This window comes from Amycolatopsis suaedae (assembly GCF_004214935.1).
GTDB lineage: Bacteria > Actinomycetota > Actinomycetes > Mycobacteriales > Pseudonocardiaceae > Amycolatopsis > Amycolatopsis suaedae.
This window is the reverse complement of sequence record NZ_SFCC01000015.1, coordinates 1-113,875: the sequence shown is the minus strand read 5'-3', so window position 1 is coordinate 113,875 and position 113,875 is coordinate 1. Positions and strand designations below refer to the sequence as shown.

The 113,875-nt window shown below is 70.2% G+C and carries 103 protein-coding genes (1 of these 103 cut by a window edge); 52 read left to right on the top strand and 51 right to left on the bottom strand.

Annotated elements, in window-relative coordinates:
* The 4 genes in view from pqqC to pqqB are tightly spaced (at most 2 nt apart) and all read left to right on the top strand, a layout consistent with a single transcriptional unit that may run on beyond the window.
* Positions 1–335, top strand: the 3' portion of a protein-coding gene (gene pqqC / locus EWH70_RS27210; RefSeq protein ID WP_130478369.1) for a pyrroloquinoline-quinone synthase PqqC. The gene continues 361 nt to the left of window position 1, outside the view; 335 of the gene's 696 nt are visible here — the last part of the coding sequence; the start codon falls outside the window, past its left edge; it ends in the stop codon at positions 333–335.
* A gap of 2 nt (positions 336–337) precedes the next feature.
* A complete protein-coding gene (gene pqqD, locus EWH70_RS27205) occupies positions 338–592 on the top strand; it encodes a pyrroloquinoline quinone biosynthesis peptide chaperone PqqD (RefSeq protein ID WP_130478368.1) in 255 nt (84 codons plus the stop codon).
* Positions 583–1,674, top strand: a complete 1,092-nt coding sequence (gene pqqE, locus EWH70_RS27200; protein ID WP_130478367.1) for a pyrroloquinoline quinone biosynthesis protein PqqE — start codon at positions 583–585, stop codon at positions 1,672–1,674. Before pqqD ends, pqqE begins: the two co-directional genes overlap by 10 nt.
* Positions 1,671–2,558 carry a pyrroloquinoline quinone biosynthesis protein PqqB gene (gene pqqB, locus EWH70_RS27195; protein ID WP_130478366.1) on the top strand — a complete coding sequence of 296 codons (888 nt, stop codon included), beginning with the start codon at positions 1,671–1,673 and terminating at the stop codon, positions 2,556–2,558. Before pqqE ends, pqqB begins: the two co-directional genes overlap by 4 nt.
* 7 nt (positions 2,559–2,565) lie before the next feature.
* Here pqqB and EWH70_RS27190 read toward each other — a convergent pair whose 3' ends face one another.
* Entirely contained in the window at positions 2,566–3,540 is a 975-nt protein-coding gene (locus EWH70_RS27190) for an aldo/keto reductase (protein ID WP_130478365.1), read from the bottom strand.
* A 52-nt stretch (positions 3,541–3,592) separates the two neighbouring features.
* On the opposite strand from EWH70_RS27190, the gene EWH70_RS27185 reads away from it, so the two are divergent.
* Positions 3,593–4,819 carry an MFS transporter gene (locus tag EWH70_RS27185; protein WP_130478364.1) on the top strand — a complete coding sequence of 409 codons (1,227 nt, stop codon included), beginning with the start codon at positions 3,593–3,595 and terminating at the stop codon, positions 4,817–4,819.
* Positions 4,820–4,958: 139 nt separating this feature from the next.
* Here the strand turns inward: EWH70_RS27185 and EWH70_RS27175 are convergent, their stop codons facing one another.
* The 3 genes from EWH70_RS27175 to EWH70_RS27165 are packed head-to-tail and all read right to left on the bottom strand — an operon-like array spanning position 4,959 to position 7,503.
* Entirely contained in the window at positions 4,959–5,153 is a 195-nt protein-coding gene (locus EWH70_RS27175; protein WP_130478363.1) for a hypothetical protein, read from the bottom strand.
* A 44-nt stretch (positions 5,154–5,197) separates the two neighbouring features.
* Positions 5,198–6,583 carry an amidase gene (locus tag EWH70_RS27170; RefSeq protein WP_130478362.1) on the bottom strand — a complete coding sequence of 462 codons (1,386 nt, stop codon included), beginning with the start codon at positions 6,581–6,583 and terminating at the stop codon, positions 5,198–5,200.
* On the bottom strand, positions 6,580–7,503 hold the full coding sequence (locus tag EWH70_RS27165) for a D-2-hydroxyacid dehydrogenase (protein ID WP_130478482.1): 924 nt from the start codon (positions 7,501–7,503) through the stop codon (positions 6,580–6,582). The genes EWH70_RS27170 and EWH70_RS27165 overlap by 4 nt, the downstream gene beginning before the upstream one ends.
* Before the next feature lie 149 nt (positions 7,504–7,652).
* On the opposite strand from EWH70_RS27165, the gene EWH70_RS27160 reads away from it, so the two are divergent.
* The 4 genes from EWH70_RS27160 to EWH70_RS27145 all read left to right on the top strand — a co-directional run bounded on the left by EWH70_RS27160 (position 7,653) and on the right by EWH70_RS27145 (position 11,391).
* Complete coding sequence (locus EWH70_RS27160; protein WP_130478361.1) at positions 7,653–8,393, top strand: maleate cis-trans isomerase family protein; 741 nt, start codon at positions 7,653–7,655, stop codon at positions 8,391–8,393.
* Between the two features lie 42 nt (positions 8,394–8,435).
* The gene (locus EWH70_RS27155) at positions 8,436–9,158 is read left to right on the top strand and encodes a maleate cis-trans isomerase family protein (RefSeq protein ID WP_130478360.1); all 723 of its coding nucleotides are present in this window, start codon (positions 8,436–8,438) and stop codon (positions 9,156–9,158) included.
* A gap of 4 nt (positions 9,159–9,162) precedes the next feature.
* Positions 9,163–9,864, top strand: a complete 702-nt coding sequence (locus EWH70_RS27150; RefSeq protein WP_240687252.1) for a GntR family transcriptional regulator — start codon at positions 9,163–9,165, stop codon at positions 9,862–9,864.
* A gap of 69 nt (positions 9,865–9,933) precedes the next feature.
* Positions 9,934–11,391: an apolipoprotein N-acyltransferase gene (locus tag EWH70_RS27145; protein WP_130478359.1), complete on the top strand. Its 1,458-nt coding sequence runs from the start codon at positions 9,934–9,936 to the stop codon at positions 11,389–11,391.
* A 539-nt stretch (positions 11,392–11,930) separates the two neighbouring features.
* On the opposite strand, the gene EWH70_RS27140 is transcribed toward EWH70_RS27145, so the two are convergent.
* Entirely contained in the window at positions 11,931–12,986 is a 1,056-nt protein-coding gene (locus tag EWH70_RS27140; RefSeq protein ID WP_130478358.1) for a tartrate dehydrogenase, read from the bottom strand.
* On the bottom strand, positions 12,983–14,437 hold the full coding sequence (locus EWH70_RS27135; protein ID WP_130478357.1) for an NAD-dependent succinate-semialdehyde dehydrogenase: 1,455 nt from the start codon (positions 14,435–14,437) through the stop codon (positions 12,983–12,985). The genes EWH70_RS27140 and EWH70_RS27135 overlap by 4 nt, the downstream gene beginning before the upstream one ends.
* A gap of 90 nt (positions 14,438–14,527) precedes the next feature.
* On the opposite strand from EWH70_RS27135, the gene EWH70_RS27130 reads away from it, so the two are divergent.
* The 4 genes from EWH70_RS27130 to EWH70_RS27115 all read left to right on the top strand — a co-directional run bounded on the left by EWH70_RS27130 (position 14,528) and on the right by EWH70_RS27115 (position 19,328).
* Entirely contained in the window at positions 14,528–15,781 is a 1,254-nt protein-coding gene (locus EWH70_RS27130; RefSeq protein WP_130478356.1) for an aspartate aminotransferase family protein, read from the top strand.
* An 8-nt stretch (positions 15,782–15,789) separates the two neighbouring features.
* A complete protein-coding gene (locus tag EWH70_RS27125; protein ID WP_130478355.1) occupies positions 15,790–16,293 on the top strand; it encodes a DUF3830 family protein in 504 nt (167 codons plus the stop codon).
* 96 nt (positions 16,294–16,389) lie between these two features.
* Entirely contained in the window at positions 16,390–17,781 is a 1,392-nt protein-coding gene (locus tag EWH70_RS27120; RefSeq protein ID WP_130478354.1) for an FAD-binding oxidoreductase, read from the top strand.
* Complete coding sequence (locus EWH70_RS27115) at positions 17,778–19,328, top strand: acetolactate synthase large subunit (RefSeq protein WP_130478353.1); 1,551 nt, start codon at positions 17,778–17,780, stop codon at positions 19,326–19,328. Before EWH70_RS27120 ends, EWH70_RS27115 begins: the two co-directional genes overlap by 4 nt.
* Here the strand turns inward: EWH70_RS27115 and EWH70_RS27110 are convergent.
* Positions 19,325–20,500 carry a serine hydrolase domain-containing protein gene (locus EWH70_RS27110; RefSeq protein WP_130478352.1) on the bottom strand — a complete coding sequence of 392 codons (1,176 nt, stop codon included), beginning with the start codon at positions 20,498–20,500 and terminating at the stop codon, positions 19,325–19,327. The two genes, EWH70_RS27115 and EWH70_RS27110, sit on opposite strands and share 4 nt — an antisense overlap.
* Before the next feature lie 146 nt (positions 20,501–20,646).
* Here EWH70_RS27110 and EWH70_RS27105 point away from each other — a divergent pair, with 146 nt between their 5' ends.
* Together EWH70_RS27105 and EWH70_RS27100 are read left to right on the top strand one after the other, a co-directional pair.
* Positions 20,647–21,240: a phosphatase PAP2 family protein gene (locus tag EWH70_RS27105; RefSeq protein WP_130478351.1), complete on the top strand. Its 594-nt coding sequence runs from the start codon at positions 20,647–20,649 to the stop codon at positions 21,238–21,240.
* 98 nt (positions 21,241–21,338) lie between these two features.
* Positions 21,339–22,058 carry a PP2C family protein-serine/threonine phosphatase gene (locus EWH70_RS27100; protein ID WP_130478350.1) on the top strand — a complete coding sequence of 240 codons (720 nt, stop codon included), beginning with the start codon at positions 21,339–21,341 and terminating at the stop codon, positions 22,056–22,058.
* Positions 22,059–22,075: 17 nt separating this feature from the next.
* On the opposite strand, the gene EWH70_RS27095 is transcribed toward EWH70_RS27100, so the two are convergent.
* From EWH70_RS27095 to EWH70_RS27080, 5 genes are all read right to left on the bottom strand, one after another.
* On the bottom strand, positions 22,076–22,567 hold the full coding sequence (locus EWH70_RS27095) for a hypothetical protein (protein ID WP_205669278.1): 492 nt from the start codon (positions 22,565–22,567) through the stop codon (positions 22,076–22,078).
* A 13-nt stretch (positions 22,568–22,580) separates the two neighbouring features.
* Entirely contained in the window at positions 22,581–24,221 is a 1,641-nt protein-coding gene (locus EWH70_RS27090) for an alpha/beta hydrolase (protein ID WP_130478349.1), read from the bottom strand.
* Positions 24,221–24,514 (bottom strand): hypothetical protein, encoded by a 294-nt coding sequence (locus EWH70_RS35605; protein WP_165436439.1) that lies wholly within the window; start codon positions 24,512–24,514, stop codon positions 24,221–24,223. The genes EWH70_RS27090 and EWH70_RS35605 overlap by 1 nt, the downstream gene beginning before the upstream one ends.
* 201 nt (positions 24,515–24,715) lie before the next feature.
* Positions 24,716–26,887, bottom strand: a complete 2,172-nt coding sequence (locus EWH70_RS27085; RefSeq protein ID WP_130478348.1) for a 3-hydroxyacyl-CoA dehydrogenase NAD-binding domain-containing protein — start codon at positions 26,885–26,887, stop codon at positions 24,716–24,718.
* Between the two features lie 4 nt (positions 26,888–26,891).
* Positions 26,892–28,100, bottom strand: coding sequence for an acetyl-CoA C-acetyltransferase (locus EWH70_RS27080; RefSeq protein ID WP_130478347.1), 1,209 nt, complete (start codon positions 28,098–28,100; stop codon positions 26,892–26,894).
* 120 nt (positions 28,101–28,220) lie between these two features.
* Here EWH70_RS27080 and EWH70_RS27075 point away from each other — a divergent pair, with 120 nt between their 5' ends.
* The 3 genes from EWH70_RS27075 (at position 28,221) to EWH70_RS27065 (ending at position 32,008) form a co-directional block, all read left to right on the top strand.
* On the top strand, positions 28,221–29,420 hold the full coding sequence (locus EWH70_RS27075) for a TetR/AcrR family transcriptional regulator (RefSeq protein ID WP_130478346.1): 1,200 nt from the start codon (positions 28,221–28,223) through the stop codon (positions 29,418–29,420).
* Between the two features lie 93 nt (positions 29,421–29,513).
* Positions 29,514–30,803, top strand: a complete 1,290-nt coding sequence (locus tag EWH70_RS27070; protein ID WP_130478479.1) for an acyl-CoA dehydrogenase family protein — start codon at positions 29,514–29,516, stop codon at positions 30,801–30,803.
* Positions 30,800–32,008 (top strand): acyl-CoA dehydrogenase family protein, encoded by a 1,209-nt coding sequence (locus EWH70_RS27065; protein WP_130478345.1) that lies wholly within the window; start codon positions 30,800–30,802, stop codon positions 32,006–32,008. Before EWH70_RS27070 ends, EWH70_RS27065 begins: the two co-directional genes overlap by 4 nt.
* A gap of 411 nt (positions 32,009–32,419) precedes the next feature.
* Here the strand turns inward: EWH70_RS27065 and EWH70_RS27060 are convergent, their stop codons facing one another.
* Genes EWH70_RS27060 through fae form a run of 5 tightly spaced genes read right to left on the bottom strand, consistent with a single transcriptional unit; the run spans position 32,420 to position 37,548 of the window.
* The gene (locus tag EWH70_RS27060; RefSeq protein WP_130478344.1) at positions 32,420–33,514 is read right to left on the bottom strand and encodes an iron-containing alcohol dehydrogenase family protein; all 1,095 of its coding nucleotides are present in this window, start codon (positions 33,512–33,514) and stop codon (positions 32,420–32,422) included.
* Positions 33,511–34,422, bottom strand: coding sequence for an NAD(P)-dependent oxidoreductase (locus EWH70_RS27055; protein ID WP_130478343.1), 912 nt, complete (start codon positions 34,420–34,422; stop codon positions 33,511–33,513). The genes EWH70_RS27060 and EWH70_RS27055 overlap by 4 nt, the downstream gene beginning before the upstream one ends.
* The gene (locus EWH70_RS27050; protein ID WP_420809099.1) at positions 34,419–35,921 is read right to left on the bottom strand and encodes an aldehyde dehydrogenase; all 1,503 of its coding nucleotides are present in this window, start codon (positions 35,919–35,921) and stop codon (positions 34,419–34,421) included. Before EWH70_RS27050 ends, EWH70_RS27055 begins: the two co-directional genes overlap by 4 nt.
* Positions 35,918–37,030, bottom strand: coding sequence for a mandelate racemase/muconate lactonizing enzyme family protein (locus tag EWH70_RS27045; protein WP_130478342.1), 1,113 nt, complete (start codon positions 37,028–37,030; stop codon positions 35,918–35,920). The genes EWH70_RS27050 and EWH70_RS27045 overlap by 4 nt, the downstream gene beginning before the upstream one ends.
* Positions 37,027–37,548 (bottom strand): formaldehyde-activating enzyme, encoded by a 522-nt coding sequence (gene fae, locus EWH70_RS27040; RefSeq protein WP_130478341.1) that lies wholly within the window; start codon positions 37,546–37,548, stop codon positions 37,027–37,029. Before fae ends, EWH70_RS27045 begins: the two co-directional genes overlap by 4 nt.
* A gap of 173 nt (positions 37,549–37,721) precedes the next feature.
* Between fae and EWH70_RS27035 the strand changes: the two genes are divergently transcribed.
* The 4 genes from EWH70_RS27035 to EWH70_RS27020 all read left to right on the top strand — a co-directional run bounded on the left by EWH70_RS27035 (position 37,722) and on the right by EWH70_RS27020 (position 41,766).
* Entirely contained in the window at positions 37,722–38,525 is an 804-nt protein-coding gene (locus EWH70_RS27035) for an IclR family transcriptional regulator (protein WP_130478340.1), read from the top strand.
* 69 nt (positions 38,526–38,594) lie between these two features.
* Complete coding sequence (locus EWH70_RS27030) at positions 38,595–40,040, top strand: NAD-dependent succinate-semialdehyde dehydrogenase (RefSeq protein ID WP_130478339.1); 1,446 nt, start codon at positions 38,595–38,597, stop codon at positions 40,038–40,040.
* A 23-nt stretch (positions 40,041–40,063) separates the two neighbouring features.
* Entirely contained in the window at positions 40,064–41,380 is a 1,317-nt protein-coding gene (locus tag EWH70_RS27025; protein WP_130478338.1) for an MFS transporter, read from the top strand.
* A gap of 32 nt (positions 41,381–41,412) precedes the next feature.
* Entirely contained in the window at positions 41,413–41,766 is a 354-nt protein-coding gene (locus tag EWH70_RS27020; protein WP_130478337.1) for a DUF6221 family protein, read from the top strand.
* A gap of 55 nt (positions 41,767–41,821) precedes the next feature.
* On the opposite strand, the gene EWH70_RS27015 is transcribed toward EWH70_RS27020, so the two are convergent.
* The 3 genes from EWH70_RS27015 to EWH70_RS27005 all read right to left on the bottom strand — a co-directional run bounded on the left by EWH70_RS27015 (position 41,822) and on the right by EWH70_RS27005 (position 47,342).
* Positions 41,822–45,127, bottom strand: coding sequence for a S8 family serine peptidase (locus EWH70_RS27015; protein ID WP_130478336.1), 3,306 nt, complete (start codon positions 45,125–45,127; stop codon positions 41,822–41,824).
* Positions 45,128–45,205: 78 nt separating this feature from the next.
* The gene (locus EWH70_RS27010; protein ID WP_130478335.1) at positions 45,206–46,267 is read right to left on the bottom strand and encodes an alpha/beta fold hydrolase; all 1,062 of its coding nucleotides are present in this window, start codon (positions 46,265–46,267) and stop codon (positions 45,206–45,208) included.
* 550 nt (positions 46,268–46,817) lie between these two features.
* Positions 46,818–47,342, bottom strand: coding sequence for a GNAT family N-acetyltransferase (locus EWH70_RS27005; protein ID WP_130478334.1), 525 nt, complete (start codon positions 47,340–47,342; stop codon positions 46,818–46,820).
* 48 nt (positions 47,343–47,390) lie between these two features.
* Between EWH70_RS27005 and EWH70_RS27000 the strand changes: the two genes are divergently transcribed.
* Positions 47,391–49,649 carry an AfsR/SARP family transcriptional regulator gene (locus EWH70_RS27000; protein ID WP_130478333.1) on the top strand — a complete coding sequence of 753 codons (2,259 nt, stop codon included), beginning with the start codon at positions 47,391–47,393 and terminating at the stop codon, positions 49,647–49,649.
* Here EWH70_RS27000 and EWH70_RS26995 read toward each other — a convergent pair.
* The 4 genes from EWH70_RS26995 to EWH70_RS26980 all read right to left on the bottom strand — a co-directional run bounded on the left by EWH70_RS26995 (position 49,621) and on the right by EWH70_RS26980 (position 55,515).
* Positions 49,621–50,775 carry an acyl-CoA dehydrogenase family protein gene (locus EWH70_RS26995; RefSeq protein WP_130478332.1) on the bottom strand — a complete coding sequence of 385 codons (1,155 nt, stop codon included), beginning with the start codon at positions 50,773–50,775 and terminating at the stop codon, positions 49,621–49,623. The two genes, EWH70_RS27000 and EWH70_RS26995, sit on opposite strands and share 29 nt — an antisense overlap.
* Positions 50,772–52,742, bottom strand: a complete 1,971-nt coding sequence (locus tag EWH70_RS26990; protein ID WP_130478331.1) for an acetyl/propionyl/methylcrotonyl-CoA carboxylase subunit alpha — start codon at positions 52,740–52,742, stop codon at positions 50,772–50,774. Before EWH70_RS26990 ends, EWH70_RS26995 begins: the two co-directional genes overlap by 4 nt.
* A gap of 5 nt (positions 52,743–52,747) precedes the next feature.
* Positions 52,748–54,361 carry a carboxyl transferase domain-containing protein gene (locus tag EWH70_RS26985; protein WP_130478330.1) on the bottom strand — a complete coding sequence of 538 codons (1,614 nt, stop codon included), beginning with the start codon at positions 54,359–54,361 and terminating at the stop codon, positions 52,748–52,750.
* Positions 54,362–54,708: 347 nt separating this feature from the next.
* A complete protein-coding gene (locus EWH70_RS26980) occupies positions 54,709–55,515 on the bottom strand; it encodes an SGNH/GDSL hydrolase family protein (protein WP_130478329.1) in 807 nt (268 codons plus the stop codon).
* Positions 55,516–55,658: 143 nt separating this feature from the next.
* Between EWH70_RS26980 and EWH70_RS26975 the strand changes: the two genes are divergently transcribed.
* The 4 genes from EWH70_RS26975 to EWH70_RS26960 all read left to right on the top strand — a co-directional run bounded on the left by EWH70_RS26975 (position 55,659) and on the right by EWH70_RS26960 (position 58,075).
* Entirely contained in the window at positions 55,659–56,243 is a 585-nt protein-coding gene (locus EWH70_RS26975; protein ID WP_130478328.1) for an SACE_7040 family transcriptional regulator, read from the top strand.
* Between the two features lie 47 nt (positions 56,244–56,290).
* Positions 56,291–56,782, top strand: a complete 492-nt coding sequence (locus tag EWH70_RS26970) for a hypothetical protein (RefSeq protein WP_130478327.1) — start codon at positions 56,291–56,293, stop codon at positions 56,780–56,782.
* Positions 56,782–57,453, top strand: a complete 672-nt coding sequence (locus EWH70_RS26965; protein ID WP_130478326.1) for an ankyrin repeat domain-containing protein — start codon at positions 56,782–56,784, stop codon at positions 57,451–57,453. Before EWH70_RS26970 ends, EWH70_RS26965 begins: the two co-directional genes overlap by 1 nt.
* Positions 57,454–57,520: 67 nt before the next feature.
* Complete coding sequence (locus EWH70_RS26960; RefSeq protein ID WP_205669277.1) at positions 57,521–58,075, top strand: hypothetical protein; 555 nt, start codon at positions 57,521–57,523, stop codon at positions 58,073–58,075.
* Here EWH70_RS26960 and EWH70_RS26955 read toward each other — a convergent pair.
* On the bottom strand, positions 58,026–58,415 hold the full coding sequence (locus EWH70_RS26955; RefSeq protein WP_130478325.1) for a VOC family protein: 390 nt from the start codon (positions 58,413–58,415) through the stop codon (positions 58,026–58,028). The two genes, EWH70_RS26960 and EWH70_RS26955, sit on opposite strands and share 50 nt — an antisense overlap.
* A gap of 89 nt (positions 58,416–58,504) precedes the next feature.
* On the opposite strand from EWH70_RS26955, the gene EWH70_RS26950 reads away from it, so the two are divergent.
* From EWH70_RS26950 to EWH70_RS26930, 5 genes are all read left to right on the top strand, one after another.
* On the top strand, positions 58,505–60,046 hold the full coding sequence (locus EWH70_RS26950; RefSeq protein ID WP_130478324.1) for a PucR family transcriptional regulator: 1,542 nt from the start codon (positions 58,505–58,507) through the stop codon (positions 60,044–60,046).
* Between the two features lie 133 nt (positions 60,047–60,179).
* Positions 60,180–61,292 (top strand): alanine dehydrogenase, encoded by a 1,113-nt coding sequence (gene ald, locus EWH70_RS26945; protein WP_130478323.1) that lies wholly within the window; start codon positions 60,180–60,182, stop codon positions 61,290–61,292.
* Positions 61,293–61,720: 428 nt separating this feature from the next.
* The gene (locus EWH70_RS26940; protein WP_130478322.1) at positions 61,721–62,725 is read left to right on the top strand and encodes an ABC transporter ATP-binding protein; all 1,005 of its coding nucleotides are present in this window, start codon (positions 61,721–61,723) and stop codon (positions 62,723–62,725) included.
* Entirely contained in the window at positions 62,725–63,612 is an 888-nt protein-coding gene (locus EWH70_RS26935) for an ABC transporter permease subunit (RefSeq protein WP_130478321.1), read from the top strand. The genes EWH70_RS26940 and EWH70_RS26935 overlap by 1 nt, the downstream gene beginning before the upstream one ends.
* A 219-nt stretch (positions 63,613–63,831) precedes the next feature.
* The gene (locus EWH70_RS26930) at positions 63,832–67,542 is read left to right on the top strand and encodes an ABC transporter ATP-binding protein (RefSeq protein WP_420809098.1); all 3,711 of its coding nucleotides are present in this window, start codon (positions 63,832–63,834) and stop codon (positions 67,540–67,542) included.
* On the opposite strand, the gene EWH70_RS26925 is transcribed toward EWH70_RS26930, so the two are convergent.
* Positions 67,539–68,222 (bottom strand): SMI1/KNR4 family protein, encoded by a 684-nt coding sequence (locus EWH70_RS26925; RefSeq protein ID WP_130478320.1) that lies wholly within the window; start codon positions 68,220–68,222, stop codon positions 67,539–67,541. The two genes, EWH70_RS26930 and EWH70_RS26925, sit on opposite strands and share 4 nt — an antisense overlap.
* On the bottom strand, positions 68,219–68,743 hold the full coding sequence (locus EWH70_RS26920) for a YbaB/EbfC family nucleoid-associated protein (RefSeq protein WP_130478319.1): 525 nt from the start codon (positions 68,741–68,743) through the stop codon (positions 68,219–68,221). Before EWH70_RS26920 ends, EWH70_RS26925 begins: the two co-directional genes overlap by 4 nt.
* A 221-nt stretch (positions 68,744–68,964) precedes the next feature.
* On the opposite strand from EWH70_RS26920, the gene EWH70_RS26915 reads away from it, so the two are divergent.
* Positions 68,965–72,672, top strand: a complete 3,708-nt coding sequence (locus tag EWH70_RS26915) for a multifunctional oxoglutarate decarboxylase/oxoglutarate dehydrogenase thiamine pyrophosphate-binding subunit/dihydrolipoyllysine-residue succinyltransferase subunit (RefSeq protein ID WP_130478318.1) — start codon at positions 68,965–68,967, stop codon at positions 72,670–72,672.
* A 46-nt stretch (positions 72,673–72,718) separates the two neighbouring features.
* Here the strand turns inward: EWH70_RS26915 and EWH70_RS26910 are convergent, their stop codons facing one another.
* Together EWH70_RS26910 and EWH70_RS26905 are read right to left on the bottom strand one after the other, a co-directional pair.
* Complete coding sequence (locus EWH70_RS26910) at positions 72,719–73,234, bottom strand: hypothetical protein (protein WP_130478317.1); 516 nt, start codon at positions 73,232–73,234, stop codon at positions 72,719–72,721.
* 81 nt (positions 73,235–73,315) lie between these two features.
* Positions 73,316–73,834 carry a hypothetical protein gene (locus EWH70_RS26905; RefSeq protein WP_130478316.1) on the bottom strand — a complete coding sequence of 173 codons (519 nt, stop codon included), beginning with the start codon at positions 73,832–73,834 and terminating at the stop codon, positions 73,316–73,318.
* 299 nt (positions 73,835–74,133) lie between these two features.
* Between EWH70_RS26905 and EWH70_RS26900 the strand changes: the two genes are divergently transcribed.
* The 4 genes from EWH70_RS26900 (at position 74,134) to EWH70_RS26885 (ending at position 77,410) form a co-directional block, all read left to right on the top strand.
* Positions 74,134–74,919: an ESX secretion-associated protein EspG gene (locus EWH70_RS26900; RefSeq protein WP_240687251.1), complete on the top strand. Its 786-nt coding sequence runs from the start codon at positions 74,134–74,136 to the stop codon at positions 74,917–74,919.
* Between the two features lie 75 nt (positions 74,920–74,994).
* Complete coding sequence (locus tag EWH70_RS26895) at positions 74,995–75,438, top strand: hypothetical protein (protein ID WP_130478315.1); 444 nt, start codon at positions 74,995–74,997, stop codon at positions 75,436–75,438.
* 3 nt (positions 75,439–75,441) lie between these two features.
* Positions 75,442–75,972 (top strand): DUF3558 family protein, encoded by a 531-nt coding sequence (locus EWH70_RS26890; RefSeq protein ID WP_130478314.1) that lies wholly within the window; start codon positions 75,442–75,444, stop codon positions 75,970–75,972.
* Positions 75,973–75,991: 19 nt separating this feature from the next.
* The gene (locus EWH70_RS26885; protein WP_130478313.1) at positions 75,992–77,410 is read left to right on the top strand and encodes a hypothetical protein; all 1,419 of its coding nucleotides are present in this window, start codon (positions 75,992–75,994) and stop codon (positions 77,408–77,410) included.
* Between the two features lie 50 nt (positions 77,411–77,460).
* Here the strand turns inward: EWH70_RS26885 and EWH70_RS26880 are convergent, their stop codons facing one another.
* The gene (locus tag EWH70_RS26880; protein WP_130478475.1) at positions 77,461–78,990 is read right to left on the bottom strand and encodes a S8 family peptidase; all 1,530 of its coding nucleotides are present in this window, start codon (positions 78,988–78,990) and stop codon (positions 77,461–77,463) included.
* A gap of 546 nt (positions 78,991–79,536) precedes the next feature.
* On the opposite strand from EWH70_RS26880, the gene EWH70_RS26875 reads away from it, so the two are divergent.
* Positions 79,537–80,058 (top strand): GNAT family N-acetyltransferase, encoded by a 522-nt coding sequence (locus EWH70_RS26875; RefSeq protein ID WP_130478474.1) that lies wholly within the window; start codon positions 79,537–79,539, stop codon positions 80,056–80,058.
* Here EWH70_RS26875 and EWH70_RS26870 read toward each other — a convergent pair.
* The 4 genes from EWH70_RS26870 to EWH70_RS26855 are packed head-to-tail and all read right to left on the bottom strand — an operon-like array spanning position 80,055 to position 83,419.
* Positions 80,055–80,942 carry an ABC transporter substrate-binding protein gene (locus EWH70_RS26870; RefSeq protein ID WP_130478312.1) on the bottom strand — a complete coding sequence of 296 codons (888 nt, stop codon included), beginning with the start codon at positions 80,940–80,942 and terminating at the stop codon, positions 80,055–80,057. The two genes, EWH70_RS26875 and EWH70_RS26870, sit on opposite strands and share 4 nt — an antisense overlap.
* Positions 80,939–81,640, bottom strand: a complete 702-nt coding sequence (locus EWH70_RS26865; RefSeq protein WP_130478311.1) for an ABC transporter permease — start codon at positions 81,638–81,640, stop codon at positions 80,939–80,941. The genes EWH70_RS26870 and EWH70_RS26865 overlap by 4 nt, the downstream gene beginning before the upstream one ends.
* Positions 81,637–82,326: an ABC transporter permease gene (locus tag EWH70_RS26860; protein ID WP_130478310.1), complete on the bottom strand. Its 690-nt coding sequence runs from the start codon at positions 82,324–82,326 to the stop codon at positions 81,637–81,639. Before EWH70_RS26860 ends, EWH70_RS26865 begins: the two co-directional genes overlap by 4 nt.
* Entirely contained in the window at positions 82,319–83,419 is a 1,101-nt protein-coding gene (locus EWH70_RS26855) for an ABC transporter ATP-binding protein (protein WP_130478309.1), read from the bottom strand. Before EWH70_RS26855 ends, EWH70_RS26860 begins: the two co-directional genes overlap by 8 nt.
* 95 nt (positions 83,420–83,514) lie before the next feature.
* Here EWH70_RS26855 and EWH70_RS26850 point away from each other — a divergent pair, with 95 nt between their 5' ends.
* Positions 83,515–84,888, top strand: coding sequence for a bis-aminopropyl spermidine synthase family protein (locus EWH70_RS26850; RefSeq protein WP_130478308.1), 1,374 nt, complete (start codon positions 83,515–83,517; stop codon positions 84,886–84,888).
* On the opposite strand, the gene EWH70_RS26845 is transcribed toward EWH70_RS26850, so the two are convergent.
* Positions 84,877–86,052, bottom strand: coding sequence for an NAD(P)-dependent malic enzyme (locus tag EWH70_RS26845; protein ID WP_130478473.1), 1,176 nt, complete (start codon positions 86,050–86,052; stop codon positions 84,877–84,879). The genes EWH70_RS26850 and EWH70_RS26845 overlap by 12 nt on opposite strands.
* A 301-nt stretch (positions 86,053–86,353) precedes the next feature.
* Here EWH70_RS26845 and EWH70_RS26840 point away from each other — a divergent pair, with 301 nt between their 5' ends.
* Positions 86,354–86,962, top strand: a complete 609-nt coding sequence (locus EWH70_RS26840) for a dTDP-4-dehydrorhamnose 3,5-epimerase family protein (protein ID WP_130478307.1) — start codon at positions 86,354–86,356, stop codon at positions 86,960–86,962.
* Positions 86,963–87,011: 49 nt separating this feature from the next.
* Complete coding sequence (locus EWH70_RS26835; RefSeq protein ID WP_240687250.1) at positions 87,012–87,653, top strand: hypothetical protein; 642 nt, start codon at positions 87,012–87,014, stop codon at positions 87,651–87,653.
* Here EWH70_RS26835 and EWH70_RS26830 read toward each other — a convergent pair.
* On the bottom strand, positions 87,647–88,123 hold the full coding sequence (locus EWH70_RS26830) for a hotdog fold domain-containing protein (RefSeq protein ID WP_130478306.1): 477 nt from the start codon (positions 88,121–88,123) through the stop codon (positions 87,647–87,649). The genes EWH70_RS26835 and EWH70_RS26830 overlap by 7 nt on opposite strands.
* A 58-nt stretch (positions 88,124–88,181) precedes the next feature.
* Between EWH70_RS26830 and EWH70_RS26825 the strand changes: the two genes are divergently transcribed.
* A complete protein-coding gene (locus EWH70_RS26825) occupies positions 88,182–88,775 on the top strand; it encodes an acid phosphatase (protein ID WP_130478305.1) in 594 nt (197 codons plus the stop codon).
* Positions 88,776–88,782: 7 nt separating this feature from the next.
* On the top strand, positions 88,783–89,274 hold the full coding sequence (locus EWH70_RS26820) for a GNAT family N-acetyltransferase (protein ID WP_130478304.1): 492 nt from the start codon (positions 88,783–88,785) through the stop codon (positions 89,272–89,274).
* A 239-nt stretch (positions 89,275–89,513) separates the two neighbouring features.
* Here EWH70_RS26820 and EWH70_RS26815 read toward each other — a convergent pair whose 3' ends face one another.
* Positions 89,514–90,005, bottom strand: coding sequence for a hypothetical protein (locus EWH70_RS26815; protein ID WP_130478303.1), 492 nt, complete (start codon positions 90,003–90,005; stop codon positions 89,514–89,516).
* Positions 90,006–90,258: 253 nt separating this feature from the next.
* On the opposite strand from EWH70_RS26815, the gene EWH70_RS26810 reads away from it, so the two are divergent.
* Entirely contained in the window at positions 90,259–91,167 is a 909-nt protein-coding gene (locus tag EWH70_RS26810; protein WP_130478302.1) for a diacylglycerol/lipid kinase family protein, read from the top strand.
* A 298-nt stretch (positions 91,168–91,465) separates the two neighbouring features.
* Positions 91,466–91,720, top strand: a complete 255-nt coding sequence (locus EWH70_RS26805; protein ID WP_130478301.1) for a WhiB family transcriptional regulator — start codon at positions 91,466–91,468, stop codon at positions 91,718–91,720.
* A 141-nt stretch (positions 91,721–91,861) separates the two neighbouring features.
* On the opposite strand, the gene EWH70_RS26800 is transcribed toward EWH70_RS26805, so the two are convergent.
* A complete protein-coding gene (locus EWH70_RS26800) occupies positions 91,862–93,355 on the bottom strand; it encodes a sensor histidine kinase (RefSeq protein WP_130478300.1) in 1,494 nt (497 codons plus the stop codon).
* Between the two features lie 103 nt (positions 93,356–93,458).
* On the opposite strand from EWH70_RS26800, the gene EWH70_RS36740 reads away from it, so the two are divergent.
* Positions 93,459–93,533: a 50S ribosomal protein bL37 gene (locus EWH70_RS36740; protein WP_098515123.1), complete on the top strand. Its 75-nt coding sequence runs from the start codon at positions 93,459–93,461 to the stop codon at positions 93,531–93,533.
* A gap of 58 nt (positions 93,534–93,591) precedes the next feature.
* Here the strand turns inward: EWH70_RS36740 and rsrA are convergent, their stop codons facing one another.
* Both rsrA and EWH70_RS26785 read right to left on the bottom strand, forming a co-directional pair.
* Entirely contained in the window at positions 93,592–93,906 is a 315-nt protein-coding gene (rsrA, locus tag EWH70_RS26790) for a mycothiol system anti-sigma-R factor (protein ID WP_130478298.1), read from the bottom strand.
* Entirely contained in the window at positions 93,903–94,520 is a 618-nt protein-coding gene (locus EWH70_RS26785) for a sigma-70 family RNA polymerase sigma factor (RefSeq protein ID WP_130478297.1), read from the bottom strand. The genes rsrA and EWH70_RS26785 overlap by 4 nt, the downstream gene beginning before the upstream one ends.
* 170 nt (positions 94,521–94,690) lie before the next feature.
* Here EWH70_RS26785 and ybaK point away from each other — a divergent pair, with 170 nt between their 5' ends.
* Positions 94,691–95,170, top strand: coding sequence for a Cys-tRNA(Pro) deacylase (gene ybaK / locus EWH70_RS26780; RefSeq protein ID WP_130478296.1), 480 nt, complete (start codon positions 94,691–94,693; stop codon positions 95,168–95,170).
* Here the strand turns inward: ybaK and EWH70_RS26775 are convergent.
* The gene (locus EWH70_RS26775) at positions 95,159–95,773 is read right to left on the bottom strand and encodes an alpha/beta hydrolase family protein (protein WP_130478295.1); all 615 of its coding nucleotides are present in this window, start codon (positions 95,771–95,773) and stop codon (positions 95,159–95,161) included. The two genes, ybaK and EWH70_RS26775, sit on opposite strands and share 12 nt — an antisense overlap.
* Positions 95,770–96,540 carry an SOS response-associated peptidase gene (locus tag EWH70_RS26770; RefSeq protein ID WP_130478294.1) on the bottom strand — a complete coding sequence of 257 codons (771 nt, stop codon included), beginning with the start codon at positions 96,538–96,540 and terminating at the stop codon, positions 95,770–95,772. Before EWH70_RS26770 ends, EWH70_RS26775 begins: the two co-directional genes overlap by 4 nt.
* Positions 96,541–96,640: 100 nt before the next feature.
* On the opposite strand from EWH70_RS26770, the gene rsgA reads away from it, so the two are divergent.
* From rsgA to EWH70_RS26755, 3 genes are all read left to right on the top strand, one after another.
* Entirely contained in the window at positions 96,641–97,645 is a 1,005-nt protein-coding gene (rsgA, locus tag EWH70_RS26765) for a ribosome small subunit-dependent GTPase A (RefSeq protein ID WP_130478293.1), read from the top strand.
* 96 nt (positions 97,646–97,741) lie between these two features.
* A complete protein-coding gene (locus EWH70_RS26760) occupies positions 97,742–98,563 on the top strand; it encodes an SCO4651 family lipoprotein (protein ID WP_130478292.1) in 822 nt (273 codons plus the stop codon).
* Between the two features lie 176 nt (positions 98,564–98,739).
* Positions 98,740–99,633: an SCO4651 family lipoprotein gene (locus tag EWH70_RS26755; protein ID WP_130478291.1), complete on the top strand. Its 894-nt coding sequence runs from the start codon at positions 98,740–98,742 to the stop codon at positions 99,631–99,633.
* A gap of 86 nt (positions 99,634–99,719) precedes the next feature.
* Here EWH70_RS26755 and EWH70_RS26750 read toward each other — a convergent pair whose 3' ends face one another.
* The 6 genes from EWH70_RS26750 to EWH70_RS26725 all read right to left on the bottom strand — a co-directional run bounded on the left by EWH70_RS26750 (position 99,720) and on the right by EWH70_RS26725 (position 107,033).
* Entirely contained in the window at positions 99,720–101,600 is a 1,881-nt protein-coding gene (locus tag EWH70_RS26750; protein ID WP_130478290.1) for an alpha/beta fold hydrolase, read from the bottom strand.
* Positions 101,601–101,674: 74 nt separating this feature from the next.
* The gene (locus tag EWH70_RS26745) at positions 101,675–102,313 is read right to left on the bottom strand and encodes a response regulator (RefSeq protein ID WP_130478289.1); all 639 of its coding nucleotides are present in this window, start codon (positions 102,311–102,313) and stop codon (positions 101,675–101,677) included.
* Complete coding sequence (locus EWH70_RS26740; protein WP_130478288.1) at positions 102,310–103,404, bottom strand: sensor histidine kinase; 1,095 nt, start codon at positions 103,402–103,404, stop codon at positions 102,310–102,312. The genes EWH70_RS26745 and EWH70_RS26740 overlap by 4 nt, the downstream gene beginning before the upstream one ends.
* Before the next feature lie 37 nt (positions 103,405–103,441).
* Complete coding sequence (pruA, locus tag EWH70_RS26735; protein ID WP_130478287.1) at positions 103,442–105,070, bottom strand: L-glutamate gamma-semialdehyde dehydrogenase; 1,629 nt, start codon at positions 105,068–105,070, stop codon at positions 103,442–103,444.
* A 59-nt stretch (positions 105,071–105,129) separates the two neighbouring features.
* Positions 105,130–105,636 carry a DUF6912 family protein gene (locus EWH70_RS26730; RefSeq protein ID WP_130478286.1) on the bottom strand — a complete coding sequence of 169 codons (507 nt, stop codon included), beginning with the start codon at positions 105,634–105,636 and terminating at the stop codon, positions 105,130–105,132.
* On the bottom strand, positions 105,633–107,033 hold the full coding sequence (locus tag EWH70_RS26725) for a WS/DGAT/MGAT family O-acyltransferase (protein ID WP_130478285.1): 1,401 nt from the start codon (positions 107,031–107,033) through the stop codon (positions 105,633–105,635). Before EWH70_RS26725 ends, EWH70_RS26730 begins: the two co-directional genes overlap by 4 nt.
* A gap of 60 nt (positions 107,034–107,093) precedes the next feature.
* On the opposite strand from EWH70_RS26725, the gene EWH70_RS26720 reads away from it, so the two are divergent.
* Complete coding sequence (locus EWH70_RS26720) at positions 107,094–107,846, top strand: TrmH family RNA methyltransferase (protein WP_130478284.1); 753 nt, start codon at positions 107,094–107,096, stop codon at positions 107,844–107,846.
* A 103-nt stretch (positions 107,847–107,949) separates the two neighbouring features.
* Positions 107,950–108,438 carry an Rv3235 family protein gene (locus EWH70_RS26715; protein ID WP_130478283.1) on the top strand — a complete coding sequence of 163 codons (489 nt, stop codon included), beginning with the start codon at positions 107,950–107,952 and terminating at the stop codon, positions 108,436–108,438.
* Between the two features lie 6 nt (positions 108,439–108,444).
* Here EWH70_RS26715 and secA read toward each other — a convergent pair whose 3' ends face one another.
* The 3 genes from secA to EWH70_RS26700 all read right to left on the bottom strand — a co-directional run bounded on the left by secA (position 108,445) and on the right by EWH70_RS26700 (position 113,616).
* Positions 108,445–111,360, bottom strand: a complete 2,916-nt coding sequence (secA, locus tag EWH70_RS26710) for a preprotein translocase subunit SecA (protein WP_130478282.1) — start codon at positions 111,358–111,360, stop codon at positions 108,445–108,447.
* A 336-nt stretch (positions 111,361–111,696) separates the two neighbouring features.
* Positions 111,697–112,386 (bottom strand): ribosome hibernation-promoting factor, HPF/YfiA family, encoded by a 690-nt coding sequence (hpf, locus tag EWH70_RS26705; protein WP_130478471.1) that lies wholly within the window; start codon positions 112,384–112,386, stop codon positions 111,697–111,699.
* Positions 112,387–112,956: 570 nt separating this feature from the next.
* Positions 112,957–113,616, bottom strand: coding sequence for a ComF family protein (locus tag EWH70_RS26700; RefSeq protein WP_130478281.1), 660 nt, complete (start codon positions 113,614–113,616; stop codon positions 112,957–112,959).
* Positions 113,617–113,875: the final 259 nt, after the last annotated feature.

Genomic DNA, 113,875 nt, shown 5'->3' with positions numbered 1-113,875 from the left:
GGTTCGCCGTCGACGCCTACGTGACGTTCGCCCGTACCAGGCCCTGGGTGGAGGCCGTCGCGTCCGGGTTGACCGAGATGTTCGCCGGTCACCTGATGAAGCAGCGGGTCACCGACATGCTGGCGGGCTACGACTGGATCCGGCGGGAGGACCTCGCGTACTTCACCAACCGGATCGACGCCGTGTCCGGCGAAGGACAGTCCACACTGGACATCGTGGTGCGGTACAGCGAGACCCGTGCGCAGCAGGACGCGGCGATCGCCGCGTTGTCGTTCAAGTGCGACGTGCTTTGGTCGATGCTGGACGCGATCGAGCGAGCCGGCCGCAAGGAGTGAGGATGACCAGACCGGTGCTGCGCCGGGGAGTCCGGCTCACCTACGACCGGACCCGCAAGACCCACGTGCTGTTGTTCCCGGAGGGGGTGCTGGTGCCCAACCCGACGGCCGCCGCGGTGCTGGACCTGTGTGACGGCGCGTCCACTGTGGACGACATCGCGGCGTCGCTGCGCAAGCGGTACACCGGGGTCCAGGTGGGCGAGGTACGCGACGTACTGAAGCGGCTGACCGAACGGCGGGTTGTCGAATGGACGTGACCACGCAGCCTCCGCTCGGCCTGCTCGCCGAGTTGACCCACCGCTGCCCACTGCATTGCCCGTACTGCTCCAACCCGGTAGAACTGGTCGCCCGCAGGGATGAACTCGACACCGCGACCTGGCTGCGCGTGCTGTCCGAGGCCCGGGAGATCGGTGTCCTTCAGGTCCACATGTCCGGCGGCGAACCGCTGGCCCGCCCCGACCTGCCGGAGCTGGTCGCCCACGCGACCGAGCTGGGCTGCTACGTCAACCTGGTCACCAGCGGGCTCGGGCTCACCGAGGCCCGGCTGGCCGACCTCGTCGAACGGGGCCTGGCCCACGTGCAGCTGTCGGTGCAGGGCGCCGACCCGGCCCGTGCCGACCGCATCGCCGGCGCGCGGGCGTTCGAGCACAAGCTGGTCGCCGCAGAGCTGATCCGGGCGGCCGGCCTGCCGCTGAGCGTCAACGTCGTTCTGCACCGGCAGAACCACGACCAGGTCGCGGGGATCATCGCGCTGGCCGAGCGGATGGGTGCCGACCGGCTGGAACTGGCCAACACGCAGTACTACGGCTGGGCACTACGCAACCGCGACCTGCTGATGCCCACCCCGGAGCAACTGGCCGCGGCCGAGCCCGTCGTGCGGGAGGCGACCGAGCGGTTACGCGGGAAGATGGAGATCATCTACGTGGTCGCCGACTACCACGAGCGCTACCCGAAGCCGTGCATGTACGGCTGGGGTGCGCGGCAGCTGACGGTCGCGCCCAACGGTGACGTGCTGCCGTGCCCGGCGGCCACCGCGATCGAGACGTTGAAGCTGGCCAACGTCGCGCGGTCGTCGATCCGGGAGATCTGGTACGACTCGGAGTCGTTCAACGCCTACCGTGGCGAGGACTGGATGCAGGAGCCGTGCCGGACCTGCGACCGGCGCTCGATCGACTTCGGCGGCTGCCGGTGTCAGGCGTTCCTGCTCACCGGCGACGCCGCGGCGACCGACCCGGTGTGCTCGCGCTCCCCGCGGCGAGAGGTCGTCGACCTGGTGCTCGCGGCACCGCGTACCCAGACCGACCTGGTGATGCGCGGGCCGAAGGCGGCGGCACGATGAGGGCGGTACTGCTGGGAACGGCGGCCGGCGGCGGTTTTCCGCAGTGGAACTGCGCGTGTCCACTGTGTACTTCCGGTGCGCCGGCACGGACGCAGGACTGCCTGGCGGTGAGTGCGGACGGCCACGACTGGTACCTGATCAACGCCTCACCGGACATCCGCTCCCAGATCCTGTCCACGCCCGCCCTGGCCGCCGGCCCCGGACCGAGGGACACGCCGCTGCGGGGTGCCCTGCTGACCGACGCCGAACTGGACCACACGCTCGGCCTGATGATGCTGCGCGAAGGATCGGGGCTGCGGGTGTGGGCACCCGACGCGGTGCTGCACGCGTTGCGGCACGGCTTCGGACTGCGTGACATCGTGAGCCGGTACGGCGGCTGGGACTGGGCTCCGGTCGACACCGCCACGGTGCTCGGCGGCCTGCGGGTCACGGTGCTGCCGGTGAGCGACAAGCGTCCGAAGTACGCCGCCGATGAGTCCAGAGTGGACGGACCGTGGGTGGTCGCGTACCGGATCGAGGACCCGGCGACCGGCGGCGTCCTGGTGTACGCGCCGTGCCTGGCGACCTGGCCGGACGGGTTCGACGCGTTCGTCGAGGACGCGGACTGCGTCCTGCTGGACGGGACGTTCTACGCGTCCGGTGAGATGTCGGGCGCGACGGCCGAAGGCGTCGGCTCTGGTGCGCAGCGGGCGATGGGCCACATCCCGGTGACCGACAGCCTGGTACACATCCGCGAGCACCTGGCGCGGCGGCCGGGAACGCGCTGGTGCTACACCCATCTGAACAACACCAACCCGCTGGTCGACCCGGCCAGCCCCGAGCACGCCGAGGTCCGCGCCGCCGGGGCGGAAGTCCCCCCGGACGGCACGGAGTTCAAGCTCTGAGTGAGCGTCAGGCAATACCTTCGGGTGACGCGCCGTCCACCTGGACGCCGGCGGCGGTGATGCGATCGATCTCCGCGAGGTCGTCGGCCGACAGGTCCAGGTCGGCGGCAGCCAGGCTGTCCTCGATGTTGCGGGCCTTGCGCGCCCCCACGATGGCGACGTGCACGCCGTCCTGCGCCAGCGTCCACGCGATGGCCAGCTGGCTCACCGTCGCACCGCGGTCGGCGGCGAACGCCTTCAGCTCGTCGACCACCGCCAGGTTGCGGCGCAGGCTCTCGCCCTTGAACGCGGTCGCCTCCGACCGCCAGTCGCCCGGCTCGAACGTGCTGTCCGGCGTCAGGGCCCCGGTCAGCAGGCCGCTGCCCAGCGGGCTGTACACCAGCACACCGATGTCGTGTTCCCGGCAGTACGGCAGCGGGTCGGTCTCGATGGCCCGGCGGAACAGGTGATACGGCGGCTGCAGCGTCTCGACCGGGCGGGTCCGGTCGAAGGCCGCCAGCTGCTCGGTGTTGTAGTTCGACACACCGGCGTGGCGGATCTTGCCCTCGTCGACCAGCTCCTGCAACGCACCGGCGGTCTCCTCCGCCGGGGTGTCGGCGTCGGGCCAGTGCACCTGGTACAGGTCGATGTGGTCGAGCTCCAGGTGCCGCAGGCTCTCCTCGACACCGCTGCGCAGGAAGTCCCGCCTGGCGTCCCGCGAACGCTCCTCGCCGGGCTTGACGCCACCCTTCGTGGCGATCACCACGCTGTCGCGGTCCCGCTTCAGCTCTTCCCGCAGCGCACGGCCCAGCAGCGCCTCCGACCTACCGAACCCGTAGGCCTGCGCGGTGTCGAAGAAGTTGACACCCAGCTCCCGCGCGTGCTGGATTGCCTTGACAGCGGCGTCCTCGTCGAACGATCCCCAGTCTCCGCCGAGCTGCCAGGTGCCGAAGGCGATCCTGGAGACGTTCAGCCCACTCCTGCCCAAAATCGTCGTACGCATACCCCCAGCCAAACACAGTTGTCCATCCCCCGCATGAACGGAGAACGCACAGGTGAAGGCGGCCCTGACAGCCCCGCTGCGGCATCAGAACTTTCGTTGGCTGCTCGGTGGCAGGACGTTCGCCGAACTGGGCAACGCCATCGCACCCGTCGCGCTCGCGTTCGCTGTGCTCGATCTCACCGGCTCCGTGGTCGACCTCGGCATCGTGGTCGGCGCGCGCTCGCTGGCCAACGTCATCCTGCTGCTGTTCGGCGGCGTCCTCGCCGACCGGCTGCCCAGGGCGGTGATCCTGCAGGGCACGGCACTGGCCGCCGGTGTCACCCAGGCGCTGATCGCGCTGAGCGTGCTGACCGGGTTCGCCTCCATCCCGCTGCTGATCGGGCTCAGCGTGCTCAACGGCGCCGTCGCCGCACTGTCCCTGCCCGCCGCGGCGGCGCTGACGCCGCAGGCCGTTCCCGCGGAGCTGCTCGCCCAGGGCAACGCGCTGGCGAGGCTGTGCTCCAACACCGGCCGCATCGTGGGCGCGGCCGTCGGCGGGCTGCTGGCCGGCCTGGTCGGCCCGGGCTGGGCGATCATGGTCAACGCCGTCGTCTTCGTCCTGGCGATGGTGGGCTACCGCGGGGTACGGCTGCCCCGCACGACCGCAGGCGAGACGTCCAGTCCCCTGCGTGACCTGATCGACGGCTGGCGTGAGTTCGTCGCGCGGCGCTGGGTGTGGATCGTCGTGCTGCAGTTCATGGTGTTCAACGCCGTGTTCGTGGGCGGGACGGTCGTGCTCGGCGCCGCCGTTGCCGACGACACGATCGGCCGCGCGGCGTGGGGGTTCGTACTGGCGGCCGAAACGGCAGGCGCGTTCGTCGGCGGCATCTTGGTCGCCCGGTGGCAGCCCCGGCACCTGCTGCGCATCGGCGTCGCGGTAACCGCCGCGGGCGCGTTACCGCTGGTCGTCCTGGCCGAGGTTCCGCTGGTGGTGCCGCTGCTCGCGGCCATGTTCCTGGCCGGGATCGCGCTGGAGGTCTTCGTCGTGGCGTGGGACGTCTCGCTGCAGGAGAACGTGCCGCCGGACAAGCTCGCCCGGGTCTACTCCTACGACATGGTCGGCTCGTACATCGCGATGCCGGTCGGCGAGGTGGCGGCCGGGCCGATCGCGGCGCGGTTCGGCATGGAGAACACCCTGCTGGCGGGCGGGGTGCTGATCGTGCTGGCCACCGCCCTCGCCCTGGGCAGCCGCGAGGTCCGCAAGCTGACCAGGAAGGATCTACTGGCCGAACCGGCGTGACCTGAGGCTGCCGAGAGAACTAGGCGTTCGGCAGAGTCCACATCAAGCGGGTCCGCAAGAGATACGCCGTTCACCCCGAGGAAAACCCACGCGACAGGTTGTTGCCGTCGCATGAGCGGATGCACTGCGTGGCGAGGCACTACCTCGCCAACCGCTCATTCAGCTCCACGCTGATACCCGCCACCCGCGCAGCGGCCTGCTCCACCAGATGCTCGCGTGACGACACCGCCGACACCACAGCATCATGGGCAAACGCCTTCAAAGAACGCCCTTCGGCTGCCACACGGATGCTCTCCATCTCCTCTTCGGAGAACTGCGGGTTCAACGCTGGCATACCCGCATGATGCCTGATCCGGTACCTGGTCGCGCAAGCTCAGCCTAGGAGCGCCAGGGGCGGACTTCCTCCAGCATCCTGGCGACGGCCAGCACCAGGTCGTCGGAGTGCCTCGGCCCGACGATCTGCAGCCCGACCGGCATCCCGTCGGCCGTGAAGCCGGCCGGCACGCTGATCGCGGGCTGCTGGGTCAGGTTGAACGGGTACGAGAACGGTGTCCACTGTGGCCAGTGCTCGAACGCGCTGCCCGGCGGCACGTCGTGCCCGGCCTCGAACGGCGACAGCGGCATCGTCGGCGTGATCAGCACGTCGTAGCGGGTGTGGAACTCGCCCATGTGGATGCCCAGCGCCGCCCGCTCGGCGCTCGCGCCCAGGTAGTCGCTGGCCGAGTAGGTCAGGCCCTGCTCCCAGACGGCCCGCAGGCCCTGGTCGATCTTCTCGGCCGACCCCGCCGGGAACGTGTCCAGCCACTTCGCCGCACCCGTGGTCCACAGCGTCCAGAACGCGTCGAACGGGTCGGCGAAACCGGGGTCGGCCTCCTCGATCTCCAGCCCGGCCTCGTCGAGCGCCGCGACGGCGGACAACACGATCTGCGCGATCTCCGGGTCGACATCGACGTAACCGAGGTTCGCCGAGTACGCGGCCCGCACCCCGCGGACGTCCCTGCGCACGGCCTCGCGGTAGGAACCGACCGGCGGAGCCAGCGCCGTCGGGTCACGCGGGTCGGGCAGCGCGAGGACGTCGAGCAGCAGCGCCGTGTCGTCGACCGAACGGGCCATCGGGCCTGCGTGCCCGAGCGGGCCGAACGGGCTCGCCGGGTACAGCGGGATCCGCCCGCCGGTCGGCTTGAGCCCGACGATCCCGCAGAACGACGCCGGAATCCGCACCGAACCACCGCCGTCGGTGCCGACCGACAGCTCACCCATCCCGGCCGCGACCGCCGCCGCGCTGCCGCCGCTGGACCCACCGGCGGTCCTCGACGGGTCGAACGGGTTGCGGGTGATGCCGTTGAGCGTGTTGTCGGTGACGGCCTTCCAGCCCAGCTCCGGCGTGGTCGTCTTGCCCAGCAGCACCATGCCTGCCTCGCGCAGCCGCGCGGTGACCGGGCTGTCGACGTCCCATGACTGCTCCGGGTCGATGCACCGCGAGCCGCGCAGCGTGGGCCAGCCCTGGGTGAGGAACATGTCCTTGATCGACACCGGCACGCCGTCCAGCCAGCCGATCGGATTCCCCTCGCGCCAGCGCTCCTCGGACAGTTTGGCCTGGTCAAGCGCACTCTCGGCGTCAACAAGGCAGAACGCGTTCAGCTCACCGTCGCGTTCCTCGATGACCTTCAGCGCGGCCCGGGTCGCCTCGACCGGCGACCACTCCCCGCTCGAGAACGCCGCGGCGAGCTCGGCGGCCGTCAACAGCGGGTTCTGCTCGGTCACCGGTTTCCTCCAGACGGCACGTAGCCGAGTTGCTTGTCCACGACGTTACGAAGTGGCTGTCCTTCACACCAGCGGGTGAAGTTGTCAGTGAACACCTCGACCAGCGTGTTGCGCCACCCGACGACGTCGCCGGACATGTGCGGGGACACCAGCACGTTATCCATGGTCCACAGTGGATTGTCAGGCGGGAGGGGTTCGGTGTCGAACACGTCCAGCGCGGCGCCCGCGATCTCGCCCGCCCGCAACGCCTCGATCAGGTCCGCGGTGACGACCAGTTCACCCCTGCCGACGTTGACGAACCGGGCCTGCGGCTTCATCGCGGCGAACGCGGCGGCGTCGAACATGCCCTTGGTCTGCTCGGTCAGCGGCGCGACGGCGACGACGTAGTCGAAGTGCCCGAGGTGATCGGCCAGCACCGCCGAGGCGTGCACGGTGCCGAAGTCCGGGTCGTCGGCGACCGCCCGCCTGCCTGCCCCGGTGACGTCCAGGCCGGCGGCCCGCAGCAACCGCGCGATCGACCGGCCGATCGGCCCGGTGCCGACCACCAGCACCCGCCTGCCCGCCGCCCGCTCGGTCTCCCGGTGCCGCCACTCGCCGCGCTGCTGCAGCCGCAGCGAACCGGCGAAGTCCTTGGCGAACGCCAGGATCACGCCGAGCACGTACTCCGCGATCGCGCCGTCGAAGACGCCGCGGGAGTTGGTCAGCACCACGTCGCTGGCACGCAGCTCGGGGAACATCACCGGGTCGACACCCGCGCTGGCGATGTGCACCCACCGCAGCCGGTCGGCCGCGTGCCAGGCCCCCGGCACGGCCGTGGAGAGGAAGTCGTAGACGAAGAGGGCGTCGGCGCCGCGCAGTACGTCGGCCAGGCCGTCGGCCCGGGTGTAACGCACCTCGGCCGCCCGTTCGATGGGGTCCATGTCCGGGGGGCGCTTGTCGCCACAGAGCACTGCCAGCACCGGAAATTCCGTGCCGATCACCGTTGACACGTTAGGAGCCGGTCGTATGATTGTCAACAATCCGAGGAGTCACCCCGGAGGCACCCTTCATATGCCGGCGGAGGCGAGCCTTGGATTTTGAGCTGCCCGTGTTCGAGGGCCCGCTGGCGCAGCGGGGAATCGGCGTGATCGCCCCCTTCGACCTGGCACTGGAGCGGGAACTGTGGCGCTGGGTGCCGATGGAGGTCTCCCTCCACCTGGCCCGAACGCCGTACGAACCGGTGCCGGTCAGCATGGAGATGGCCCAGCTGGTGAGCAACAGCCAGCACCTCGCCGCCGCCACCAGGGACGTCCTGCACGTCGAACCCGAAGTGGTCGCCTACCTGTGCACGTCGGGCAGCTTCGTCAACGGCATCGACTACGAGCGTTCGCTGTGCAAGGCCATCTGCGACGCCGGCGCGCCCGACGCGGTGACGACCTCCGGCGCACTGGCCGAGGTGCTGGACCAGCTCGACCTGAAGAAGGTCTCGGTGCTCACGCCCTACGACGGCGACCTGACCGGGAAGCTGCACGACTTCCTCGGCGAACTCGGCGTGCAGACCGTCGCCAGCGACCACCTCGGACTCGGCGGTGGCATCTGGAAGGTCAGCTACCGCACGATCGCCGAACGCATCCTGGCCGCCGACCACTCGGCGGCCGAGGCGATTTTCGTCAGCTGTACCAACCTGCCGACGTACGACCTCATCGAGCCATTGGAGACCGCGCTGGGCAAACCGGTGCTCACCGCCAACCAGCTGACCATGTGGGCCTGCCTGAAACGGATGGAGCTGCCGATCGTCGGACCGGGACAGTGGCTACGCGAGCTGAGTTGACGTAGGATTGTCGACAATCCTACGTATCGACCCGGAGTGCGCATGACGACCGTCGGCTTCATCTACCCCGACCACGCGGCCGAGGACGACTACCCGCTGGCCGAACGCATGCTCGGGGACGGCCTGAGCCTGCCGGTCGAGCACATCTACGGCACCGACCTGCACGCCGTCCCCGAGCTGCTGGACCTGGGCAGCCCGGAGCGTCTCGCCGAGGGCGCGCGGCTGCTGGCCAAGCACGAGCCGGACGCGGTGATCTGGGCTTGCACCAGCGGCAGCTTCGTCTACCGGCCCGACGGCGCCCGCACCCAGGCCGACCAGCTCGCCGCGGCGGCGGGCGTGCCGGCGTCCAGCACGTCGTTCGCGTTCACCGAGGCGGCGAAGGCCCTCGGCCTGCACCGGGTCGCGGTCGCGGCCAGCTACCCGGACGACGTGGCGAAGCTGTTCGTCGAGTTCCTCGGCGCCGCGGGCGTCGAGGTGGTGGCCATGGGCAGCGAGGACATCGACACGGCGGCCGAGGTGGGCAGGCTGGAGCCGGATAAGGTGGTGGACCTGGCCCTTCGCCACGACCACCGGCGCGCCGACGCGGTCCTGATCCCGGACACCGCGATGCGCACCCTGGCGTTGGTGAACACGATCGAGGACCAGCTGGGCAAGCCCGTGCTCACCGCCAACCAGGTGACCATCTGGCACGGCCTGCGGCTGGCCGGCGACTCGCGCACCTCGCAGGACCTCGGAGCGCTCTTCGCCACCGGAACAGGGAGCTGAGTTCGTGCCGTTAGCCGACATCGACATCGAGCCGGTCAGCAGGGAGTCGACAGCCGGCATCATCGCCCGGCAGCTGCGTGACGCCATCATGACCGGTGCGCTGCCACCGGGAACCCAGCTCGGCGAGACCGAGCTGGCAGCACAGTTCCAGGTCTCCCGCGGCCCGCTGCGGGAGGCCATGCAGCGGCTGGTGTCGGAAGGGCTGCTGCGCAGCGAGCGGCACCGCGGCCTGTTCGTCATCGACCTCGAACCCGAGGACGTCTACGACATCTACTCCGCACGCGCGGCCATCGAGCGCGCGGCGGTGTTCCGGGTGCTGCACGGCGACGTCGCGACCGCGGCCGACCAGCTCGACGAGGCCGTCGCCGCGATGGCCGAGGCAGCCAAGCAGGACGACCCGAACGCACTGTCGGACGCGGACCTGCACTTCCACGAGACGCTCGTCGCCGCGTCCGGCAGCAAGCGGCTGGTGCGGATGGCCCGCACGCTGCTGATCGAGACCCGGATGTGCCTGAGCCTGCTGGAACACACCTACCGCGAGGTGGACGAGCGGGTCACCGAGCACAACCGGATCATCCAGGCGTTGCGTGACGGCGACCGCGACCGTGCGCTGGAACTGCTCGACGCGCACATGGAGGACGCGGTGGCCCGGCTGGCGCCCGGTACCAGCCTGTTCGACGCGCCACCGGCTCGCTCCGACACCTGACGAAAGTCGGGTACGGCCCCTGCCGTTCGCTCGCTGCTCCGCGGGGGTGATGATTCCTACTGTCGCCGCATGAAGACGAAAACCCTGTGGTGGACCGGTTTCGGCCTGCTGCTGTTCACCCTGCACACCAACTGGGCGAGCCCGGTGGCGGCGTGGCTGTTCGCCATCCCGTTGCTGCGGTACGCGCGGCTGCGCGACCCGAAGCCCGGCCTGCTGCGGCTGTGGGCGGCGTTCGGGCTGGGCTCGCTGGTGTGGCTGGTCGCCACCGAGACCGTGTTCGTGCCGGCGATCGTGGGCGTGTTCGCGTTGCTGGCGACCCTGCAGACACTGCCGTTCGCCGCGGACCGGCTGCTCGCCGGACGGCTGCCGGCGTTCCTGTCGACGCTGGTGTTCCCGGCCGCGGTGGTGACCACCGAGTTCGCCTTCCGGCTCGTCGACTTCGGCGACTACGGGACACTCGGCTTCACCCAGCACGCGAACCTGCCGTTGCTGCAGCTGGCCTCGGTGACCGGGGTGCATGGCATCAGCTTCCTGGTGGCGTGGTTCGCGTCGGTGACGCTGCACCTGTGGGAGCGCGGCGGCTGGTCACGCGTGGGCACCGTTTACGCGGCCGTGCTGGCCGTCGTCCTCGCCGGCGGCGTGGCCAGAATGGCGTTGCTGCCGCCGTCCGGGCAGACCACCCGGGTCGCCGCGGTCAGCCAGGCCCCGGCGTCGGTCGACGCCTCGAAACGCGCGCTGACCGGCCTCGGCGTCGAGTACTGGCGTGCCGCCGAAGTGTGGCGGGCCGACCACGGTGCCGTGCGGGCGGCGTTCGCCCCGGTCACCGACGACCTGCTGGAGCGCACCCGGCAGGAGGCCGCGGCCGGGGCCCGGCTGGTGGTCTGGCCGGAAACCGAGGCCCGCGTGCTGGCCGAGGACGTGCCCGGCCTGGTCGCCAGGGCGTCCCAGGCCGCGGGTGATGCCTACGTGCAACTGGCGTTCGCGCTCTACACCGACGCCGCGCCGAACGTCCGCAACGTCGCGCTGCTGGTCGCGCCCGGCGGGCGGGTCGAGTGGACCTACGACAAGACCAACCCCACACCGATGGAGCCGATGACCCCCGGGCCCGGGACCGTCCCGGTTGCCGCGACGCCATTCGGCTCGGTGGCCACCGTCATCTGCTACGACGCCGACTTCCCCGGGCTGATGCGGCAGGCCGACGCCGGCCTGATGCTCGTGCCTGCCAACGACTGGTACGGCTTCCGGCACCTGCACGCCGAGCGCGCGGCGATCCGCGCCGTGGAGAACGGCTACTCGATCGTGCGGCCGTCCAGCAACGGCGTGACGACGGCGATCGACCCGCACGGCACCGTGCTCGGCAGGTCGGACTACTTCCGGACGGACCGGCAGACGGTCGTGGCCGAGTTGCCCACGCAACGCGTGGACACGGTGTACGACCGGGTGCACGACCTGTTCGCCTGGCTCGCCGTGGCCACCCTGGCCGGGCTGATCGGGCTGGCCGTGTTCCGCCCGCGTGCACTGCCGTGAAGGGCCCTCACGGCGTCTGGTGCCAGGACCCCGGCGGAGTCGGGTGGTCCGGAGCGCGTCATTCGCGTTCCGGAAGGCGAGACTCGCGTTCCTGAGCGCGTGACTCGCGGCGGGTGGTCCGTTGGCGTGAGGGTGGGTCACGGGCTGGGACGTCGGGTCCGGATGGTGAGTGTCGTGTTCGGGAACGCGAGACTCGCGTTCCGGCCCGGCAGGGCCGCGCGAGCGGCCCGTTCGGCCAGCCATTCCTCCCGCGATCTGGAATCGGCGTGCCGGACAGTGGGACCAGGCGGGCGGGAACGTACAACTCGCGCGTCAGAACCTACGACTCGCGCCCCAGAACGTACAACTCGCACGAACGGGCCGTTCACACGGACGACCGGCACGACGTGAGAACCGGCGTCCACATCGTGAGTTCTGCGCTCACGCACGCGAGTTCTGCTTTCCGGCACGCGAGTTCTACGCTCGAGACTAACCACCTCGCCTGCCCGAGGCCCTCACGGCGTCTGGTGCCGTGAGGCCCCCTTCCCGGCACGCGCGGGTCAGCTGAGCGCGTCGGCGATAGCAGTACCCAGCTCGGCGGTGGTGGACTTGCCGCCGAGGTCCGGCGTGGCGACCCGGCCCTCGGCGAGCACCCGCTCCACCGCCGCCCGCACGGCGTTCGCCGCCGCGGTCTCGCCGAGGTGGTCGAGCATCATCGCCCCCGCCAGCACCTGCGCCACCGGGTTGGCGATGCCCTGCCCGGCGATGTCCGGCGCGCTGCCGTGCACCGCCTCGAACATCGACGGGAACTCGCCGGGCGGGTTGATGTTGCCCGACGGCGCCATTCCCAGCCCGCCGGTGACGGCGGCGGCCAGGTCGGACAGGATGTCGCCGAACAGGTTCGACGCCACCACGACGTCGAGCCGGTCCGGCTGTTGCACCATCCGCGCGGCCAGTGCGTCCACATGGCACTGTTCACTGTGGACGTCCGGGTACTCGGCGGCGATCTCGGCGAACACCTCGTCCCAGAACGGCATCGAGTGGATCAGGCCGTTGGACTTCGTCGCCGAGCACACCCGCCCGGTGCGGGTGCGGGCCAGGTCGAAGGCGTAGCGGATGATCCGCTCCACGCCGACCCGGGTGAACACCGACTCCTGCAGCACGAACTCGTCCGGCCGCCCGGCGTTGTGCCTGCCGCCGAGCTGGGAGTACTCCCCCTCGGAGTTCTCCCTGACGATCACCATCTCCAGCTCGTCGGCCGAGCGTCCGGCCAGCGCGGAGGTGGTGCCCGGCAGCAGCCGTACCGGGCGCAGGTTGACGTACTGGGCGAACGCGCGGCGCAGCGGGATCAGCAGGCCCCACAACGACACGTGGTCCGGAACGCCGGGGAACCCGACCGCGCCGAGGAAGATCCCGTCGAACGCGGCGAGCTGCTCGACGCCGTCGGCGGGCATCATCGTCCCGGTGCTGGTGTAGCGCTCGCAGCTCCAGTCGAACTCCGTCCACTCCAGACCGAAGCCGTTCAGTTCCGCTGCCCGGTCGAGGACCTTGCGGGCCTCGACGGAGACGTCGACACCGATGCCGTCGCCGGGGATGGCGGCAATCCGGTAGTTCACAGGCTCACCGCGATGTACTTGGTCTCCAGGAACTCGTCGATGCCGACGGTGCCGCCCTCCCTGCCGAGGCCGGACTGCTTCACGCCGCCGAACGGCGCGGCCGGGTTGGACACCAGGCCCTGGTTGAGCCCGATCATGCCGGTGTCCAGCCGTTCACAGACCCGCAGCGACCGCTTGAGATCGCTGGTGTACACATAGGACACCAGGCCGTACTCGGTGTCGTTGGCCCACTCGATGACCTCGTCCTCGTCGTCGAACACCGAGATCGGGGCGACCGGGCCGAAGATCTCCTCGTCGGCGAGCTTGGCGTCGGCGGGGATGTCGGTGAGCACGGTGGCCGGGTAGAAGTTGCCGGGACCGTCGACGGCCGTGCCTCCGGTGAGCACCCTGGCGCCCTTCTCGACGGCGTCGGCGACCAGGCCGCTGACCTTCTCCACCGCGGGCTCGTCGATGAGCGGCCCGACGACGACGCCCTCCTCGGTACCCCGGCCCATCTTCAGCGCTGACATCTTCTCGGTCAGCCGCCGCGCGAACTCGTCGGCGACGCCACGCTGCACGTAGAACCGGTTGGCCGCGGTGCATGCCTCGCCGATGTTGCGCATCTTGGCCACCATCGCACCCTCGACCGCGGCGTCCAGGTCGGCGTCGTCGAAGACCAGGAACGGCGCGTTGCCGCCCAGCTCCATCGACGTGCGCAGCACCTTGTCCGCACACTGCTCCAGCAGCTTGCGGCCGACGGCGGTGGAGCCGGTGAAGGACAGCTTGCGGGCGCGACCGTCGCGGATCAGCGGTTCCATGACCCCGCCGGAGTCGCTGGTGGTCACCACGTTCAACACGCCCTCGGGCAGCCCGGCCTCGGCGAGGATGCCCGCCAGCGCGAGCATGGACAGCGGTGTCTGCGCCGCTGGCTTCATCACCATCGTGCAGCCGGCGGCGACGGCGGGACCGATCTTGCGGGTACCCATGGCCATCGGGAAGTTCCACGGCGTGATCAGCAGCGACGGGCCGACCGGCTGGCGGTGCACCAGGAACCGGCCGCTGCCGTTGGGCGCGACGGCGTAGCCACCGTCGATGCGCACGGCCTCCTCGGCAAACCAGCGGAAGAACTCGGCGGCGTAGGTGATCTCGCCCTTGGACTCGGCCAGCGGCTTGCCCATCTCCAGGGTCATCAGCAGCGCCAGGTCGTCTGCCCGGTCGATCAGCAGCTGGTAGGCACGGCGCAGGATCTCCCCGCGCTCCCGCGGCGCGACCCCGGCCCAGGACTGCTGTGCGGCACACGCGGCGTCCAGCGCCGCGACGCCGTCGGCGGGCGAGGCGTCGGCGACCTCGCACAGCACCTCGCCGGTGGACGGGTCGTGGACCGGAAGCGTCCGGCCGCCCTCGGCCGCCCGCCATTTGCCGCCGATGAACAGTTCCTTGTTCACCGCGGCAACGACACTGGTCTCACTCATCGCTTATCGCTCCTCAGCCTTGTTGCCCCGTACCGCGGTCCATGCTACGAATATTGTTGACAATCTACAACCCGTTAGGAGCCCGCTGCCATGGCTCAGCTCTCCCCATTGCTCAAGCAGGCCACCCCGGTCGTGGTCGACCACGGCGAGGGCGCCTATCTCTTCGACGTCGACGGGCGCCGACACCTCGATTTCACCGCCGGAATCGGCGTGACGAGTACCGGGCACTGCCACCCCCGTGTGGTGCAGGCCGCGCAGGACCAGATCGGCAAACTCATCCACGGCCAGTACACCACCGTGATGCACCGGCCGCTGCTCGAACTGACCGAGCGGCTCGGCGAGGTGCTGCCGTCCGGGCTGGATTCGCTGTTCTTCGCCAACTCCGGCAGCGAGGCCGTCGAGGCGGCCCTGCGGCTGACCCGGCAGGCCACCGGCCGGCCCAACGTGATCGTCTTCCAGGGCGGGTTCCACGGCCGGACCGTCGCGGCGGCGTCGATGACGACGTCCGGCACGCGGTTCAGCGCCGGTTTCTCGCCGCTGATGTCCGGCGTGCACGTCGCGCCGTTCCCGTACGCCTACCACTACGGCTGGGACGAGGCGACGGCGACGAAGTTCGCGCTGCGCGAGCTCGACTACCTGTTCGCCACGGTCAGCGCCCCCAACGAGACCGCCGCGTTCTTCGTCGAGCCGATGCTCGGCGAGGGCGGCTACGTCCCCGCCAACACCGAGTTCCTCGCCGGCCTGCGGGAGCGGGCCGACCGGCACGGCATCCTGCTGGTCGTCGACGAGATCCAGACCGGCTTCGGCCGTACCGGACGCTTCTGGGGGCACGACCACTTCGACGGCAAGCCCGACGTCGTGCTCATCGCGAAGGGCCTGGCCAGCGGCTTCCCGCTGTCCGGCATCGCGGCGTCGCGGGAGCTGATGGCCAAGGCGTGGCCGGGGTCGCAGGGCGGCACCTACGGCGGCAACGCCGTGTCGTGTGCCGCGGCCGTCGCGACGCTGGACGTCATCCGCGAGGAGAACCTGGTCGCCAACGCGGCCGAGCGCGGCAGGCAGCTGATCGACGGGGTGCGGCTGGTCGCCGACAAGACCCCGGGCATCGGTGACGTCCGCGGGCTCGGGCTGCTGGTCGGCTCGGAGTTCACCACCGCCGAGGGCGAGCCGGACACCGCGACCGCGCAGGCCGCGCAGAAGGCCGCCGCCGAGCGGGGGCTGCTGCTGCTCACCTGCGGTGCGTACATGAACGTCGTGCGGATGATCCCGCCGCTGGTGGTCACCGCCGAGCAGGTCGACGAGGCGCTCGGCATCTGGGCCGAGGTCGTCGCGTCGGTGACGAAGTAGGGAGAACCGTGGCCCGCTACATCACCATCACGCTGGACAAGCGCGGCGTCTCCTGCCGCGCCAGGCTGCTCGACACCGAGGCGCCCCGGACCTGCGAGGCCGTGTGGAACGCGCTGCCGCAGAGCGGTTCGGCCTACCACGCCAAGTACGCCCGCAACGAGGTCTACACGCTGGTGCCGCCGTTCGCCGACCCGAAGCCGGGCCGGGAGAACCCGACGGTGACGCCGATTCCGGGCGACGTCGTGTACTTCGACTTCGAACCGTGGGAGATCGGCAACCCGGCCTACGGCTACGACGAGGGCAGCGAGGCACACAGCGCCCAGGGCGCCACCGATCTGGCGATCTTCTACGGCCGGAACAACCTGCTGATCAACGGCGACGCGGGGTGGGTGCCCGGCAACGTGTTCGCCACGATCGAGGAGGGCCTGGCCGAGATGGCCGCGGCATCCCAGGACCTCTGGCTGCGGGGCGTGGAAGGCGAAACTCTCTCGTTCGCACGCGCATCCGACTAGAATGTGAATAAGTTTCATAGCCGGGGCGCGGCGGGACCTACTAAGCTCGGCTCGACACTCGACGGAGCGTGAGCTGAGAGGGCGGGCGACCTCGTCATGGACGACGTAGCGACAAGGCTGGCGGAGATCGTCGGCGAAGCGAACCTGCTGACGGGCGACGGCGTCGGGGAGGACTACGCCCACGACGAAGCCCTCACCGTCGAGCCGGTCCGGCCACGGTACGTGGCGAAGCCGGCGACGGCCGACGAGGTGGCCGCGCTGCTCACGGCCGCCACCGAGCACGCGGTCCCGGTCACCGCACGGGGTTCGGGCAGCGGCCTGTCCGGCGCGGCGCGCCCGCGGCCGGACGGGCTGCTGATCTCCTTCGAGCGGATGAACAAGGTGCTGGAGATCGACACCGACAACCACGTCGCCGTCGTCCAGCCCGGCGCCACGCTGTCCGAAGTGGACGCCCAGACGGCGGCGGCCGGGCTGAGCTACACCGTCTATCCCGGCGAGCTGTCGGCCAGCGTCGGCGGCAACGTCGGCACCAATGCCGGTGGCATGCGAGCCGTCAAGTACGGCGTCACCCGCAACAACGTGCTCGGCCTGCAGGCAGTTCTGCCCACCGGCGAAGTCATCCGGACCGGCGGCAAGACCACGAAGACGTCCACCGGCTACGACCTGACCCAGCTGATCATCGGCTCGGAGGGCACGCTCGCGCTGGCCACCGAGATCACCCTGAAGCTGCACCCCCGGCTGCCGCACGGCGCCACCGTGCTCGCCCCGTTCGGCGACCTCGACCAGGTCATGACCGCGGTGCCGAAGATCGTCGCCAGCGGGCTCGAGCCGCACATCCTCGAGTACATCGACAATCTCACGATGGCGGCCATCGTCTACCGGGAGAGCCTGGAGCTGGGCATCCCCGACGAGGTCCGCGACGCCACCCAGGCGTACCTGGTCGTCGCGCTGGAGAACCGGGACGGCGACCGGCTGCACGCCGACGTCGAACAACTCGGTGAGCGGCTGGTCGAGCTGGGCGCCACCGACGTGTACGTGCTGGAGGGAGCGTCCGCCCGCAGGCTGATCGAGGCCAGGGAGAAGGCGTTCTGGACAGCCAAGGAAGCCGGAGCCGACGACGTCATCGACGTGGTCATCCCACGCTCGGAGATGCCGGGATTCCTGACCAGGGTGCGGGAAATGGCCACCGCGGCCGAGTCCGGCGCGATCGGCTGCGGGCACGCCGGCGACGGCAACGTCCACCTGGCGATCTTCCAGAAGGACGCGGAGAAGCGATACCGGCTGCTGTACGACATCTTCGCCGACGCCATGGAGCACGGCGGCGCCATCTCCGGTGAGCACGGCGTCGGCGTGGCGAAGCGCGATCACTTCGTCCAGCTGGAGGATCCGGCCAAGATCGAACTGATGCGGCGGATCAAGAAGTCCTTCGACCCGGCCGGCATCCTCAACCCCGGCGTACTTTTCGATGAGGGAGTCACCTCGGCATGAACGGCGCACAGTCCCTGATCAACACGCTCGTCGACGCAGGCGTCGACGTCTGCTTCGGCAACCCGGGCACGTCGGAGATGCACTTCGTCGCCGCGCTGGACACCGTGCCCCGCATGCGGGGCGTGCTCGGCCTGTTCGAGGGCGTCGTCACCGGCGCTGCCGACGGGTACGCGCGGATCGCCGACCGTCCCGCCGCCACGCTGCTGCACCTCGGCCCCGGCCTGGCCAACGGCATGGCGAACCTGCACAACGCCCGGCGCGCCAACACCCCCGTGGTCAACGTGATCGGCGATCACGCCACCTACCACAAGCGCTTCGACGCCCCGCTGGAGTCGGACATCGAGGCCCTGACCGGTTCGCTGAACGGCTGGACCCGGCGGTCCAACAGCAGCGCCGACGTCGGGGTGGACGCGGCAGCCGCGGTCGCCGCCGCGCAGGACGCCCCCGGCCGGGTGGCCAACCTGATCCTGCCCGCGGACGTGTCCTGGGGCGACGGCGGCCAGGTCGCCACCCCGGTCGCGGCCAGGGTGCCCGCGACCGTCGACGAGACGACCGTCAAGTCGATCGCCGAGGTGCTGCGGTCCGGTGAGCCGGTCGCGTTGCTGATCGGCGGCAAGGCCTGCCGGGAGACCGGCCTGCGGGCGACCAGCCGGATCGCCAAGGCCACCGGCGCCAAGGCGTTCGCCGAGACGTTCCCCAGCCGCATCGAGCGCGGCGCCGGGCTGCCGACCGTCGAACGGCTGGGTTACCTCGCCGAGCAGGTCAGCTACCAGCTCGACGGGATCAAGCACGTGATCCTCGCCGGCACCAAGGCGCCGGTGTCGTTCTTCGCCTACCCCGGCAAGGCCAGCGACCTGGTGCCGGAGGGCGCCACGGTGCACACGCTCGCCGACGTCGCCGCCGATGCCGTCGGTGCGCTGCAGGACCTCGCCGACCTCGTCGCCGCCGACGTCGAGCCCGACCTGGCGCCGGAGCACCGCCCGGAACTGCCCAGCGGCCCGCTCACCCCGCAGAACTGGGTCGACGTGATCGGCGCGTTGCTGCCGGAGAACGCCATCATCTCCGACGAGGCCAACACCTCCGGCCTGCTGCTGCCGACGGCGACGGCGGGCGCGCCCAGGCACGACGTGCTGACGCTCACCGGTGGCGCGATCGGCCAGGGTATGCCGGTGGCCACCGGAGCGGCCATCGCGGCGCCGGACCGGCCGGTGATCAACCTGCAGTCCGACGGCAGCGCGCTGTACACGATCTCCGCGCTGTGGACGCAGGCGCGGGAGAACAGCAACGTCACCACGGTCATCCTCAACAACCGCGCCTACGCCATCCTCCGGCTGGAGCTGCAGCGCGTCGGCGCCGAGGCGGGCGAGAAGGCGAAGGGCCTGCTCGATCTGTCCACTCCGGACATGGACTTCGCGAAGATCGCCGAGGGCTTCGGCGTTCCCGCGACGCGGGCGACCACGGCCGAGGAACTGGCCGACCAGTTCGCCCGCGCCGTCGCCGAACCCGGCCCGCACCTGATCGACGCGGCGGTGCCGCCCCTGCTCTAACGGCAGAGCGCCGCGTAGAGCGCCTGGAACTGGTCGCGTGCACCGGCCATGTTCGCCTCGGTGAACGTGGTGTTGGTGAACACGTTGGCCGCGGTGACGACCCGGCCCTGACCGTCGACGGTGACGGCGGTCAGGGTCTGGAAGCCGTCGAGGTTTCCGCCGTGACCCCACGCCTCGCCACCGCACGGCAGGGCCATCCGCCCGAGCCCGAGGCCGTAGGACAGGTCCGCGATCGGCGACTCGCCGGTGGGGACGTACTTCCGCATCTCGGCGAGCAGGTCGGGCCGCAGCAGCTTGCCGCCGAGCAGCGCCGTGTAGAAGCGCAGCAGGTCGCGCGGCGTGCTGATGCCGTCGCCGTTGGCGTCGGCCTGGGAGGGGTCGAACTCGGTGGCGTCGGCCGTCGCCAGGCCGCCGTCGGGCCTGGTCAGCTGCAGGTACCCCCTGGCGTGCGGCTGACGCAGGCCGTACTCGTAGGGCGCCGGGAAGTAGGTGGCCGACATCCCGGCCGGCTTGAGGACCCGCCGCGTGACCTCGTCCCGCCACGGGTTGCCGGTCACCTTCTCGATGATCAGGCCGAGCAGGATGTACCCGGTGTTGCTGTAGTGCCACTTGCCTTTCTCGCCCGGCGGGAAGTCCGGTCCCTTGCTGAACCCGGCGTCGAGGAGCTGCTGGCGGGTGTAGTGCTTGAACGGCTGGGCCTCGGCGGCCTCGGGCATCGACTCGGAGTGGTTGTGCAGGCCGCTGGTGTGCTGTAGCAGGTGCCGGACCCGGATCCGGCCGGCGTCGCCCGCGGTGGGCGGGACGACGCCGGGCAGGTAGGCCGACAGCGGTCCGTCCAGTGCCACCTTCCCCTCCCCGGCCAGCTGGAGGATCACGGTGGAGACCATGGGTTTGACGTTGCTGGCCCCACGCAGGTAGCCGTCGGCGCCGGGCATCGGCCTGCCCGTTCCGCGGTCGCCGACGCCGCTGGTCAGGGTGAACTGGCGGCCGTCGGCGAGCACGGTCGCCTGCGCGCCGGGCAGGCCGTCGGCCATGGTCATCCGGTCGAGTATCCGTTCGACGTCACGCAGGAAACCGGGCCGGTGCTCCGGCGCGGCCCCGGTGCTCGTTCCCGCGCTGATCGTGACGGCGGCCAGCATGGCGACGACCAGCGTGCAGATTGTCCGTTTCATGGATCGAATCTAGGGACGCCGGTGGCCGCGGACGATCCGGTGAACTGCACCATGCGGGGTATGGCCAGCCACACCTGACGAAAGTCGGGGTCCATCGGCGGCTTTCGACCACTGTGGACCCCGTGCCGAATTTCTAGCTTGACGGCATGGAAATCGAGGATGTTCCGGACGTCAGCGCGCGGTTGTACCTGGAGGTCGTGGAGGCGGCGGCGTCGGCGCCGGGCTGGCTGCGGGAGGGCGCGGCACTGTTCACCGAGGCGTCGATCGTGCTGCTGGGTGGCCTGCTGGTGCTGGCCTGGTGGCTGGCGCGCGGCGGCCCGGTCAGGGGGATGGTGCTCGCCTGGCTCGCGCCGGCCTCGGTCGTGTTCGGCTACCTGGCCAGCGAGCTGACGAAGACCCTGTTCGACGTGGACCGCCCGTGCCGGACGCTGGCCGTCCAGTCCATTGTGGAATGCCCGCCGGCCGGCGACTGGTCGTTCCCGAGCAACCACTCGGCCATCGCCGGGGCCGTCGCGGTCGGCGTGCTCATCGCCCGGCCCACGCTGGGCCTGGTGGCGATGCCGCTGGGTGCGCTGGCGGCGTTGTCGAGGGTGTTCGTCGGCGTGCACTACCCGCACGACGTGCTGACCGGGTTCGTGCTCGGCGGGCTGGTGGCCGTGGCGGTCGCGGTGCTGCTGAACCGGCCCGCCACGGCTGTGGTGAGCCGGTTGCGGGAACGTGATCTGGTCCTTGTGCGGTGATCCTCACAGGATCTTCTTGGCTTTTTCTTGGGTTCGGCCGGTTCACTGGGTGTTGTCCGGACCTGTCGGGGGGCCGGACAGCCCGAAGGAGGCCGGTCATGATGACCACCATCGCACTACCGCGCCCGGTAGACACCTCGTCGGACGGCGTGAGCCGCAGGGGACCACGGCAGATCAACGCCGACGCGGTGGCCACCAGGACCGGCCTCGGGCGGACGGCGTTCGTCGTCGCGGACGGCATCGGGGACCACCTGCTCGCTGCTCGGGCGGCGCGGGTGGCGGCCGGTACCGCGGCGGCGACCGCCGTGCGCGAGGGCGCCGCGGCCGGTCTGCTGGCTGCCCGCAGGGAACTGCACGCCCAGTTCGACCAGGAGCGGGCCGACTGCGTGCTGGTGGTGGCGGTACTGCCGCCCGTCGACCGCCCGGAGGCGCACTGCGACGTCGCCTGGGTCGGCGACTGCCGGGCCTACCGCTGGAACGGGCGGGTGCTGCAGCAGGTGACCACCGACCACACGCTGGCCGAGTTCTGGCGCAACCAGGACCGGCCGGTCACGGCGAGGATGGAGCACGTGGTGATGGACTCCGTCCGCACCGCGACCGAGGCCGACCTGGGCCGCGCGAGCTTCCCGTTCGCCGCGGGCAGGCTGCTGCTGTGCACCGACGGGGTGCACAAGGCGCTGGACATCACCCGCATCAAGGCGGTGCTGGCCGATTCGGCCCGCCCGGGCGAGGCCGCGAACACCCTGGTCGACACGGCGCACCGCACCGGCGGCACGGACAACGCGACCGCCATCGTGGCCGACCGCCACCTCGCCTGACCCGCTCCCGTCTGGCACTACCTGGGTTCGGGGGTGCCGTTCGGCCATACGCACGGACTGTTCGTCCCGATGGACACCCGCCGGTCGGGAGTGATCGTGGTTTGGATGGCCATCTTGTACTCGTCCTTGGTGGCGTTCATGTAGTCATCTGGACTTTTGTCAGTCTCAATTTCCCAGCCGTTGTTCGCCCACCACGTTTTCAGCTTGTCGAAATATTCGTTGTTGCGTCGGTTGTCGATGTTGTCGACCCAGTAGTTGACGCTCGCACGACTTTGGCCCGTGCCTTTGTCTTCGATATCGGCACAGGGCATCGACAGCGTCGACTGCACGCTGAGGGTGAAGCCCGGCGGGAAGATCGCGCTTGCCGCGGCGTTGGTTTCCCGCTCGACGCGGGCTTGCGCCTCCGGCATTGTTTCCGTGTTCCCCATCGCAGAACCTCCACACCCGGCGATCAACAGAAATACGCCGACGAACATCAACGCCCGCACAGGCCGCTTCGTCACCCTCATGTTCCACCCGCGATCATCGACCGCCCCCCGCAATGATTCGTCCCATTTCAATCAGGGAGCTCGATCGAGGTTCCCAGTAGTCGCTGTGGGAGGTAAGGGGATTGGTGGGGGTTGATTCGAAGGTCTTGCCGCCGAACCAGTCTGTGGTGGGGTCGGGGCCAAGAGGATCGACCGGATCAGCGAATCTGTCGTTGAAGTTGGTCATGGCGGGGATGGGGTCTGTTTCGGCCTTGGTGGAATAGACGTGCTGGCCGGCCTGGTCGGCCGGGATGCCGTCCAGTCGTAGCTCGCCGGCGTGCTGAACACCCACACCGGGACTGGCGACCATGACCAGTTGGTCTGCGGGTAGTCCGAGGTCGCGCGCGGTCTGGCCGACGACCGTGGTGCCGTAGCTGTGACCGATGATCGTGTTGTTGACCGGGCCTGGTTGGTGTGCGACACCGAGCCCCTCCTGGAAGCGACGGAGGGCAGGCTCGGCCCGATCGGCGTAGCTTGTGTCCGCGGCCTGGCCGAGGTTCTGTGGTGCGTCGTAGCCCGCCCAGGTGATGACCGCGGTCGACGGCGCTCCCGCGAGAGCCGCCTGTTGCGCCATGGCGTCCGAGCGCCTGATGTCGATGTGCGTGTCGGAGTTGAGGCCGGAAGTGGTGCCGGGGACATAAGTGGCGACGTTGGCGGCGGTGTCGGGGTTGCCGATGGCGACAATGGCCCGCCCGGAGTTCGCGGAGTCGACGCCGAGCAGGAACGCGGGTGGCTGCTGTTCCAGGCGTTGTTTGATCTGGTCGAGCCCGCTGATCTTGCCGTCGAGCGTGTCCCGCTCGGCTTTGAGGAGGTCGTAGTCGAGCTGAGCCGGTCCTTCCTCCATCTCGTCCATGCGGGCCTGGATCTCGTTCCGGCGCTGTTGCAGGTCACCGCGTTGCTGGTCGAGCACGATCCGGTTGGCTCGATCGCGGTCCACAGTGGGTAGCCCGTCCATCTGGCCCACGGTAGCCGGGTTGGCCCGCAGGAACAGATCACGACCGATCGGCGACATAGCTGCCCACCAAGCGGCGTTCTGCGCCGGGGTCGCGTTGGCCGGCGGTGGGAGCAGGGTCAGGCCAGGATCGGCCACCCCCGCGGCCGCCGCGGCGGCGACGGTGGCTTCGTTGCCGGTGCCGAACTCGCCCTGCGCGGCACGGTTCAGCACCGAGGCCAGGTCGCTGTCGATGTCGTCGGCGGTGGCCATGGCGGCGGCGATCCCGGTAGTCACCTGCTGGTGTGCCCGTGCCCGGTCGTCGGGGTTCATGTCCGGCGGCAACGGCTGCCCGGCCAGCGTGTCGACAACCGCACCGGCATCGGTGAGCTGGAAGCCGTAGCGGCGAGCCAGTTCCTCCAGGTTAGTGATCACGTGCTGCACCGCCGGGATGGCGTCCGAAGCCTGAGTCAGTGCCTTGATGACCACGCCGGCGCCCGAGGCGAGCTTGTTCAGCCGCGATTTGAACGCCTGATGCCCGGAGACGGCGGTGTCGGCGGCCGGGCCGGTCCACCCCTCCACCGGCAGGATGCGCCCGAAATCGTCCCCCGAGTGGATCAGCACCTGTTCGCGCTGCCGCATCGTGCCGGCGATCTCACTGAGCACACCTGGGTTCCATGCCTTGATCTCCGCGAGGGTGGCCATCAGATCGGCCCACCGGGGATCGATTCCGCCGCGTTGCTGTCGGCCGTGCCGTAGGTGTCAGCGGCTGTCCCCAGCGCGGCGACATGTCCGCCGGCCTCGTCGCGCCACGCGGTGAATGTAGCCGTCCAGGTACTGCTGAACGCGCCGGCCGCACCCGCGGACCGGCTGCCCGGCATCGCCCCCGCGACGCCCTCGACCGGGCCACCGCAGTCGGCACCCGCCAGCCCGTCCACTGCCGTCTGACCAGCCCTGCCCGCGGCTCTCAACGCCTCGGGCACCGTCGTGAAGCCCACCTTTCGTCGCCTCCCCTGACCGAAAGTATCTGCCAAGTAATCGACGGTAGCGGTCGAACCACCACGAGCGAGTGAAAGCGATGGAGATGACCAGTTCGAGCTAACCAATTCGGATGATCTCGGGGTAAACACGTGAAGGCCACCTTCACTACGTCTCACGTAATGAAGGTGGCCTTCACGTGCTCGGGGCAGCCTCAGGGGCTACTCGTAGCTCTCGCCCTTCTCGGCCTTGGCGACCAGGGACTCCGGCGGGAGGAAGTGGTCACCGTAGCGCTGCGCCAGCTCGCGGGCGCGGGCCACGAAACCGGCCAGGCCGCCCTCGTACTGGTTGATGTACTGGATGACACCACCGGTCCACGGCGGGAAACCGATGCCGAAGATCGAGCCGATGTTGGCGTCCTGCACCGACGTGAGCACGCCCTCGTCGAAGCACTTCACCGTCTCCAGCGCCTCGGCGAACAGCATCCGCTCCTGCAGGTCCACGAACGGAACGTCGGCACTGCCCGACTTGAACGCGTCGCGCAGCCCCGGCCACAGCCCGGTGCGCTTGCCCTCGTCGTCGTACTCGTAGAACCCGGCACCGGAGGACCGGCCCTTGCGGTCGAACTCGTCGACCATCCGGTCGATCACCGGCTCGGCCGGGTGCACCGTCCAGGTACCGCCGGCCGCCTCGATGGCCGCCCGCGTCTCCTGCCGGATCTTGCGCGGCAGGGTCAGCGTCAGCTCGTCCATCAGCTGCAGCGGTGGCGCCGGGTACCCGGCCTGCGAACCGGCCTGCTCGATCGTCGCGGGCTCGACACCCTCACCCAGCGCGGCGACGGCCTCGTTGAGGAACGTGCCGATCACGCGGCTGGTGAAGAACCCGCGGCTGTCGTTGACGACGATCGGGGTCTTCTTGATCTGCAGCGTGTAGTCGAAGACCTTCGCCAGCGTGGCCGGTGAGGTCTTCTCCCCGCAGATGATCTCCACCAGCGGCATCTTGTCCACCGGCGAGAAGAAGTGGATGCCGATGAAGTCCTCCTGCCGCTGCACGCCCTCGGCGAGCGAGGTGATCGGCAGCGTGGAGGTGTTCGAGCCGAGCACGGCGTCCGGGTTGACGACGCCCTCGATCTCCTGGAACACCTTGTGCTTGAGCTCGACGCTCTCGAACACGGCCTCGATGACGAAGTCCACCCCGGCGAAGTCCGCGGGGTCGGCCGTCGGCTTGATCCTGCCCAGCAGGGCGTCCGACTTCTCCTGCGTGGTCTTGCCCCGCGAGAGCGCCTTCTGCTCGAGCTTCTCCGCGTAGCCCTTGCCCTTCTCCGCGGCCTCCAGCGAGACGTCCTTGAGCACGACGTCGATCCCGGCCTTCGCCGAGACGTAGGCGATCGCGGCACCCATCATGCCCGCACCGAGCACGCCGACCTTGCGGGCGGTGTACTTCTCGAAGCCGTCCGGCCGCGAACCGCCGGAGTTGATGTGCTGCAGGTCGAAGAAGAACGCCTTGGTCATGTTCTTCGACACCTGGCCGGTCGCCAGGTGCACCATGTACCGCGACTCGATGAGCAGCGCCGTGTCGACGTCGACCTGCGCGCTCTCCACGGCCGCGGCCAGGATCGCCCTCGGCGCTGGCATGTTGGCGCCCTTGAGCTGCTTGCGCAGGTTCGCCGGGAACGCGGGCAGCATCGCGGCCAGGCTCGGGCTGGACGGCGTGCCGCCGGGGATCTTGTAGCCCTTGACGTCCCACGGCTGCGTGTGTGCCTCGGGGTTGGCCTTGATCCACTCCTTGGCACGCGGCACCAGTTCCTCGACGGTGTCGACGACCTCGTGCACCAGGCCCAGCTCCAGCGCCTTGCGCGGGCGGTGCCGCTGGCCCTGGACGAGGACGTTCATCACCGCGTTCTGGATACCCAGCAACCGCACGGTCCGCACGATCCCGCCACCGCCGGGCAGCAGGCCCAGCGTCACCTCGGGCAGGCCGATCTGGCTGCCCTTGACGTCTGCGGCGATGCGGTGGTGCGTCGCCAGCGCGATCTCCAGGCCGCCGCCGAGCGCGGCACCGTTGATGGCCGCGACCACCGGGCGGCCGAACGTCTCCAGCCTGCGCAACTGACCCTTGACCTCGTTGAGGTGCGCGGTCATCTCCTCGGCCTGCTCCGGCTTGACCTGGATCAGGTCGTTGAGGTCACCACCGGCGAAGAACGTCTTCTTGGCCGAGGTGATCACCACGCCGGTGATCGAGTCCTTCTCCGCCTCCAGCCGGTCGACGATCTGGCCCATCGACTCGCTGTAGTCGCGGTTCATCGTGTTCGCCGACTGCTTGGGGTCGTCGAGCGTCAGCAGGACGATGCCGTCGGAGTCCTGCTCCCAGCGAATGGTCTTCGTCTCGGTCATGTCCTCACACCCGCTCGATGATCGTCGCGACGCCCATGCCACCGCCGATGCACAGGGTCACCAGTGCCCGCTTCGCCTGCCTGCGCTCCAGCTCGTCGACGACCGTGCCGACCAGCATCGCGCCGGTGGCACCCAGCGGGTGCCCCATGGCGATCGCGCCGCCATTGACGTTGACCCGCTCCTCCGGCAGGTTCAGGTCCTTGATCCACTTCAGGACCACCGAGGCGAACGCCTCGTTCAGCTCCCACAGGTCGATGTCCTCGGGCTTCAGCCCGGCGATGTCGAGAACCTTGCGGGTGGCCGGGGTCGGCCCGGTCAGCATGATGGTCGGCTCCGAGCCGATGGCCGACGCGGCGACGATGCGTGCCCTCGGGGTCAGCCCGAACGTCTTGCCCGCCTGCTCGTTGCCGATCAGCACGACGGCGGCGCCGTCGACGATGCCCGACGAGTTTCCGCCGGTGTGCACGTGGTCGATTCGCTCGACCGAGTGGTACTTCTGCAGCGCCACTGCGTCGAACCCGCCCATGTCACCGATGCCCGCGAACGCGGGCTTCAGCTTCGCCAGTCCCTCGACCGTGGTACCGGGACGGCGGTGCTCGTCGTGGTCGAGGATGGTGACGCCGTTGATGTCCTTGACCGGTACGACCGACTTGGTGAAATAACCACCCGACCAGGCAGCCTCGGCCTTCTCCTGGGAACGCACAGCGAACGCGTCGACGTCCTCGCGGGAGAAGCCCTCGATCGTGGCGATCAGGTCGGCGCCGATGCCCTGCGGGACGATGTAGTTGTCGAAGGACGTCGCCGGGTCCATGAACAGCGCGCCGCCGTCGGAACCCATCGGCACCCGCGACATCGACTCGACGCCACCGGCGATGATCAGGTTGTCCCAGCCGGCGCGGATCTTCTGCGCCGCGGTGTTGGTGGCCTCCAGGCCGGACGCGCAGAACCGGTTGAGCTGCACACCCGCGACGGTCTCCGGCAGGCCGGACGCCAGCGCGGCCGTCCGGGCGATCACCGCGCCCTGGTCACCGACCGGCGACACGACGCCCAGCACGATGTCGTTGATGGCCGCCGGGTCCAGGTTCGGGTGCCGGGCCTTCAACTCGTCGATCAGGCCGACCACCAGGTCGACCGGCTTGGTGCCGTGCAGCGCACCACCCTTGTTCTTGCCCCGAGGCGTACGCAGCGCCTCGTAGATGTAGGCCTCGGTCACAGCCGCTCCTGTGCTCGTAGGTACTCGCCAGTAGTGCTAATACTGACTAACATACTGCGGACAAACCGCAGGCTGTCAATGGGTTGCGACCCACCCGACAGTAGCTAGAGTGGGTTCACCATGGACCCTACGCCCACCACCGCGTCACGGCCACGCGACCGCAAGGCGCAGCTCGCCGCGGTCGCGGCCGAGCTGTTCCGCGCCCGCGGCTACCGCGGGGTGGGCATCAACGACATCGCGGCGGCCGCCGGGATCACCGGCCCCGCGCTCTACCGGCACTTCGCCGACAAGCAGGCCGTGCTCGCCCACGTCCTGCTGGCGGGTATCGGCGACATGGAGACGGCGACCGCCGAGGCGCTGTCCGACTCCGGCACACCTCCCGCGGAACAGCTGCGAGCGCTGCTCGGCCTGCTGGCCGCGCAGTCGGTCGAACGCAGGGAGATCGCCGCGCTCTGGCGCTGGGAGGGCAGGCACCTTCCGGAACCGCAGCGGCAGGAGATCCGCGACCGGTCCTACCGCACGCTCGACGCGTGGGCGAAGACCCTGCTGATGACCCGCACCGACCTGCCGCCCGCCGACGCCGAGCTGTTGTGCTGGGCCGCGCTGAGCGTGTTCGGCAGCGTCTCGGTGCACCGCACCACGGTCGCCAAGCGACGGTTCTCGCAACTGCTGGTCGAGCTGGCCGAGCAGGTACTGGCCACGGATCTGCCGGAGGCGACTGACGTCGAGACGCCCGCGCCCGCACTGGCCGGCCTGAACCCGCCCGCGCGGCGGGAGCAGATCCTGACCGCGGCGACGGAGCTGTTCCGGCGCCGGGGCTTCCACGCCGTCAGCATGGAGGACATCGGAGCTGCCGCCGGAATTGCCGGTCCCAGCGTGTACCGGCACTTCGCGGGCAAAACGGCAATAGTGCTGGCCATCTGCCGCCGAGCGGCAGACCGGCTGACGCTGGGTGCCGAGCACGCGCTGCGGACCAGTGCGCCGCCGGACGAGCGGGAGGCACTGCGCAGGCTGGCCGAGTCCTACGTCCGCACACTGACCGGTTCGGCCGAGCTGGCCGTCGCGTTCTCCGGCGACCCGCTGACGTTGCCGGAGAACGAGCAGGCCGAACTGCTGCGCGTCCAGCGGGATTACGTGGCCCAGTGGGTCTCGCTACTGTCCGCCGTCCGGCCGGAGCTGCAGCCGAGGGAGGCGCGGATCACAGTGCACGCCGCGCTGACCATCGCCAACGACCTGACCCGCACGAGGCGGGTCAACCGCAGGCCGAACCTGCCTGCCGAGCTGCACGCGATGATGCTGGCCGTTCTCGGAATTCGATAGGTCTCCTGGCGCTCCGACAACCTGTCCGTTAACCTACTCACGAGTAGGTACAACCGACGGGAGCGAAGCATGCCTGGCAGGAAGCGGGACGCCATGGGGCTCGGCCTGGCGGCCCTGACCAGGCTCGCCGGGGTGAAGGCCCTGGAACGGGCCGGGCTGCGCAAGCCGATCGAGAACGTGGTGTCCGCGGGCACCCGGACCGGGTTCCGCGCCGCGGGCGCCGCGAGCCGTGCGTTCAAGGCGACCCAGCGACTCGGCAAGCCGGCGCGGCTGGATCGGGCACCCGAGCAGGACCTGTTCGACCTCACGCCGTCGGAGGAGCAGCAGCTCATCGTCGAGACCGTGCGGGAGTTCGCGGCCGAGCAGCTGCGCCCCGCGGCCGCCGAGGCCGACGCCAAGCTGACCACGCCGGACGGTCTGCTCGGCCGCGCCACGGAGCTGGGCGTGACGCTCGTCGGCATCCCCGAGGACCTCGGCGGCGCGGGCACCGAGCGGTCGGTGGTCACCAACGCGCTGGTGGCCGAGGCGCTGGCACACGGTGACCTGGGGCTGGCGGTGGCGGTGCTGGCACCGTCGGCGGTGAGCACGGCGCTGGTCGCCTGGGGCGACGAGCGGCAGCAGGCCGACTACCTGCCCGCGTTCGTCGGCGAGAACGTTCCCGCCGCGGCGCTGGCCCTGCAGGAACGCGCGCCGCTGTACGACCCGTTCGCCCCGAAGACCCGTGCCCGGCGGACCCCGGACGGCTACCGGCTGGACGGCGTCAAGACGATGGTGCCGCGTGCCGCGCAGGCCGAGCTGTTCGTCGTGTCGGCCGATCTGGACGGGCGCGGACCGGCGTTGTTCATCGTCGAGTCGAACACCTCGGGTGTGACGATCGAGGCCGAACCGGCCATGGGGCTGCGTGGCGCGGCGACCGGCAAGCTGCACCTGGAGAACGTGAAGCTGCCCGGCGGCGCACTGCTGGGATCGCCGAAGGATTTCGCCGACGTGGTGCGGCTGTCCCGGCTCGGCTGGGCGGCGCTGGCCGCCGGAACCGCGCGGGCGGTGCTGGACTACGTGATCCCCTACGTCAACGAGCGGCAGGCGTTCGGCGAGCCGGTGAGCCACCGGCAGGGCGTGGCGTTCCAGGTGGCCGACATCGGCATCGAGCTGGAAGGGCTCCGCCTGGTGACACTGCGCGCGGCGGCGCGGGCCGAGCAGGGCCTGCCGTACGCGCGGGAGGTCGCGCTGGCCAGGAAACTGGCCGCCGACAAGGGAATGCAGATCGGTAACGCCGGTGTCCAGCTACTCGGCGGGCACGGCTACATCAAGGAACATCCGGTGGAACGCTGGTACCGGGACCTGCGGGCGGTCGGCGTGATGGAAGGTGCGGTGCTGCTGTGATCAACCTCGAGGTCCCGAAGAAGGCACGCGCTCTGGTCAACCAGGCTTACCAGGCCGCCGCGGAGGTTTTCCGCCCGATCTCGCGTAAATACGACCGTGCCGAGCACGAATACCCGACCGAGCTTGACATGTTCGCGGCGTTGCTGGACGGCCTGAACTCGTCCGGCGAGGGCGGCGCGGGCGCCGCCGGAGTGCGCCGGGACGACAAGGACAAGTCGAAGGGCAACCGCAACGGCGCCAACCTCAACGTCGCACTCGGCACGATCGAGATGTGCTGGGGCGACGTGGCGTTGCTGCTGTCGATGCCGAGGCAGGGACTGGGCAACGCGGCGATCGCGTCGGTGGCCAACGCCGAGCAGCTGAAGCGGTTCGAGAAGACCTGGGCGGCGATGGCGATCACCGAACCGGGCTGCGGCTCGGACTCGGCGGCCATCACCACGACCGCCCGGCTGGACGGCGACGAGTACGTCCTCAACGGCGAGAAGATCTTCGTCACGGCTGGCGAACGGGCAGATTCCGTCGTCGTGTGGGCGACGCTGGACCGTTCGAAGGGCCGCGCGGCGATCAAGTCGTTCGTCGTCGAGAAGGGCACCCCCGGTTTCGAGGTCGTGCGCCTGGAGCACAAGCTCGGCATCCGCGCGTCGGACACTGCCGTGCTGCGCTTCGACAACTGCCGCGTGCCCAAGGAGAACCTGCTCGGCAGCCCGGAGGTCGACACGAAGTCGAGCTTCGCCGGCGTCATGCAGACCTTCGACAACACCCGGCCGCTGGTGGCCGCCATGGCCGTGGGTGTGGCGCGGGCGGCGCTGGAGGAGACCCGGCGGATCCTCGGCGAGGCGGGCGTCACGATCGACTACGACCGTCCCGCCCAGACCCAGCACGCGGCCGCCGCGACGTTCCTCCAGCTGGAAGCCGACTACGAGGCCGCGTACCTGCTGACGCTGGAGTCGGCGTGGATGGCCGACAACCGTCAGCCGAACTCGCTGCAGGCGTCGATGGCCAAGGCGAAGGCCGGCCGGTCGGTCGTCGACATCACGCTGCGCTGCGTGGAGCTGGCCGGAACGCTGGGCTACACCGAGGAGTCGCTGCTGGAGAAGTGGAGCCGGGACGCGAAGATCCTGGACATCTTCGAGGGCACGCAACAGATCCAGCAGCTCATCGTCGCCCGCCGCCTGCTCGGCAAGACGAGCGCCGAGCTGAAGTAGCCTCCAAAGCACGTGAAGGCCACCTTCATCACGTGAGACGTGGTGAAGGTGGCCTTCACGTGCTTGGGGCCGGGCCGATGTCTCGCCGTCTGGAACCGGTGTGCCGGACAGTGGGACTAGGCGGGCGGGAACGGACAACTCCCGGGTCCGGAACGGACGACTCGCGGGTCGGGAACGGACGACTCGCGCGTGAGAACGTACGACTCGCGCGAGTGGACCGTTCACGCGGGCGACCGGCACCAGGTGAGAACCCGGTCCACATGGTGAGTTCTGCGCTCACGCACGCGAGTTCTGCGTTCCGGCCCGCGAGTTCTGCGTTCAGGGCCACCCACCTGGCCCTGCCGCATCCCGGACTTTGCCGGGGCCCTGACGTGAGACGTGGTGAAGGTGGCCTTCACGTGCCTTGGGCCGTCAGAGGACCGAGCGGAGCAGGTCGAGCACCTCGGGTTCGGTGGGCAGGCGGGGGCTGTTGCTGGTGACCGGGTCGGCGAGCGCCGTCGCCGCCACGGCGGGCAGGCGGCCGGCGTCTAGACCCAACCCGCGTAGCGGGCGCTTGACGTCCAGCGGCCCGGTCAGCTCCCGGACGGCGCCGATCGCGGCGGCCGTCCAGTCCTCAGTGGACTCCACGAGCAACGCCCTGGCCACCTGTTCGTACGCGACGGCCGACTCGGCGGCACCGAACGTCAGGACCTCCTCCAGCACCGCGGCCAGCGCGACGCCGTGCGGGGTGCCGGTGTGCGCGGTGATGGCGTGCCCGATGCCGTGCACCAGCCCCAGCCCGGAGATCGTCAGCGCCTGACCGGCCAGGTGCGCCCCCAGCATCAGCTGCGACCGCGCCTCCAGGTCGGCACCGTCCCGGTAGGCGACCGGCAGCCACCGGCCGACCAGCGACACGGCCTGGGCCGCATAGGCGACCGACACCGGGTTGGCACCCCGCGACGCCAGCGACTCGACACCGTGCACCAGCGCGTCGACGCCGGTCGCCGCCGTCGCGGGCGCGGGCAGGCCCAGCGTCAGCTCCGGGTCCAGGACGGCGATCCGGGGCCGCACCGAATCGTCACCGAGGTAGACCTTCCGGCGTGCCACCGGATCCTCGATGACACCGAAGCCGTTGGTCTCCGCACCCGTCCCCGACGTGGTGGGCACGGCGATCAGCGGCGCGCCGGTGCCCGCACCCAGCGCGATCGCCTTCGCCGCGTCCAGCGGCGAGCCGCCACCGAGCGCGATCACCGCCGCCGTCCCGAACGCCCGCGCCCGGGCCGCTCCCCGGTCGACCTCGACGGTCGTCGGGTTGGGGCTGATGTCGTCGTAGACCTCGTGTTCGACCCCGGCGGCGTCGAGGATTTTCGCCACCCTGCCGACGATTCCGGCCGCCCGCAGCCCGGCGTCGGTCACCACGAACGCGCGCGTGTGGCCCAGGTCGGCGACGAAGTCCGGCAGGTTCTCCACCGCTCCCGGCCCGAACTCGACCCGGGCCGTCGGCTCGACGGTGAACCGCGTGGTCACGACACACCCGCCACCGGCACGCGGAACTCCTTGCCCGCCAGGGTTTCGTACAGCCGCACCGGGCTCATCTCCCCGGCCAGATCGCCGAACTGCGCCTTCGTGCGCCGGTAGACCTGCTCCACCAGCGCGGACAGCTCCGTCGACACCCCGAGGTCCCGGCCCAGGTCGACGGCCAGCCCCAGATCCTTGCAGGCCAGCACCATGGCGAACGAGTCGTCGTAGTCACCGTCGGCCAGGACCGACACCACGTCGTTCTCCAGGAAGTTCGACGCGGCCGGGCTGGCCAGCAGCGACGCCCGCAGCACGGACAGGTCGACACCGGCCTTGACGCCCATGGCCAGCACCTCGGACGTGGCCACCACGTGACAGAACCACAGCAGGTTGATCATCAACTTGACCGTGTAACCCGAGCCTGCCGGACCAATGTGCAGGACCTTCTCCGGTTCACCCAGGACGGTGAACAATGGCAACGCGCGAGCGAAATCCTCCTCGGTGCCGCCGGCGAAGATCTGCAGCGTGCCCGCCTTCGCGCCCCTCGCCATGCCGCTCACCGGCGCGTCCAGCCGGTGCACACCGCGGGCGTCGAGGACCTCGTCGGCTACCCGCTGCGCCGCGGCCGGGGTGGAGGTCGACATGTCGATCCACAGCGAACCGGGGGCGAGCGCCGCGGCGGCGCCCGCGCGCAGCAGCACGTCCTCCACGATCCGCGGCGTGGGGAGCATGGTGATCAGCACGTCCGCCCCGGCAGCGCACTCCGCGGGGGTGGCGGCCCAGGCCGCGCCCGCGGCGAGGTGTTCGGCGGCGGCCTCGGGCCGGGTGTCGTGCACGATCGTGTCGTAACCCGCGTTGACGAGGTGCAGGGCCATGGGTGCACCCATGTTGCCCAGACCGATGAAACCCACTCTCATTGGTTGTCCTTCAGGTCGAGCCAGGTGGTCTTGAGGGCGGTGTAGGCCTCCAGGGCGTGCAGCGACTTGTCCCTGCCCGCACCGGTGGCCTTGAATCCGCCGAAAGGTGTGATGACGTCGCTCGCGTCGAAGGTGTTGACCCACACCGTGCCCGCCCGCAGCCGCCGGGCCACCGTGTGCGCGGTGGCGACGTCACGCGTCCAGACCGACGCGACCAGGCCGAAGTCGCTGTCGTTGGCGAGACGGACGCCCTCGTCGACGCCACCGTCGTAGGTGATCACCGACAGCACCGGGCCGAAGATCTCCTCGCGGGCCACGGTCATGTCGTTGGTGACGTCGTCGAGGATCGTGGGCTCGACGAACGTCCCGTTCGCGGAGCCGCCGAGGACGACCCGCGCACCCTCGGCCTTACCGGTCTCCAGGTAGCCGAGGACCCGGCGCAGCTGCGTCTCGTCGACGAGCGGGCCCATCACAGTGGCCGGGTCCAGCGGGTCGCCGCCGCGGAACGTCTCCCCGGTGACCTTGACGATCTCGGCCAGCAACCGGTCCTTGACCGCCGCGTGCACGATGACCCGCGAACCGGCGTTGCAGGTCTGGCCCGCGTTGTAGAAGATCCCCCAGGCCACGGCCGACGCGGCCGCCGGGATGTCGGCGTCGGGCAGCACCAGCTGCGGCGACTTGCCGCCGGCCTCCACGGAGACCTGCTTGCCGTTGGACTCGCCCGCGTAGACCTGGAACAGCCTGGCCACCTCGGCCGACCCGGTGAACGCGATCTTGTCCACGTCCGGATGCCTGCCCAGCGCCTGCCCGGCGACCTCGCCGCGCCCGGGAACCACGTTCAGCACCCCCGCTGGCAGGCCGGCCTCGTGTGCCAGGCGGGCCAGCACCAGCGACGCCAGCGACGTCTGCTCCGCGGGCTTGAGCACCACCGAGTTGCCGGTGGCGATCGCCGGGGCGAGCTTCCACGACGCGATCAGCAGCGCGTAGTTCCACGGGACGACCGCGCCGACGACACCCAGCGGCTCCCTCGTGACCAGGGCCAGCGCCGATCCCGGGGCCGGCGCGACCTCGCCGTAGGTCTTGTCGACGGTCTCGGCGTACCAGGCGATGGTCGCCGCGGCGCCCGCGGCGTCGATGCGCAGCGACTCGCTGATCGGCTTGCCCATCTCCAACGTGTCCAGCAGCGCCAGTTCCCCGGCGTGTGCCTCGATCAGCTCAGCCCAGCGCAGCATGATCCGCTTGCGCTCGACCGGCGGCAGGCCACGCCACCGCTCGTCGTCGAAGGCCGCGCGGGCCGCGCGAACGGCCCGGTCGACGTCGCCGGCACCACAGGCGGCGACACGCGCGAGCACCGCGCCGTCGCGGGGCGAGGTGCTGGCGAAGGTCTCACCGGACAGCGGATCGGTGAAGGCGCCGTCGATGAACGGCCGGGTCTCCGGGTCGATGCGCTCGGCCGCGGCGAGCCACCCCGCGTGGTTGCGTTCGGACAGTGGGGTCACGCGATCCTCCAGCGCTCCACGGCGTCCTCGTCGAGTTCGATGCCCAGACCGGGGGCGGACGGCACCTCGAGCTCGCCGGACGAGTTGATCATCACGGGCTTGGTCAGCATGAAGTCACGACGCTCCGGCGTCCAGCCGGGCGGGTCGTAGGGGAACTCGAAGTACGGCCCGCCGCCGACACCGGCGGCGACGTGCAGGTTGGCCAGCACGCCGATGCCGTTGGTCCAGCTGTGCGGGGTGAACTGCCGGTGCTTGAACCGGGCCAGCTCGGCCAGCGTCCTGGCGCGGTGCATGCCGACGGCGAGCACGACGTCCATCTGGTAGATGTCCAGGACGTCGTTCTCCAGGTACCGCACCAGTTCCGCCACGGAGTGGTGCATCTCCCCCGCCGCGATCCGCACCCCGGGGTTGTCCGCCCGCAGCGTGCGGAAGCCGTCCAGGTCGGCGTAGGGCAGCGGTTCCTCCACCCAGAACACGTCCAGCTCGGCAAGCCTGCGCACGATCCGGCGGGTCTTGACCAGGTCGGACGCGTCGGCGGTGTCACCGGCCATCCGCCAGGACTGGTTGAGGTCGACCATGATCACGAAGTCCGGCCCCAGCTCGGCGCGGACCGCCGCGACGGCCGCGATCCCCTCGTCGACCCGGTCCCGGTCGACCCGGATCTTCATCGCCCGGAACCCGGCCTGCCTGGCCAGCAGGGCCGTGCGGACCCGTTCCTCCGGCGACTTCAGCTCGGCGCTGGAGGCGTAGGCGGGAAGGGTACGGGCGGCATTGCCGAACAGCGTGGCCACCGGCAGGCCGGCGACCTTGCCGACGATGTCCCACAGCGCGACCTCCAGCGGCCAGTAGTGACCGCCGTGGAAGTTGGCCGTCTCGATGGCCCGGACGTGCCGGGTGATGTCGAGCGGGTCCTCGCCGAGGAACAGCGACCGGAACGCGTCGAAGCCGTCCATGGTGTCGCCCGACCCGATGCCGGTGATGCCCTCGTCGGTGTGCACCCGCACGATCGTCGCGTCGAAGTGACGGCGCGGTTCGGGGTCCCAGGCCGCGCACAGTGGCGGGTCGAGCTCCAGCCGTAACCGGTCCAGCGTGATGTCGGTGATCTTCATCGGGCCACCGCCGCGTAGAAGGGGTTGGCCGCGCCCTCGTTCGCGGCGGCGAGGACGTCGTCCAGCGACGGCGTGCGGTTCACCGCCGCGGCGACGGCCTCGCGGGCGGCCGTCCGCTGGTTGCGGAACGACTCGTCGAGGTCGTCGACGGCGGGGTTGACCCAGATGGCGGCGACGATCAGCAGGTCGTCGACCTCCTCGGCCGGGATCAGACCGGCGCCGACGGCGTCGCAGACACCCTGCGCCAGCCCGGCCTGCGCCGATCCCCAGGTGGCGCGCTCGTGCAGGTCACCGGAGGCGGCGGCCTTGGCGACGAACAGGGTCAGCGGCTTGACCGGCACCGAGGGGCGGACGACCGTGACGAACGGGACGTGCCCGGCGCTGGGGGTGGCCAGCGCGGTCACCCACGCCGTCTCCACCGGCCCGCCCTTGCGGCCCAGCACGATGTTGGTGTGCGCGGCGTTGGCCCCCTCGCCGACGAACGACTCGCCGACGAGCGCGGTGGGCGCGAAAGTCATGGGATCTCCGGGATGTGGTCGGTGACTACACCCCGGACGCTAAGAGCGCTCCGTGCGGGCGGGCAAGCAATCGAAACGTCGGTTGCGTTGGCGCCAACCGGAGTGCCGTCCTCAGCCCCACCACCGCCCTCAACGGAGACGCTGCGCGCCACAGCTTGATTTACAGTGCGTTCGTGAACGACGTCCGCAACCAGGGGCACGGCCTGCGCAGGGACATCGGGCTGCTGGAGCTGCTGGCCTCCACCGAGGCCCAGCACGCGGGCGGCCTCGGCGTGGTCCGGCTGGCGCAGCTGACCGGGCGGGAGAAGAGCCAGGTCTCCCGGGCACTGAAGGCACTGGCCGACGAGGGCATCGTCGAGCGCGACCCCGACACGCTGGAGTACCGCCTGGGCTGGCGGCTGTTCTCGCTGGTGGCGCGGACCGTCGAGAACCGCCTGCTGCGTGCGGCCGAGCCGGTCATGCACAGGCTGTCGGCCGAGCTGGAGGAGACCAGCCACCTGTGCGTCCTGCGGGACAACGCGGTGCTGACCGTGCTGTCGGTGTCCGGGCACTCGTTCCGCGTGCACGGCTGGGAGGGGCGCGGGGTGCCCGCGCCGTGTACGTCGGCCGGGCGGGTGCTGCTGCAGGACGCGACGCCGGACGAGCTGTACATCCGGTTCGGCACCGACACCGACCTCACCGAGGGACACCCCCGGTCACTGGTCCGCACGCTGCCCGACCTCTGGTCGCGGATCCAACAGTGCAAAAAGGACGGATACGCTCTCGTGCGGGAGGAGTTCGAGGACGATCTCGTGGGCGTCTCGGCGCCGGTGCGGGACTTCCGCGGCCGGGTCATCGCGGCGCTGAACATCTCCGCGCCCAAGGAACGTCTCGACGCCCGCCTGGAGGCCGCCGGCAGGACCACCGCCCGCGCCGCGGCGGCGGTGTCGTCACATCTCGGCTGGGAGTCGCGGCACCTGCGGACCAACCTGACCTGAGTTGCGCTGGCGGCAACCGAGGTCTCGAAAGCTTGTCGCACAAGGAAAGCGTTCGTAGATTCCCGTCGCATGAACATCGACGCGATCGACGGGCTCTACGTCGGCGGGCAGTGGCGGGCAGCCGCCGACGGGCGGACGTTCACCGTCTTCGACCCCGCGACGGAGAAGCCGGTACGCGAGGTCGCCGCAGCCGGGGCCCGGGACGCGGCGACCGCCGTGCGGGTGGCGCGGGAGTCGTTCGACGGCTGGAGCGCGACACCGCCGCGGCAGCGGGCCGAGGTGCTGCGGGCGGCGTTCACCGCGATGCACGAGAACGCACCGGACCTGGCCCGCCTGATCACCCTGGAGAACGGCAAGGCCTACCGCGACGCGCTGGCCGAGGTGTCCTACGCGGCCGAGTTCTTCCGCTGGTTCGCCGAGGAGGCGGTCCGGATCGGGTCGGCGTTCGGCGACGCGCCGCAGGGCGGCTTCCGGCACCTGGTGCGCAGGCACCCTGCCGGGGTCGCCGCGTTCGTCACGCCGTGGAACTTCCCCGCGGCGATGGCGACCCGCAAGATCGCACCGGCGCTGGCCGCGGGCTGTCCGGTGGTGCTGAAGCCGGCACCGGACACCCCGCTCACCGCGCTGGCCGTGGCCGCGTTGCTCACCGAGGCGGGACTGCCCGACGGCGTCTGCAACGTCCTGCCGACCGACCGGGCCGCCGAGGTCGCCGGCCGCTGGCTGCGGGACGAGCGCGTGCGCAAGTTCTCCTTCACCGGCTCGACGGCGACCGGCCGGATCCTGCTGAAGCAGGCCGCCGACAACGTCGTGAACGTCACCATGGAACTGGGCGGCAACGCGCCGTTCGTGGTGCGTGCCGACGCCGACCTGGACGCGGCCGTCCGCGGCGCGCTGGACGCCAAGATGCGCGGTGGCGGTGAGGTCTGCATCGCCGCCAACCGGTTCTACGTCCACCACACGGTCGCCGCGGAGTTCACCGCGCGGCTCGGCGAGGCCATGTCGTCGATCCACATCGGACCCGGAATGGACGACGGTGTCGGCCTCGGGCCGATGGTCAACGCCGCCGCGGTCGACCGGATCGACCGGCTGGTGACCGACGCCGTCCGGCGGGGCGCCCGCGTCGCCGCGCGGGGACCGAAGCCGGACGGGCCGGGCTGGTTCTACCCGGCGACCGTGCTGGCCGACGTGCCCGACGACGCCGAACTGATGCACACCGAGGTCTTCGGCCCGGTCGCGCCGGTCACCACGTTCGACGACGAGGACGACCTGGTGCGCCGCGCCAACGACACGACCTACGGCCTGGCGGCCTACGTGTACTCCGCCGACCTGGCCGCCGCGCTGCGCCTCGCCGACCGGCTGGAAACCGGCATGGTCGGCGTCAACCGTGGCCTCATCTCCGACCCGGCTGCGCCGTTCGGCGGCGTCAAGCAGTCCGGGCTGGGCAGGGAGGGTGGCCGCGAGGGCATCGAGGCGTTCCTCGAAACCAAATACGTCGCCGTGGACTGGCCAGGCTGACGCCCGACGAGACAGGAGCAACGATGCTCACCACCGTCCCCACCCGGCGCAGGCTGCGCACCAAACTGACCCTGGCCACCCAGGTCGGTCAGGGAATCGACGGGTACGTCCTCGGCGGGATCGGCGCCGCGCTGCCCGCCATCACCACCGACCTGGCCATGTCGGAGTGGACCGCCGGCCTGATCGGCGCGTCCGCGTTGATCGGCATCTTCGTCGGCGGCCCGCTGTTCGGCTGGTTCGCCGACCGCTACGGCCGCCGGATCGTGTTCCTCACCGACATGGTGCTGTTCCTCGTCGGGTCAATCGCCCAGTTCTTCGTGGCCGACGCCTGGCAGCTGTTCGTCATCCGCCTGCTGATGGGTATCGCCATCGGCGGTGAGTACGCGATCGGTGCGCCGCTGCTGTCGGAGTACGCGCCGCGGCACAACCGCGGCAAGCTGCTGGCCAGCCTGGAGGTCAGCTGGTACGCCGGGTTCATGCTGGCCTTCGCCGTCGGCTACGCACTGTCCGAAGTAGACGACGGTTGGCGGTGGACGCTCGGTAGCAGCACGGTGATCGCCCTGGTGTGCCTCGCGCTGCGGGGCGGTATCCCGGAGTCGGCACGCTGGCTGCTCAGCAAGGGCCGTCGCGCCGAGGCGGAGGATCTGATCGAGCGGTACGAGCTGGAGGTCGACGTCGAGACCGAGCTGGCCGACGCCGAACGGCGGGACAGCCTGCGTGCCCTGTTCACCCGCGAGCACGTGCGCAGCACGGTGTTCGCCAGCTCGTTCTGGGCCGCGCTGGTGCTGCCGTACTTCGCCATCGGCACGTTCTCCCCGCAGGTGCTGGAAACACTGGGCTTCGGCGACGACGCGCTCGCCGGATCGCTGGCCAGCAACGGGATCGCCGTCCTCGGCGTCGCGGCGGGCTGCCTGCTGGTCGAGCGCATCGGCAGGCGCAGGCTGCTGATCCCGCCGTTCTGGATCACCGCAGCCGCGCTCGCGGTCATCGGGTTCTGGCCGACTGCGCCGATGGCCGTCGTGGTGATCTGCTTCCTGACGTTCTCCTTCCTCAACGCCGCGTCCAGTGCGCTGACGGCCGTCTACCCACTAGAGGTGTTCCCCACCGCGATCCGCACCACCGGGGTGGGCTTCGCGACGGCCATGAGCCGGGTGGGTGCCGCCGTCGGCACGTTCCTGCTCCCCGTCGCGCTCACCCACCTCGGCACCGGGCCCACCCTGTTGATCGGCGCCGCCGTGCTAGCCGCGGGCGCGGTGCTGTCCCACTTCCTCGCCCCGGAGACGACCGGATTGGATCTCAGCCAAGCGGTCAGGACCGTACGTCGTACTTCCGAGGGATGACCGCGCGGGTGGCGGCGCCTAGCGTTCGGGGTATGAGTTCGCTCGTACGCTTCCTGTACGCCCGTATCGACGAGGACGAGGCACACGCCGACGCGGGCGGATCGCTGACCTGGCCCGCCCACCGGATCCGCGAGGAATGTGCCGCCAAGCGCGCTGTTCTCGCGGCGCTGGAGCGCGACCGCAAGGAGAAGGCGGAGGAGGACGGCTGGGAATGGCTCGACGCGGAGTCGGCCGTCGGATGGCTGTTCGGTGACTCCAAGGAGGACGAGGCCAAGCGGCTGGCCAGGGAGATCCTGAGCGCGTTGGCGATGCCCTACGCGTGGCACCCCGAGTTCCGGAAGGAGTGGGTGGTCAAGCCCAAGGCCAAGAAGCGCGGCTTCTGGTGACCTGATGAGCAGGGCTCTCGCCCCGGCAACGGGACGAGAGCCCTGCTGTCTCGCATCAGCGCACGCGGTAGGCGTCGACGATGGTCTGTTCCACCGTGTTGCCCGTCGTGTCCGCGACCGTGGCCCGCAGCGACACCGCACCGCCGGGTGGGTTGTCCAGCCGGATCTGCCAGCCGTCACCTCGACGCTCGACCGGCACCGGCATCCACGACTTCCCACTGTCGAAGGACACCCGCATCGCGAAATCCTTCACCGGTGGCGCCTGTGCGCCGTCCGGTGTGCGCAGCGTGATCGGCACGGTGAACCCGCGACCGGGCCGGGCATGATTGCGGCCGTCGAGTTCCGGTGTGTACTGCACGATGCGTACCGGCAGAGCCCGGTAGGCGTCCGTGTGCCCGGACCGGAAGGTCCAGACCACGTCGACCTCCCGCGACACGGCAGCCCATGGAACGACCATCTTTTTCTCGTACCGGTAGTGAGCTTCCTCAGGGGGCAGCTCCGTCTCCAGCCACAAAACCAGGCCGTGCTCGGTGACGAGCTCACCGTTGCGGAAGAGTCGGCCACCACCTGTGGATTCGGGGAAGGTGCTGTGGTTGCGGACGTTGTCCCCGAACATCCGGGCATCGAAAGTGAGCTTGTCACCATGGCGCCCCGCGCCGCCGAGGGTACCGTTCGGCGTCTCGAACGACGGAGCGAACTGCGGGCCGCGCACACCCGCGCCCCAGTCCTGGCGCCGGACCTGACCGGGCGTGAACACCTGGTCGAAGTCCAGCATGCTTTCGAGCGGCTTACCGGCGGTGTCGAACAATCCGAGCTCGGTCTTCCAGCGAAGATCACGTGCCTGGAAGTGCACGTCACGTTCGAAGGGCACCCTGCCGGCTTTCGCGTCCGGAGCGCTGCTGTCCGGGAACAGAACCAGCGCCAGCGGATCGTCCTTGTGCTGAGCACTGTGCACGAGCCTTGCCGACGTCACGGCCGGTCCCGGGCTGGCCACCCGCGTCCGCACGGTCCCGAAATCACTCTGCCGCGGGCGGTACTGCAGCCCGGTGAAGGCCCGGCCCTTCAACGTGGACACCGCGTTGTATTCGTACGGGGTGTCGGTGAAGTCACCGGCCTGCCCCGGCTGCGCCAGGCGCGCGTAGACCCGGCTGTACACCTCGTTCTCCGGCGGGCGCGGGCCGTCCAGGTCCGCGGTCCACGGCACCGACCTGATGTCACCGGCGAGCATTGTGGCGACGAGGTTGCCATTACGCCGGACGTCACGCACCAGTACCACCTGCGACGACATCAGACGAACTCGTGGATTGGGCGCGTACACCTCGACCGGCCTGGCCGACCGCGCGTCCAGCACGACGGTCGTCTTGCCGCGCACCTGGACCAACGACCGCATCAGCGCGTCGTACTGCGCCCCGGGCTTGGCGGCGCTGTGCTCGGTGACGGCGTAGTCACCGGGACTGACCCGCAGGACCGTGCGGCCGTCGGAACCGGTGGTCATGTCCCCGCAGTAGGGCAGGGAACCGCAGTCCTCCAGCTTGTCCACATAGGTCAGGTGGTCGGCCGGCGTACCACCGTCCCGTCCGATATGGATCAGTTCGAGGTCGTACTTCTCGCTCTCCTTCTCGAAACCGACCGGCGTACTCACCGCGACACCGTTCGCGGTGGCGACCAGCCGTCCACCGTGTGCACCTGAATCCACAGCCTCGGGCTTGGCCGTCACCGTCACCTCGGCCGTGCCCCCCGCAGGCACCGTCACGCGGGCGGGACTGACCGCGAACGCCGCGGGGGCCCCGCCGACTGCCAGGTCGAGTGTGGCCGCCGCGCTGCCGTCGTTGCGGTAGGTCACCTTGCGGACCGGGTTGTCGATCCGGTGATCCGGCCAGCGAGCCAGGCCGAAATCGACAGCGGCGACGTCCGTGGTGACCTGCTGTTCCACGGCCCTGGCGGCATCCACGCGACCGGCGCCCTGCTCGTAGGCTCCTGCCTTCGGCGCAGCCGAGGACATCAGCGCGCCCTTCAGCCGGCTGCCGTTCCAGTCCGGGTGGCGCTGTCGTAACAACGCGGCCACACCGGCGACGTGCGGAGTCGCCATCGAGGTCCCGGACAGCGTTACGTAGCGATCCCCCACCGGAACACCGGGCTGCGTTCCGTGTGCCCACGCCGCGACGATGTCGACTCCTGGGGCGGAGATGTCCGGCTTCAAACCCCGGTCGCCGGTTCGCGGACCGCGGCTGGAGAAGTCGGCGGTGTTGTCCTCGCGGTCGACCGCCGCCACCGTGAGGGCCGACTGCGCGCTGCCTGGAGAACCCACCGCGCCCGGGATCAGCCCGTCGTTACCCGCGGCGATCACGAAGAGTGTGCCGTGCTCGGCGGACAACCGGTCCACGGCCGACTCCAACGGGTCGGCTCCTGGCCTGTCCCTTCCCCCGAGGCTCATGTTGACGATCGGCGCCTTGCGCTCGACCGCGGCCCACTCCATGCCGGCGAGGATCCAGTCCTCCTGGCAGGCCATGAAGGCACACACCTTGCCGTCGAGCAGGCGGACGTCGGGAGCCACCCCTTTGTACTTACCTCCCGAGGCCGCGCCGGTACCACCGATCGTCGACGCCACGTGTGTACCGTGACCGTGCTCGTCGCGTTCCGGCGAGCCGGTGAAGTTCTTCCTGGCGGCGACCTTGCCCGCCAGGTCCGGATGCTGGTCGTCGATGCCGCTGTCCAGAACGGCCACCTCGACCTGTTTGCCGGTCCAGCCGCCCGCCCAGGCAGCTGGAGCACCGACCTGTGCGACGCTGCGGTCCAGGGTCATGGCCCGTTTGCCGTTGAGCCACAGCTTGGTGATGCCCGAGGACAGTGTGCCCGCCCCGGCAGGCGCGACGCCGGACCAGAACGCCGGTGCCTCGGCCTTGGCGGCGTCCAGCACGACGGCGTCGATGCTGGGCAGCTGCCGTGTGGCCGTGGCGCCCGCCACCACGGGCGCCGACCGGGCGACGGCCGGTTCCCGCTGGAGGATCAACGGTGTCGAATCCCGCTTGTCGTCACCGTAGCCCCACTCCAGCAGGGTGCTGACCTCGAACAGCCGCCGGTCCAGCCGGTCCTGCGCGACCAGCTTCGCGGCGTCCAGCGGCAACACCGTCCACCGCCCGCCTTCCTTGGTCGCGCGCAGCGGAATGGTCTCCCGTCCCGGCCCACGGGTCACCGAAGGAGCCGCATTTCCCCGCAGTTCGACCTTGTCACCGGTGACCAGCGTGACGGTCCCCTTCGGACCGTCCGGCGCCGGCTCGGGTGGAGCGGCGGTGACCGCCGGCGCCGCGAGCAGCCCGGCCGTCACCGCCAGCGCCAGCACGCCGGCTGATGTTCGTCGCACGAAACCACACCTCCTGTGTCGCCCCCAGGACCCCACTACCAGCACTTGGCTCTTGGGGCCCTGGACGCAACACCGGGGTCAGGTGCCGATCTGCTCGGTGAGGAACTCGTCGATGTAGCGCCAGGTGGTGCCGCGGGCCCTGCGCCCGGTCAGCACGCCGAGGTGACCGCCGGGGGCCGTCTCGAACCGCACCGACGGTGCGTTGTCCAGCAGGTCGACGAGCCTGCGCACGGCCAGCTGCGGGGCGATGGTGTCGGTCTCACCGGCCACCACCAGGGTCGGCGTCTTCACCCCGGACAGCGAGATCACCCGGCCGCCCAGGTCGACGGTGCCCTCGGCGAGGTCGTTCGCCCGGAAGAACCGGTGGTAGAGCTGGCCGAACGTGCGTCCCGGGTAGGCGGCCATGTTGTCCATGAAGTGGTCGACGGCCTCGATCTGGGCCAGGTAGTCGCGGTCGTCCAGGTTCCGCAGGATGGCCAGCGGTTTGGTGATCTCCTTGCTGAGCCCGGTCGCGCGGAACACCCGGCTCACGATGTAGGACGGCGCGCCGCCGAGCGCCCGGTAGATCGGGGTGAGCAGGTGGCCGTTGGTGAGGTCGATCAGCGGCCGGAACGGCGCGACCAGCGGAATCGCGGTGAAGTCGACCGGGGCCGCGATGGTGGCGATCGACTCGATCGGCAGATCCGGCTGGTCGGCGGTGGTCAGCAGGGAGAAGATCCCGCCGAGGCACCACGCGACCAGGTGCACCCCCTGCCCGCCGGCGTCCTCGCTGACCTTGCGGATGGCCCTGGGCAGCACCTCGTCGATCCAGTGCTCCACGCCGAGCCTGCGGTCGGAGAAGGCCACCGTGCCGTAGTCGACCAGGTAGGTCCGGCGTCCGGCGTCGACCAGGTGCTCGGCCAGGCTGCAGCCGCGGCGCAGGTCGAAGCACAGTGCCGGCGCGGCCAGCGGCGGCACGAGCAGCACCGGCGGGCCGGACGGCGGCACCGCGCCGGGCGCCATCCGGTAGACGGTGCGGTTGGGGCCCTGGTCGATCAGCACGCGGGGCACCGGCCGCAGGTCGGCCACGCCGCCCCGCAGCGCCTTACCGGCGACGTTCGACGCGGCTGCCGCCAGCCGGGCCGCGATCGGAGCTGCCATTTCTACCCCCTCGTGCCAAGTTCCGACCGCCAGCTTAGTCCCCCGCTCACAAAACCCGGCCCGGCTCGCGCCCCGGGGATGCCGTGAGGGGGCCGTCACGGCGTCTCATGCCAGGGTCCCGGCAAGAGTCCGTGGCCGGGGATCGTGCGCGGAGGTGGGACTCGCGTACCGGAACGTAGAACTCGCGTGCACGAGCGTGGAGTTCATAGCGTGAGACACGCCTCTCACCCCGCGGCCCCGCGAGTCCCACCCTCCTGCACGCGAGTCCCACCCTCCCGCACGCGAACTCCACCTTCACGCACGGGCGGGAACGTACAACTCGCGCGTGAGAACCTACGACTCGCGCGTGAGAACGTACGACTCGCGCGAACGGGCTGCTCGCAGGCGACCGGCACCACGTGAGAACCCGGTCCACATGGTGAGTTCTGCGCTCACGCACGCGAGTTCTGCGTTCCGGCCCGCGAGTTCTGCGCTCGAGACCGTCCCCACCTTGCCCCGCCCCACCACGACTTTGCCGGGGCCTCGGCGTCTGATGCGGTGAGGGCCCCCTTCACGGCACGGCGGACAGCACCCGGCGCTCGAAGACCTGGCCGATCCAGCCGTTGACGTCGAACCGCTCCGTCGGGCGGAAGCCCTGGCCCTCGTAGTAACGCACCAGCTTGCCGTCCCCGCCCGCGTAGCAGTCCACCCGCAGCAGGTCTACGCCACGCTCACGGGTCCGCTCCACGGCGTAATCGATCAGCCGCGCGCCGACGCCGTGACCGGCCAGTTCACGCGAGGTGATCAGCAGGTCGATGTACACCTCGGGCTCGTCGACGGCGGGAATGTGCGCGGGCGGCGTGGCGGTCAGCGCCAGCGCGCCCGCCGGGACCCCGCCGACCTCGGCGATCACCAGACCGCCACCGGCCACGAAGCCACGCATCCGCTCCTCCCTGCGTGGATTGCCGGTGAACGGCTCACTGCCCCACTGGCCCTCGCGCCCCTGCGCGACCAGCCACCGCACGGCGCCGTCGAACAGGTCCAGCAGAACCTTCTCGTCCCCCGCCCGGCCCGGACGGATCAGCACATCGGTCACGGAGGCGTGATCGTAGTATCTGGAGCACCTCCAGTGCCGGGGAGTCACATGAGGTTTCAGTTACTGGGGCCGGTCGAGGTACGTCACCGCGGCGAACCGGTGGCCATCGGCGGCCCGCGAGCGAAGGCCGTGCTGGTCGCGCTGCTGCTGCGGGCGGGCCGGACGGTCTCGTTCGACACGCTGCTGGACTCGGTGTGGGACCACGATCCGCCCCGGTCGGCATTGGCCACGCTGCACGCCTACGTCTCCCGGCTACGCGCCCAGCTGCCCGAGGCACGCATCACCACCGAGCCCGGCGGTTACCGGTTCGACGTCGACCCCGGGCAGCTCGACGTCGACCGCTTCCACCTGCTCGTCGAGCAGGGACGCGCCGCCGTCGCGTCCGGTGACCCGGCACGCGGCCGCGAGTACTTCAATTCCGCACTGGACCTGCGGCGCGGCCGGGCGCTCGCCGACGTTCCCGGCCGGTTCGCCCAGGCACAGGCCGCGGTGCTGGACGACCTCTGGTCCACGGTGCGCGAGGAACGCTTCGCCGCCGACCTCGACCTCGGCAGACACGCCGAGCTGGTACCCGAGCTGCGCGCCGCGGTCGACGAGTGCCCGCTGCGGGAACGCCTGATCGCGCAGCTCATGCTCGCGCTGCACCGGTGCGGCCAGTCGGCCGCGGCGCTGGAGGTCTTCCAGACCGCCCGGCTCACGCTCGTCCAGCGGCAGGGCCTTGAACCGGGCACCGCGCTGCGCCAGCTCCAGCTCCGCATCCTGCGCAACGACAGCGGGCTCGCACCGGCGGGCTCCCTGCCGTACCGGGGACTGCCGAGGGACACGCCGTTCCTGGCCGGCCGCGACGCCGAGATCGCCCGCATCGAGAACGCAGGCTCGGCGGTGTGGGCCGTCGACGGCATGCCGGGCGCGGGCAAGACCGCGCTGGCCGTGCGCGCCGCGCACCGGGTCGCCGACCGCTACCCCGACATCCAGCTGGCCCTGGACCTGCGGGCACACACCGCGGGCGAGCGGGCGACCGAACCGGCTCAGCTGCTGGAGACCGCGTTGCGCTCGACCGGTGTGCCCGGGTCGGCGTTGCCCGGCTCCGAGCAGGCCATGGCCGAACTCTGGCGGGCCCGCACCGCCACCCGCCGCTGCGTGCTCGTGCTGGACAACGCCGCCACCCCGGCGCAGGTCAGGCCGCTGCTGCCGGCCGGCGACGCGCTGGTCCTGGTCACCAGCAGGCACCGGCTGGCCGACCTCGACGGCGCTCACCGGATGACGCTGGGTCCCCTCGCGGACGCCGACGCACGGGACCTGTTCGTCCACGTCACCGGCGACGAACGGGCCGTCGCCGAACCCGGCGAGGCCGAGCTGGCCGCCCGGCTGTGCGGCAACCTGCCACTGGCCATCCGGATCGCCGCCGGCAGGCTGCGGCACCGGCCGTCCTGGCAGGTGGCGCAACTGAACACCCTGCTGCGGGACGAGCAGCGGCGGCTCGGCGAACTACGGCTGTCCACAGTGGACGTCACGGCGACGTTCGGGCTTTCCTACCAACAACTCGACGCCGCCGAGCGCCGTCTGTTCCGCCTGCTCGGCCTGCACCTGTCGGCCGACTTCGACTCGCTCGCCGCCGCGGCGATGGCCGACCTGCCGCCGGACAGGGCCAGGAGCCTGCTCGCGTCGCTCGTGGACGTCCACATGCTGCAGCAGCCCGGGGCCGACCGGTACCGCTTCCACGACCTGCTCCGGCTCTACGCCACCGAGCGGGCCCTCGCCGAGGAACCCGACGCCGACCAGGTCACCGCCGAACGCCGCACGCTGCGGTACTACCTGCACACCGCGGCGAATGTGCGGCACACGCTGTTCCCCACGGCGCCGCGACTGCCGCTCGGCCCGCTCGGCGGGATCGTCCCGAGCGAGTTCGCCTCGGCGGCCGACGCACTGGCCTGGCGGGAGCGGGAACGGCTGAGCATCGTCAACTCCAGCATCGGGCCACCGCCGTGGGCCAACGTGGGACCCGAACCCCGGACTCCCTGGCCGGAGCTGCCCGAGCGGTTCCGCCGCGAGCACGTCGTCGGCCGCATGCTGGCCAAGCCGCTCCCGTGGCCGGGCGACCCGCTGACCAGCCAGGCCCGGACCTGCAACGACCTCGGCGTGCTGTGCACCTGGCTGTACGACTACGAGGCGGCCGCGGCCTGCCACACCGAAGCGCTGCGGCTGTTCCGCGAAGCGCGCCAGGACGTCGACGTGGCGGCGACGCTGCACGCGCTGGACGTCATCGAGCTCCGCCGGGCTAGCGCAGCCCCAGCTCCCGCGCGATGAGCATGCGCTGGACCTCGCTGGTGCCCTCGCCGATCTCCAGGATCTTGGCGTCACGGTAGAACCGGCCGACCGGGAACTCGTTCATGAACCCGTAGCCGCCGAAGATCTGCGTCGCCTCGCGGGCGTTGTCCATGGCGGCGTTGGACGACACGAGCTTGGCGATCGCGGCCTCCCGCTTGAACGGCTCGCCCCGCAGCATCTTCGCGGCGGCCGCGTAGTAGGCCAGCCGGGCGGTGTGCGCCCTGGTCTCCATGTCCGCGATCTTGAACTGGATCGCCTGGTAGGCACCGATCTTGTTGCCGAACGCCTCACGCTCGCCGACATACCGCAGGCACTCGTCCACGCAGCCCTGGGCCAGCCCGACGCCCAGTGCCGCGATGGCGACCCTGCCTTCGTCCAGAATGGACAGGAACTGCGCGTACCCGCGGCCGCGCTCGCCGACCAGGTTCTCCTCGGGGACGCGGCAGTCGTCGAACGCCAGCTCGTGCGTGTCGGAGGCGTTCCAGCCGACCTTGGAGTACTTCGGCGCCACGGTGAACCCGGGCGTGCCGGACGGCACGATGATCGCGGAGATCTCCTTGCCACCGTCCGGCTTCTGCCCGGTGACCGCGGTGACGGTGACGAGCTTGGTGATGTCGGTGCCGGAGTTGGTGATGAACGACTTGCTGCCGTTGATCACCCACTCACCGTCGACGAGTTTCGCCGTGGTGCGGGTGGCACCGGCGTCGGACCCGCCGCCGGGTTCGGTCAGCCCGAACGCGCCCAGTGCGGTGCCCGCGGCCAGCTCCGGCAGCCACCGCTGCTTCTGCTCGGCCGAGCCGAACCGGTAGATCGGCATGGAGCCCAGGGAAACGCCCGCCTCCAGCGTGATGGCGACCGACGAGTCGACCCTGGCCAGTTCCTCCAGCGCCAGGCACAGCGCGAAGTAGTCACCGCCCATACCGCCGTACTCCTCGGAGATCGGCAGTCCGAACAGGCCCATGGAGGCCATCCGCGCGATGATGTCGTACGGGAACTCCTCCCGCTCGTAGAACCCGCCGATGACGGGCGCCACCTCGGACTGCGCGAAGTCCTGGACGGTCTTGCGCAGTGCCTCGTACTCCTCGTCCAACCGGAAATCGATCATTGCCCGTCCTCCTGCGGGGTCACCACGGCAAGGGTCTCGTCCAGCGCGACCTGTTGGCCGGCCTGGACACGCAGTTCGCTCACCACGCCGTCGATGGGCGCGGTGATCGTGTGTTCCATCTTCATCGCCTCGACGACCAGCAGCGGGGCTCCCGCGCTCACCCGCTCCCCCGCGGCTGCCTTCACCACCAGCACGGTGCCGGGCATGGGGCTGGTCACCGGTCCCGCCTCGGCGGCGTCGCCGTGGGCGAGCTGGACCTGCGGCCGTTCCACGACCTGCAGGCAGTGGCCGTCGCGGGCCAGCCAGTCGCCGATCCGGTGGTACCGGTGCAGCTGACCGGCATGCCGCAGCTCCAGCAGACCGTCGCGCCTGCGGGCCGACACGGCGACGGGTTCGCCGCCGTCGATGCTGACCGTCGCCGCCTCCGGCGTGCCCTCGATCCGCACCAGCGCCTCGGTGTCCCCGCACCGCAGCCGGAACGTCACGCCACTCTGCCCGCCCAGCCGCCAGCCGGTCGGAACGTCCCACGGGTCCACTGTGGACCCGGTCGGCCACAGTCCGATGAGCCGGTCCAGCGCGGCCGCGACGAAGAACTCCTCCGGCACGTCCGCGGAGACCAGGTCGGCGAGGCGGCGTTCGACCAGCTCGGTGTCCATCCGGCCGGCGCGGACCTCGTCGTCGGCCAGCAACGCACGCAGGAACGTCACGTTCGTGCCGACGCCGGGAAGCGCGGTCCCGGCGAGCGCGAGGTCGAGCCGGTGCAGTGCGGCGGCCCGGTCCGGCCCCCATGCGATGACCTTCGCCAGCATCGGGTCGTAGCTGGACCCGACCACGGTGCCCTCGGTCATCCAGGAGTCGACCCGCACGCCCTCACCCGACGGCTCGTGCACGGCGAGCACGGTGCCGCCGGTCGGGATGAACCCGCGAGCGGGGTCCTCGGCGTAGACCCGGGCCTCGACGGCGTGCCCGGTCAGCGTGACGTCGTCCTGCGTGATCGTGAGTGGCTCGCCCGCGGCGACCCGGACCTGCCACTCCACCAGGTCGAGACCGGTGACCAGCTCGGTCACCGGGTGCTCGACCTGCAGGCGGGTGTTCATCTCCATGAAGAAGAACTCGTCGGCACTGGTGGCCGACACGATGAACTCCACGGTGCCCGCACCGGTGTAGCCGACCGACCGCGCGGCCTCGACGGCGGCGGCCCCCATGCGCTGCCGGGTGGCTTCGTCGAGCAGGACCGACGGGGCTTCCTCGACGATCTTCTGGTGCCGCCGCTGCAGGCTGCACTCGCGCTCGCCGAGGTGGATGACGTTGCCGTGGGCGTCGGCGAGCACCTGGATCTCGATGTGCCGCGGCGTGGTGACGAACCGCTCCAGCAGCAGCGTGTCGTCGCCGAACGAGGACGCCGCCTCCCGGCGGGCCGACTCGACGGCGGCCGCCAGCTCGGCCGGGGCGGTGACCAGCCGCATTCCCTTGCCGCCACCGCCTGCGGACGGCTTGAGCAGCAACGGGTAACCGACCTCGGCCGCCGCGTCGGCGATCTTCTCCCTCGGGAAGTCCACATCGGACGTTCCGGGCACCACCGGGACACCGGCGGCGGACACCGTGCGCTTGGCCTGGATCTTGTCGCCCATGGCCTCGATGGCCGACGCGGGCGGTCCGATGAACACCAGCCCGGCTTCGGCGCAGGCGTGTGCGAAGCCGGTGTTCTCCGCAAGGAAGCCGTAGCCGGGATGCACCGCCTGCGCGCCCGTCTCGACGGCCGCCCGGACGATGGAGGCCGCGTTCAGGTAGCTGCGGGCGGCCTCGGTGGGTCCGATGTGGACGGCCACGTCGGCCTCGTGGACGTGCCGCGCGTCGGCGTCGGCGTCGCTGTAGACGGCGACCGAGCGGATGCCCATGCTCCGCAGGGTGCGGATGATCCGGACGGCGATCTCGCCCCGGTTGGCGACCAGAACCGTGTCGAACATGCTCATCACATCCGGAAGACGCCGTAGGAAACCGGTTCGAGTGGTGCGTTCGCCGCCGCGGAGAGCGCGAGGCCGACGACCGTGCGCGTGTCGGCGGGGTCGATCACGCCGTCGTCCCACAGCCGCGCGGTCGAGTAGTAGGGGCTGCCCTGTTCCTCGTACTGCGCGCGGATCGGGTCCTTGAACGCCTCCTCCTCGTCGGCGGGCCACTGGCCGCCGCGGCTCTCGATGGCGTCACGCCGGACGGTCGACAACACGGAGGCGGCCTGCTCCCCGCCCATGACCGAGATCCGGGCGTTGGGCCACATCCAGAGGAAGCGCGGCGAGTACGCCCTGCCGCACATCGAGTAGTTCCCGGCACCGAACGAGCCGCCGACGATGACCGTCAGCTTCGGCACCCTGGCGCAGGCGACCGCGGTGACCATCTTCGCGCCGTGCTTGGCGATGCCGCCGGCCTCGTAGGCGCGGCCGACCATGAAGCCGGTGATGTTCTGCAGGAACAGCAGCGGGATGGACCGCTTGTCGCACAGCTCGATGAAGTGGGCGCCCTTCATGGCCGACTCGGCGAACAGCACGCCGTTGTTGGCGATGATGCCGACTGGGTGACCGTGGACGTGGGCGAAGCCGGTCACCAGCGTGGCGCCGTACTCCTTCTTGAACTCGGCGAACCGGCTGCCGTCGACGATGCGGGCGATGACCTCGCGCACGTCGTACGGGGTCCGCGGGTCGGTCGGGACGACGCCGTACAGCTCCGTGGGGTCCACCGCCGGTTCCTCGACCGGGCGGACGTCCCACGGGCGCGGCGCGCGCGGGCCGAGCGTCGACACGATCGAGCGAACCATCCGCAGCGCGTGGGCGTCGTCGGCGGCCAGGTGGTCGGTGACGCCGGACTGGCGGGCGTGCACGTCGCCGCCACCCAGTTCCTCCGCGGTGACGACCTCGCCGGTCGCGGCCTTCACCAGCGGCGGGCCGCCGAGGAAGATCGTGCCCTGGTTGCGGACGATCACCGCCTCGTCGCTCATCGCCGGGACGTACGCGCCGCCCGCCGTGCACGAACCGAGCACGGCGGCGATCTGCGGGATGCCGCGGGCGGACATCGTCGCCTGGTTGTAGAAGATGCGGCCGAAGTGCTCGCGGTCGGGGAACACCTCGTCCTGGCGGGGCAGGAACGCGCCGCCGGAGTCGACGAGGTAGACGCACGGCAGGTTGTTGTGCAGCGCCACCTCCTGCGCGCGGAGGTGCTTCTTGACCGTCATCGGGTAGTAGGTGCCGCCCTTGACCGTGGCATCGTTGGCCACCACGACGCACTCGCGGCCGGACACCCGCCCCACTCCGGTGATGATTCCGGCGGCCGGCGCCTCGTCGTCGTAGAGTCCGGTTGCCGCCAGCGGGGACAGTTCCAGGAACGGCGAACCCGGGTCGAGCAGCGCGTCGACCCGGTCACGCGGCAGCAGCTTGCCGCGCTCGACGTGCCGGGTACGGGCCTTCTCCGGGCCGCCGAGCCGCGCCTGGCCGATGCGTTTGCGCAGGTCGGCGACGAGCTCGGTGTGTTCGGTGGTGTAGCGGGCGAACTGCTCGCTCCGCGGGTCGGCAGCACTGCCCAGCACCGGCGTGTCCATGGCTCCCCGTCAAGTTAGCAGGCGTTAACCTCGCCTCTCAGGTTAACGTCCTCTAACCTGCCCTGTCCAGTGGAGCCCCAAGCACGTGAAGGCCACCTTCACCACGTGTGACGTCACGGCTCCGGCAAAGTCGGTTGTCAGGCGCTGCCTTACGGGTGTGACTGGTGGGGCTGGTGTGGTGGCCTCGATGCCGTGAAGGGGGCCTTCACGGCGTCTCATGCCGTGAGTGCCCCCTTCACGGCATGCTTGCCGCGGACACGTGGGCGGATAGCCCGCTGTCCGGATGAAGGCCGAGTTTCTGTCGTCTCATGTGATGAAGGTGGCCTTCACGTGCTTTGAGCCGCGGGTCAGCCCGTCGCGGAGTTCAACGCGGCCAGGTAGCCGAGGCGCTGCCCGTTGACGTTCGGGTGGTAGGACTCCTCGACCGGCCAGCTCAGGCTCTTCAGCCACCAGTCGGCAGAGCAGATCTCGTGCCCGGTGAAGACACCGCGCACGTCGACGAAGGTGAAGCCGGCCGCGCGGGCACGCGCCGAGGTGACCGACGCCAGGGTGTCCGCGCCGGAGTTGATGGCCGCCCGCTTGGTGTCGCTCAGCCCCACGTTGCACGAGCCGGGCACCTTGTAGAACCGTGGGTACCCGAGCACGTACACCTTCGCGTTCGGCGCCTTCTGCTTGATCTTGCTGTACACGCCGTTGAGCAGGCCGGGCAGCGTGTTGTTGGCGTAGTTCTTCGCCTCGTTGACCCGGTTCACGCAGGCCGAGTCGGACCCGAGCGTGCAGTCGGCCATCACGTCGGCGAAGCCGGCGTCGTTGCCGCCGACCGACACGGTCACCATCGTGGCCGAGGAGGACACGTTGTTGAGCTGGTTCAGCACGTCACCGGTACGCGCACCGGAGCAGGCCAGGAAGCTCAACGTCGCCGAGTGCGCCTTCGCCCACAGTTCCGGGTAGGCGTTGCTGCTGCGCTTGCACGCACCGGAGTTGCCGTAGGACCCGGCGCCGAGACCGGACGAGTACGAGTCGCCGAGCGCGACGTAGTTGGTGGCGGCCGCCGAAGCGGGAACGGCCAGACCGAGAAGTCCGAAGGCGGCGGCCACGACGACCGCGAACGCTCGGAGCAGGGACAGGGTGGATTTCCTGGCGTGCGCGACCATCGGTCACTCCTTCGTGAGCCCCCATACCAGTACGAAAATCATTACCAGGCACATTTCGCCCACGGAAGCTGGCGCACCCGACTGGCCCACATCGAAGGCCGCGAAGTTAGCGATCGCTAACCTCCGTCGTCTACCATGGCCGGATGCCGCCCTCATCGACCCCGCTCGTCAACGGTGACAAGGCCGGCCGCAAGGAGCAGATTCTCGCCGCCGCGGCCGAGTTGTTCGCCAGGCACGGCTTCCACGGCGTCGGCATCGACGACATCGGTGCCGCGGTCGGCATCTCCGGTCCCGCGCTGTACCGGCACTTCCGCAGCAAGGACGCGATGCTGGGCGAGATGCTCGGCTCGATCAGCCGGTACCTGCTCGACGGCGGCAAGGCCAGGGCACAGGGCACTCCGGACGAGGTGCTGGGCGAACTCGTGCGCTTCCACGTCGACTTCGCGCTGGAACACCCCGCGTTGATCACCGTGCAGGAACGCAACCTCGCCAACCTCACCGACGCCGACCGCAAACAGGTCCGCGCGCTGCAGCGGCAGTACGTCGAGGTCTGGGTGGACGCGATCCGGGCGGCCGTGCCCGAGGTCGGCGAGACCCACGCCCGCTCGGCGGCACACGCGGTGTTCGGCCTGATCAACTCGACGCCGCACAACCGTTACCTGCCCGACGGTGAACTCGCCGAACTGCTGCGGCTACTGGCAATGGGAGCACTGCGCGCGGCCCGCTGATCACGAACCGGTCCCCGAACCAGCCGCCGCTGGTGTTTGATAGGCACGTGCAGCCCGACTGGAGCGAGGACGAGCGCCACAGGCTTGTCGAGAAGGCGCAGCGTGCCCTGGTGGCGGTGCGCTTCGGCGCCGACGTCGACGCACTCGACGAACTGGCGCCGGCCGGCGGCGAGCCGGGGCCGGAGACCAGGGAACTGATGCTGCTGCTGTTCGGCGAGTGCAGCGCGATGGTGTCCACGCTCAGCGACGGCGGTCAGGCGCCGGTCAAGGTCCAGGTCTTCGACGAGAGTGGCGAGGAGGTCTCGATCGACCAGGCCGACCCGCCGGTGCGGACCGCGGTACGCACCCTGCTGGCCGAGGTACACGGCAACACCGAGGCAGCCCAGGAACAACTGGAGATCGCGCTGGCCAGCGCGGCCCCGCACGAGGTCTCGACGCTCGTGCTGCAGGCGCTGCGCTGGACAATCCGCTTGTCCAGTGAGTGCCTCAGCCGGGACCTGCCCGTTCCCGGCTGGATCTCCGAGGCGATGGCGGACTGATGGCGTACGCGGTCTGGGACGGCATCACGGACCCGTCCTCGTTGTTCGAATCCGACGTCGAGCAGCGCAACGCACTCTCGCAGGCCGCCTTCTCCGGCGACTGGGAGGGTGTCTTCACCCATCTGCGCCGCGACGAGGGCGGGCCCAACGCCACCCGGCTCGGCGGGCGCAGCGGCTACACCGTGCTGCACCAGGCCGCCTACCACGGCGCACCGGTCGCGGTGGTGGAACGACTCGTGCGGGCAGGCGGTTTCCGCGCGATCCGCGACAACAACGGTGACCGGCCCATCGACCTGGCCTCCCGCTTCCGCCACGACCACCTCATCGACGCGCTCAAACCGCCGCTGCGGCACGCCGTGCCGACCAAGATCCTCACCGCGCTCCAGCAAGGGCTGGAGACCCTGATCACCGAGGACAGCGGCTTCGGCGAGGTGTGGCGGGACGCCGGCATGCGGATGCCGCAGCTGGAGGTGCTCACCGAACTGGAGGATCCGGAGCTGTGGGTTCCGGTCCCCGGCATGTACGGCGGCTGGCGGCTGCGGCTGCTGCACCTCGAGGTCGCCGCGCAGCCGATGTGCCGGGTCGTCGAGTCCTACCACCACTACCGGCTGCGAGCGGGTGGCACGGCGACCGTCCACGGCCCGATGCCGAGGCAGAGCAACTACGTCTAGGGGCGTACGTCCCGGTGCCGCCCTGGACACGACGACGTGACGAGGCCGTCGCGGCGATCCTTGCGGCATGGGAACAGCGGGGAATCGGGGCAGGCGGCTGAGTCCGCCCGCCCGCAAGTGGGTGCTGCTGCTGCACGTGGTCACGTCGGTCGGCTGGATCGGGGTGGAGGCGTGCCTGCTGACGCTCGGCGTGCTCGGCCAGACCGGTGCCGACCCCGAGCTGGTGCGTAGCGCGTACGTGACCGCGGGACTGCTCGGGTCCGTGTTCTACCTGCCGCTGAGCCTGCTCGCGGTGGTCAGCGGGCTGGCGTTGAGCCTCGGCACGAAGTGGGGCCTGCTGCGGTATCCGTGGATCGTCGTGAAGCTGGTCATCTCGCTGGCACTGCTGATCGGCGGCAACCTCTCGGTGGTCCCGAAGTTCGCCGCGATCGGCGAGGCCGCGGCGCGGGGTCAGCTGCCCGGCACCGAGGCGCTGATCTTCGTCAACGCGATGGCGGCCGGCATCACCCTGCTGCTGGTGGCGACCGTGCTGTCGGTGTTCAAGCCGGGCCGCCGGCTGACCTGGCGGCTGGCTACCGCTCCCGTTGCTGCAGCGCGAAGCGGTTCCCCTCGGAGTCGGTGAACATCGCCCACCAGCCCCACGGCTGCTTCGCGGGCGGCGCAGGAAAGTCGACGCCCTTCTCCGACAGCTCGCGGTAGGTCTGCTCGATGTCGTCGGCGTAGAAGAAGAAGTTGGCCGTCGGCAGCTCGTCGGCGACCTCGAAGTGCCTGCGGTCCGCCGGGTTCGGGCTGAGCACGATGGCGACGGCGCCGTCGGCCGAGGTGACCTCGATCCACCGGATTCCCTCGCCGTAGGGCGCGTCCGTGGTCACGGTGAAGCCGACGGTCTCCGTCCAGAATTTCACTGCCCGGTCCTGGTCGGTCACACCTATCACGATCTTGTTGACGCCCTGAATCGCCATCGCGGCCTCCCTGATATATCCACCCTGGATATAACGAGACTGGAGTGTAGGCTCGCTCCATGGTGGACGGCAAGCGTGAGCGCTGAGCCGTGGTCTCCGTGCGCAGCGTCGTCGACCGGATGGGGCCGACCCTGCTGCACGCACTGTCCCTACCGGAGGACTGCCCGGCGGTCGCCGACGTCGTGATCGCCGAGCCCGGCGGGGTGTCGGCCGGCGATCTCGTCCTCGCGGTGTCCGTCGGCGACGCCGCCGGAGCGGTCGAGCTGGTCCGCCACTGCGCGGCCAAGGGCGCGGCCGCGGTACTGCTCAAACCGCCGCTGGCGAACAAGCCCGCCGTCCGCAGGGCCGCCGGTTCCGCGGGCATTGGGCTGGTCGAGGTGCGGGCCGCGACGTCGTGGGCCCAGCTGGTGTGGCTGTTGCGCACGGTGCTCGACGCCATCGCCGACGAGACCGAGTCGCTGGAGTCCGGCGGCGATCCCAGCGCGGGCGACCTGTTCCGGCTGGCCGACGCGGTGGCGTCGGTCGTGGACGCCCCGGTCACCATCGAGGACACCAACTCCCGGGTGCTGGCCTACTCGGCGCGGCAGGACCTGACCGACCCGGCCAGGGTGTCGACGATCATGGGCAGGCGCATCCCGGACGACGTGCTGGCCCGCTTCCGCTCGCGGGGCGTGTTCCGCGACCTGTCCAGGGGCAGGCAGACGATCTTCGTGCCCGCGCAGAAGGACGGCACGCTGCCGCGGCTGATCGTGCCGATCCGGATGGGCGGTGAGCTGCTCGGGTCGATGTGGGCGGTGGTTGCCGGCCCGGTGTCCGACGAGCGGTCCGCCGCGTTCGCCGACGCCGCTCCGGTCGTCGCACTGCATCTGCTGCGCAGGCGGGCCCACGCCGACGGCCGCAGGCGGGCCAGCGCCGAGCTGCTGCGGGCCCTGCTCGACGGGCGGGTCGGCCCGCGGCGGGCGGCCGCCGAGCTGGAGCTGTCCGACGAGCCCCACCGGGTGGTGGTCATCGACGTCCCGGCCAGCGACCCGGCCGGCGCCGAGGGGCTGCGGCTGACCCTGGAGGAACGCATCTCGCAGGGCGTCGGCAGGCGCCCGGTGGTCACCGAGCTGGGCGGGCTGCTGTACGCGGTGGTGCCCGACGACGACGGTCCGGGCTCGTGGGCGGAACTGCGGGCGGCGCTGCGGCAGTCCGAACGCACCCGCGCGGCGGCGGGCGGGCCGGGCGAGCTGAGCGAACTGGGACGGTCACGCGCGCAGGCCGAGGAGACGCTCGGCCTGGTCCGAGCTGGCCTCGTCGACGGCCGGGTGCTCGACTTCGACGAGGTCTGGACGGCCGTCACGCTGCATCGCGCGGCGACGGCGGCGGCCACGGCGAAGATCGCCGAGCTAGGTCCGCTGGGCACCCTGCGGGCACACGACGAGGCGGGCGGCACCGAGTACGTCGAGACGCTCTACGAGTCGCTGCGGCACCCCGGCGACCCGCGCGCCGCCGCCAGGGCACTGCGCATCCACCCGAACACGCTGCGGTACCGGATGCGCAAGATCCAGGAACTCTCGCCACTGGACCTGGACGATCCCGACGTCCGGCTCGCGCTGCTGAGCCAGCTGGTGGCCCTGCGCTGGGCGTAACCAGCCATTGTTCTGGCGGGACGATGTTTGGTGCCCAATACTGTTCTCGTGGAACGATGACACCGCCGTCCGAGTGGTTCACCGTGGGCTACAACACCGAATGCCCAGCGGCACAGGAGGCCAGGAGAAAGCCATGCGCATCGCCGTTCCCCGCGAGATCAAGAAGCACGAGTACCGGGTGGCGCTGACGCCGGCCGGCGTCCACGAGCTGACCCAGCGCGGCCACGAGGTGTTCGTCGAGACCGGGGCGGGCACCGGGTCCGCCATCACCGACGAGGAGTACCTGGCCGCGGGTGCCAAGGTCCTGGCCAACGCCGAGGAGACCTGGGCCGAGGGCGAGATGGTTCTCAAGGTCAAGGAGCCGATCGCCGAGGAGTACCCGCGCCTTCGCCGTGACCAGGTGCTGTTCACCTACCTGCACCTGGCCGCCGACCAGCCGCTGACCGAGGCGCTGCTGGCCGCGGGCACCACGGCCGTCGCCTACGAGACCGTCCAGACCCCGAACCGCGCGCTGCCGCTGCTGGCGCCGATGTCCGAGGTCGCGGGCAGGCTGGCCCCGCAGGTCGGCGCGTTCGCGCTGATGAAGCCCAGCGGCGGCCGGGGCGTACTGCCCGGCGGCGTCCCGGGTGTGCACCCGGCGCGGGTCGTCGTCATCGGCGGTGGCGTGGCCGGCCTGAACGCCGCGCGGATCGCCGCCGGCATGGGGTCGGACGTGGAGATCCTGGACACCAACGTCGACCGGCTGCGGCAGATCGACAACGACTTCGCCGGCCGGATCCGCACGGTGACCTCCAACGCGCTGTCGCTGGAGCAGGCCGTGCTGGAGGCCGACCTGGTGATCGGCGCCGTGCTGGTGCCGGGTGCCAAGGCGCCGAAGCTGGTGTCCAACGACCTGGTCTCGCGGATGAAGCCGGGCAGCGTGCTGGTCGACATCTCCGTCGACCAGGGTGGCTGCTTCGCCGACACCCGGCCGACCACCCACGACGACCCGACCTACCAGGTGCACGACTCGGTGTTCTACTGCGTGGCGAACATGCCGGGCGCGGTACCGAGGACGTCGACCTACGCGCTAACCAACGTCACGCTGCCCTACGCCGTGGCGCTGGCGGACAAGGGCTGGAACGCGGCGCTGACCGCGGACGAGAGCCTGGCGAAGGGCCTCAACACGCACGCGGGCGCGCTGACCAACGAGCCGGTCGCCGTCGCCCACGGCCTGACCCACACCCCGCTGTCCGAGGTGCTCTAGCCCGGCGCCAAGCACGTGAAGGCCACCTTCACTACGTCTGACGTAGTGAAGGTGGCCTCCACGTGCTTGTGGGGTCCGGGCGACGGACACAAAAGGGCGGCCCGCTCAACCAGCCTGGGGGTCACTGGGAGCGGGCCGCCACCACATAGCTTAGGCAACTTTGGCCGAGTTCGCTCGCCAGGGTGCCCAAGTTGCGACAAATAGTTGTCCACGAATCCGCGCTTAATCTAGTTACTGCTTCAACAACTACGCCCTGACCTGGGGGTTCAACGGAAAACCACCCGTTTCCCCCGTGGTCCCACAGGAGGGTTTTCACAGCGGAGCGTGACGAACGTCGCTTCCCGCGCCGGCGTGCCTCGCCGCGCCGCGACCCCGGTGTGTGCGGCAGGATGAGCGACCTGATCGGCAGGACGACCCAAGGGGCACGCATGCACGACGGCAGTGGCCGCATCGCGGTGCAGAACCTCAGCAAGCGGTTCGGCAGCATCGCGGCGGTCCAGAACCTCAGCTTCACGGTGGAACCGGGCTCGGTGACCGGCTTCCTCGGCCCGAACGGCGCCGGCAAGACGACCACCCTGCGCATGCTGCTGGGCCTGGTGACACCGAGCGCGGGCATCGCCACGATCAACGGCAGGCCACACGACCAGCTGGGCAACCCGGCACGGGTCGTCGGCTCGGTGCTGGAGAACGAGGGCTTCCACCCGCGCCGTACCGCGCGCAACCACCTGCTCGTCTACGCCGCGGCCATCGGCGTCCCCGACCGCAGGGCCGACGAGGTCCTCGGCCTGGTCGGGCTGAGCCCGGCCGCCGACCGCAGAGCGGGCGAGTTCTCCCTTGGCATGCGGCAGCGGCTCGCACTGGCGACCGCGCTGCTCGGCGACCCGCAGGTGCTCGTGCTGGACGAACCGGCCAACGGCCTCGACCCGGAGGGCATCGCCTGGCTGCGGAAGTTCCTGCGCTCGTTCGCCCAGCAGGGCCGCACGGTGCTGGTGTCCAGCCACCTGCTGGCCGAGGTCGAGCAGACCATCGACCAGGTCGTGATCATCAGCGCGGGCATGACCAGGTACTTCGGCACGATCGACGAGCTGCGCAAGCGGCAGCAGCCCAGGGTGTTCGTGCGGGTCTCCGACGCGGCGAAGCTGGCGACCGCGCTGCAGGAGGCCGGGCTGACCCAGCTGGAGTCGATGCCGGACGGCCACCTCGCCGTCGCCGGGGCCACCGTCGAGCAGGTCGGTGACCTCGCGCTGACCACCGGCGTCGCCGTCTACGGCATGCACGAGGACAAGGCGGACCTGGAGAAGATGTACTTCGGCCTCACCGCCGGCCAGTTCACGGCCCAGCACGGGCCGCCACCGCCACCCCGGCAGCAGTACTACCAGCAACAACAGCAGTACTACCAGCAGCCCCCGCAGGGCTGGGGAGGGCAGCGTTGATGGGCGGCCTGATCAAGGCGGAGTTCCGCAAGACGCTCACGCTGAACAGCTGGTGGGTGCTGCTGATCCCGCTGGTGCTGGCCGGGTTCTGGATGTCGTTCGCCTGGGGCCAGATCACCAACGACTTCGTCGACTTCATCGGCAGGGGCCCGGCCAGGGAGATCGCCTCGGGCATCGGGCTCGACGTCGAGGAATTGCCGGTCGGCATGCTGTCGCTGGCGCACGGCGTGAACATCGCCCAGCTGGTCCCGATGATCTTCGGTGTGTTCGCGCTGGCGGGCGAGTACCGGAGCAAGACCATCACGACGACGTTCCTCACCGCACCGAACCGGGTATCCGCGCTCGGCGCGAAGATGCTCACCTACCTGGTCTGGGGCCTGCTGTACGGCCTGGTCAGCTTCGCCGTCGCGGCGCTGGCCACCGTGATGACCGTGGACTCGGCGCGGCTGCCCAGCGCGGGCCAGTGGCTGGGCGCGCTGGGCGGGACGCTGCTGGCCTACGTGCTGGTCACGTTGTTCGGCATCGGCGTGGGAGCCGTGCTGAACAACGTCGTGCTGGCCGTCGTGCTGCTGACCATCTACATGCTGATCGTCGAGAACGTCCTGGTCCTGATCATGTGGACGAGTGCCGAGATCGACGTCCTCGGCGCACTGCTGCCCAACGGAACGGCCAACGGCATCGTCGGCGGGATCGCGGCGGACGCTTTCGGTTTCGATTCACTCAACATTCCGGGTACCGTGGACGTGTTCGACAAACTCGGCCTGCAACTGGCCGCCGGCGCACCCGGCGTCATCAGCTGGTGGGCATCCGCGCTGGTGTTCCTCGGCTGGACGCTGGCGTTCTTCGTCGGGGGCTGGGCCGCCAACCAGCGGCGGGACATCACCTGATCGGCCCGACCGGCAGCTCTTGACCAGCGCTGCAAGCGGACTGCAAGGTTTTTCGAAGGTGAAACAAGTAAGTTCACCGCAAGCGAAGCCGTTGTGAGACCCCACACTCCCCCAGGCGGCTTCGCTGCCGTCAGCGCCTCCGAGGCTTCTGCCTCAGCGATGTGGAGGCGCTGACGGCGTGTACCCGGGCTCGTCGGTGGCTGCGCATAACCTGGCTGAGTGACCACCGCTCCACCGAGACCCCGGCTGCCGCTCGCGCCGCCACCCACCACACCACCCGCCCGGCAGGGCTGGATCAGGCGCCTCGCCGCCGCCTGCTGGCGGCACCCCGTGCTGGTCGTGCTGGCGCTCGGCGCCGCCGTGTTCGGCGTCGGGCTGCAGGCCGTCGCGCCCCTGCTGGTCCGGGAGGCCGTCGACGGCGCCGTCGTCGGCCGGACGGACGTCCTCGGCTGGCTCGTCGCCGGGCTCGCCGGGCTGCAGCTGCTGTCGTTCGCCACGGCGTTCGTGCGCCGGTACGTGGGCGGCAGGCTCGCCCTGGACGTCCAGCACGACCTGCGGCAGGCCGTGTTCGGCTCGGTGTCCCGGCTCGACGGCGGCAAGCAGGACAGCCTGCGTACCGGCCAGATCGCCGCCCGCGCCATCAGCGACCTGCAACTGGTGACCGCCATCCTCATGCAGGTACCGCTGTCGGCCGGCTCGCTGGTGTTCGCCGTGCTCTCGCTGGGCGCGATGCTGTGGATGTCCCCGGCGCTCACGCTCATCGCGCTGGTGGTGACGCCCGCGGTGGCGATCGCGCTGGCCGTCAGCCGCAAACGCCTGCTGCCCGCGACGTGGTCGGCCCAGCAGCGGGCTGCCGACCTGGCCCAGCACGTCGAGGAGACCGTCACCGGCGTGCGGGTGGTGAAGGGCTTCGGCCAGGAGGCCAGGGAGGTCGCCCGGCTGGAACGGGCCGCGCGGCGGCTGTTCGGCGAGCGGATGCGGGCGGCGAGGCTGACGTCGGTGCCCGCCGCCACCACGGCGGCACTTCCCGCTGCCGGTCAGGTGGCGGTGCTGGCAGCGGGCGGGCTCCTCGCGCTGCACGGCCAGGTCAGCCTCGGGACGTTCCTGGCGTTCGCCACCTACGTCGGTGGCCTGGTCGGCCCGGCCAGGATGATCACCAGCCTCATCGTGCAGGCCCAGCTCTCCCGCGCCGGGGCCGACCGGGTGCACGAGCTGATCGACGCCCAGCCCGAAGTGACCGAGCGCCCGGACGCGGTCGGCCTGCCCGACGGGCCGCTCGAGGTCGAGCTGACCGACGTCAGGTTCGGCTACACGCGCAGCGAGCCCGTGCTCGACGGGCTGTCCCTGCGGGCCCGGCCCGGCGAGACCCTGGCGCTGGTCGGCACGGCGGGGTCCGGCAAGTCGACGATCTCGCTGCTGCTGCCGCGGTTCTACGACGTCCACGCCGGCTCGGTCGCGGTGGGCGGCATCGACGTCCGCGACCTGCGGCTCACCGAGCTGCGGCAGGCCATCGGCGTGGTGTTCGAGGAGGCGTTCCTGTTCTCCTCGTCGATCCGCGACAACATCGCCTACGGCAGGCCGGACGCCTCCGACGCAGAGGTCGTCGCGGCGGCGAAGGCCGCGGCAGCCCACGAGTTCATCACCGCGCTGCCGGACGGCTACGACACGGTCGTCGGCGAGCGCGGGCTCACCCTGTCCGGCGGCCAGCGGCAGCGGCTGGGCCTGGCCAGGGCACTGATCACCGACCCGAGGGTGCTCCTGCTCGACGACGCGACGTCGGCCGTCGACACGGTCACCGAGGCGACCATTCACGACACGTTGCGCGAGGTCACCGCGAGCCGGACGACGATCCTGATCGCGCACCGGCGGTCGACGCTGGCGCTGGCCGACCGGATCGCCGTGCTGGACGCGGGCGGAGTGGTCGACGTCGGCACCGCCGAGGAACTGGAGCAGCGCTGCGAGCTGTACCGGGAGCTGGTGTCCGGCGACGACGTCGAGACCAGGGGCTGCTGTGACCCGCTGGAGCGCGACGAGACCGGCGTGACGCCGCGCCTGTGGCCGCCTCCCGTCGACGAGCCTGTCCAGTATCGGGCGAGCCAGGACGCGAACGGGACACTGGCGCTTCCGCCTGACGAGAACCTCATGGAAGCCGTCCGGCAGCTTCCCCCCGCCGTCGACACCCCGCCGGTGACGCCCGGCCAGGCGGCCGAACCCGACCCGCGGTTCCGGCTGTCCCGGATGCTGCGGCCGGTCCGCGGCCTGCTCGCGCTGGTGATCGGGCTGGTCGGGCTGGACGCCGTCGCGGCGATCGCGTTGCCCGCGCTGTACCAGCAGGGCGTCGACAACGGCGTGCGCACCGGCGCGGAACACGTGGTGTGGCTGGTGGCGGGTATCGGCGCGGTGGTGATCGTGGCCAACTGGGTCGCCGTCCACCTGTACACCCGGCTGACCGCCCGTACCGGCGAGACGGTGCTCTACACGCTTCGTGTCCGCAGCTACGCCCACCTGCAACGGCTCGGGCTGGACTACTACGAGCGCGAGCTGTCCGGCAAGATCATGACCCGGATGACCACCGACGTCGACGCGCTGTCGACGTTCCTGCAGACCGGTCTGGCCACGGCCGTGGTGAGTGCGCTGACGCTGGGCGGGATCTCCGTCGCGCTGCTGGTCATCGACCCGTCGCTGGCGTTGTACGCACTGGCGGTGCTGCCGGTGCTGGTCGTGGCCACGGTCGTCTTCCGCAGGCTGTCCTCGGCCGCCTACACCGAGGCAAGGGAGAGGGTCAGCCTGGTCAACGCCGACATGCAGGAGAACGTCAGCGGTCTGCGAGTGGCACAGGCGTACACCAGGGAGGAGCGAACGGCCCAGCGGTTCGCCTCTCGCAGCGATGCCTACCGCCGATCGCGGCTGCGGGCGCAACGCTACATCGCCACGTACTTCCCGTTCGTCACGCTGCTGTCCGGCCTGGCCGAGGCGGTGGTGCTGCTGGTGGGCGCCCAGCGGGTCGCCGACGGGACCCTCGGCGCCGGTGTGCTGCTGGCGTTCCTGCTGTACCTGGGCCTGTTCTTCGCGCCGATCCAGCAGCTGTCGACGATCTTCGACGGCTACCAGCAGGCCCGCGTGGGCTTGCGGCGCATCGCCGACCTGCTGCACACCCCGACGTCGGTACCCGAACCGGCCGACCCGGTCGCGGTGCCGGAGCGGCTGCGTGGCGAGGTGCGGCTGGACGACGTCGACTTCAGCTACGCCGGTACGGACGAACGTGCCCTCGCCGGCGTCTCGCTGGACGTGGCCGCCGGCGAGACGGTGGCGCTGGTCGGTGCCACCGGGGCCGGCAAGTCGACCGTCGTGAAGCTGGTGGCGCGGTTCTACGACGTGACCGACGGCGTGGTCCGTGTCGACGGGGTGGACGTTCGCAGGTACGAGCTGGCCGGCCTGCGGCACCGGCTCGGCGTCGTGCCGCAGGAGGCACACCTGTTCTCCGGGACGGTGGCCGACAACATCCGCTACGGCAGGCCCTCGGCCACCGACGCCGAGGTCGAGGCCGCGGCACGGGCGGTCGGCGCGCTGACGGCCGTCGCCGCGCTGCCCGCGGGCTTCCGGCAGCCGGTCGGCGAGCGCGGGCGGTCGCTGTCGGCGGGCCAGCGGCAGCTGGTGGCGCTGGCCAGGGCCGAGCTGGTCGATCCGGACGTGCTGCTGCTCGACGAGGCCACCGCGGCGCTCGACCCGGCGACGGAGGCGACCGTGCTGCGGGCGACCGACCAGCTCACCCGCAGGCGCACGACGTTCGTCGTGGCACACCGGCTGGCCACCGCCGCGCGGGCGGACCGGATCGCGGTGCTGGACCACGGGCGGATCGTCGAGCACGGCACACATGCCGACCTGCTGGCCGCGAACGGCCCGTACGCACGCCTCTGGGAGCGGGCCTAGGAGCGCAGGTGGACGCCGGGGGCCAGCTCGCCGTCGCCGGACAGCACCAGCTCGGCGCTGACCCCGGCGTCCAGCTCCGGTACAGACCTGCCGTAGCAGCTGATCGACTCCACCCGTAACGACACGGCGAGCCCGTCGGCGTAGGCGAAGCGGTCACCGACCCGCACCGGCCCGGCATGACAGCGCCCCGGGACCCGCACCCCGCCGGCGTCGGGCACCGCGGGGCCGAGCACGGCGAACACCGGATCCCCGCCCTGGAGCAGCCGCAGCTCGGCACCGGCCTGATCGGCCAGGAAGCCCGGTAGCGACGGCCATGTCGGGCCGGCTTCGCTGTCGCCCTCGGTGAACGAGCACACCCGCCCGTCCACGTCCAGCCAGTACAGGACGTACCCCTGGTGCATGCCCAGCAGGACCGACCCGGACGCGACACCGAACTCATCGGCCGCGGCCCGGAACTCGTCGGCCAGCTCGACGATCGCCGGGTAGAACACGTCGGTACCACGCAGCAGGTTCCCCGCGCGACGGCCCATCGTGCCCAGGAAGCGCTCGTACTCGGCGGGCAGACGGATCTGTTGCGCCTCGCGCACCTCGTCGATCTCGGCGGGCGTGCACGGCACGAGCGTGTCCGGAACGGCCCGCCCCTCGGCCAGCAGCCAGGTGGCCAGCTGGTCGATGTTCATTGCCTGCGCATGAAGGTCTGGTGCTCGAACGCGTCGTCCTCATCCGGACGGCGACGGCGGGGCGTGCGCACCGGAGCGGGCGGGGCCGGGCGGTCCTCGGCCTCCTGCTCCACCCGCAGCTCACGGCCCATCGGCTCGGGCGCTGCGGGCTCCTCGCCCACCACCGGCGGGAAGGCCGCGGCCGCGGTGTCCACCAGCTGCCGCGCGGTCGGGTCGTCGCCGACGACGTCCTCGGCGATCTCCGCCAGCCGTTCCGGATAGCGCGACTGGGCCTTCCGCAACGCCCACAGCACCCCGGCGGCCAGGTCGTCCGGCGACATCCGGGTGACAGCCTGCGTCATGCGCACGTCGGTCGCCGCGCCGTTCGGCCCGACGGTGACCGTCACGGCGCCCCCGGCGGCGGACTCGGTGACCGAGATCTCCTCGACGCGCGCACGCAGCTCGTCGTACCGTCTCGCCTTCTCGGTCACGTCCCGCTGCCAGTCGCTCACCATGCGCTCGACGTCAGGCAGGTCGGCCACCCGGGTACCTCCTCGCTTTCCCGCACAGACGATCACCTCAGCATGCCGGTTCCCGCCCGTCAGGGTCGGCAAGGTGAGTCGGTATCGATTCAGTGACGAATCCCAACCATCCGACCCCTGAGTTGAGCCACATCGATCACACCGCGATACGCAAGGGGGTTAGCCTGGTAGGCGCGTAACCCCGACCCAAGATCGAGTATGGATAGAGGCGAGTCTCAGCCGTGTCCAGCAGTAGCCCTGCGTCACAGTTCGGCCCCAACGAGTGGCTGGTCGAGGAGATGTACGACCAGTTCCTTGCCGACCCCTCCTCAGTAGACGCCGCGTGGCATGAGTTCTTCGCCGACTTCAAGCCCACGCAGGAGGCGCAGAGCAAGGCGGACAGCGCACGCGAGTCCACGGGAACGCCGACCGACCCGTCGAACGGTCAGGCGACCGCACCCTCGGCGAAGACGGTCCGCAACGCCGAGTCCGCCGCCAAGCAGTCGGCCGCGACCAAGCCGCAGCCCTCCGCGAAGCCGGCCGAGCCCGCCAAGCCCGCCCCGGCGCAGCCCGCGCCCAAGCCCGCCGCGACGACGCCGAAGCCCGACGCCGAGCAGGACAGCAAGCAGCTGCGTGGCGCCGCGGCGGCGATCGCCAAGAACATGGACGCGTCGCTGTCCGTGCCGACGGCGACCAGCGTGCGCGCGGTCCCGGCCAAGCTGATGGCCGACAACCGCATCGTGATCAACAACCACCTCAAGCGCACCCGCGGTGGCAAGATCTCGTTCACTCACCTCATCGGTTACGCCATGATCCGGGCGCTGCACCAGTTCCCGAACATGAACCGGCACTACCAGATGATCGACGGCAAGCCGCACGCCGTCACGCCCGAGCACGTCAACCTCGGTCTCGCCATCGACATGAAGGGCAAGGACGGCGCCCGCAACCTCGTGGTGGCCTCCATCAAGAACACCGAGAACATGACGTTCCTGCAGTTCTGGCAGGCGTACGAGGACATCGTCAAGAAGGCCCGCAACAACAAGCTGACGGCCGACGACTTCGCGGGCACCACGATCTCGCTGACCAACCCCGGCGGCATCGGCACCAACCACTCGGTGCCGAGGCTGCAGCAGGGCCAGGGCGCGATCATCGGCGTCGGCGCGATGCAGTACCCGGCGCACTTCGAGGGCACCAACGAGCGCACCCTCGTCGGGCTGGGCGTCAGCAAGATCATGACGCTGACGTCGACCTACGACCACCGCATCATCCAGGGCGCCGAGTCCGGCGAGTACCTCAAGCGGATCCACGAGTACCTGCTCGGCGCGGACGGGTTCTACGACGACATCTTCACGTCGCTGCGCCTGCCCTACGAGCCGGTGCGCTGGGTCGAGGACATCCCCGAGGGCGAGATCGACAAGACCGCCCGCGTGCTGGAGCTGATCGACGCGTACCGGATGCGCGGCCACCTGATGGCCGACACCGACCCGCTGAACTACCGGCAGCGGCGGCACGAGGACCTCGACATCCTGTCGCACGGCCTGACCCTGTGGGACCTCGACCGCGAGTTCGCCGTCGGCGGCTTCGCCGGCAAGCAGCGGATGAAGCTGCGGGACGTGCTCGGCGTGCTGCGCGACTCGTACTGCCGCACCGTCGGCGTCGAGTACACCCACATCCTCGACCCGGACGAGCGCCGCTGGATCCAGGACCGCGTGGAGATCCCGCACGAGAAGCCGGACCCCGCCGTCCAGAAGTACGTGCTGTCCAAGCTGAACGCCGCCGAGGCGTTCGAGACGTTCCTGCAGACCAAGTACGTCGGGCAGAAGCGGTTCTCGCTGGAGGGCGGCGAGACCGTCATCCCGCTGCTGGACACCGTGCTGGACAAGGCCGCCGAGCACGAGCTGGACGAGGTCGTCATCGGCATGCCGCACCGCGGCAGGCTGAACGTGCTGGCCAACATCGTCGGCAAGCCGATCTCGCAGATCTTCCAGGAGTTCGAGGGCAACCTCGACCCCGGCCAGGCACACGGCTCGGGCGACGTGAAGTACCACCTGGGTGCCGAGGGCAAGTACTTCCGGATGTTCGGCGACGGCGAGACCAGGGTGTCGCTGACCGCGAACCCGTCGCACCTGGAGACCGTCGACCCGGTGCTCGAGGGCATCGTCCGCGCCAAGCAGGACATCCTCGACAAGGGCGGTTCCGGCTTCACCGTGCTGCCGGTGCTGCTGCACGGCGACGCGGCGTTCGCCGGGCAGGGCGTCGTCGCCGAGACGCTGAACCTGGCGCTGCTGCGCGGGTACCGCACCGGCGGCACCGTGCACATCATTATCAACAACCAGGTCGGCTTCACCACCGCGCCGGAGCACTCGCGCTCGTCGCAGTACGCGACCGACGTGGCGAAGATGATCGGCGCGCCGGTGTTCCACGTCAACGGTGACGACCCGGAGGCCGCGCACTGGGTGGCCAAGCTGGCGGTGGACTACCGGCAGGCGTTCAACAAGGACGTCGTGATCGACATGATCTGCTACCGGCGCCGCGGCCACAACGAGGGCGACGACCCGTCGATGACGCAGCCGGCGATGTACGACATCATCGACACGAAGCGCAGCGTGCGGAAGACCTACACCGAGTCGCTGATCGGCAGGGGCGACATCTCCGTCGACGAGGCCGAGGCCGCGTTGCGGGACTTCTCCAGCCAGCTGGAGCACGTCTTCAACGAGGTGCGTGAGCTGGAGAAGCACCCGGTCAAGGCGAGCCCGTCGGTCGAGGAGGAGCAGCAGGTGCCGGCGAAGGTGCCGACCGCGATCTCCCGCGAGGTCGTCGAGCGCGTCGGCGACGCGTTCGCCAACGTCCCGGAGGGCTTCACCCCGCACCCCAGGGTCAAGCCGGTCATGGAGCGGCGGCAGAAGATGTCCCGCGAGGGCGGCATCGACTGGGCGTTCGGCGAGATGCTGGCGTTCGGGTCGCTGGCGCTGGAGGGCCGCCTGGTGCGGCTGTCCGGGCAGGACTCCCGCCGCGGGACGTTCACCCAGCGGCACTCGGTGTACATCGACCGCAAGAACGGCCAGGAGTACCAGCCGCTGCAGAACCTGAGCGACGGCCAGGGCCGGGTCATGATCTACGACTCGGCGCTGTCGGAGTACGCGGCCGTCGGCTTCGAGTACGGCTACTCGGTGGCCAACGCCGAGGCGCTGGTCATGTGGGAGGCGCAGTTCGGCGACTTCGTCAACGGCGCGCAGACCGTGATCGACGAGTACATCTCGTCCGGTGAGGCGAAGTGGGGTCAGCGCTCCGACGTCGTCCTCCTGCTGCCGCACGGCCACGAGGGTCAGGGGCCGGACCACACGTCCGGGCGCATCGAGCGCTTCCTGCAGCTGTGCGCGGAGGGCTCGATGACCGTCGCCGTGCCGTCGACGCCCGCGAACTACTTCCACCTGCTGCGCCGCCACGCGCTCGACGGCGTCAACCGGCCGCTGGTGGTGTTCACCCCGAAGCGGCTGCTGCGCGACAAGGCGGTCAAGTCCTCCATCGAGGAGTTCACCGAGCAGTCGAAGTTCATGTCGGTCATCGACGACACCGTCGATCCGGCGAAGGTCCGCAAGGTGCTGCTGACCTCCGGCAAGATGTACTGGGAGTTGCTGGCCGAGCGCGAGAAGCAGGGCGTCGACGACATCGCCCTGGTCCGTGTCGAGCAGTACTACCCGCTGCCGAAGAAGAAGCTGCTGGCGGCCGTCGAGCGGTACACGGCCGCGAAGGAGATCGTCTGGGTGCAGGAGGAGCCGGAGAACCAGGGTGCCTGGCCGTTCTTCGGGCTCAACCTGCCGCGCAAGTTCCCGGAGGTCTTCGGCGGCCTGCAGGTCGCGGCCCGGCGTCCGATGGCCGCGCCGTCGGCGGGCTCGTCGAAGGTCCACGAGGTCGAGCAGAAGGCGATCATCGCCAAGGCGTTCAGCTGACGGTTACGAACGAGGGCCCCTCCCGCGGGAGGGGCCCTCGTCGTGTTCAGCTCAGGCTGGACATGCCGCACCAGCTGGCTACGCCGGCGTCGAGGTAGGCCTTGAGGACGAGCTGGACACTGCGCCCCGGCTGGGTCGGGTAGCCGCCGGTGAACCGCAGCAGGTAGCCCTCCTTCTGCGCGGCCTTGACCTCCGGCCGGTCGAAGTGGACCTTGACGCCGTGTTCGGGATGGCCGGGGTCGAGTGCGGGAAACGCGGCCAGCAGGTCCTGCTTGGCCTGTCCCGACCTGCCGCTCTCGCAGACCGTGCGGAGCAGGCCGTCGAGGTTCTTGTAGTTCAGGTTGGACTGGATGTCGTTGGCCAGCTTCTCGAGCTTGTCGTCCGGCACGACGTTCGGCGGGCTCGCCGCGACGGTGGTACCGGCTGAGCTGGTGATGAACGGACTGGCGTTGTCCAGCCAGTTGCCGTCGTCGCCGCCGCACCCGGCAAGCAGCACGGCAAGTGCCGCTCCCGCGGCGAGACGTCTCGGAAGTCGCGATTGCACGTTGGACAGCGCGCCCATTTGACCCTCCCCGGTCATCCCTCGATCACGCTGCGCACAAGCTAGCACAGAATGTCAAGGATCAAGTGCGTGGTGTAGCGACTAGAACTTGACGGTCCCGCACCAGTTGGCGTCGCCGTTGTCGACGTAGGCCTTGAACCCCACCTTGATGGTGCGTCCCGGCTGGGTCGGATAGCCGCCGGTGAAGAGCAGGTAGTAGCCCTCGTCCTTGGCCGCCCGCATCTCCGGCGGTTCGAAGTGGACCTTGATCCGGTGCTCGGGATGACTGGGATCCAGCGCCGGGAACATGCCGACCAGGTCCTGCTCCGCCCCGCCGGACCTGCCGCTCTCACAGACGCTGATCAGCAGGCCCTGGATGTTCTTGTAGTTCAGGTTCGACTGGAGGCTGATCGACATCGACTCGAGTGCGGCGGGCGCGGTCTTCTGCTGCCCGGTGGACCTCGGTGCGTTAGTTCTGCTCTTCGCGGTCGGAGTGGCGGCAGGTGAGGACATCGTCGGCACGGCGGTAGCGGGTACGGCCGTGCCTGAGACCAGCCGGCTGCCGCAGCCGGCGAGCAGCAAGGCGACTGCCGCACAGGCGGCCAGGCGTCGCAGAAGCATGTCAGCCCTCCATTCGGTGGGTCTGCCGATGCTGAACCGGTCGATGCCGGAGCTCAGAGGGAGGCCATCAGCGCTCGTGCCGGCGGTGCTGCGACCGCACTACGTGCACGCCAAGGACAGCGAAAATGGGGTGCCATCTGCCCTCCCCTGAGATGACACAACCCGTTGGAGCGAACGCTAACACACAGCGTCAGCAACCTACGACTCCGTGTCGACCGACCGCGGGATCGATGGGTGAGGCTGTCGGGACGGTGCGCTACCGTAGCGAGGGTTGCGGATGGTCGTAGGGGGCACATGGGATGGCAACGTCGTTCAGCGCGCGGATGGAAGAGCTGGACATCCTCGACGAGGATCTGAAGCTCGGCCGGTGGGTGTACCCGTACGAGATCCCGTACGTGAGCCCGACGTTCACCGAGCGGGCGGAGCAGCGTGCCAGGACGTGGCGACGGCTCGAATCCGACGGCCTGGCCCGCGACGAACGACTACAGCCCGAGCTGGAGGACCTGCTGCGCGCGTGGGCGTCGCCGGAGATCCTGATCACCCAGGTCGCGGCCACCACCGAGACCGACACCAGGTACCGCTACCGCGGCGGCTGGCAGGGGCAGCTGGGGTTCCTGAGCCGTCAGGACGGCGACCGGATGGTGATCGAAGGACTGAGACCCGAGTACGTGGTCCCGGAAATGATCAGCTTCCTGCCCGACTGGCGTCCCATCCCCCACCCGCCGGTCACCACGGTGACCGAGCCCCCCAAGCCCTCGGCCGAGGACGACCTGCCGCAGATCTACGACACCGGCGACGACCCCGGCTCCCCCACCGGCCTGCGTGCCGCCGAGCACTACTTCACCGCGCCCATGCTGCGCTACGGCATCATCACCTGCTCCGCCCGTGAGGCCGACTCCGTCGCCCGCCGTGGCCGTGAGGTCCAGCTGGGCACGATGACCTGGTTCGACACCGCCGACGGCCGGTTCTTCACAGTCACCGAGCAGCTCGGCGACGGCGCGCAGCGGCAGACCTACACCCCCGCCGACGGCCGCCGGATCGCCCAGTGGCTGCGCGACCGCCTCAACGTCGCCCTCGGGGTGTGAGTTGGCCTGAAGGCCGGGACAACCCCTGGCCAGCGTTGATACCGTGTGCACACGGCCGGTAACGGGAGGGGCAGCATGACGGCAGCAGGCGACGCGGGGAACAACTTCCTCATGTCGGTCTTCACCGACGAGGAGAAGGTCGAAGAGTTCGCAGGCGGAGCCCAGAAGCTGCTCGCCGAAGCCAAGAACGGCGACTGGGCCATCAGCGAGGCAGGCGGCCAGGCTTTTATAGAGGCCCTTGAACAGGCGAAACAAGACCTAACCGAAGCAGCAAAGCAGCTACCGAACCTGCTCCGATCACCCGAGCTTGGCAACGACCCCTATGCACGTGAAGTTGCTGGCCACGTTCTAGCATCGTTGGACTCTGACGATCAGTCCTTGGCATTGACCTTCAAGAATTTCCAAATCAGCCTAAACGACATGCACGAAGCCATTAAAATTGCAAGAAGTAACTACGATGCCGCCGACGACGAGTCCAAGCAGAGCCTCGGCCCATTCCTAAAGAGCCTGGAAAGCTAGACCATGCGACTGTCTTACTCCCACAGGGCCATACTGGTCACTGTTATTGCAGCAGGCGTACTCGGCGGCTGCTCGGACACGCAGGCTGGCACCCCACGAGCAACAGGAATAAGCGCAACCACCCCGCCTTCTAGCTCAAGCAGTCCACCAGACGTGTTCAACGGAATGAACGCTTGCGACGTCTTGAACCAACTCCTTGCCAGTCAAAGCTTTGAACCAGGCAAGAACATAAGTCAACGAAACGAGTGCGTTGCCTCGAAAATCCGATACGGTTCAGCGTCTATCGCATTGGATCCAGCCCAAGGACTCGCAGAATTCAGAAAGACTGACCCAAATGCCTCCGAGCTCACGATCAACGGCCGACCCGCACTCGAGGCAGTCGAAAGTTTCGGCGGCTGCGCGATAGCCCTTGAAGTGTCTTCGACCGCGAGAGCCGTCGCCGGGATCGCCCTCGAAGATCCGCGCAACGACAGTTGCCCGGATTCACGGCGGTTAGCCGAAAAACTTGAGCCGCTGCTGCCGAAGGTTCAGTGACGCAGGGAGGAAGTCGCAAATGACCGAAAATGCCGGCTACCAGCCGCGCAAGTACGAAGGTCAAAGATATGCCGAGACGCAGGACATCGGCACGATGATCACTGGCCACAACCAGGCCGCGATCGACTACTCCCGGGACCAAGGTCTACACCTAGAGCAGGGTCAGCAGTTTCGCGCTGGCCTCAACGGCTCGGATCACGACTACCGCAGTCTCCCACATGATCGGCTTCAGCACCTCGTCAACGACGGAGTCAACCCTGGCGGCATTGATGAGCAGGGCACGATAGCGAACAATATCGGCAACACTCAGCTCCAGCTCGCCTCCGCATTCCGGCAGGCCGCCGCCAAGGAAGAGACCGAGTGGCAGGGGAAGGGTGCTGCTGGAGCACACGCCTTCTTTGGCAAGCTCGCCAGCTGGGCCGAATCTTCGGGCAACGCGACCCATCTCACCTCCAACCGGCTCTCCCAGCAAGCCGGAGCCGTGACGAATGCCAAGAACAACATGCCCGAGCCGGCGGGCAGGAGCGTCGACGAGTCGATGAAGGAGGTCGCACGCAACATCTCCAGCGGCGACTTCGATGCGGCCCGGGCGAGCATGGAAGCCATGCAGGCGGAGGCGCGGCGCCAGCAGGAGGCACACGCGCAGGCCGCCGAAGTGCTGGCGCAGCGCGACCGTGAACTCTTCCGCACCGGCTCCACGCAGCCGATGTTCGCGCCGCCGCCACAGTTGGGCCAGGACAGCACGTCCGCGGCAGGCTTCACCGGCGGTAACACCGGCAGCCCGGTCGGCTCGTCGGGTGGTGCACCGCCGGTCGGGCCGGGCGGGCCCGGCAGCCCCATGTCCGGGCCGGCCGGGCCACACACCGGTGCGGGTTCGGTTCCTCCGCCGGGCGCACCCGGCGGGCCGGCGCCGAACGTCGGCAGGACTCCGGGGCCGGGACTGAGCCCGGCCGCGTTCGGCGGGACGACGGTGCCCGGCGGGCAGGGGCTCGGCCGGTACGGCAGCGAGACGGTACGCAACAGCCCAAACCGCAGCGGCTTTCCCGGCCGCGCCGGGAGCTTCGTGTCCGGCAAAGCCGGCGGGCCCGGCGGCACGGGCACGGGAGCGGGCGGCCCCCGTGGTGGCGCACCCGGGAGCGCGACGGGCGGGCCGGGCAACCAGCCAGGCGCCGGGAAGGGCACCGGCGCCGGAGTGCCTGGCGGACGCAGCGCCGGTGAAGTGCTCCGCGGCGGCGCCGCAGCGGCCGGGTCCAGGGCCACCGGCGTACCCGGCGGTATGGCTGGCGCGGGCCAGGGCCAGCAGCGCGAGGAGGACAAGGAGCACAAGCGCGCCGACTACCTCCAGGAAAACGACCCCAACGAGTACTTCGGCACCCAGGGACTCGACCAGACGACTCCCGCGGTGATCGGCGAGATCAAACCGCCCAAGCAGAACTGAGAACGGGCCCCTCCGGAAACACCGGAGGGGCCCGTTCAGTCAGCGATCACTCAGACCGTGATCGACCAGCTGTCGATGTTGCCGGTGTCGATGCGGTACACGTCCTGCACCCGCAGCTTCCAAGCACCGTTGGCCGACTCGGCCGACGCGTTGACCGTGTAGGTCTCGTCGACGTTGGGCCGCGAGTCGCTGTTGGCCGCCTTCAGCGGGTACGCCGTGCCGTCCGGCGCGACCAGGTCGATCTTCAGGTCACCGCGGTAGGTGTGCTTGATGTGCACCTCGACCTTGGTGGTCGCCGAAGCGTTGCGGTTACACGCGGAGACGTTGATCGTGCTGGTCACCGCAGCACCGGCGTCCGGGATCGCCACGTCGTCGGCGTTGATCGTGGTGGCACACGGCGTCGGCTCCGGATCGGTGCCGCCGCTGCCGGTGTAGACCAGGACGTTCGGCGAGCCGGCGCCAGGGCTGGTCACCTTGTTCTTGGTGCCGTTGGTCACCAGCGCCGACGACACCTGCGCGGGCGTGGCACCCGGGTTGGCCGACAGGTACAACGCGGCCGCACCCGCCACGTGCGGGGCCGCCATCGACGTACCGCTGATCGACCGGGTGGCCGTGTTGCCGCCGATCCACGCCGAGGTGATGTTGCTGCCCGGCGCGAAGAGGTCGAGGCAGTCGCCGATGTTGGAGAAGTCGGACTTCGCGTCGGTGTTCGTCGTGGATCCGACGGTGATGGCTTCCTTCGTCCGCGCCGGCGAGGTGTTGCAGGCGTTGGCACCGTAGTTGTTACCGGCCGCGAGCGAGTAGGTGATACCTGCCGCGAGCGACCGGCGCACCGCGTCGTCCACCGCCTGCGACGCGCCGCCACCGAGGCTCATGTTCGCCACCGCGGGCTTCACGGCGTTCTGGGTGACCCAGTCGATACCGGCGATGACACCCTCGTAGCTGCCCGAGCCACCACAGTTCAGCACCCGGACGCCGACCAGCTTGGCCTCCTTGGCCACGCCGTGCGCCGTCCCGGCGACGGTGCCCGCGACGTGCGTGCCGTGCCCGTTGCAGTCGGTCGCGTCGGCGTCGTTGTCCACGAAGTCGTAGCCGTGGCTCGCTCTGCCACCGAAGTCGTTGTGGCTGATCAGGATGCCGGTGTCGATGATGTAGGCGGTGACGTTCGACGCCGTCGTCGCGTAGCTGTACTTCGAGTCCAGCGGCAGATCACGCTGGTCGACCCGGTCCAGACCCCAGGAGGGCGGGTTGAGCTGGTCAGCGCTCGCGCGTACCACGCGGTTCTGCTCGACATACGCGACGGCGGGATCCGCCGCCGCACGCCTGGCCTGCTGCTCGCTCATCGTCGCCGAGAAACCCCGCAGCGCGGCCGAGAACGTCCGCTTCACGACACCGCCGTGCCTGCCGGCGACGTCCTGCGCGGACTGGACCGACATGCCGTCCTTCAACACGACGATGTAGCTGTCCTTGATCGCGTCGGCATCTCCAGCGCCCTGGATGGCACCCTCCGCTGCCGATGCCGGCATGTTGCCCCCGAGCGCGGTGAGCACTGCGACGCCCACCGCGAGACCTGCCGCCATCAGCGGTCTGCGCCTGTTCTTCGAGATGTTGTGCACGGTGTCGTCCCTCCTGGACAAAGGAGCGAAACAAGGAAAGTGAAATGTGTTCAGAAATGAACACACAGTGAAAGACTAGAACCCGGATTCCCCCGAAGGTAGACCTTGAAATCGCAGTTCAACAGCGGTATCGCCACCCGGTTGACGCGTCGCCAGCGACGATGAGTGACGAGGTGAAACCCTGCTGGAACAGGCAAATCCCACGTCAACCAGACCGCGGCAAGCCGCCATCCGACTGACGGAAAGTAACCGACCGGACGACAGTCGTCGGCGACGCAGTGTCCTAGACTGTTGATAATCCGACCTTTTCACAGTCGAACATCCGGCCGTATGTCTCATTTCGGCCGCTTCCGCCACTCCAACGGCCGAATACCAAAGTATGAAGTTTTTCGACACGCGACCCGGCGCTGTTGGGCCGAACGGCCGCCTACTAAAGTAGGCCCTCCCGCTGAGCCCGCGTGTGAGGTAATTCCGTTGCCCGTACGACGCCCGTTCCGGCACGGCCGGTACCTGCTCGTCCGCCGTGAGACCGCCGCCGACCGGACCGATGTCCGTGCCGTGCACGCTGCCGCGTTCACCAGGCCGGACACGCCCGGCATCGAGCCGTCGGAGGCATGGCTGGTCGACGCCCTGCGTGCCGACGGCGACCTGATCGCCGGCCTGTCGCTGGTCGCGGAGATCGACGGCGAGATCGTCGGGCACGTCTGCTGCAGCCGCGCGCGGGTCGGCACCCGCGACGGCGTGGTGGCACTGGGTCCGCTGGGCGTCAGCCCGAAACGGTGGGGCGTGGGCGTCGGCAGCGCGCTCATGCACGCCGTGCTGGCTGCCGCCGACGTCCTCGGCGTCCCCGCGGTCGTCCTGCTCGGCGACCCGCGGTACTTCGGCCGGTTCGGCTTCGTCCTCGCCGACACCCACGGCATCAGCCCGACGGTGCCGGCCTGGGCTCCCGCGTTCCAGCTGCGGCCACTGTCCGCCTATTCACCGGAACTGCGCGGCACCTTCCACTACGCCCCCGCCTTCGAACGCCTCTAGGCCAGCCCGTTCGCCTTCAGGAAATCCTCCGCGATATCCAGCGGGTTGCGCTTCTCCTCGGTGAACTCGACGTTCAGGTCGGTGAGCTTCTCCGTGGTCAGCACGGCCGAAACGCGGTTCAGCGCGTCACGCTCGCGCTGCGACAGCGTCCCCTTCGCCACCACCGGAACGATGTTCTGCGCGGGGAACATGTTCTTGTCGTCCTCCAGCGGAACGAACCCGTTGGCCTCGATCGTGGACGACGTGCTGAACAGGTCGGCGACCTGGATGTCGCCGGACCGCAACGCGGCCACGGTCACCGGCCCGCCGGTGTCGGTCGTCCGGATCTCCTTGAACTCGCACCCGTAGAGCGTCTTGATCTTCTCCTTCCAGCGGTCGGCCCACTGGCCTGGCCCGCCGAACACCAGATCCTTGCAGCGCGGCCCGAGGTCGGAGAACGTCCGGACCCCGGAGTCGGCCAGCTCTCTGCGCACGACGAGCAGGTCCTTGTCCTCGGCAGGCGCCTGGTCCAGCACCTCGAACGCGGGCGGCAGCACCTTGGTGAGCTCGGCGTAGACGTCCCGCGGCGTGGTCGCCTCGGTCTCCTTGTCGAAGTACCGCAACAGGTTGCCGCTGTAGTCGGGCACGACCGAGAGCGACCGGTCCTGCAGCGCCTTCACGACGACCTCGCGGCCGCCGACCGGCGGGCGCACCGTCACGTTGTCCGCCCCGGCGTTACGCAGCGCCCCCGCGTAGATCTGGGCCAGCAGCAACGACTCGCCGACGTCGGACGCGCCGATGATGATCTCGCCGGTCGGCCCGCCTTCGGCCCCGCCCTCCAGCGGGTTGCCGCAGCCGGCGAGCAACACCAGCGCGGCGAGGAACCCGAACACCTTGCGCTTCACTCGGCACCTCCGGCGTTGACTCCGCCCTTGCCCGCGGCCACGGCCGCCAGCCGCACCCCACGCGGCACCACTGCCCGCTGGAGCCCCGCGAACAGCAGGTCCAGCACGATCGCCAGCAACGCGGTCAGGATCGCGCCCGCCATCACCTCGGCGTAGTCCAGGATGGCCAGACCGTCGAGCAGGTACCGGCCGAGGCCGCCGAGCCCGACGTAGGAGGCGACGGCCGCGGTGGCCACCAGCTGCAGCACGGCGTTACGCACACCGCCGAGGACCAGCGGCAACGCGATCGGCACTTCGACCTTCCACAACTGCTGCCAGCCGGTCATCCCGACCCCGACCGCCGCGTCGACGACCCCGCGGTCGGTGGCACGCAGGCCCGCGTAGGTACCGGCCAGGATCGGCGGGATCGCCAGGATCACCAGGCCGATGACCGTGGCCAGCTCGCTCTCGGTGAGCAGCAGGAACAGAAAGGTGACCAGACCGAGCGTCGGCAACGCCCTGATCGCGTTGCCGACGGCCACGATGACCACCGAACCGCGGCCGGTGTGCCCGACGAACAGTCCCAGCGGGACGGCGATCACCAGCGCGATCACCAGTGACTGGAAGACGTACCAGAGGTGCTCACCCAGCCGGACCGGAACACCGTCCTCCCCGGACCAGTTGGCGGCCATGCCGAACCAGTCGAACAGCTCGTTCATTCCCCGCTCACCCCCACCGGCTTGGCACTACGCCGCCACGGCGTCAGCAACCGCAGCAGCAACACCAGCACCAGATCGACCACCAGCGCCAGCACCAGCGTCAGCACGATGCCGACGACGATCGGCGAGAAGTACTCCCGCTGGAAGCCGTCGGTGAACAGCACACCCAGCCCGCCGGTACCGATCAACGCGCCGACGCTGACCAGGCTGATGTTGCTCACCGACGCCACCCGGACCCCGGCTGCGAACACCGGCACCGACAGCGGCAGCTCGACCGCGAAAAACCGGCGGGCCGGCCGGTAGCCGACGGCGGTCGCGGCGGCGATCACGTGTGGTGGTACGGAATCCAGCGCGTCGAGCACCGGCCGCACCAGCAGCGCGGCGCTGTAGATGGTCAACGCCACCACGACGTTGACGCTGTCCAGGATCTTCGTGCCGATGATGCCGGGAATGACCACGAACAACGCCAGCGAGGGGATCGTGTACAGCAGGTTGGACAGCACCAGGGCGATGTTGCGGGCGACCTGCCAGCGCTTGCCGAGCCTGCCGATGGCGATCGCCAGCACCACGCCCAGCACCAGCGGCAGCAGGGCGAGGTAGACGTGCTCGAGCGTGATCTGCATCAGCTGCGAACGGTTGTTCGCGCTGCCCAGGTACCGGCCGAGTTCGTCGAAGAACTCACCCATGGTCGGCCGCCACGCTGCCCGGATGGTTCTCGATGACGTCGAGAACCTGGCCGGCGGTGACCGCACCGACCACCTGGCCGTCGGCGTTGACGACGACCCCGAGGCTGGCAGGCGAGGACAGCGCCGCGTCGAGCGCACCGCGGATCGGGGTGCCCTCCTGGTACAGCGAACCGCCCGCCCGCAGGTCTGTCTCCGCCAGCTCACCCTCCACAGTGGACCCGGGCGGCAGCCAGCCCCTCGGCTCGCGGTTGGCGTTCACCGCGAGCCGCCAGTCGTCGCTCGCGGTGACCGGCTTGCCGACGTCCACCGTCGCGATCGGATTGACCTCGACCCCGTCGGCGGACAGGAAGGACAGTCCCCGGTAGCCGCGGTCCTTGCCGACGAAACCGGCGACGAAGTCGTCGACCGGATGACGCAGCACGTCGGACGGCGTGCCGTACTGGGCGAGCCTGCCACCGACCCGCAGCACCGCGACCTTGTCGCCGAGCCGTACGGCCTCGTCGATGTCGTGGGTGACGAACACGATCGTCTTGCCCAGCTGCGACTGCAGCCGCAGCAGCTCGTCCTGCAGGCCCTCGCGGACCACCGGGTCGACCGCGGAAAACGGTTCGTCCATCAGCAGCACCGGCGAGTCCGCGGCGAGCGCCCTGGCCACCCCGACCCGCTGCTGCTGACCGCCGGACAGCTGGGCCGGATAACGCTTGCCCAGCTCGGCGGGCAGGCCGACGGTCTCCAGCAGCTCGGCCGCCCGCTTGCGTGCCCGCGCCTTGTCCCATCCGGACAGCAGCGGCACGGTGGCGACGTTGGACAGCACCGTCCTATGTGGAAAGAGGCCGGCATGCTGGATGACGTAACCGATGCCCCGCCGCAGCGTCGGCGGGTCGGTCTCCCTGATGTCCTTGCCGTCCAGCAGCACGGTGCCGGACGTCGGCTCGACCATCCGGTTGATCATGCGCAGTGACGTCGTCTTGCCGCAGCCGGACGGTCCGACGAAAACGGTGATCGTGCCGTCCTCGACCGTGAGGCTGAGGTCGTCGACCGCGACGGTTCCGTCCGGATACTTCTTGGTCACGCCCTGGAACTCGATCGCCACGTGGTACCCCACTCCCGTCCGGCGTCGCTGAAGAGGAAATCGACCCTAGCCGACGGGTACGACAATGGCACGGAAGCGACCACTAATCTCACCGAGTGAGTTCATTGGACGAACTGTTCACCGCGCACGGCGTCCGCGTGCGTCCGTTGCGGACCGCCATCGCGCTGTTGTGCGCCGGCTGGCTGCGTTTCGACGACCTGGTACGGCGATCGGCCGCGCCCCGGCGCAGCACGCAGGAACTGCTCGACGCGCTCGGCGACGCCGTGGAACGCGGCCCGCGCGGCCTGCGGATCCACCCGAAGTCCGTCGCGGACCTGCGACCGTGGGCGCAGCCCGTTCCGGCCGAACCGGGCGCCGAACAGCGCACCGCGGTCGAGCGACTGGTCGACGCGGTGCCGCCACCACTTGCCGCACTGGACCACGTCCAGGCCACATCGGACACCGTGCTGCGCCGGGCGCTGTGGCTGGACGAGGAGTACGACCTGCGCCGCACGCCGGTGCTGTTCCTCGGCGACCACGACGTCACGTCGCTGGCCGTGCACAGCCTGCGACCCGACGCCGACCTCACCGTGGTCGACCTCGACGAGCGGGTACTGGAGTACGTCGACCGGCACAGCGGCGGTGCCGTCCGGACCCTGCACGCCGACCTGCGGATCGGCCTGCCGCCCGCCGTGACGGGCTGGGCGGGCGTGGTGTTCAGCGATCCGCCGTACACCCCCGAGGGCATGGGCCTGTTCGCCCAGCGTGCGCTGGAGGCGCTCGCCGACCCGCCGCGCGGGGCCGTCGTCCTCGCCTACGGCTACAGCCCCCGGCACCCGGCGCTGGGCCTGCAGGTGCAGCGCGAGCTGCTGGAGCTGGGACTGACCTTCGAGGCCGTGCTGCCGGGGTTCTCCCGCTACACGGGCGCGCAGGCCATCGGCAGCGCGGCCGACCAGTACGTGCTGCAGCCCACCGCCAAGGCCCGCAAGGCGGGCGGGCGCAAACGCGGCATCTACACCCACGGCCCGCAGTCGGTCGAGTCGGCGGGCACGCCGCCCGAACTGCTGGACCGGCTGCGTGAGCTGGCAGGCGACGGCGCCGAACTACGGCAGGCGGACTGGTCGACGGCACGGCCGGGCCGGGTGGTCGCGGTCGACCTCACCGCCGATCCCGGCCCGTGGCTGCTCCGCGTCCTGCTCGGCACGAACGCGGAGCGGCTGGCCGTGCTGGTCGCCAACAACCATCCGGACATCGGCGACGCCGCCGCGCAGGCATCGCTGTCCGGGCTGGTCGCGGGCAAGTACCGGCTGCGTTACCTGCGCAGCAACCCGGACAGCAGGCACGCCGTGGTGCTGGCCGAGGCGGTCCCCGACGCCGATCCCCGGCTGCTCAAGGTCCACGCCCGGCTACGCAACCTGCTGCCCGGCACCGACGGCGACCACCGCCTCATCGACGTGCCGCGCCACCGGCTGGCCGAGTTACTGGCCTGACGCCACCCCGTCGGCGGCGGCCGCCTTGGCGACGGCTGCCGCGACCTCCGGCGCCACCCGCGGGTCGAGCGGACTGGGCACGATGCGGTCGGCGGCCAGGTCCTCCTCGGCCACCCCGACGATGGCGTCGGCCGCGGCCAGCTTCATGTTCTCGGTGATCGCCTTCGCGCCCGCGTCGAGCGCGCCGCGGAAGACGCCGGGGAACGCGAGCACGTTGTTGATCTGGTTGGGGAAGTCGCTGCGCCCGGTCGCCACCACCGACGCGTACTTCGCGGCGACGTCCGGGTGCACCTCCGGGTCCGGATTGGACAGTGCGAACACGACCGAGCCGGGCGCCATGGTGCTGAGCAGGTCCTCGTCGATCGTGGCACTGGACAGGCCGATGAACACGTCGGCGCCGCGGATCGCCTCCGGCAGGCCGCCGGTCAGCCCGGCGGAGTTGGTCTGCCCGGCCAGCTCCTCCTTGACCGGGTTCAGCGCGTCCCGGCCGGGGTGGATGATGCCCTTGGAGTCCAGCAGCGTGATGTCGCCGACGCCGGCGGCCCGCAGGATGCGCGCACACGCCACACCCGCCGCGCCCGCACCGGAGATGACCACCCGCTGGTCGCCGATGGAGCGGTCCAGCACCAGGTTGGCGCCGCGCAGCGCGGCCAGCACCACGATGGCCGTGCCGTGCTGGTCGTCGTGCATGACCGGGCAGTCCAGCGCGGCCTTGACCTTCTCCTCCAGCTCGAAGCAGCGCGGCGCGGAGATGTCCTCGAGGTTGACGGCGCCGAACGACGGCCGCAGCCGCACCAGCGTCTCGACGATCTCGTCGACGTCGGTGGTGTTCAGCACCAGCGGGATCGAGTCCAGCCCGGCGAACGTCTTGAACAGGACCGACTTGCCCTCCATCACCGGCAGCGAGGCGCTCGGGCCGATGTCGCCGAGACCGAGGACGGCGGTGCCGTCGCTGACCACGGCGACCAGGCGGTCGGCCCAGGTGTACCGCTGCGCGAGCGCGGCGTCGGCGGCGATGGCGCGGCTGACCTTCGCCACCCCGGGGGTGTAGGCGATGGACAGGTCGCGCGCGTGCTCGATGGGGCGCGCGGCGGCCACCGAGAGCTTGCCGCCCTCGTGCCCGCCGAAGATCTCGGCGTCGGTTACCGGCTGGTCGCTCTGGATCTTGCCGTTGACGGTATTTCCTGTCCCGACTTGGGCGGAAGACACTGGAATTCTCCTGAGTTCGAGCTGAGGCTGATCTCCAGCACGGCTGTTCCAACGCGGTAGCGCCGCCTGCCGGCGAGGCGTTCCGGCCGGCCATCGGCACCGTGGTGGGGCGACGACCGCGAACGCTGCGGTCGTGACAGTGTGCCAGGGTCCCCGACGGACTTGGACCCCAGGTGCGGCTGACGTCACAAATGATCTATTACAAGACGACCGTCCGGATTGAGAGGCGGTTGTGTGCGTCGAATAGAGTTTGGCCATGCAGGTACGCCAGCTCGCCGTGCGGGACTCCTACGAATTCATTCCCGCCATGTTCCCCGACCAACGCGGAATGTTCACCGCCCCCTTCCAGGAGTCCGTCTTCGTCGAGACCGTCGGCCACCGGCTGCACCTGGCGCAGTCCAACCACAGCGTGTCCGTGAAGGGCACGATCCGCGGCGTGCACTTCGCCGACATCCCGCCCGGTCAGGCGAAGTACGTCTACTGCCCCAAGGGCTCGCTGCTCGACGTGGTGGTGGACATCAGGGTCGGCTCGCCCACGTTCGGCGAATGGGACGTCGTCCGCCTCGACTCGACCGAGTACCGCGCGATGTACCTGGCGGAGGGCCTCGGGCACGCCTTCATGGCGCTGGAGGACGACACCCTGATGTCGTACCTGTGCTCGACCGGTTACAACCCCGGCCGCGAGCACGGCATCAGCCCGATGGACCCGGCACTGAACCTGCCCTGGCCTGCCGACCTGGAGCCGGTGCTCTCGCAGAAGGACATCGACGCGCCGACGCTGGCCGAGGCCAAGGACGCCGGCCTGCTGCCGCACTACGACGACTGCCTCGCGTACTACGACAAACTGCGTACGGCAAGCCACTAGGTGAATTGCCCGGATCCGGAACTGGGCTCCGGCCAGCAGGATCGTCGGCATGAGACGACTCCTCACCACGGCCTTCGCTGCCGCGGCACTGCTCGTGGCCGGTGCCACCGGCGCCGCCGCCGAGCCGGTCCCCGAGTTCGACTTCGCCGACTGCCCGGCACTGCCGGCCGGGGCCGACCCGGCGCTGTGGCGCTGTGAGGTGCTGGTGTCCACCGGCACGCTCACGTTCGGCAGGTTTCACGAGATGCCCGTTCGCACGATGCGGACCACGTTCGCCGAGGGCACGCTCGACGGCAGGCACGCGCAGGTGTTCGGCGCGCTACGGGCCGAACCCACGCCGCTGCCGGGACCGCTCCCGGTGGCGCTGCGGCCGCGGTACGCGGGCCACTTCGACTTCCACGAGAACGAGCAGCGCAAGGGCGAGATCGACCTCGCGTTCGCGCTGGAGGGGCCGATGCTGCCGCGGACCTGCGCGAGCACGCCCGTTCACTCGGTCGTGCAGGAGCACGGCCCGGCAGGCCCGGTGCCCGGTCACCCCGGAGTGGCGAAGTTCGGGCTGGTGGACCGCCAGCTCACCGTGCCGGCGACCACCGGCTGCGGCCCGCTGGGACGGCTGCTGGACCGCTACCTCGGCCTGCCCTCGCCCGCCGTCCACCTGCAGACCGTCTACGTGAAGATGCGGGGCTACTGACTCTTACGGGGGGTCACCCAGATCGTGATGGTGCCGGTCACCACCGGCTTGCCCGTCTTGTCGGACACGGTGACCGGCACCGCGAGGTCCACGCCCTCATCGCCGAACTCCGGGAGGTCCCCCACCTCGGCGACGGCACGCAGGCCGGTCGTGGCCTTGGCCACGTAGGCCACCTCCATGCCCTTGGGCAGCCATCGGTGGGTCGGCGGCACGGTGGCCTCGGCGAGCATGCCCATGGCGATCTCGGCCATGTTGCAGGCCGCGATCGCGTGGAACGTGCCGATGTGGTTGTGCACACCCCACCACTTGGGCGAGGTGACCTCACACCGGCCGGGCCGCAGCTCGCGGACGTGCGGCAGCACGGTGGCGAAGTAGGGCACCCGCAGGCACATCGCCAGTGAGAACAGCCTGCTTCCGCCCGGCTTGCCCGCCAGCGTGCGCCACATCCCGTAGGTCGAGTTCGCCGCCATTGTCCCTCCTCGTGTTACTGACGAGTAGCAAACCAGAGCGGGGGCTATATTCGCAAACGTGGATCATGTGCTCTACCTCCTACGGCACGGCGAGACCGAGTGGTCGGCCACCGGCAGGCACACCGGCCGCACCGACGTCCCGCTGACCGCCGAGGGCGAACGGCAGGCACGCGACGCCGGTGTGACGCTGGCCCGGCTACGGGCCGGCTCCGGCCCGGCGCTGGTGGTGACGAGTCCGCGCGAGCGGGCCGTTCGCACCGCCGAACTCGCCGGCCTGACCGTCAGCGAGACCACCGAGGACCTCGCCGAGTGGGACTACGGCGACTACGAGGGCCGCACGACGCCGGAGATCAGGGAGACCGTCCCCGGCTGGACCGTGTGGACCCACCCGATGACCGGCGGCGAATCCGCCGAGGAGGTCGGCGCCCGCGCCCGCCGCGTACTCGACCGCGCCACCGAGGCCATGTCCGGCGGCGACGTCGTACTGGTCGGTCACGGCCACTTCAGCCGCGTGCTGATCGCCACCTGGCTCCGCCTGCCCCCGGCAGCGGGCGTCCACTTCGGACTCAGCGCGGCAGGCCTGAGCGTGCTCGGCGACGAACGCGGCGAGCCACAGCTGCGCCACCTCAACCTTCCCCCGATCACAGAGTGAGGTTTCGTTGCCCGACAAGCGGATCCGTCGAATCCAGGAATCCGATGTGGACGCCGTGGTCGGCCTGGTCCACGAGCTGGCCGAGTACGAGCGGGCACCGCAGGAGTGCCACCTGACCTCCGACCACCTGCGGCTCGCCCTGTTCGGCCCCGCACCGGCGTTGTTCGGTCACGTCGCGGAGGTCGACGGCGAGGTGGTCGGCTGCGCGCTGTGGTTCCTCAACTTCTCCACCTGGCGTGGCGTGCACGGCATCTACCTCGAGGACCTCTACGTGCAGCCGTCGCTGCGCGGCAGCGGCCTCGGCAAGGCGCTACTGGCGGCGCTGGCCGAGGAGTGCGCCGACCGCGGCTACGCGCGGCTGGAGTGGGCGGTCCTGAAGTGGAACCCGGCGACGGAGTTCTACCGGGCGCTCGGCGCGGCCACGATGGACGAGTGGGAGACCTGCCGCCTCACCGACGGCCCGCTCCACGCGCTGGCGGAGTTCTCCCGGACGGCGTAGCGGCGCGGGTTCGCCCCAAGCACGTGAAGGCCACCTTCACCACGTCTGGCGACAGGAACTCGGCCTTCACGCGAGCCCAGGTGCCCCGCTGGCATCGCCGGCCACGGCAGCCCCACCAGCCACACCCGTAAGGCAGCAAGGGAGCTTTACTACCCTTCTTCGCTAGTAAACCTCCCTCGCTCACGCACCCACGCCCGACTTCGCCGGGCCCCTGACGTGAGACGTAATGAAGGTGGCCTTCACGTGCCTTGGCTCTCGTCCTGGCCGCGGCGGGCGGCGCGGCCCTCGGCGCCGTCGCGCTCGGCCGCCTCCTCCTCGGTCTCGCCGTCGCGCAGGTCGAGCACCCACGCCCGGGACGGCCTGCGGAACAGCAGCACGACCACGGCCAGCCCGACGACGATGATCGGCACCCCCAGCACCGGGAAGCCGGACGGCCCCGCCGTGTACCAGCCCACGCCGGCCAGGGTCAGCGCCACCACGACGGACGGCGAGCGCGCCCACGTCTGCCCGAACAGCAGCCCGCCCGCGCAGAACAGCACGCCGATGCCGAGCACGGCGTAGAAGCCCGCCTCGGCGTAGACGTTGCTGTTGCCGAGGCTGGTCCGGCCGGTCAGGCCGCCGATGAGCAGCATGACGGCCATGACCATCAACGTCAGACCGGGGAGCGCGGTGAGCGCACCGGCGAGGCGGACCTCACGCGGCGCCGGGGAGATCTTGTCGGCTAGTGGCACGGATGACCTCTGCTGTTCGGACCCGCCCCGGGGTCGGCCTGGGCGGATGACCGTGCGTGAACACTTTCGATGGTATGCCACCCGGTCGGCCGTTTTCGTCCGGCCGCCGGTCGAGTCAAGATTCGGTTGTCGTCGATGAGCCGGGCGGTCCCCGGGGTGCACTCGTCACGACGCGAGCGGACGAGAAGGAGGCCGGAGGAGGGCAACGCCACATCGGCCCCGTGGAGGCCGTTGTGTCACTTACCCTGCGGTAGTGCGCGCTGTCCTGGTCGTGAACCCGCAGGCCACGGCCACCACCGCCGGTGGCCGTGACGTGCTCGCGCACGCGCTGGCGAGCCAGGTGAAGCTGGACGTCGTGGAGACCGACTACCGCGGCCACGCGATGGCGGTCGCCCGGTCGGCGGCCAGGGACGGCATCGACCTCGTGGTCGCCCACGGCGGCGACGGCACGGTCAACGAGGTCGTCAACGGCCTGCTCGCCGACGGCCCCGAGGGCGCACCGCGGCTCGGCGTCGTGCCCGGCGGGTCCGCCAACGTCTTCGCCCGCGCACTGGGCCTGCCCCGCGATCCGGTCGAGGCGACGCACCGGCTGCTGCAGGCCGTCGAGCGCGACACCTCCCGCCGGGTCGGCCTCGGGCAGGCCGACGGCCGCTGGTTCACCTTCAACTCCGGACTGGGCTGGGACGCCGACGTCGTCGCCGGCGTCGACCGCAGGCGCGGCAAGCGCGCGGGCCAGGTGCTCTATCTACGGACGGCGGTGGCCAGCTACCTGCACCCGCCGCTGGGCCGCTGCGAGCTGACCGTCCAGTACCCAGGCGGCGAGCCGGTGAACGTGCGGTGCGCGTTCGTCTCCAACACCGACCCGTGGACCTACCTCGGCAACCGGGCCGTGCATCTGAACAGCGACACGTCCTTCGACACCGGTCTCGGTCTGTTCGCGCTGCGGTCGATGCCGCTGCCCACCGTGCTGAACCAGGCCCGCCAGGCTCTGCGGGCGAACGGCAGGCACCGCGGTAAGCGGTTGGTCCGCCACGACGACCTGCCGATCGTGCGCATCGACGCGCCGGAACCGGTAAACTTCCAGGTGGACGGCGACCTGGTCGGACAGCGGACCAGTGTGGAGTTCATCAGCGTCCCTTCGGCGCTGACCGTGTTCGTGTGACCGGCGTTACAACACTGCCGGGAGCGTCACAGCACACTGATCGTACGAGCGATGCACCAACTACCGTTCGTCGATCAGAAGGCTCCACTCACCGCACGGCCCTTCCCCAGCAGTGGCCGTTTCGGACGGAAACCGCAGGTCAGACGGGTAGCTCGGCCGGGTGAGCTGACTCACCGATCTTCAGAAAACCCTTGTCGAACTGCGTGCTTCGTGAAAGCATTCACAAGCACCCCAAAAAACGACCGCCATGACGACTGTGGCGTTGACTGCTACGCCACCACTAAAGGAGCTCAGAGAAATGGACTGGCGCCACGACGCGGCCTGCCGAGACGAGGACCCCGAGCTGTTCTTCCCGGTGGGAACCAGTGGGCCTGCTCTGTCGCAGGTAGCGCAGGCGAAGGCCGTATGCCACCGCTGCACCGTAGCTTCCGACTGCCTGGCCTGGGCTCTGGCCAGCGGTCAGGACGCCGGTGTCTGGGGCGGGATGAGCGAAGACGAGCGGCGCGCGCTCAAGCGTCGTCGTACGCACATCGGCATGCGCTCCACCGCCTGATCAAAAAGGCAACACCCGCGGTCGGCGTCCGCCGCAGCAGGACCCATTTCGACCGCACCTCAGGGATCAGCGAATCCCTCGCAAACGTCTGAGAGCCGGCACCCGGCAAGGGTGCCGGCTCTTGACGTTTCCACGCGACCTCTACATGCGACGGCTGAGCGGGATCCGCAGGGCGGCTTCGGTGCCGGTTTTCCTGCCCCGCAAGGAAAGTGAGCCACGCAGCTCGGACTCGGCGAGCGTGCGGACGATCTGCAGCCCGAGCCCGTCGCTGCGTTCGAGGGAGAATCCGGACGGCAGTCCCTTGCCGTCGTCGCGGATCACCACGTCCAGCCAACGGGCCGTTCGCTCGACGACGAGCTCCACGGTGCCCGGCCTGCCGCCGGGGAACGCGTGCTCCACGGCGTTCTGCACCAGCTCCGCGACCACCATCACCAGCGGGGTGGCGATTTCCGCGACCACCACGCCGAACGATCCGCTGCGCTTCAGCGTGACGTGCGGCTCGGCGGTGGCCACCTCACCCACCATCGGCAGGACGTTGTCCAGCAGCTTGTCCAGATCGACCCGCTCGTCGACCGAAATGGACAGTGCTTCGTGGACCATGGCGATCGAGGACACCCGGCGCACCGACTCCTCGAGTGCCTGGCGTGCCTCGTCGCTGGCCGTCCGCCGGGACTGCAGCCGCAGCAACGCGGCGACCGTCTGCAGGTTGTTCTTCACCCGGTGGTGGATCTCGCGGATGGTGGCGTCCTTCGACAGCAGCGCGCGGTCGCGTCGCTTGACCTCGGTGACGTCGCGCACGAGCACCAGCGCGCCGGCGGCCTTACCGGCGGGACGCAGCGGCAGCGCGCGGAACAGGACCACCGCGCCACGGCGGGAGTCGGCCTCGGTGCGGCTGCCGGGCTTGCCGTCCAGCGCGTCGAGAATGCGGTGCGAGACCTCGGTGGCGTCGAACGGATCGCGGATCAGCGACCTGGTCAGCGGCGCGAGCCGCACGCCGACGAGGTCGGACTCGTAGCCCATCCGGTGATAGGCGGACAGGCCGTTGGGGCTGGCGAACACGACCGCGCCGGTGCCGTCGAGCCGGATCAGGCCGTCCCCGACCCGGGGGCTGGTGTGGACGTCGGTGCGGGTGTCGATGCTGGGGAACGTGCCGTCGGCGATCATCTGGCACAGGTCGGCCGCGCTGCCGAGGTAGGCGATCTCCAGCGGGCTGGGCACCCGCGGCGCCGCCAGGTTGGTCTCCCGGCTGAGCACCGCGATCACCTTGCCGTCGAACGTCACCGGGATGGCCTCCCTGCGCATCGGCAGGTCCTGGTACCAGTGCGGGTCCTCCTCGCGGCAGATCTTGACCTCACGCATGGCCCTGGCCAGCTGCGGGTGGTCGTCGACGGTGAACCGGGAGCCGACGACGTCCTCCGGGTGCGCGGTGGGCGCGGTGGTCGGGCGGGCCTGCGCGACGCAGACGAAGTCGCCGCCGTCGGGCTGCAGCGACTCCAGCACCGGGGCCCACATGAGGAAGTCGGCGAAGGACAGGTCGGCCAGTAGCTGCCATTCCGCGACGACCGCCTGGAGGTGGTCGGCCGCCTCCCCGGAGAGCCCGGTGTTCTCGGCGAGCAGGTCCGAGAGGATGGTCACGAGCGTCAGCCCTCCTGCGATCGGGTGGTCGTCACGTGCCACACTAGAGAGCACGTCAGCGCCCCGCTCAGGGCGGAGGCCGCACCGCGATCGAGGAGTCGACATGTCGAAGCGCGCGCGCAAGCGTCGTGACCGCAAGAAGAACGGCGCGAACCACGGCAAGAAGCCCAACGCCTGAGTGCGAACGCGCGGAGGGCCCGTCCAGGTGCTGGACGGGCCCTCCGCGCGTTTCCGGGCTATTCGGAGGTGCGCTGGATGCGCACCTCGGCCTCCTCGATCGTCACGTTGCCGCGCTCGGCCACCGTGTGCCGGATCGACGCCCGCAGCCGCTCCTTGAGGTCCTTCGGCGCCTGATCGCCGCCGCACTTGCGTGCCAGCAGCTGCTTGAGCTGCTCGTCGATCCCGTACTCCTCCAGGCACGGCGGGCAGTCGTCGAGGTGCTTGCGCAGCTCCACCTCGTGCTCGGCGGTGCACTCCTTGTCGAGCAGCAGGTAGATCTCGGCCAGCGCTTCCTCGCAGTTGACCTTGCCGGAGTCGTCGCAGCCGTTCATCGGCCAGCCACCTCCTGTTTGGCCCCCCGGATGAATCCCCGGTCACGCGCCACGTCGGCCAGCAGCTCCCTGAGCTGTCCACGACCGCGGTGCAGCCGCGACATCACGGTCCCGATGGGCGTGTCCATGATCTCGGCGATCTCCTTGTACGCGAAGCCTTCGACGTCGGCAAGGTACACCGCCAGCCGGAAGTCCTCCGGCAGACGCTGCAGCGCCGCCTTCACGTCGCTGTCGGGCAGCTTGTCCAGTGCCTCGACCTCGGCCGACCGCAGCCCGGAGGAGGTGTGACTCTCCGCTTTCGCCAGCTGCCAGTCGGTGATTTCCTCGGTGGGCTGCTGGACGGGCTGGCGCTGCCGCTTGCGGTAGCCGTTGATGTAGGTGTTGGTCAGGATCCGGTACAGCCACGCCTTGAGGTTCGTGCCCTCCTTGAAGGAGGCGAACGCGGCGTAGGCCTTGAGGTAGGTCTCCTGGACCAGGTCCTCGGCGTCGGCCGGGTTGCGGGTCATCCGCATGGCCGCGGCGTACAGCTGGTCGAGCAGTGGCATGGCGTCGCGCTCGAACCGCTCGGCGCGTTCCTGCTCGGTGGCAGCCGTGGAGTCTTGCGTGCTCGGCAAACCGATCCCTTCGCCGGTGGCGCGCGCACCCGTAGCGGAGTGCGCATACGTCCCCGAGGATACGCGGATGGTTCCACGCCGCTGGGCACGCCTGGTTGTCATCAGGTTCGTCGACACGTGAGCGTCAACGTCGCTCCGGCCGTCAACATTCCCCGCCGTAAACTCCGCCCATGGCAGGCAAGGGAACCCCGGCGACGGCGTTGCTGAGCAAGCGGAAGGTCGCGTTCACGCTGCACAGCTACGAGCACGACCCCAGGTCGGAGTCCTACGGCACGGAGGCGGCCGAGGTGCTCGGCCTGGACCCGGCGCGGGTGTTCAAGACCCTGGTCGCCGACGTCGACGGCAAGCTGACGGTCGGTGTGGTTCCGGTCACCGGCCAGCTGGACCTCAAGGCGCTGGCGGCCGCCGTCGGCGGCAAGAAGGCGAAGATGGCCGACCCGGTCGCCGCCCAGCGGGCCACCGGGTACGTGGTGGGCGGCATCTCGCCGCTGGGGCACCGCAGCAGGCTGCCGGTGGTGATCGACGCCACCGCCACCGGGTTCGCCACCGTGCACTGCTCGGCCGGCCGTCGTGGCCTCGAGGTGGAGCTGGCGCCGGACGACCTGGTCCGGCTCACCGGCGCCGTGGTAGCTGACATTTCAGCTGCTTAGCGGCCGGAGGACCTTCTCCAGCCACTCGGTCGCCGAGCGGGCGATGCCCTGCAGGTCGGCCGACAGGCTGTGGTCGCCCTTGAGCAGCACGACCTCGTGGTGCGGGCCGGCCTGCGGCCTGCCGAACGGGTCGGTCTCGCCCTGGATGACCAGCGTGGGCACCTCGACGGCGTCGAGTTCGGGCTGGCGGGTCTTCTCCGGCTTGCCCGGCGGGTGGGTCGGGAACGCCAGGCAGAGCACGGCGGCCGCCTGGCCCTCGGCGGCCGTGCGGCACGCCACCCGGGCGCCGGAGGACCGGCCGCCGAACACCAGCGGCATGCCGTCGAACCGGGTGCCCGCCAGCTCCTCGGCCACGGCGAGCCAGGCGGCGTCCAGCTGCCGGGCCGGTGCGGGAGCCCGCCTGCCCGCCACCCGGTAGGGCTGCTCGACCAGCGCCACGTGGACCCCCGCGCCCTGGGCCGCCCTGGTGACGGCGATCAGGTCCTTGGCGCCGAACCCGCCGCCCGCGCCGTGGCCGAGCAGCAGCGCCGCCCTGCCCTCCTCGGCGCAGTGCAGCTCGACCCGGGCCGGGCCGTGCGGGGTGTCGATCAGCAGGTTCGTCATTTCGGCAGGTCGAAGAGGGCGCTGTCGTCGAGGTCGGCCGCCGGCTCGACCCGTTCGATCAGCTCGGGGCCGTTGTTGCGGACGTTGTTGACCTTGCTCGACACCGGGCGCAGCTCCAGCGCGTCGACCAGGTCGCGGGGCGGGTTGGCGAGGAAGTCGCCGACGTCCTCGCGGTCCGGGTCCAGCCAGTCGTTCCAGCCGGACTTCGGCACCAGCAGCGGCATGCGGTGGTGGACGTCGGTGAGCTGACCGATCGCGTCGGTGGTGATGATCGAGCAGGTGACCAGCGGCGGCGCGTCGGCCTCGGCCTTCGGGTCCCGCCAGGTCTCCCAGATGCCGGCGAAGCTCAGCGACGCGCCGTCGGCGCCGGTCATGAAGAAGGGTTCCTTCTCCTTGCCGTTGCGGCGCCACTCGAACCAGCCGTCGGCCGGCAGCAGGCAGCGGCGCTTGGCCAGCGCCTTGCGGAAGGCGGGCTTCTCGGTGGCCGTCTCGGCGCGGGTGTTGATCATGCGGTTGCCGACGCTGGGGTCCTTCGCCCAGAACGGCACCAGGCCCCACTTCATCAGCCGCAGGCTGCGCACGGCCGGTTCCTCGTCGAGCACGTTGCCCTCGGCGTCGCGCGGGTGGCGCTGGACGACCGCGACGACCTTCTTGGTGGGCGCCACGTTGTGGTCGACGCGGACCTGCTCGTCACCGGTCTCGTCGACCGCGTCGAACTCGGCGGCCAGCGCGGCCGGGTTCTTCGTGGCGGCGTAGCGGCCACACATGGTCGGCACTCCGTTCGCTCGGGGTCTGGTTCGGACCATCGTTTCACGGTTTGGTACCGCATGGGGGATCATGCACGGGCAGACGAAGGGTCGTGGTGGGTTGAGCAAGCGGGACTGGCGCAGGCTGGACGAGTCCGACGTCCGCGTGCGCCCCGGCCGTGGCTCGCGGCCCCGCACCAAGCGCAGGCCCGAGCATTCCGACGCCGTCAGCGCCATGGTGACCGGTGTCGACCGTGGACGGTGGACCTGCGCCGTCGCGGGCGACCCCGCGCGGCAGGTGACCGCGATGCGGGCACGCGAACTCGGCCGTACCCCGGTGGTCGTCGGCGACGCGGTGGATCTGGTCGGCGACGTGAGCGGCAAGCCGGACACCCTGGCCAGGATCGTGCGCGTGGCCGAACGGTCCAGCGTGCTGCGGCGGACCGCCGACGACACCGACCCCTACGAGCGGGTCGTCGTCGCCAACGCCGAGCAGCTGGTCATCGTCACCGCGCTGGCCGATCCGCCGCCGCGTACCGGGTTCATCGACCGTTGCCTGGTCGCCTGCTACGCGGGTGGCCTCGAGCCGGTGCTGTGCCTGACCAAGGCCGACCTGGCCAGCCCGGACGAGCTGCTGGCCGGCTACGCGGATCTGGCCGTCCCGGCGGTGGTCACCCGGCACGATCAGCCGCCCGGGGCGCTGGCCGAACGGCTGACCGGACGGGTGTCTGCCCTCGTCGGACACTCCGGTGTCGGCAAGTCGACACTGGTGAACCAGCTGATCCCGGACGCCGCACTGGCGACGGGTGAGGTGAGTGCCGTCGGCAAGGGCAGGCACACGTCGGTCGCGGCGATCGCACTTCCCCTCGCCGACGGCGGCTGGGTGGTCGACACGCCGGGGGTGCGGTCGTTCGGGCTGGCGCACGTCACGGCCGACGACATCGTCGAGGCTTTCGAGGAGTTCGCCGAGGCCGCGGAGGAATGCCCGTCCGGCTGCGGGCACCTCGGCCCGCCCGAGGACCCGGACTGCGCGCTGGACGACGTCGTTTCCGCAGGCCAGGCCGGCGCGAGCAGGCTGGAGTCGCTGCGCAGGCTGCTCGCCTCCCACGCCGGTATCGAACCGTGACGTCCGGTTGGCAAACCTTTTCACCCGTTCAGGCGTGAATTTCCTGTTCGCCGGGCATTCTTGACCCCACGAGCCCAGCAATCGAGGGGAGATCTCATGCGGAAGATCGCGGCCGCGGGCGCGCTCGCACTCGCCGTCACACTGACCGGGTGCGGTAACATCGGCACGGAGGGCCAGGCACTGTTCGGCGACACCCAGGAACTGGTGCGGGTGGCGTCGGGCAAGACGCAGGAAGTGTCGTCGGCCAAGTACACGTTCGAAATGTCCATGCTCGGCCAGCAGTTCACCGGCAGCGGCCAGGGCCGGTTCGGCCAGGCCGACGTGGCGATGTCGATGACCATGCAGGTCATGGGGCAGACCATGGAGATGCGGGTCGTCGACCGGGTCATGTACATGAAGCTGCCGCCCGGCGCGGGTGCGTCCGACAAGCCCTGGGTGAAGGTCTCCGCCGACGGCACCGACCCGATGTCGAAGTCCATCGGCGAGATGCTGGACATGTCGGCCAAACAGAGCGACCCGCGCAAGATGCTGGAGTACGTGCAGCAGGCCGGCACCATCACGCGCAGCGAGAAGACCCAGCTGGACGGCCAGGAGGTCAGCCACTACTGGATCGACATCGACATGGCCAAGGCCGGCGACCAGCTGCCCCCAGGCATGACGAAGGACATGTTCGAGCAGATGAAGGGCAAGCTCGGCGTCGTGCCGATGGAGCTGTGGCTCAACGGCGACCAGCTGCCGGTGCAGGTGACGATGGACCTGTCGAGCGTGATGAAGGCCGCACTCGAGCAGCAGGGCATGTCGCCCGACCAGGCCGGTGGCGGCGGCAAGATGACGATGAAGTTCTCGGAGTGGGGCGCTCCGGTGACCGTCGAGGCGCCGCCCGCCGCCGAGGTGGGGGAATTCAAGATGCCGCGCTGATCCCGGTGGATAATTTCGAACAACCGAACAGCAGCCAACAACGTGGGTTCCGCGTAAAGCCCGTTGACGGTGGTGGCATGCTTACGACGAAGAAACACCGCTGGGGGACGCCGGTGTCGTTTGCCCCCCTGCCTATTGACTAATGCAATAGGCGTGAATGAACCCGAAGGAAACAGATGAGAAAGACTGCTGCCGCGGTCGCCGGCCTGGCTCTTGCCCTGGTGCTCGGTGCGTGCGGTGACAAGCCGGCCGACAACGGCGCGGCTCCGGCGCCCGGTGACTCCGGTGGCCTGAACGCCCTGTTCGGCGACGCGCAGGAGCTGGTGCGCGCGGCGTCGTTCAAGGCCGACACGGCGAAGACCGCGAAGTTCACCATGGAGATGACTGCCGAGGGGCAGAACGTCACCGCCAAGGGCGAGGGCCGCTTCGACGGTCCGAACACCGCCATGTCGATGACCATGTCGATGCCGGGCGCTCCCGACGCCATGGAGATGCGCACCATCGGCACGGACGTCTATATGAAGATGCCCGAAGGGCAGGGTGCCGCTCTCGGCACCGACAAGCCGTGGATCAAGCTGAGCCTCGGCGGCGACGACCCGATCTCCAAGACCTTCGGCGCCATCATGACGAAGTCGACGGAGCAGAGTGACCCGCGCCGTTCGCTGGAGATGATCCAGAAGGCCGGCAAGATCACCAAGAGCGAGCAGACCCAGCTCGACGGCCAGCCCGCCGACCACTACTGGGTCGACCTCGACCTGGTCAAGATGGTCGACATGATGCTCGAGGGCATGCCCGCCGAGGTCGCCGGGAAGGCCAAGGAGAGCATGCAGGGCAAGTCCGTGGTCATCCCGATGGAGCTGTGGCTGAACGCGGAGAAGCTGCCGGTCCAGGTCACGATGGACATGGGTGCGGTCTCCCAGGCGATCGCCGAGAGCGGTGGGGCTCCCGCCAGCGCCCCCGGTAACGCCGCCGAGGGCAAGGTGACCATGAAGTACACCGACTGGGGCGCCCCGGTCACCGTCGAGGCACCGCCCGCCGACCAGGTCGGCGAGATCAAGATCCCCAAGTAACACGCTGAAAGCGGAGCAAGGGAGCTTTACTACCGTCTTTGGGTAGTAAAGCTCCCTTGCTCTCGTTTTCGGGATTTTCGAAGCCGTCAGAGGCGAACGCGGAAGGGGCGGGCGTCCAGGGTGCCGGTGGCCTCCGCGGGGCCGCCGTGCCGGAACGCCTCCCAGGTGAGCGTCAGGGCCCGAGAGTGGCCGTCGGGACCTACCGCGGTCAGATCGGCGCGGGCCGTCCCGCCGGGGTCGATCGTCACCGAACCCGACACGGCGACGTCCTCCACGTACCGGACCTGGTCCAGGTCGGCCCGGCCGGGTGCGGGCAGGGTGAGCCTGCCGCCGCGCAGTCCCGGCTCGCCGGTGAGCCTGCCGGTCATGGCCCCGTTCGGATTACGGCGGGCCGCCGCGTCGGCCGCGGTCGCCACCGTCGCCGCCACCAGCCGGCGGTCCGCACCCCGGACCCCGGCGACGTCGCCTCGCACCTGCGTCGCTCTGCGGGCGAAGCCGCCGGACGCCCGGTAGTTGGCCGCGCTGCACCTCTCCACCGGACGCTGCGGGTCGGTGAGGAAACCACGCACCACCTCCTGCGCACACGCCCAGTACGGCCCCGTCATGCCCGCGGCGGGCCCCAGAGCCGGATTGTGGCCGCCGAACGGAACCACCACGGCCCGCCCACGCGGGAAACGCCGGGCCATCGCCTCCGCGTCGGCACCGGTGGTGGCGACGTCCAGTTCCCCGCCGACGGCCAGCATCGGCACCGCCGGATACACGGCACCCGCCGGAAGCGGCGGGCTCGGCCGAGACGTCGGCCAATCCACGCACCACTGATGCTGGTCCCCGCCCGTCGCCGCCTGCACCTCGTCGGCGGTGAAGGGCCGGAACGGCCGCTGCGTGGCGTAGGCCTCCGCCAGCTGACGCCGTTTCCGCTCCGGCGCGGCCGCCCGGTCGTACGGGTAGGCGGCGTCGGCACACAGGTAGGCCAGGTAGCCGGCCGCCGACGGATCAGGGCCCCCTCCCCCTCCCCCACCGCCGCCACCGTGTTCGCGGCCGCCGACCTGGACGAAGGTGCGCACCAGCCGCCGCAGGGGCAGCGGGTCGCCCGCCAGGTAGGCGACCGCGGCCGCGTTCACCTCGGCGCCCACGGCAGGCTCGACCGTCGCCTGCGGCACCCGCAGCAGGGCAGCCAAGGGCACCGCCCGGTCCGGCACGGACCGCAGCCGCTCCACCAGCTCACCCCAGACCCGCGGCGGCGTCCCCGGCAGCGCACGGCAGTCACGGGAGGGCCGGCAGACGGCGTCCAGGTTCTCCATACCCGGCCACACCGGCCTGCCCAGCGGCCACCGCACGTAGCCGTCGTCACCGAACCGCACCACGCTGTCCAGCAGCACCGACCTCACCCTGCTGGGGAACCGCACCGCGTAGGCGTGCCCCCAGACCGTCCCGTAGGACGTCCCGTACACACTGACCCGCTCGACACCCAGTGCCGCGCGAACCGCGTCGAAATCGGCCACCGCCTGGTCGGTGCCGAAGTAGCCCACCCGCTGCCCCAGCGTCCGCCCGCATTCGGCGATCGTGCCCTGCACGGCCAGGTCGAGACCGGGACAGAGCAGCGGACTCGACTGCCCCAGCCCTCGCGGATCGATCATCAGCAGGTCCTGCCGGTCCAGCACCGGACCCAATGCCCGTTGGTACACCTCGGCCATCGGCAACGCCGGGGCCGGCCCGCCCGACACCGCCAGCACCGTGCCCTCGGCCGGCTTCGACCGGTCGCGGCGCGGGAACCAGGCGAACGCCACCGAGATCGTTCCCCTGCCCGGATCGGCGTGATCCAGCGGCACGTCGACCCGTCCTTCACAACGCTGCGTCGCCTCGGCGCACTCGTGCGACCCCGGCGGTGACGACACCCCGGCCACCACGGTGGCCGCCACCGCCGCGATCGCGGCAACCACCGCGGTCACGGACAGGACTTTTCGCATGGGGACGACGTTAGAGACCCGGTGCGCGGTCGTCTGCCTACGGCAGTACTCAGGTGGGTGTCAACCGTGGTACCTCAGACGAGGTCGTGCTCGTACGCGTAGACCACGATCTGCGTGCGCTCACTCAACCCGAGCTTCGTCAGGATCCGGCTCACATAGGTTTTCACCGTCTGCTCGGCCAGCACCAGCTCCGCCGCGATCTCCCGGTTGGCCTTGCCCGCGGCCACCTGCCGGACGACGTCCAGCTCCCGCTCGGTCAGGTCGGCCGACGGCACCCTCCGCACGGGCGGCCTGCGCCGCCGGAACTCCGCGATCAGCCTCCGGGTCACCGCGGGAGCCAGCAGGGCATCACCCGACGCCACCACGCGAACGGCCGCCACCAGCGCGTCCGCCGACGCGTCCTTCAGCAGAAAGCCGCTCGCCCCCGCCTCCAGCGCCTCGAACACGTACTCGTCCAGGTCGAACGTCGTCAGCACCAGCACCGCGGGGTGCTCGGCCTCAGCGGCGATCCGGGCGGTCGCCGCCAGCCCGTCCATCCCCGGCATCCGCACGTCCATCACCACCACATCCGGCCGCAGCTCCGCCGCCAACCGCACGGCCGCCGCACCGTCGGCGGCCTGGCCGACCACCTCGATGTCCGGAGCCGACCTCAGCAGAACGGCCAGCCCCTCCCTGGCGAGCGGCTGGTCGTCGGCGAGCAAGACGGTGATCACGAACGCCCATCCTGGCCGAGCGGCAGCTCCGCACGCACCTCGAAGCCACCATGACGCAACCGGCCCGCCCGCAGCGTCCCGCCGAGCAGGCGCACCCGCTCCCGCATCCCGGCCAGCCCCAGACCGGCACCACCACCGATCGCCGGACCATCGCCACCCGTGTCGGTGACCCGGACGGTCAGCGACCCGCCCGTGCGCCGCACCTCGACGTCCACAGTGGACCCCGGCGCGTGCCGCACCGCGTTGCTCAACGCCTCCTGGACCATCCGGTACGCCGCGACCGACACCGGCGCCTCGACCGGCTCGTCCGTCGCCGACAGCCGGACGTCCACACCGGCCCGTCCGGTCCGTTCCACCAGCGCGGGCAGGCTTTCGAGACCGGGCGGCGGTCCGGCCTCAGCGTCGTTGAGAAGCCCAAGCACCCTGCGCATCTCGGTGAGCGCCTCAGCGGCCGTGGAACGGATGGCCGCGAACCGCGGCTCCCCGCCGGCCAGCCGCCCTGCCTCCGCCTGGATGGCGATCACCGACACGTGGTGCGCCACAACGTCGTGCATCTCCCTGGCGATCCGGGCCCGTTCGCGCAGTACCGCGTGCCGCTCCGTCTCCTCGGCCAGCGCGAGTTGCGCAGCCCTGCGCACCCGGACACTGTCGCCCCACGCCAGCACCGCCACCACCAGGAACGCCAACACACCGAGACTGGACAGCGACAGCCCGGCCAGCCACCAGGCCGGGACCGGCACCGCGAGCACCGTGAGCGCGCCGACCGTCACCGTCAACGCCCGCTCGTACCGCGCGGCGACCGCGAACAGCACCGTCCCGAACGCCACCATGCCCAGCACCGGCCACGGCCAGCCGACGTCGTTGTAACCGGGCCCGATCAGCCCGCCGAACACGAACGTCGAGCACAGCAACGCCGACGCCATCACCTGCCAGGCCCGCAGCGGCGCACGCTCGATCAGCACCACCGGTACGCCGACGACCGCGGCCACCGCGAGCGCACCCGGCCAGGGCAGGCCGAACACACTCAACTGCCGGGTGTCGAACCCCACCAGCAGGGCCAGCCCGACCACGACCAGGGCGATCCGCAACACCGCTCCACCGTGGCACAGGCCGGCCCCGCCCGCGGGGTCAGCCCATGTGCGGGTAACCGATCGCGGTGGGCGCGTCGAACGTCTCCTTGATCGACCGCGGGCTCGTCCAGCGCAGCAGGTTGAACATCGAACCCGCCTTGTCGTTGGTGCCCGACGCGCGGGAACCACCGAACGGCTGCTGGCCGACGATCGAACCGGTCGGCCGGTCGTTGACGTAGAAGTTGCCCGCGGCGAACCGCAGCGCCCGGTGCGCCTGCTGCACGGCCGCACGGTCGTCGGCGAACACCGCACCGGTCAGGCCGTAGGACGCGGTCGAGTCGACGACCTCCAGGATCCGCTCGTACTCCGCGTCCTCGTAGACGTGCACGGCCAGGATCGGGCCGAAGTACTCGGTGGCGAACACGGCGTGCGCCGGGTCGTCGGACAGCAGGACGGTCGGCTCGACGAAGTAGCCGATCTGGTCGTCACAGTTGCCGCCCACCAACAGCTCCAGCGACGAGTCACCGTCCACACTGGACAGCAGCTCCTTGTGCTTGGCGAACGCCCGCGCGTCGATGACCGCACCGCCGAACACCGAAAGGTCGGTCACGTCGCCGTACTTGACCGAACGGACCGCGTCCGCCAGTTCCTCGCGGACACCGCCCTCCCACAGCGAACGCGGGATGTAGGCACGCGAGGCGGCCGAGCACTTCTGGCCCTGGTACTCGAACGCACCACGCACCAGCGCGGGCACCAGCTTGTCGGCACGGGCACTGGAGTGGGCGACGACGAAGTCCTTGCCGCCGGTCTCGCCGACGATGCGCGGGTAGCTGCCGTAGACGTCCAGGTTCTCCGCGATCGTGCGCCAGAGCAGCTTGAACGTCGCGGTGGAACCGGTGAAGTGCAGCCCGGCGAACCCGGGGTCGGACAGCGCGACCTCGCTCACCGCGAGCCCGTTGCCGGTCACCATGTTGATCACGCCTGGAGGCAGTCCTGCCTCCTCGAACGCCTGCATCGTGTAGTGCGCGGCCAGCTGCTGGGTCGGCGTCGGCTTCCACACCACCGTGTTACCCATCAGCGCGGGCGAGCTGGGCAGGTTACCGGCGATCGCGGTGAAGTTGAACGGCGTGATCGCCACCACGAAACCGTCCAGCGGGCGGTACTCCATCCGGTTCCACACGCCGGGCACCGACAGCGGCTGCTCGGCGAGGATCCGGCGGGCGAAGTGGACGTTGAACCGCAGGAAGTCGATCAGCTCACAGGCCGCGTCGATCTCGGCCTGCTGCACCGACTTCGACTGGCCGAGGATCGTGGCCGCGTTCAGCGTGTCCCGGTACGGGCCCGCGATGAGGTCGGCTGCCCGCAGGAACACGGCGGCCCGCTCGTCGAACGGCATCTCGCGCCACTCCCGTGCGGCGTCCTTCGCCGCGGTGACGGCGTCGGCGACGTCCTCCCGGGTGGCGTTGGCCGACACACCCAGCACGTGTGCGTGGTCGTGCGGCTGCACCACGTCGAACGCGTCACCGCCGGCCAGCCTGCGACGGCCGCCGATGGTCTGCGGCAGTTCGTGCTTCTCCGACTCCAGCTCGGCCACGCGCCGCTGCAGCGACTCCCGTTCCGCGCTGCCCGGTGCGTAGGTGTGGACCGGCTCGTTGACCGGTGCCGGGACGGATGTCACCGCGTCCATGTCTTGCTCCGCCTCCTGGGGGTTGTATTGCCGATGGACCGCCTTGTGGGCGGACGCCTCTAGAGTAGTTCGAGCAGGAACGGCAGCTCCTGCGGCGCGTACCACGCCAGTTCGTGGTCCTCCGCGTCACCGAGCGTGAACTCCGCGTCAGGGTCACCGAGATCCGCGGCGTCGATCACGGCGGCGGCCGCCGTGACGGCCGCCTCGGCCTCGGGAGAGTCGACGTGCACGGCGGCGATCTGGTCGAGCGCGACCGGCCCGTCCAGCCGCACCACGGCGGCGTCCAGGTCCGGTCGCGGAGCCGCGGCGTCGACGTCGGCGGAGATCACCACCCGCCGCGGCGGGTCGGCGGCGTCGGCCGTCTCGCTGTCCGCCGCGATCAGCCGCAGCGACGCCCGCGCGGCGTCCAGCAGCGCGGCGTACTCCAGTTCCTCGGTCGAGCCACTGGTGTACGCCTCCCGCAGCATCGGGGTGAGCGCGAATCCGGTGCCGCTGACCGGGCTGAACTTTCCCTCCGCGACCAGCCTGCGCAGCATGCCGATCGTCGCGGGCAGGTAGACCCTCACCACTGCGCTCCCTTGAGCTCTTCCAGCGAATCCTCGATCATCCGGCCGAGCACGTCGACGTCGTAGGCGGCCTTGCGGTCGCCGTTCAGTCCGAAGTAGACGCCCCCGTGATAGGAGGTGACGCCGATCGCCAGCGCCTGGTTGCGGACCAGGGGCATCACCGGGAACATCTCGGCCATCCTCGCCCGACCAGCGTAGAGCGGTACCTGGGGCCCTGGCGAGTTGGTGACCACCAGGTTGAAGAACCGCCCGGAGAACGACCCCGCGGCCCGGGCGCCCAGCGAGTGCAGCGTCGCCGGCGCGAACCCGCCGACCCGCAGCAGCGCACGGGCGGCCACCGAGCGGCCGGAGTCGAGATGAGCGGCCATCTCGTGGCTGATGTGCTGTAGCCGCAGCACCGGGTTGGGCTCACCGACCGGCAGATCCACCAGGTAGGCGGCAACTTCGTTGCCGACCAGCGACGCCGAGGAGAACTCGGCCGACTCCGCGTCCCGCACGGCCAGCGGGACCAGCGCGCGGACGGTCGACTCCGGCCCCGGGCCCGCGCCCCTGGACAGCAGCCACTCCCGCAGCGCACCGGTGATGGCCGCCAGCACCACGTCGTTCACCGTGCCGCCGTGCTCGGCCCGCACCTTGCGGAAGTCCTCCAGGCGGGTCCGGACCACCGAGAAGACCCGGCCACCCGACACCGGCACGTTCAGCGGGCCGGACGGCCTGGCCACCACCCGCAGCGCCGACGCCACCCCGCCGAGAGCGTCGGCGAACTTGCCCATCGTCGCCGACGCGTCCCGCGCCACCGACCGCACGTTCTCCACGACCTCGCCGGGCCGCTGGACCGCCTCACTGACCGCGTCCAGGACCAGCTGGGTCCTGCCCGGCTGCCGTCGGGCCGTCCAGGTGTCCTCGACCTGCTCCGGGTCCTGCGGGGCGGTGTCCAGGATGAGCTGCCCCAGCTCGATCGTGCCGACCCCGTCGACGACGGCCTGGTGCGTCTTCGTGATCAACGCCACCCGGTCGTCGCGCAGGCCCTCCACGAAGTAGGCCTCCCACAGCGGCCGCTCGGCGTCGAGTGGCCGCGACAGCAGCCGCGCGACCAGGTCGAACAGCTGCTCGTCGTGCCCGGGAGCGGGCAGCGCGGAGCGGCGGACGTGGTAGTTGAGGTCGAAGTCGACGTCGTCCACCCACACCGGCCGTGCCAGGTTTCCCGGCACCCGCAGCACCCGCTGGCGGTAGCGCGGCAGGTAGGCGAGCCGCTGCGCGACCAGCGCGAGGAACTCCTCGTAGTCGAAGCCCTCCCTCGGCCGCTCGAACACGGCGACGCCACCGACGTGCATCGGCGTCGCCGGATCCTCCATGTAGAGGAAGGAGGCGTCCAGGGCGGACAGGCGGTCGGGCATGTCCGTGATCCTGACAGAGCCGGATGAACATGTCAGGCGGGGCATGTGTGTAATGCGGGAATGGTTTCCCCGAAGGACCGGTTCCTGACCGTCTACGGACGCAAGCCGGTGCTGGAGGCGCTGGCCGACCCCGACCTCGAGGTCGACAAGGTCATCCTCGCCGACACCGCCCGCGGGCCGGCCGCCACGGAGATCCTGCGGGCCGCCAGGGCGAGCGGCGTGGCCGTACAGCGGGCCAGCGCACACCGGGTCAAAGTGCTGGCCGGCAACGGCAAGCAGGACCAGGGCGTGCTGGCCGACGTCGTCGCCCCGCGGATGCGGCCGCTCGCCGACGTACTGGCCGGGCGCAGGCCGCCGGAGCGGGTGCTGGTGCTCGACGGCATCACCACCCCCGCCAACGTCGGCATGATCCTGCGGACGGCCACCGCGGCCGGGCTGGGCGGCATCGTCGTACCGAGGCGGGGTGTCGCCGCGCTCGACCCGCTGGTGGTGAAGGCGTCGGCGGGAGTGGCGTTCCGGGCGCCCGTGCTGCGGTGCGCGACGGCGGCCGAGGCCGCCGAGCGGCTGACCGAGTCCGGCTACGCGATGTTCGCACTCGGCGCGTCCGGCCAGTCGCTGTTCGAGGCCGAGCTGCCGCGGCGGGCGGCGTTCGTGCTCGGTGGGGAGACCGCGGGCGTCAGCGAGGAGGTGGCCGAGCTGGCGACCGGCTGGCTGTCCATCCCCATGCCCGGCGACGTCGAGTCGCTCAACGTCGCCGCGGCCGCCGCCGTGCTCTGCTTCGACCTGGTCCGGCGATTTTCCCCCGGAGAGTGACACCCGAACGGGTAAACCTCGTCCCGATCCGGCGTGTCAGGCGCAGTACCGGGTGGGCGAGCGGTCGGCCGGACCGCTCCACGCACACCCGGGGGAACCCGACATGTCCGAGATCCACTTCGAACCGCTGCCCGTGACCGAGCCCGACGGTTCGCGTCACCCGGCGCCCCATAGGGGCCGCCAGCTGGCCCTCGACCTGCGGCTGGACACCGAGCCGGCCGGACCGCGCTGGCCCGCGCCGGTCGGCGCGGCCACCCTGCGGCACCTGCGCGGGCTGGTCACCACGGTGCTGGAGGTCCACAGCGGCAGGAGGCCGCCCGGCCAGGCCCGCGTGATCACCGACACCCGGCTGCACCGCAGGCTCGCCACGCTCCCGGACGGCAGGCACCTGGGCTACCGGCTGTCGACGCTGCACGCGCAGTACGTCGGGGACGGCGTCGTCGAGGCGTCCGGGACCGTCCGCACGGGCCACCTGACGCTGGCGCTCACCGCCCGCCTGCACGCGGCGACCGACGGCTGGACGTGCGTGCGTTTCGAGGTCATCGACAACGTGCCGGCCCAGGAACAGTCCCGGACCGGCACGGCGTCGTGAGAGGGCTCAGCGGCCCCGCTTGGCCTTCTTCGCCTGCTCGCGGGCAGCCGCCCGGCGCTCCCGCCGGGAACCGGCCGCGCCACCGCCGCCGGAACCCTGGGGGCTCTTGCCACGGGACTGGACGCCACCGTCCTCGGCCGGACCGGAGTAGGTCAGCCCCTGTTGCGGGCCACCGCCGTCGAGGCCCTTGCCCCGCAGGGCAGCCGGTGCGGCGGGCGCCGGCGGCTCGTTGGAGACCGTCGACTGCGGCTCGGCGGTCTGCGCGGGCTGGGCGGCCCGGCGGCGGCCGCCGTTACCGCTCGCCGGCGGGGTGACGCCGTTGCCGACCGGCAGCTCGGTGGCCTGCTCCGGAGCGGGTGCGGGCGGTTCGGCAGCCTCGATCTGCAGGTTGAACAGGAAGCCGACAGCCTCCTCCTTCAGTGACTCCAGCATGGCCGTGAACATGTCGTAGCCCTCGCGCTGGTACTCGATCAGCGGATCGCGCTGCGCCAGCGCCCGCATCCCGATGCCCTCCTTGAGATAGTCCATCTCGTAGAGGTGCTCACGCCACTTGCGGTCGAGGACCTGCATCATGACCTGCCGCTCGAGCTGCCGCATCGCGCCCTCGCCGACCAGGCCGTCGATCTCGGCCTCCCGCCGGGCGTAGGCGGCCCTGGCGTCCTCGAGCAGCACGTCACGCAGCCGCTCGGCCTCCAGGTCCTCCTCGTCCTCGGCGAGCTCGTCCCAGCTGATGCTCACCGGGTACAGCGTCTTCAGCGCGTTCCACAGCTTCTCGTGGTCCCAGTCCTCGGCGTAGCCCGCGGACGTCTCGGCGTCGACGTAGGCCGTGACGACGTCGGTGAGCATGTTCTCGACCTGGTCGCTGAGGTCCTCGCCCTCCAGGATGCGGCGGCGCTCGGCGTAGACGACCTTGCGCTGCTCGTTCATCACCTCGTCGTACTTGAGGACGTTCTTGCGCTGCTCCATGTTGATCTGCTCGACCTGGGTCTGCGCGCTCTTGATCGCCTTGGAGACCATCTTGGCCTCGATCGGTGTGTCGTCGGGCAGGCGCATGGTCACCATGACCCGCTCGACCAGTGCGGCGTTGAAGCGGCGCATCAGGTCGTCGCCCAGCGAAAGGTAGAAGCGCGACTCGCCGGGGTCACCCTGACGACCGGAACGACCACGCAGCTGGTTGTCGATCCGGCGCGACTCGTGCCGCTCGGTACCCAGGACGTACAGACCGCCTGCCTCGATGACGGCCTCGGCCTCCTCCTTGGCCTCCGCCTTCACCTTCTCCAGGACGGCGGGCCACTCCCGCTCGTACTCCTCGGGGTTCTCCACCGGGTCGAGGCCGCGGTCGCGCAGCTCCTCGTCGGCGATGATGTCCGGGTTGCCACCGAGCACGATGTCGGTACCGCGGCCGGCCATGTTGGTGGCGACCGTGACCGCGCCCTTGCGGCCGGCCCGCGCGACCACCAGGGCTTCCTTGTCGTGCTGCTTCGCGTTCAGCACCTGGTGCGGCACGTTCAGCTTGAGCAGCAGCTTCGACAGGTACTCGGACTTCTCCACGCTGGTCGTACCGACCAGGACCGGCTGCCCCTTCTCGTGGCGCTCGGCGATGTCCTCGGCGACGGCCTCGAACTTCGCCTCCTCGGTCTTGTAGATCAGGTCGCCCTGGTCCACGCGGACCATCGGCCGGTTCGTCGGGATCGGCACCACACCCAGCTTGTAGGTCTGGTGGAACTCGGCGGCCTCGGTCTCCGCGGTACCGGTGGTGCCGGCGAGCTTGTTGTAGAGCCGGAAGTAGTTCTGCAGCGTGATCGTGGCCAGCGTCTGGTTCTCGGCCTTGATCTCGACGCCTTCCTTGGCCTCGATCGCCTGGTGCAGGCCCTCGTTGTAGCGGCGGCCGGCCAGGATGCGGCCGGTGAACTCGTCGACGATCAGGACCTCGCCGTTGCGGACGATGTAGTCCTTGTCGCGCTTGAACAACTCCTTCACCTTGATGGCGTTGTTCAGGTAGCCGACCAGCGGCGTGTTGGCGGCCTCGTACAGGTTGTCGATGCCGAGCTGGTCCTCGACGAACCGCACGCCCTTCTCGGTGACCGCGACCGTCCGCTTCCGGACGTCCACCTCGTAGTGGTACTTCGCGTTGATCAGGTTCGCCTTCTCCTGGCGTTCCCGCGGCGTCATCGTGGTGGTGTCCATGCCCGACATCAGCGGGGCCAGGCGCGCGAACTCCATGTACCAGCGCGACGACTGGTCGGCCGGACCGGAGATGATCAGCGGCGTACGGGCCTCGTCGATCAGGATCGAGTCGACCTCGTCGACGATGGCGAAGTTGTGGCCGCGCTGGACGCAGTCGTCCAGGCTCCAGGCCATGTTGTCGCGCAGGTAGTCGAAGCCGAACTCGTTGTTCGTGCCGTAGGTGATGTCGGCGCCGTAGGACTCGCGGCGGGCGTCCGGCGTCATCTCGGACAGGATCACGCCGACCTCGAGGCCGAGGAAGCGGTGGATACGGCCCATCCACTCGGCGTCACGCCGGGCGAGGTAGTCGTTGGTGGTGACGATGTGGACGCCCTCGCCGGAGATGCCGTTGAGGTAGGCCGGCAGCACACAGCTCAGCGTCTTGCCCTCACCGGTCTTCATCTCGGCGACCCAGCCGAGGTGCAGCGCGGCCCCGCCCATGAGCTGGACGTCGAAGGGCCGCTGGCCGATCACCCGCCAGGCGGCCTCCCTGGCCACCGCGAACGCCTCGGGAAGCAGGTCGTCGAGGTCCTCCCCGTCGCCGTAGCGCTTGCGGAACTCGGCCGTCTTGGCCTGCAGCTCGGCGTCCGTGAGGCCCTTCACATCGTCTTCGAGGGTGTTGATGTGGTCGGCGATGTTGCGCAGCCGCTTGAGCATCTTGCCCTCACCCGCGCGAAGCAGGCGGTTCAGAACCATCCGGTCGACCTCACTAGCTGATCGTGATCGAACCCGGGCTCACCCCGGGCAGCCTCGAGCGAGCCCGTGGTAACGGGTCGCTCGCCCCCATCGTAGGGAACCAGTCCAGTGGTGCGCACTGCGCTCGCGTTGCGGCCCCGGCTGACCCGCACCGGTCGGGCCGTCGGCGTCTGGACTGACGAGCCCAAAGCTCGCGCAGCGAGCGACGGCGAGGAGGGAAGACGCCGACTGAAGGGCCCGACCGCGCCCGCCGCGAAGCAAGGGCAGAAGATACGGTGGCCCGCGCTCGACATGAGCGCGGGCCACCGAGGGAATTGGACGTGAGCGATTAAGCGGCTATTCGGTCAGCCGGATCACTCCGTAGTCGAAGCCCTTCCTGCGATACACGACGCTCGGGCAGCCGGCGTCGGAGTCGTTGTAGAGGTAGAAGTCGTGTCCGACCAGTTCCATCTCGTAGAGGGCCTGGTCGATCGTCATGGGCTTGGCCGAATGCTGCTTCTCCCTGGCGATTCGCCCGGGCTGGCGTTCGACCACGCCGTCGTCCCAACGCTGCGCGGGGACGTCGATGCTCTCCGGATCGGCCGAGCCGTTGGTGACCGGCTCGAACTCGGTGGCCTCCGGTGCTTCCATCACGGCCGTCGCCACCGAGCCGAAGCCCGGGGTGCCCGCGACCGTGCCGCTCGCCGTCGCCTCGGCGACGGATTCGGAGCGGCGCCGCCCGTAGTGGACCCGCCTGCGGTCGTGCGACCGGCGCAGACGATTCTCCAGCTTGTTGACGGCGGAATCGAGCGCCGCGTAGAAGTCACCGGCACATGCCTCCGCGCGAACGGCGGGGCCCTTGCCCACTCCGGTGATCTCAACCTTCTGACAGGTCTTCATCTGCCTGCGGTTGGGTTCGTGGAACAGCTCCACGTCGAACCGGATGACCTTCCTGTCATAGCGCTCAAGCCGGGCCAGCTTGTCCCTCACGTGCGCCCGGTAATGCTCGGGCACCTCGACATTGCGGCCCTTCACAACGATGTCCATACACGACCTCCCTCGCTGTTCGAACTGCGAGCTGGTGAACTGCGGCACCGGTGAAAACGGGTTCGGCCGGACTCCCGGGATGACCGGGAACGACCCGACGAGAAACGCATTCGGATTCCGGGACACGACGTCTCGTGGCGGTCACCGAGAACGAATCAGCGCGCCTCCGGTGCCAGGGACATGGGCTTCTCACCTCCCTGCTGACCGGGATTGCTGATAGCGGAGCACGTTAGCCCGCCTTGGTTCGGAACAACAGCCCCCGAGCCGGGGGATGTCAAGTGGTGAGCCCCCATCACTGCCCGCATCCGGGAAAACGGAACCACCGACAGTTTCTCCCTCGAATGGAGCACATCGGGGCAGCACATTTCACGCGGACGGCGCATCAAGGCCGTCTCGCCTCCCGTACGCGTCACGACGCCGCGTGCTGCCGTCACCGCATCTCCCCGGCGACCCGAAGGAGTAGTACCCACACAGCTGCGCCGCATACCTGGGTAACGTCTCGAATACGACCCAAGGTTCCCGACGAGTATCACTCGTGTGGGTGACAAGCCGTTGAACAGGCGGCGGCGCTCAGGTAGCCGCGGTCAGCGCCACGAACGCTCTCACTCGCACCCCCGCCTCCCTCAGTGCACGTGCACACGCCGCCGCCGTGACCCCGGTCGTCACGACGTCGTCGACCAGCACGACGGCCTCCCCTCGCGGCGGCAGCCGCGCCCGGACCACGCCGACCCGGCCCGCCAGGTTGTCGGCCCGCGCCGCCGCGGTCAGGCCCGCCGCGTCGCGCACCCCGCGGGCCAGCCGCAGCGCCGGTGCGACCGCTGCCCGCCTGCCAACCGCCGTCAGTGCGGCCGCGCACCGGCGGGCCAGCAGCTCCATGTGCGGTCCGCCGCGCAACCTGGACGCCGCCGCGCGCGACGGCGCGGGCACGAGCCACCAGCGGCCCGGCCCCGGGACGATCGCCAGCTCGAGCAGCGCCTCGGCGAGGACTGCCGCCAGCGGGGCGGCCAGGTCGCGCCTGCCGCGCTCCTTGTAGGCCAGGACCAGCTGCCGCGCCGGCCCGGCGTAGGTGCCGAGCGCGTACAGCCGCAGCCGCCCGGTCGGCCCGCGCTCCACCGGTTCGAGCCTGCGCAGCAGGCTGACGCAGTCCGCGCAGCACGGCCTGCTCCACCGGCCGCAGCCGGGACAGGTGGAGGGGAGAACGATGTCGCTCAGGTGTTCGAAGAGTCGCATGCGCCCACCGTGCCCGACCACCCCGACAGCGCGCCACCCCGCCGCGTGCGAACGGCCCGCTCGGCGAGCGGAGGCCCGTGACCTGCCCGTTCGTGCCGCCAGGACGGCGCCGGTGTGGCGCCGATGCCGTGAAGGGGGCCCTCACGGCGTCTCATGCCGTGAGTGCCCCCTTCACGGCATGCTTGCCGCGGACACGTGGGCGGATAGCCCGCTGTCCGGATGAAGGCCGAGTTTCTGTCGTCTCATGTGATGAAGGTGG

Bases quoted from the DNA above. Each gene is read 5' to 3' on its own strand.
- pqqD (WP_130478368.1), top strand. From the start codon at position 338: ATGACCAGACCGGTGCTGCGCCGGGGAGTCCGGCTCACCTACGACCGG.
- pqqE (WP_130478367.1), top strand. From the start codon at position 583: ATGGACGTGACCACGCAGCCTCCGCTCGGCCTGCTCGCCGAGTTGACC.
- pqqB (WP_130478366.1), top strand. From the start codon at position 1,671: ATGAGGGCGGTACTGCTGGGAACGGCGGCCGGCGGCGGTTTTCCGCAG.
- EWH70_RS27190 (WP_130478365.1), bottom strand. From the start codon at position 3,540: ATGCGTACGACGATTTTGGGCAGGAGTGGGCTGAACGTCTCCAGGATC.
- EWH70_RS27175 (WP_130478363.1), bottom strand. From the start codon at position 5,153: ATGCCAGCGTTGAACCCGCAGTTCTCCGAAGAGGAGATGGAGAGCATC.
- EWH70_RS27165 (WP_130478482.1), bottom strand. From the start codon at position 7,503: ATGGACCCCATCGAACGGGCGGCCGAGGTGCGTTACACCCGGGCCGAC.
- EWH70_RS27155 (WP_130478360.1), top strand. From the start codon at position 8,436: ATGACGACCGTCGGCTTCATCTACCCCGACCACGCGGCCGAGGACGAC.
- EWH70_RS27145 (WP_130478359.1), top strand. From the start codon at position 9,934: ATGAAGACGAAAACCCTGTGGTGGACCGGTTTCGGCCTGCTGCTGTTC.
- EWH70_RS27135 (WP_130478357.1), bottom strand. From the start codon at position 14,437: ATGAGTGAGACCAGTGTCGTTGCCGCGGTGAACAAGGAACTGTTCATC.
- EWH70_RS27130 (WP_130478356.1), top strand. From the start codon at position 14,528: ATGGCTCAGCTCTCCCCATTGCTCAAGCAGGCCACCCCGGTCGTGGTC.
- EWH70_RS27120 (WP_130478354.1), top strand. From the start codon at position 16,390: ATGGACGACGTAGCGACAAGGCTGGCGGAGATCGTCGGCGAAGCGAAC.
- EWH70_RS27115 (WP_130478353.1), top strand. From the start codon at position 17,778: ATGAACGGCGCACAGTCCCTGATCAACACGCTCGTCGACGCAGGCGTC.
- EWH70_RS27110 (WP_130478352.1), bottom strand. From the start codon at position 20,500: ATGAAACGGACAATCTGCACGCTGGTCGTCGCCATGCTGGCCGCCGTC.
- EWH70_RS27105 (WP_130478351.1), top strand. From the start codon at position 20,647: ATGGAAATCGAGGATGTTCCGGACGTCAGCGCGCGGTTGTACCTGGAG.
- EWH70_RS27100 (WP_130478350.1), top strand. From the start codon at position 21,339: ATGATGACCACCATCGCACTACCGCGCCCGGTAGACACCTCGTCGGAC.
- EWH70_RS27095 (WP_205669278.1), bottom strand. From the start codon at position 22,567: ATGAGGGTGACGAAGCGGCCTGTGCGGGCGTTGATGTTCGTCGGCGTA.
- EWH70_RS27090 (WP_130478349.1), bottom strand. From the start codon at position 24,221: ATGGCCACCCTCGCGGAGATCAAGGCATGGAACCCAGGTGTGCTCAGT.
- EWH70_RS27085 (WP_130478348.1), bottom strand. From the start codon at position 26,887: ATGACCGAGACGAAGACCATTCGCTGGGAGCAGGACTCCGACGGCATC.
- EWH70_RS27075 (WP_130478346.1), top strand. From the start codon at position 28,221: ATGGACCCTACGCCCACCACCGCGTCACGGCCACGCGACCGCAAGGCG.
- EWH70_RS27070 (WP_130478479.1), top strand. From the start codon at position 29,514: ATGGGGCTCGGCCTGGCGGCCCTGACCAGGCTCGCCGGGGTGAAGGCC.
- EWH70_RS27055 (WP_130478343.1), bottom strand. From the start codon at position 34,422: ATGAGAGTGGGTTTCATCGGTCTGGGCAACATGGGTGCACCCATGGCC.
- EWH70_RS27045 (WP_130478342.1), bottom strand. From the start codon at position 37,030: ATGAAGATCACCGACATCACGCTGGACCGGTTACGGCTGGAGCTCGAC.
- fae (WP_130478341.1), bottom strand. From the start codon at position 37,548: ATGACTTTCGCGCCCACCGCGCTCGTCGGCGAGTCGTTCGTCGGCGAG.
- EWH70_RS27030 (WP_130478339.1), top strand. From the start codon at position 38,595: ATGAACATCGACGCGATCGACGGGCTCTACGTCGGCGGGCAGTGGCGG.
- EWH70_RS27025 (WP_130478338.1), top strand. From the start codon at position 40,064: ATGCTCACCACCGTCCCCACCCGGCGCAGGCTGCGCACCAAACTGACC.
- EWH70_RS27020 (WP_130478337.1), top strand. From the start codon at position 41,413: ATGAGTTCGCTCGTACGCTTCCTGTACGCCCGTATCGACGAGGACGAG.
- EWH70_RS27010 (WP_130478335.1), bottom strand. From the start codon at position 46,267: ATGGCAGCTCCGATCGCGGCCCGGCTGGCGGCAGCCGCGTCGAACGTC.
- EWH70_RS27000 (WP_130478333.1), top strand. From the start codon at position 47,391: ATGAGGTTTCAGTTACTGGGGCCGGTCGAGGTACGTCACCGCGGCGAA.
- EWH70_RS26995 (WP_130478332.1), bottom strand. From the start codon at position 50,775: ATGATCGATTTCCGGTTGGACGAGGAGTACGAGGCACTGCGCAAGACC.
- EWH70_RS26990 (WP_130478331.1), bottom strand. From the start codon at position 52,742: ATGTTCGACACGGTTCTGGTCGCCAACCGGGGCGAGATCGCCGTCCGG.
- EWH70_RS26985 (WP_130478330.1), bottom strand. From the start codon at position 54,361: ATGGACACGCCGGTGCTGGGCAGTGCTGCCGACCCGCGGAGCGAGCAG.
- EWH70_RS26980 (WP_130478329.1), bottom strand. From the start codon at position 55,515: ATGGTCGCGCACGCCAGGAAATCCACCCTGTCCCTGCTCCGAGCGTTC.
- EWH70_RS26975 (WP_130478328.1), top strand. From the start codon at position 55,659: ATGCCGCCCTCATCGACCCCGCTCGTCAACGGTGACAAGGCCGGCCGC.
- EWH70_RS26965 (WP_130478326.1), top strand. From the start codon at position 56,782: ATGGCGTACGCGGTCTGGGACGGCATCACGGACCCGTCCTCGTTGTTC.
- EWH70_RS26960 (WP_205669277.1), top strand. From the start codon at position 57,521: ATGGGAACAGCGGGGAATCGGGGCAGGCGGCTGAGTCCGCCCGCCCGC.
- EWH70_RS26955 (WP_130478325.1), bottom strand. From the start codon at position 58,415: ATGGCGATTCAGGGCGTCAACAAGATCGTGATAGGTGTGACCGACCAG.
- ald (WP_130478323.1), top strand. From the start codon at position 60,180: ATGCGCATCGCCGTTCCCCGCGAGATCAAGAAGCACGAGTACCGGGTG.
- EWH70_RS26940 (WP_130478322.1), top strand. From the start codon at position 61,721: ATGCACGACGGCAGTGGCCGCATCGCGGTGCAGAACCTCAGCAAGCGG.
- EWH70_RS26935 (WP_130478321.1), top strand. From the start codon at position 62,725: ATGGGCGGCCTGATCAAGGCGGAGTTCCGCAAGACGCTCACGCTGAAC.
- EWH70_RS26925 (WP_130478320.1), bottom strand. From the start codon at position 68,222: ATGAACATCGACCAGCTGGCCACCTGGCTGCTGGCCGAGGGGCGGGCC.
- EWH70_RS26910 (WP_130478317.1), bottom strand. From the start codon at position 73,234: ATGGGCGCGCTGTCCAACGTGCAATCGCGACTTCCGAGACGTCTCGCC.
- EWH70_RS26905 (WP_130478316.1), bottom strand. From the start codon at position 73,834: ATGCTTCTGCGACGCCTGGCCGCCTGTGCGGCAGTCGCCTTGCTGCTC.
- EWH70_RS26900 (WP_240687251.1), top strand. From the start codon at position 74,134: ATGGCAACGTCGTTCAGCGCGCGGATGGAAGAGCTGGACATCCTCGAC.
- EWH70_RS26895 (WP_130478315.1), top strand. From the start codon at position 74,995: ATGACGGCAGCAGGCGACGCGGGGAACAACTTCCTCATGTCGGTCTTC.
- EWH70_RS26890 (WP_130478314.1), top strand. From the start codon at position 75,442: ATGCGACTGTCTTACTCCCACAGGGCCATACTGGTCACTGTTATTGCA.
- EWH70_RS26885 (WP_130478313.1), top strand. From the start codon at position 75,992: ATGACCGAAAATGCCGGCTACCAGCCGCGCAAGTACGAAGGTCAAAGA.
- EWH70_RS26880 (WP_130478475.1), bottom strand. From the start codon at position 78,990: ATGGCGGCAGGTCTCGCGGTGGGCGTCGCAGTGCTCACCGCGCTCGGG.
- EWH70_RS26865 (WP_130478311.1), bottom strand. From the start codon at position 81,640: ATGAACGAGCTGTTCGACTGGTTCGGCATGGCCGCCAACTGGTCCGGG.
- EWH70_RS26860 (WP_130478310.1), bottom strand. From the start codon at position 82,326: ATGGGTGAGTTCTTCGACGAACTCGGCCGGTACCTGGGCAGCGCGAAC.
- EWH70_RS26840 (WP_130478307.1), top strand. From the start codon at position 86,354: ATGCAGGTACGCCAGCTCGCCGTGCGGGACTCCTACGAATTCATTCCC.
- EWH70_RS26835 (WP_240687250.1), top strand. From the start codon at position 87,012: ATGAGACGACTCCTCACCACGGCCTTCGCTGCCGCGGCACTGCTCGTG.
- EWH70_RS26830 (WP_130478306.1), bottom strand. From the start codon at position 88,123: ATGGCGGCGAACTCGACCTACGGGATGTGGCGCACGCTGGCGGGCAAG.
- EWH70_RS26805 (WP_130478301.1), top strand. From the start codon at position 91,466: ATGGACTGGCGCCACGACGCGGCCTGCCGAGACGAGGACCCCGAGCTG.
- rsrA (WP_130478298.1), bottom strand. From the start codon at position 93,906: ATGAACGGCTGCGACGACTCCGGCAAGGTCAACTGCGAGGAAGCGCTG.
- ybaK (WP_130478296.1), top strand. From the start codon at position 94,691: ATGGCAGGCAAGGGAACCCCGGCGACGGCGTTGCTGAGCAAGCGGAAG.
- EWH70_RS26775 (WP_130478295.1), bottom strand. From the start codon at position 95,773: ATGACGAACCTGCTGATCGACACCCCGCACGGCCCGGCCCGGGTCGAG.
- EWH70_RS26770 (WP_130478294.1), bottom strand. From the start codon at position 96,540: ATGTGTGGCCGCTACGCCGCCACGAAGAACCCGGCCGCGCTGGCCGCC.
- EWH70_RS26760 (WP_130478292.1), top strand. From the start codon at position 97,742: ATGCGGAAGATCGCGGCCGCGGGCGCGCTCGCACTCGCCGTCACACTG.
- EWH70_RS26755 (WP_130478291.1), top strand. From the start codon at position 98,740: ATGAGAAAGACTGCTGCCGCGGTCGCCGGCCTGGCTCTTGCCCTGGTG.
- EWH70_RS26750 (WP_130478290.1), bottom strand. From the start codon at position 101,600: ATGCGAAAAGTCCTGTCCGTGACCGCGGTGGTTGCCGCGATCGCGGCG.
- pruA (WP_130478287.1), bottom strand. From the start codon at position 105,070: ATGGACGCGGTGACATCCGTCCCGGCACCGGTCAACGAGCCGGTCCAC.
- EWH70_RS26725 (WP_130478285.1), bottom strand. From the start codon at position 107,033: ATGCCCGACCGCCTGTCCGCCCTGGACGCCTCCTTCCTCTACATGGAG.
- EWH70_RS26720 (WP_130478284.1), top strand. From the start codon at position 107,094: ATGGTTTCCCCGAAGGACCGGTTCCTGACCGTCTACGGACGCAAGCCG.
- EWH70_RS26715 (WP_130478283.1), top strand. From the start codon at position 107,950: ATGTCCGAGATCCACTTCGAACCGCTGCCCGTGACCGAGCCCGACGGT.
- secA (WP_130478282.1), bottom strand. From the start codon at position 111,360: ATGGTTCTGAACCGCCTGCTTCGCGCGGGTGAGGGCAAGATGCTCAAG.
- hpf (WP_130478471.1), bottom strand. From the start codon at position 112,386: ATGGACATCGTTGTGAAGGGCCGCAATGTCGAGGTGCCCGAGCATTAC.
- EWH70_RS26700 (WP_130478281.1), bottom strand. From the start codon at position 113,616: ATGCGACTCTTCGAACACCTGAGCGACATCGTTCTCCCCTCCACCTGT.